The sequence below is a fragment of the Vibrio sp. SS-MA-C1-2 genome (genome assembly GCF_021513135.1).
Lineage (GTDB): Bacteria > Pseudomonadota > Gammaproteobacteria > Enterobacterales > Vibrionaceae.
The window spans coordinates 1-115,343 of the sequence record NZ_CP090980.1 but is presented as its reverse complement, the minus strand read 5'-3'; the positions used below and the strand labels follow the sequence as shown (position 1 = coordinate 115,343).

General features: G+C 36.2%; 115 protein-coding genes and 3 pseudogenes (1 of these 118 running past the window's edge). 53 read left to right on the top strand and 65 right to left on the bottom strand.

Going from position 1 to position 115,343, the window contains the following annotated elements; translation table 11 throughout:
- Nucleotides 1-244, bottom strand: partial view of an isochorismatase family cysteine hydrolase gene (locus L0B53_RS00575; RefSeq protein ID WP_235059378.1) — the 5' end (the start) only. The gene continues 326 nt to the left of window position 1, outside the view; 244 of the gene's 570 nt are visible here — the first part of the coding sequence; its start codon is at nucleotides 242-244; its stop codon lies off the left edge, out of view.
- A gap of 305 nt (nucleotides 245-549) precedes the next feature.
- Here L0B53_RS00575 and L0B53_RS00570 point away from each other — a divergent pair, with 305 nt between their 5' ends.
- The 4 genes from L0B53_RS00570 to L0B53_RS00555 all read left to right on the top strand — a co-directional run bounded on the left by L0B53_RS00570 (nucleotide 550) and on the right by L0B53_RS00555 (nucleotide 3,460).
- Nucleotides 550-1,281: a site-specific integrase gene (locus L0B53_RS00570; RefSeq protein WP_235059377.1), complete on the top strand. Its 732-nt coding sequence runs from the start codon at nucleotides 550-552 to the stop codon at nucleotides 1,279-1,281.
- Nucleotides 1,282-1,397: 116 nt separating this feature from the next.
- Nucleotides 1,398-1,769, top strand: a complete 372-nt coding sequence (locus L0B53_RS00565; RefSeq protein ID WP_235059376.1) for a TraR/DksA family transcriptional regulator — start codon at nucleotides 1,398-1,400, stop codon at nucleotides 1,767-1,769.
- Nucleotides 1,770-1,894: 125 nt separating this feature from the next.
- Complete coding sequence (locus tag L0B53_RS00560) at nucleotides 1,895-3,103, top strand: patatin-like phospholipase family protein (protein ID WP_235059375.1); 1,209 nt, start codon at nucleotides 1,895-1,897, stop codon at nucleotides 3,101-3,103.
- A gap of 18 nt (nucleotides 3,104-3,121) precedes the next feature.
- A complete protein-coding gene (locus tag L0B53_RS00555; protein ID WP_235059374.1) occupies nucleotides 3,122-3,460 on the top strand; it encodes a DUF1971 domain-containing protein in 339 nt (112 codons plus the stop codon).
- 366 nt (nucleotides 3,461-3,826) lie between these two features.
- Here the strand turns inward: L0B53_RS00555 and yciH are convergent, their stop codons facing one another.
- Nucleotides 3,827-4,153: a stress response translation initiation inhibitor YciH gene (gene yciH, locus L0B53_RS00550; protein ID WP_235059373.1), complete on the bottom strand. Its 327-nt coding sequence runs from the start codon at nucleotides 4,151-4,153 to the stop codon at nucleotides 3,827-3,829.
- A 155-nt stretch (nucleotides 4,154-4,308) separates the two neighbouring features.
- Here yciH and L0B53_RS00545 point away from each other — a divergent pair, with 155 nt between their 5' ends.
- Complete coding sequence (locus tag L0B53_RS00545; protein ID WP_235059372.1) at nucleotides 4,309-4,818, top strand: RimK/LysX family protein; 510 nt, start codon at nucleotides 4,309-4,311, stop codon at nucleotides 4,816-4,818.
- Between the two features lie 92 nt (nucleotides 4,819-4,910).
- Here the strand turns inward: L0B53_RS00545 and fabV are convergent, their stop codons facing one another.
- Nucleotides 4,911-6,113, bottom strand: coding sequence for an enoyl-ACP reductase FabV (gene fabV, locus L0B53_RS00540; protein WP_235059371.1), 1,203 nt, complete (start codon nucleotides 6,111-6,113; stop codon nucleotides 4,911-4,913).
- A gap of 176 nt (nucleotides 6,114-6,289) precedes the next feature.
- Between fabV and L0B53_RS00535 the strand changes: the two genes are divergently transcribed.
- Nucleotides 6,290-7,261: a tyrosine-type recombinase/integrase gene (locus tag L0B53_RS00535; RefSeq protein ID WP_235059370.1), complete on the top strand. Its 972-nt coding sequence runs from the start codon at nucleotides 6,290-6,292 to the stop codon at nucleotides 7,259-7,261.
- A gap of 127 nt (nucleotides 7,262-7,388) precedes the next feature.
- Here L0B53_RS00535 and L0B53_RS00530 read toward each other — a convergent pair whose 3' ends face one another.
- Nucleotides 7,389-8,375, bottom strand: a complete 987-nt coding sequence (locus L0B53_RS00530) for a D-alanine--D-alanine ligase (RefSeq protein ID WP_235059369.1) — start codon at nucleotides 8,373-8,375, stop codon at nucleotides 7,389-7,391.
- Nucleotides 8,376-8,605: 230 nt separating this feature from the next.
- Between L0B53_RS00530 and L0B53_RS00525 the strand changes: the two genes are divergently transcribed.
- A complete protein-coding gene (locus L0B53_RS00525) occupies nucleotides 8,606-10,516 on the top strand; it encodes an alpha/beta fold hydrolase (RefSeq protein ID WP_235059368.1) in 1,911 nt (636 codons plus the stop codon).
- 24 nt (nucleotides 10,517-10,540) lie between these two features.
- Nucleotides 10,541-11,056 (top strand): hypothetical protein, encoded by a 516-nt coding sequence (locus L0B53_RS00520; RefSeq protein ID WP_235059367.1) that lies wholly within the window; start codon nucleotides 10,541-10,543, stop codon nucleotides 11,054-11,056.
- A gap of 20 nt (nucleotides 11,057-11,076) precedes the next feature.
- On the opposite strand, the gene L0B53_RS00515 is transcribed toward L0B53_RS00520, so the two are convergent.
- The 3 genes from L0B53_RS00515 to L0B53_RS00505 form a co-directional block, all read right to left on the bottom strand.
- On the bottom strand, nucleotides 11,077-11,904 hold the full coding sequence (locus L0B53_RS00515; RefSeq protein WP_235059366.1) for a DUF5718 family protein: 828 nt from the start codon (nucleotides 11,902-11,904) through the stop codon (nucleotides 11,077-11,079).
- Between the two features lie 231 nt (nucleotides 11,905-12,135).
- On the bottom strand, nucleotides 12,136-13,413 hold the full coding sequence (locus L0B53_RS00510; protein WP_409202787.1) for an NRAMP family divalent metal transporter: 1,278 nt from the start codon (nucleotides 13,411-13,413) through the stop codon (nucleotides 12,136-12,138).
- 266 nt (nucleotides 13,414-13,679) lie between these two features.
- Complete coding sequence (locus tag L0B53_RS00505) at nucleotides 13,680-14,291, bottom strand: DUF2238 domain-containing protein (RefSeq protein WP_235059365.1); 612 nt, start codon at nucleotides 14,289-14,291, stop codon at nucleotides 13,680-13,682.
- Between the two features lie 254 nt (nucleotides 14,292-14,545).
- On the opposite strand from L0B53_RS00505, the gene L0B53_RS00500 reads away from it, so the two are divergent.
- Complete coding sequence (locus tag L0B53_RS00500) at nucleotides 14,546-15,154, top strand: hypothetical protein (RefSeq protein ID WP_235059364.1); 609 nt, start codon at nucleotides 14,546-14,548, stop codon at nucleotides 15,152-15,154.
- 128 nt (nucleotides 15,155-15,282) lie between these two features.
- On the opposite strand, the gene L0B53_RS00495 is transcribed toward L0B53_RS00500, so the two are convergent.
- Nucleotides 15,283-15,849 (bottom strand): hypothetical protein, encoded by a 567-nt coding sequence (locus tag L0B53_RS00495; RefSeq protein WP_235059363.1) that lies wholly within the window; start codon nucleotides 15,847-15,849, stop codon nucleotides 15,283-15,285.
- A gap of 388 nt (nucleotides 15,850-16,237) precedes the next feature.
- Here L0B53_RS00495 and codB point away from each other — a divergent pair, with 388 nt between their 5' ends.
- Together codB and L0B53_RS00485 are read left to right on the top strand one after the other, a co-directional pair.
- The gene (codB, locus tag L0B53_RS00490) at nucleotides 16,238-17,485 is read left to right on the top strand and encodes a cytosine permease (RefSeq protein WP_235059362.1); all 1,248 of its coding nucleotides are present in this window, start codon (nucleotides 16,238-16,240) and stop codon (nucleotides 17,483-17,485) included.
- Nucleotides 17,486-17,498: 13 nt separating this feature from the next.
- Nucleotides 17,499-18,773 (top strand): cytosine deaminase, encoded by a 1,275-nt coding sequence (locus L0B53_RS00485; protein WP_235059361.1) that lies wholly within the window; start codon nucleotides 17,499-17,501, stop codon nucleotides 18,771-18,773.
- Between the two features lie 176 nt (nucleotides 18,774-18,949).
- Here the strand turns inward: L0B53_RS00485 and hemF are convergent, their stop codons facing one another.
- The 5 genes from hemF to L0B53_RS00460 all read right to left on the bottom strand — a co-directional run bounded on the left by hemF (nucleotide 18,950) and on the right by L0B53_RS00460 (nucleotide 24,721).
- On the bottom strand, nucleotides 18,950-19,852 hold the full coding sequence (gene hemF, locus L0B53_RS00480; RefSeq protein WP_235059360.1) for an oxygen-dependent coproporphyrinogen oxidase: 903 nt from the start codon (nucleotides 19,850-19,852) through the stop codon (nucleotides 18,950-18,952).
- Between the two features lie 603 nt (nucleotides 19,853-20,455).
- A complete protein-coding gene (locus L0B53_RS00475; protein ID WP_235059359.1) occupies nucleotides 20,456-20,779 on the bottom strand; it encodes a hypothetical protein in 324 nt (107 codons plus the stop codon).
- A gap of 1 nt (nucleotide 20,780) precedes the next feature.
- Entirely contained in the window at nucleotides 20,781-22,364 is a 1,584-nt protein-coding gene (locus L0B53_RS00470; RefSeq protein ID WP_235059358.1) for a 4Fe-4S dicluster domain-containing protein, read from the bottom strand.
- Between the two features lie 50 nt (nucleotides 22,365-22,414).
- Nucleotides 22,415-23,515 carry a CDC27 family protein gene (locus tag L0B53_RS00465; RefSeq protein ID WP_235059357.1) on the bottom strand — a complete coding sequence of 367 codons (1,101 nt, stop codon included), beginning with the start codon at nucleotides 23,513-23,515 and terminating at the stop codon, nucleotides 22,415-22,417.
- A gap of 306 nt (nucleotides 23,516-23,821) precedes the next feature.
- Nucleotides 23,822-24,721, bottom strand: coding sequence for a LysR family transcriptional regulator (locus L0B53_RS00460; RefSeq protein ID WP_235059356.1), 900 nt, complete (start codon nucleotides 24,719-24,721; stop codon nucleotides 23,822-23,824).
- Nucleotides 24,722-25,002: 281 nt separating this feature from the next.
- Between L0B53_RS00460 and L0B53_RS00455 the strand changes: the two genes are divergently transcribed.
- The 8 genes from L0B53_RS00455 (at nucleotide 25,003) to L0B53_RS00420 (ending at nucleotide 31,361) form a co-directional block, all read left to right on the top strand.
- Entirely contained in the window at nucleotides 25,003-25,476 is a 474-nt protein-coding gene (locus tag L0B53_RS00455; protein WP_235059355.1) for a copper chaperone PCu(A)C, read from the top strand.
- A gap of 9 nt (nucleotides 25,477-25,485) precedes the next feature.
- Nucleotides 25,486-26,085, top strand: coding sequence for a NapC/NirT family cytochrome c (locus L0B53_RS00450; protein WP_235059354.1), 600 nt, complete (start codon nucleotides 25,486-25,488; stop codon nucleotides 26,083-26,085).
- The gene (locus L0B53_RS00445) at nucleotides 26,086-27,759 is read left to right on the top strand and encodes a DUF1566 domain-containing protein (RefSeq protein ID WP_235059353.1); all 1,674 of its coding nucleotides are present in this window, start codon (nucleotides 26,086-26,088) and stop codon (nucleotides 27,757-27,759) included.
- A gap of 53 nt (nucleotides 27,760-27,812) precedes the next feature.
- Nucleotides 27,813-28,904 carry a WD40 repeat domain-containing protein gene (locus L0B53_RS00440; RefSeq protein ID WP_235059352.1) on the top strand — a complete coding sequence of 364 codons (1,092 nt, stop codon included), beginning with the start codon at nucleotides 27,813-27,815 and terminating at the stop codon, nucleotides 28,902-28,904.
- A gap of 63 nt (nucleotides 28,905-28,967) precedes the next feature.
- Nucleotides 28,968-29,531, top strand: coding sequence for an SCO family protein (locus L0B53_RS00435; protein ID WP_235059351.1), 564 nt, complete (start codon nucleotides 28,968-28,970; stop codon nucleotides 29,529-29,531).
- A complete protein-coding gene (locus tag L0B53_RS00430) occupies nucleotides 29,528-30,013 on the top strand; it encodes a TlpA disulfide reductase family protein (protein WP_235059350.1) in 486 nt (161 codons plus the stop codon). Before L0B53_RS00435 ends, L0B53_RS00430 begins: the two co-directional genes overlap by 4 nt.
- Before the next feature lie 58 nt (nucleotides 30,014-30,071).
- Nucleotides 30,072-30,407 carry a cytochrome c gene (locus L0B53_RS00425; RefSeq protein WP_235059349.1) on the top strand — a complete coding sequence of 112 codons (336 nt, stop codon included), beginning with the start codon at nucleotides 30,072-30,074 and terminating at the stop codon, nucleotides 30,405-30,407.
- Nucleotides 30,408-30,416: 9 nt separating this feature from the next.
- Entirely contained in the window at nucleotides 30,417-31,361 is a 945-nt protein-coding gene (locus tag L0B53_RS00420) for a LysR family transcriptional regulator (RefSeq protein ID WP_235059348.1), read from the top strand.
- Nucleotides 31,362-31,569: 208 nt separating this feature from the next.
- Here L0B53_RS00420 and L0B53_RS00415 read toward each other — a convergent pair whose 3' ends face one another.
- From L0B53_RS00415 to L0B53_RS00395, 6 genes are all read right to left on the bottom strand, one after another.
- On the bottom strand, nucleotides 31,570-32,859 hold the full coding sequence (locus tag L0B53_RS00415) for a flavodoxin domain-containing protein (RefSeq protein ID WP_235059347.1): 1,290 nt from the start codon (nucleotides 32,857-32,859) through the stop codon (nucleotides 31,570-31,572).
- 12 nt (nucleotides 32,860-32,871) lie between these two features.
- Nucleotides 32,872-32,997: a hypothetical protein gene (locus L0B53_RS19320; protein WP_260115530.1), complete on the bottom strand. Its 126-nt coding sequence runs from the start codon at nucleotides 32,995-32,997 to the stop codon at nucleotides 32,872-32,874.
- Nucleotides 32,990-34,216 carry an FMN-binding protein gene (locus L0B53_RS00410; protein WP_235059346.1) on the bottom strand — a complete coding sequence of 409 codons (1,227 nt, stop codon included), beginning with the start codon at nucleotides 34,214-34,216 and terminating at the stop codon, nucleotides 32,990-32,992. The genes L0B53_RS19320 and L0B53_RS00410 overlap by 8 nt, the downstream gene beginning before the upstream one ends.
- 29 nt (nucleotides 34,217-34,245) lie before the next feature.
- Nucleotides 34,246-34,857 (bottom strand): tetratricopeptide repeat protein, encoded by a 612-nt coding sequence (locus L0B53_RS00405; protein ID WP_235059345.1) that lies wholly within the window; start codon nucleotides 34,855-34,857, stop codon nucleotides 34,246-34,248.
- A gap of 107 nt (nucleotides 34,858-34,964) precedes the next feature.
- On the bottom strand, nucleotides 34,965-35,309 hold the full coding sequence (locus L0B53_RS00400) for a hypothetical protein (protein WP_235059344.1): 345 nt from the start codon (nucleotides 35,307-35,309) through the stop codon (nucleotides 34,965-34,967).
- A 2-nt stretch (nucleotides 35,310-35,311) separates the two neighbouring features.
- The gene (locus L0B53_RS00395) at nucleotides 35,312-36,637 is read right to left on the bottom strand and encodes a reductive dehalogenase (RefSeq protein WP_235059343.1); all 1,326 of its coding nucleotides are present in this window, start codon (nucleotides 36,635-36,637) and stop codon (nucleotides 35,312-35,314) included.
- Between the two features lie 561 nt (nucleotides 36,638-37,198).
- Between L0B53_RS00395 and L0B53_RS00390 the strand changes: the two genes are divergently transcribed.
- Together L0B53_RS00390 and L0B53_RS00385 are read left to right on the top strand one after the other, a co-directional pair.
- The gene (locus tag L0B53_RS00390; protein ID WP_235059342.1) at nucleotides 37,199-39,529 is read left to right on the top strand and encodes a Lon protease family protein; all 2,331 of its coding nucleotides are present in this window, start codon (nucleotides 37,199-37,201) and stop codon (nucleotides 39,527-39,529) included.
- A 170-nt stretch (nucleotides 39,530-39,699) separates the two neighbouring features.
- Nucleotides 39,700-39,951 carry a YfhL family 4Fe-4S dicluster ferredoxin gene (locus L0B53_RS00385; protein ID WP_235059341.1) on the top strand — a complete coding sequence of 84 codons (252 nt, stop codon included), beginning with the start codon at nucleotides 39,700-39,702 and terminating at the stop codon, nucleotides 39,949-39,951.
- A gap of 151 nt (nucleotides 39,952-40,102) precedes the next feature.
- Here L0B53_RS00385 and L0B53_RS00380 read toward each other — a convergent pair whose 3' ends face one another.
- The 3 genes from L0B53_RS00380 to mepA all read right to left on the bottom strand — a co-directional run bounded on the left by L0B53_RS00380 (nucleotide 40,103) and on the right by mepA (nucleotide 42,573).
- Nucleotides 40,103-40,744: a sulfurtransferase gene (locus tag L0B53_RS00380; RefSeq protein WP_235059340.1), complete on the bottom strand. Its 642-nt coding sequence runs from the start codon at nucleotides 40,742-40,744 to the stop codon at nucleotides 40,103-40,105.
- Nucleotides 40,745-40,773: 29 nt separating this feature from the next.
- Nucleotides 40,774-41,508, bottom strand: a complete 735-nt coding sequence (locus tag L0B53_RS00375) for a rhodanese-like domain-containing protein (RefSeq protein WP_235059339.1) — start codon at nucleotides 41,506-41,508, stop codon at nucleotides 40,774-40,776.
- A gap of 207 nt (nucleotides 41,509-41,715) precedes the next feature.
- Nucleotides 41,716-42,573, bottom strand: a complete 858-nt coding sequence (gene mepA, locus L0B53_RS00370; RefSeq protein ID WP_235059338.1) for a penicillin-insensitive murein endopeptidase — start codon at nucleotides 42,571-42,573, stop codon at nucleotides 41,716-41,718.
- 410 nt (nucleotides 42,574-42,983) lie between these two features.
- Between mepA and L0B53_RS00365 the strand changes: the two genes are divergently transcribed.
- On the top strand, nucleotides 42,984-43,328 hold the full coding sequence (locus tag L0B53_RS00365) for a recombinase family protein (RefSeq protein ID WP_235059337.1): 345 nt from the start codon (nucleotides 42,984-42,986) through the stop codon (nucleotides 43,326-43,328).
- 173 nt (nucleotides 43,329-43,501) lie between these two features.
- On the opposite strand, the gene L0B53_RS00360 is transcribed toward L0B53_RS00365, so the two are convergent.
- The 4 genes from L0B53_RS00360 to glpK all read right to left on the bottom strand — a co-directional run bounded on the left by L0B53_RS00360 (nucleotide 43,502) and on the right by glpK (nucleotide 46,966).
- Nucleotides 43,502-44,029 (bottom strand): TerB family tellurite resistance protein, encoded by a 528-nt coding sequence (locus L0B53_RS00360; protein WP_235059336.1) that lies wholly within the window; start codon nucleotides 44,027-44,029, stop codon nucleotides 43,502-43,504.
- A 67-nt stretch (nucleotides 44,030-44,096) separates the two neighbouring features.
- Nucleotides 44,097-44,294, bottom strand: a complete 198-nt coding sequence (locus L0B53_RS19515) for a hypothetical protein (RefSeq protein WP_409202786.1) — start codon at nucleotides 44,292-44,294, stop codon at nucleotides 44,097-44,099.
- 476 nt (nucleotides 44,295-44,770) lie between these two features.
- The gene (locus L0B53_RS00355) at nucleotides 44,771-45,226 is read right to left on the bottom strand and encodes a GFA family protein (protein ID WP_235059335.1); all 456 of its coding nucleotides are present in this window, start codon (nucleotides 45,224-45,226) and stop codon (nucleotides 44,771-44,773) included.
- A 219-nt stretch (nucleotides 45,227-45,445) separates the two neighbouring features.
- Nucleotides 45,446-46,966, bottom strand: a complete 1,521-nt coding sequence (gene glpK, locus L0B53_RS00350; protein WP_235059334.1) for a glycerol kinase GlpK — start codon at nucleotides 46,964-46,966, stop codon at nucleotides 45,446-45,448.
- Between the two features lie 372 nt (nucleotides 46,967-47,338).
- On the opposite strand from glpK, the gene glpA reads away from it, so the two are divergent.
- The 10 genes from glpA (at nucleotide 47,339) to L0B53_RS00300 (ending at nucleotide 57,782) form a co-directional block, all read left to right on the top strand.
- Nucleotides 47,339-49,036, top strand: a complete 1,698-nt coding sequence (gene glpA, locus L0B53_RS00345; protein ID WP_235059726.1) for an anaerobic glycerol-3-phosphate dehydrogenase subunit A — start codon at nucleotides 47,339-47,341, stop codon at nucleotides 49,034-49,036.
- Nucleotides 49,026-50,354: a glycerol-3-phosphate dehydrogenase subunit GlpB gene (glpB, locus tag L0B53_RS00340; RefSeq protein WP_235059333.1), complete on the top strand. Its 1,329-nt coding sequence runs from the start codon at nucleotides 49,026-49,028 to the stop codon at nucleotides 50,352-50,354. The genes glpA and glpB overlap by 11 nt, the downstream gene beginning before the upstream one ends.
- Before the next feature lies 1 nt (nucleotide 50,355).
- Nucleotides 50,356-51,591, top strand: coding sequence for an anaerobic glycerol-3-phosphate dehydrogenase subunit GlpC (gene glpC, locus L0B53_RS00335; protein WP_235059332.1), 1,236 nt, complete (start codon nucleotides 50,356-50,358; stop codon nucleotides 51,589-51,591).
- Between the two features lie 360 nt (nucleotides 51,592-51,951).
- Entirely contained in the window at nucleotides 51,952-52,335 is a 384-nt protein-coding gene (locus tag L0B53_RS00330) for a LuxR C-terminal-related transcriptional regulator (RefSeq protein WP_235059331.1), read from the top strand.
- Nucleotides 52,336-52,741: 406 nt separating this feature from the next.
- Nucleotides 52,742-53,059 (top strand): conjugal transfer protein, encoded by a 318-nt coding sequence (locus L0B53_RS00325; protein WP_235059330.1) that lies wholly within the window; start codon nucleotides 52,742-52,744, stop codon nucleotides 53,057-53,059.
- Between the two features lies 1 nt (nucleotide 53,060).
- Nucleotides 53,061-53,420 carry a conjugal transfer protein traD gene (locus L0B53_RS00320; protein ID WP_235059329.1) on the top strand — a complete coding sequence of 120 codons (360 nt, stop codon included), beginning with the start codon at nucleotides 53,061-53,063 and terminating at the stop codon, nucleotides 53,418-53,420.
- Between the two features lie 97 nt (nucleotides 53,421-53,517).
- A complete protein-coding gene (locus L0B53_RS00315) occupies nucleotides 53,518-55,776 on the top strand; it encodes a conjugal transfer protein TraE (RefSeq protein ID WP_409202800.1) in 2,259 nt (752 codons plus the stop codon).
- A 117-nt stretch (nucleotides 55,777-55,893) separates the two neighbouring features.
- Nucleotides 55,894-56,544 carry a type IV secretion system protein gene (locus L0B53_RS00310; RefSeq protein WP_235059327.1) on the top strand — a complete coding sequence of 217 codons (651 nt, stop codon included), beginning with the start codon at nucleotides 55,894-55,896 and terminating at the stop codon, nucleotides 56,542-56,544.
- Between the two features lie 20 nt (nucleotides 56,545-56,564).
- On the top strand, nucleotides 56,565-56,786 hold the full coding sequence (locus tag L0B53_RS00305) for an EexN family lipoprotein (protein WP_235059326.1): 222 nt from the start codon (nucleotides 56,565-56,567) through the stop codon (nucleotides 56,784-56,786).
- 21 nt (nucleotides 56,787-56,807) lie between these two features.
- Complete coding sequence (locus L0B53_RS00300) at nucleotides 56,808-57,782, top strand: type IV secretion system protein (RefSeq protein ID WP_235059325.1); 975 nt, start codon at nucleotides 56,808-56,810, stop codon at nucleotides 57,780-57,782.
- A 2-nt stretch (nucleotides 57,783-57,784) separates the two neighbouring features.
- Here the strand turns inward: L0B53_RS00300 and L0B53_RS00295 are convergent, their stop codons facing one another.
- Entirely contained in the window at nucleotides 57,785-58,204 is a 420-nt protein-coding gene (locus L0B53_RS00295; RefSeq protein WP_235059324.1) for a hypothetical protein, read from the bottom strand.
- A gap of 85 nt (nucleotides 58,205-58,289) precedes the next feature.
- On the opposite strand from L0B53_RS00295, the gene L0B53_RS00290 reads away from it, so the two are divergent.
- From L0B53_RS00290 to L0B53_RS00245, 10 genes are read left to right on the top strand one after another with little or no spacing between them, the layout of a single operon-like run.
- Complete coding sequence (locus L0B53_RS00290) at nucleotides 58,290-58,430, top strand: hypothetical protein (RefSeq protein WP_235059323.1); 141 nt, start codon at nucleotides 58,290-58,292, stop codon at nucleotides 58,428-58,430.
- An 8-nt stretch (nucleotides 58,431-58,438) separates the two neighbouring features.
- Complete coding sequence (locus L0B53_RS00285; RefSeq protein WP_235059322.1) at nucleotides 58,439-59,197, top strand: virB8 family protein; 759 nt, start codon at nucleotides 58,439-58,441, stop codon at nucleotides 59,195-59,197.
- A gap of 43 nt (nucleotides 59,198-59,240) precedes the next feature.
- On the top strand, nucleotides 59,241-60,011 hold the full coding sequence (locus tag L0B53_RS00280) for a TrbG/VirB9 family P-type conjugative transfer protein (RefSeq protein WP_235059321.1): 771 nt from the start codon (nucleotides 59,241-59,243) through the stop codon (nucleotides 60,009-60,011).
- A complete protein-coding gene (locus tag L0B53_RS00275; RefSeq protein ID WP_235059320.1) occupies nucleotides 60,004-61,209 on the top strand; it encodes a TrbI/VirB10 family protein in 1,206 nt (401 codons plus the stop codon). The genes L0B53_RS00280 and L0B53_RS00275 overlap by 8 nt, the downstream gene beginning before the upstream one ends.
- A gap of 36 nt (nucleotides 61,210-61,245) precedes the next feature.
- On the top strand, nucleotides 61,246-61,755 hold the full coding sequence (locus L0B53_RS00270) for a DUF2726 domain-containing protein (protein WP_235059319.1): 510 nt from the start codon (nucleotides 61,246-61,248) through the stop codon (nucleotides 61,753-61,755).
- Between the two features lie 46 nt (nucleotides 61,756-61,801).
- Complete coding sequence (gene virB11 / locus L0B53_RS00265) at nucleotides 61,802-62,818, top strand: P-type DNA transfer ATPase VirB11 (protein ID WP_235059318.1); 1,017 nt, start codon at nucleotides 61,802-61,804, stop codon at nucleotides 62,816-62,818.
- A 46-nt stretch (nucleotides 62,819-62,864) separates the two neighbouring features.
- Nucleotides 62,865-64,628, top strand: a complete 1,764-nt coding sequence (locus tag L0B53_RS00260; protein ID WP_235059317.1) for a type IV secretory system conjugative DNA transfer family protein — start codon at nucleotides 62,865-62,867, stop codon at nucleotides 64,626-64,628.
- A gap of 41 nt (nucleotides 64,629-64,669) precedes the next feature.
- Nucleotides 64,670-65,101, top strand: a complete 432-nt coding sequence (locus L0B53_RS00255) for a conjugal transfer protein (RefSeq protein WP_235059316.1) — start codon at nucleotides 64,670-64,672, stop codon at nucleotides 65,099-65,101.
- 12 nt (nucleotides 65,102-65,113) lie between these two features.
- A complete protein-coding gene (locus L0B53_RS00250; RefSeq protein WP_235059315.1) occupies nucleotides 65,114-67,300 on the top strand; it encodes a DNA topoisomerase in 2,187 nt (728 codons plus the stop codon).
- A 27-nt stretch (nucleotides 67,301-67,327) separates the two neighbouring features.
- A complete protein-coding gene (locus L0B53_RS00245) occupies nucleotides 67,328-67,762 on the top strand; it encodes a hypothetical protein (RefSeq protein ID WP_235059314.1) in 435 nt (144 codons plus the stop codon).
- A gap of 60 nt (nucleotides 67,763-67,822) precedes the next feature.
- Here L0B53_RS00245 and L0B53_RS00240 read toward each other — a convergent pair whose 3' ends face one another.
- From L0B53_RS00240 to mobC, 5 genes are all read right to left on the bottom strand, one after another.
- Nucleotides 67,823-68,320, bottom strand: coding sequence for a GNAT family N-acetyltransferase (locus tag L0B53_RS00240; RefSeq protein WP_235059313.1), 498 nt, complete (start codon nucleotides 68,318-68,320; stop codon nucleotides 67,823-67,825).
- Complete coding sequence (locus tag L0B53_RS00235) at nucleotides 68,317-68,589, bottom strand: DUF1778 domain-containing protein (RefSeq protein WP_235059312.1); 273 nt, start codon at nucleotides 68,587-68,589, stop codon at nucleotides 68,317-68,319. The genes L0B53_RS00240 and L0B53_RS00235 overlap by 4 nt, the downstream gene beginning before the upstream one ends.
- A gap of 102 nt (nucleotides 68,590-68,691) precedes the next feature.
- Nucleotides 68,692-69,612, bottom strand: a complete 921-nt coding sequence (locus L0B53_RS00230) for a hypothetical protein (protein ID WP_235059311.1) — start codon at nucleotides 69,610-69,612, stop codon at nucleotides 68,692-68,694.
- Nucleotides 69,612-71,861: an LPD7 domain-containing protein gene (locus L0B53_RS00225; protein ID WP_235059310.1), complete on the bottom strand. Its 2,250-nt coding sequence runs from the start codon at nucleotides 71,859-71,861 to the stop codon at nucleotides 69,612-69,614. Before L0B53_RS00225 ends, L0B53_RS00230 begins: the two co-directional genes overlap by 1 nt.
- A gap of 121 nt (nucleotides 71,862-71,982) precedes the next feature.
- Entirely contained in the window at nucleotides 71,983-72,336 is a 354-nt protein-coding gene (gene mobC, locus L0B53_RS00220; protein ID WP_235059309.1) for a plasmid mobilization relaxosome protein MobC, read from the bottom strand.
- A gap of 369 nt (nucleotides 72,337-72,705) precedes the next feature.
- Here mobC and L0B53_RS00215 point away from each other — a divergent pair, with 369 nt between their 5' ends.
- From L0B53_RS00215 to L0B53_RS00205, 3 genes are read left to right on the top strand one after another with little or no spacing between them, the layout of a single operon-like run.
- On the top strand, nucleotides 72,706-73,176 hold the full coding sequence (locus L0B53_RS00215; RefSeq protein ID WP_235059308.1) for a hypothetical protein: 471 nt from the start codon (nucleotides 72,706-72,708) through the stop codon (nucleotides 73,174-73,176).
- 2 nt (nucleotides 73,177-73,178) lie between these two features.
- Nucleotides 73,179-73,886 (top strand): StbB family protein, encoded by a 708-nt coding sequence (gene stbB / locus L0B53_RS00210; protein ID WP_235059307.1) that lies wholly within the window; start codon nucleotides 73,179-73,181, stop codon nucleotides 73,884-73,886.
- On the top strand, nucleotides 73,879-74,286 hold the full coding sequence (locus L0B53_RS00205; RefSeq protein ID WP_235059306.1) for a hypothetical protein: 408 nt from the start codon (nucleotides 73,879-73,881) through the stop codon (nucleotides 74,284-74,286). The genes stbB and L0B53_RS00205 overlap by 8 nt, the downstream gene beginning before the upstream one ends.
- Nucleotides 74,287-74,406: 120 nt before the next feature.
- Here the strand turns inward: L0B53_RS00205 and L0B53_RS00200 are convergent, their stop codons facing one another.
- From L0B53_RS00200 to L0B53_RS00185, 4 genes are all read right to left on the bottom strand, one after another.
- On the bottom strand, nucleotides 74,407-75,243 hold the full coding sequence (locus tag L0B53_RS00200; protein WP_235059305.1) for a cytosine permease: 837 nt from the start codon (nucleotides 75,241-75,243) through the stop codon (nucleotides 74,407-74,409).
- The gene (locus L0B53_RS00195) at nucleotides 75,243-75,674 is read right to left on the bottom strand and encodes a cytosine permease (protein WP_235059304.1); all 432 of its coding nucleotides are present in this window, start codon (nucleotides 75,672-75,674) and stop codon (nucleotides 75,243-75,245) included. The genes L0B53_RS00200 and L0B53_RS00195 overlap by 1 nt, the downstream gene beginning before the upstream one ends.
- A 72-nt stretch (nucleotides 75,675-75,746) precedes the next feature.
- On the bottom strand, nucleotides 75,747-76,421 hold the full coding sequence (locus tag L0B53_RS00190; protein ID WP_235059303.1) for an aspartate/glutamate racemase family protein: 675 nt from the start codon (nucleotides 76,419-76,421) through the stop codon (nucleotides 75,747-75,749).
- A 5-nt stretch (nucleotides 76,422-76,426) separates the two neighbouring features.
- The gene (locus L0B53_RS00185) at nucleotides 76,427-77,560 is read right to left on the bottom strand and encodes a DUF917 domain-containing protein (protein ID WP_235059302.1); all 1,134 of its coding nucleotides are present in this window, start codon (nucleotides 77,558-77,560) and stop codon (nucleotides 76,427-76,429) included.
- 137 nt (nucleotides 77,561-77,697) lie between these two features.
- On the opposite strand from L0B53_RS00185, the gene L0B53_RS00180 reads away from it, so the two are divergent.
- Nucleotides 77,698-78,696 carry a substrate-binding domain-containing protein gene (locus L0B53_RS00180; RefSeq protein ID WP_235059301.1) on the top strand — a complete coding sequence of 333 codons (999 nt, stop codon included), beginning with the start codon at nucleotides 77,698-77,700 and terminating at the stop codon, nucleotides 78,694-78,696.
- An 8-nt stretch (nucleotides 78,697-78,704) separates the two neighbouring features.
- Here L0B53_RS00180 and L0B53_RS19315 read toward each other — a convergent pair whose 3' ends face one another.
- Nucleotides 78,705-78,830 (bottom strand): DNA-binding protein, encoded by a 126-nt coding sequence (locus L0B53_RS19315; protein ID WP_260115529.1) that lies wholly within the window; start codon nucleotides 78,828-78,830, stop codon nucleotides 78,705-78,707.
- Nucleotides 78,831-79,110: 280 nt separating this feature from the next.
- Between L0B53_RS19315 and L0B53_RS00175 the strand changes: the two genes are divergently transcribed.
- On the top strand, nucleotides 79,111-80,574 hold the full coding sequence (locus L0B53_RS00175; protein WP_235059300.1) for a putative phage abortive infection protein: 1,464 nt from the start codon (nucleotides 79,111-79,113) through the stop codon (nucleotides 80,572-80,574).
- A 138-nt stretch (nucleotides 80,575-80,712) separates the two neighbouring features.
- Here L0B53_RS00175 and L0B53_RS00170 read toward each other — a convergent pair whose 3' ends face one another.
- Nucleotides 80,713-81,006, bottom strand: a complete 294-nt coding sequence (locus L0B53_RS00170) for a helix-turn-helix domain-containing protein (protein ID WP_235059299.1) — start codon at nucleotides 81,004-81,006, stop codon at nucleotides 80,713-80,715.
- 102 nt (nucleotides 81,007-81,108) lie between these two features.
- On the opposite strand from L0B53_RS00170, the gene L0B53_RS00165 reads away from it, so the two are divergent.
- From L0B53_RS00165 to L0B53_RS00155, 3 genes are all read left to right on the top strand, one after another.
- Nucleotides 81,109-81,330 carry a hypothetical protein gene (locus tag L0B53_RS00165; protein ID WP_235059298.1) on the top strand — a complete coding sequence of 74 codons (222 nt, stop codon included), beginning with the start codon at nucleotides 81,109-81,111 and terminating at the stop codon, nucleotides 81,328-81,330.
- Complete coding sequence (locus L0B53_RS00160; protein ID WP_235059297.1) at nucleotides 81,323-81,655, top strand: hypothetical protein; 333 nt, start codon at nucleotides 81,323-81,325, stop codon at nucleotides 81,653-81,655. Before L0B53_RS00165 ends, L0B53_RS00160 begins: the two co-directional genes overlap by 8 nt.
- A 215-nt stretch (nucleotides 81,656-81,870) precedes the next feature.
- On the top strand, nucleotides 81,871-82,782 hold the full coding sequence (locus tag L0B53_RS00155; protein WP_235059296.1) for a helix-turn-helix domain-containing protein: 912 nt from the start codon (nucleotides 81,871-81,873) through the stop codon (nucleotides 82,780-82,782).
- A 914-nt stretch (nucleotides 82,783-83,696) separates the two neighbouring features.
- Here L0B53_RS00155 and L0B53_RS00150 read toward each other — a convergent pair.
- The gene (locus L0B53_RS00150; protein WP_235059295.1) at nucleotides 83,697-84,989 is read right to left on the bottom strand and encodes a hypothetical protein; all 1,293 of its coding nucleotides are present in this window, start codon (nucleotides 84,987-84,989) and stop codon (nucleotides 83,697-83,699) included.
- Between the two features lie 545 nt (nucleotides 84,990-85,534).
- Nucleotides 85,535-86,758, bottom strand: a complete 1,224-nt coding sequence (locus L0B53_RS00145; RefSeq protein WP_235059294.1) for a site-specific integrase — start codon at nucleotides 86,756-86,758, stop codon at nucleotides 85,535-85,537.
- A gap of 860 nt (nucleotides 86,759-87,618) precedes the next feature.
- Here L0B53_RS00145 and L0B53_RS00140 point away from each other — a divergent pair.
- Both L0B53_RS00140 and L0B53_RS00135 read left to right on the top strand, forming a co-directional pair.
- Nucleotides 87,619-88,587, top strand: coding sequence for a hypothetical protein (locus L0B53_RS00140; protein ID WP_235059293.1), 969 nt, complete (start codon nucleotides 87,619-87,621; stop codon nucleotides 88,585-88,587).
- Nucleotides 88,588-88,923: 336 nt separating this feature from the next.
- Nucleotides 88,924-89,691: a DUF4886 domain-containing protein gene (locus tag L0B53_RS00135; RefSeq protein WP_235059292.1), complete on the top strand. Its 768-nt coding sequence runs from the start codon at nucleotides 88,924-88,926 to the stop codon at nucleotides 89,689-89,691.
- A 278-nt stretch (nucleotides 89,692-89,969) separates the two neighbouring features.
- Here the strand turns inward: L0B53_RS00135 and L0B53_RS00130 are convergent, their stop codons facing one another.
- Nucleotides 89,970-90,179, bottom strand: coding sequence for a double zinc ribbon domain-containing protein (locus tag L0B53_RS00130; protein WP_235059291.1), 210 nt, complete (start codon nucleotides 90,177-90,179; stop codon nucleotides 89,970-89,972).
- Nucleotides 90,180-90,615: 436 nt separating this feature from the next.
- On the bottom strand, nucleotides 90,616-91,503 hold the full coding sequence (locus L0B53_RS00125) for an RNA polymerase sigma factor RpoD/SigA (protein WP_235059290.1): 888 nt from the start codon (nucleotides 91,501-91,503) through the stop codon (nucleotides 90,616-90,618).
- Between the two features lie 817 nt (nucleotides 91,504-92,320).
- On the opposite strand from L0B53_RS00125, the gene L0B53_RS00120 reads away from it, so the two are divergent.
- Nucleotides 92,321-92,557: an RNA-binding protein gene (locus tag L0B53_RS00120; protein ID WP_235059289.1), complete on the top strand. Its 237-nt coding sequence runs from the start codon at nucleotides 92,321-92,323 to the stop codon at nucleotides 92,555-92,557.
- 71 nt (nucleotides 92,558-92,628) lie between these two features.
- Here L0B53_RS00120 and L0B53_RS00115 read toward each other — a convergent pair whose 3' ends face one another.
- The 23 genes and pseudogenes from L0B53_RS00115 to L0B53_RS00005 all read right to left on the bottom strand — a co-directional run.
- On the bottom strand, nucleotides 92,629-93,159 hold the full coding sequence (locus tag L0B53_RS00115; protein WP_235059288.1) for a hypothetical protein: 531 nt from the start codon (nucleotides 93,157-93,159) through the stop codon (nucleotides 92,629-92,631).
- A 415-nt stretch (nucleotides 93,160-93,574) separates the two neighbouring features.
- Nucleotides 93,575-94,300, bottom strand: a complete 726-nt coding sequence (locus L0B53_RS00110) for a protein kinase domain-containing protein (RefSeq protein WP_235059287.1) — start codon at nucleotides 94,298-94,300, stop codon at nucleotides 93,575-93,577.
- 46 nt (nucleotides 94,301-94,346) lie between these two features.
- Nucleotides 94,347-97,415 carry a type VI secretion protein IcmF/TssM N-terminal domain-containing protein gene (locus L0B53_RS00105; protein WP_235059286.1) on the bottom strand — a complete coding sequence of 1,023 codons (3,069 nt, stop codon included), beginning with the start codon at nucleotides 97,413-97,415 and terminating at the stop codon, nucleotides 94,347-94,349.
- On the bottom strand, nucleotides 97,400-97,783 hold the full coding sequence (locus L0B53_RS00100) for a hypothetical protein (protein WP_235059285.1): 384 nt from the start codon (nucleotides 97,781-97,783) through the stop codon (nucleotides 97,400-97,402). The genes L0B53_RS00105 and L0B53_RS00100 overlap by 16 nt, the downstream gene beginning before the upstream one ends.
- A pseudogene (icmH, locus tag L0B53_RS00095) lies at nucleotides 97,780-99,032 on the bottom strand (type IVB secretion system protein IcmH/DotU). The gene L0B53_RS00100 and the pseudogene icmH overlap by 4 nt, the downstream one beginning before the upstream one ends.
- 4 nt (nucleotides 99,033-99,036) lie before the next feature.
- Nucleotides 99,037-100,362 carry a type VI secretion system baseplate subunit TssK gene (gene tssK / locus L0B53_RS00090; RefSeq protein ID WP_235059284.1) on the bottom strand — a complete coding sequence of 442 codons (1,326 nt, stop codon included), beginning with the start codon at nucleotides 100,360-100,362 and terminating at the stop codon, nucleotides 99,037-99,039.
- 13 nt (nucleotides 100,363-100,375) lie between these two features.
- Nucleotides 100,376-100,882 (bottom strand): type VI secretion system lipoprotein TssJ, encoded by a 507-nt coding sequence (tssJ, locus tag L0B53_RS00085; RefSeq protein ID WP_235059283.1) that lies wholly within the window; start codon nucleotides 100,880-100,882, stop codon nucleotides 100,376-100,378.
- Between the two features lie 5 nt (nucleotides 100,883-100,887).
- Nucleotides 100,888-101,391 carry a type VI secretion system-associated FHA domain protein gene (locus L0B53_RS00080; protein ID WP_235059282.1) on the bottom strand — a complete coding sequence of 168 codons (504 nt, stop codon included), beginning with the start codon at nucleotides 101,389-101,391 and terminating at the stop codon, nucleotides 100,888-100,890.
- A complete protein-coding gene (locus tag L0B53_RS00075) occupies nucleotides 101,388-101,672 on the bottom strand; it encodes a hypothetical protein (protein WP_409202799.1) in 285 nt (94 codons plus the stop codon). Before L0B53_RS00075 ends, L0B53_RS00080 begins: the two co-directional genes overlap by 4 nt.
- Before the next feature lie 23 nt (nucleotides 101,673-101,695).
- The gene (locus L0B53_RS00070; RefSeq protein WP_235059280.1) at nucleotides 101,696-101,890 is read right to left on the bottom strand and encodes an FHA domain-containing protein; all 195 of its coding nucleotides are present in this window, start codon (nucleotides 101,888-101,890) and stop codon (nucleotides 101,696-101,698) included.
- Nucleotides 101,891-101,907: 17 nt separating this feature from the next.
- Nucleotides 101,908-102,600, bottom strand: coding sequence for a substrate-binding periplasmic protein (locus tag L0B53_RS00065; protein ID WP_409202798.1), 693 nt, complete (start codon nucleotides 102,598-102,600; stop codon nucleotides 101,908-101,910).
- Nucleotides 102,601-102,658: 58 nt separating this feature from the next.
- Nucleotides 102,659-105,277 (bottom strand): type VI secretion system ATPase TssH, encoded by a 2,619-nt coding sequence (tssH, locus tag L0B53_RS00060; RefSeq protein ID WP_235059278.1) that lies wholly within the window; start codon nucleotides 105,275-105,277, stop codon nucleotides 102,659-102,661.
- A 167-nt stretch (nucleotides 105,278-105,444) separates the two neighbouring features.
- Nucleotides 105,445-106,491 carry a type VI secretion system baseplate subunit TssG gene (locus L0B53_RS00055; protein WP_235059277.1) on the bottom strand — a complete coding sequence of 349 codons (1,047 nt, stop codon included), beginning with the start codon at nucleotides 106,489-106,491 and terminating at the stop codon, nucleotides 105,445-105,447.
- A pseudogene (tssF, locus tag L0B53_RS00050) lies at nucleotides 106,482-108,262 on the bottom strand (type VI secretion system baseplate subunit TssF). The gene L0B53_RS00055 and the pseudogene tssF overlap by 10 nt, the downstream one beginning before the upstream one ends.
- Nucleotides 108,255-108,677, bottom strand: a complete 423-nt coding sequence (tssE, locus tag L0B53_RS00045; protein ID WP_235059276.1) for a type VI secretion system baseplate subunit TssE — start codon at nucleotides 108,675-108,677, stop codon at nucleotides 108,255-108,257. The pseudogene tssF and the gene tssE overlap by 8 nt, the downstream one beginning before the upstream one ends.
- Nucleotides 108,677-109,153, bottom strand: coding sequence for a type VI secretion system contractile sheath large subunit (locus L0B53_RS00040; RefSeq protein ID WP_235059275.1), 477 nt, complete (start codon nucleotides 109,151-109,153; stop codon nucleotides 108,677-108,679). Before L0B53_RS00040 ends, tssE begins: the two co-directional genes overlap by 1 nt.
- Nucleotides 109,154-109,161: 8 nt before the next feature.
- Nucleotides 109,162-110,100, bottom strand: coding sequence for a type VI secretion system contractile sheath domain-containing protein (locus L0B53_RS00035; protein WP_235059274.1), 939 nt, complete (start codon nucleotides 110,098-110,100; stop codon nucleotides 109,162-109,164).
- A gap of 15 nt (nucleotides 110,101-110,115) precedes the next feature.
- Nucleotides 110,116-111,599, bottom strand: a pseudogene (gene tssC / locus L0B53_RS00030) (type VI secretion system contractile sheath large subunit).
- Entirely contained in the window at nucleotides 111,596-112,102 is a 507-nt protein-coding gene (gene tssB, locus L0B53_RS00025; RefSeq protein WP_235059273.1) for a type VI secretion system contractile sheath small subunit, read from the bottom strand. Before tssB ends, tssC begins: the two are co-directional and overlap by 4 nt.
- A gap of 25 nt (nucleotides 112,103-112,127) precedes the next feature.
- Nucleotides 112,128-112,649: a type VI secretion system tube protein Hcp gene (locus L0B53_RS00020; RefSeq protein WP_235059272.1), complete on the bottom strand. Its 522-nt coding sequence runs from the start codon at nucleotides 112,647-112,649 to the stop codon at nucleotides 112,128-112,130.
- Nucleotides 112,650-112,702: 53 nt separating this feature from the next.
- Nucleotides 112,703-114,103, bottom strand: coding sequence for an ImpA family type VI secretion system protein (locus L0B53_RS00015; protein ID WP_235059271.1), 1,401 nt, complete (start codon nucleotides 114,101-114,103; stop codon nucleotides 112,703-112,705).
- Nucleotides 114,104-114,114: 11 nt separating this feature from the next.
- A complete protein-coding gene (locus L0B53_RS00010; RefSeq protein ID WP_235059270.1) occupies nucleotides 114,115-115,131 on the bottom strand; it encodes a hypothetical protein in 1,017 nt (338 codons plus the stop codon).
- 28 nt (nucleotides 115,132-115,159) lie between these two features.
- A partial coding sequence (locus L0B53_RS00005) for a PAAR domain-containing protein (protein WP_409202785.1) occupies nucleotides 115,160-115,343 on the bottom strand: 184 nt, incomplete at its 5' end.

Genomic DNA, 115,343 nt, shown 5'->3' with positions numbered 1-115,343 from the left:
CTAATGCTTTATATTGATCAGCTTGCCCAAAGATTGGGGATGATTTTGGTTGGCTGTGATAATTTGAATCAAAACCTACTTTGACAAAAATTGTTAAAACGTTCTTTTCTTTAGCCCAAGAAATCGCTTGATTCGCTTTCTCTATTACATTGTTCTCTCTTACTTGTTCAGCACAACTTGGTATTTTCCCATTGGAATGGACAATATCATTTATAAAATCAATCACGATTAAGGCTGTTTTCATAATATTTTTTCTCTGCGTTTACTTAGAATTACCTTCATTATAGCTTATAGAAACAGCTATCTTGATCAAATCTAGTTTCTAAACATAGTTATCTAAAGATAGTTTCTAAAAATATCAAGTTACACTGTAACTTGCTAAGGTAAATTTTATACAGATATCTAGGTAATGATGAGTACAAATTATGGTACACTTAGATCCTAAAATAACCATTTTAGGATCTAAGTGTGATCATTGGTTTAATATTAAATAAATATAACCGATTGATTTTAAAAGAGTTAATTATTGATTGGGATGTTGGGTAACTTATGGCAAGAAGAGCATTAAAAAGAGTTGATCTTGAAATTCAAGATAATAGTTTAATTAAGATCAATAATCGAAAACCAGTTTCTAAGCCACCAACTGATATCATTATTTATAATAAAGTTTTAGATGCTGTTCATCAACGAAATCCAATATTGGCCTTGTTACTCGATATGTTAGGGCACACTGGTCTGCGTTATTCTGATGGAGAATTTTTAATAAAAGAAGATTTCATCAACAAGGATGGCAAATTTAAATCATCAATGGTTATTATTCAACGCAAAATATATTCTTCAACATTAACTCGTCTTATCAAGGCAGCTAAGAATAAAAAGAAAGAATTTAATATTAAAAACTTTGAAAACCAAGCGAGAAAATCGGCTGAAGTAGAAATCTATATTTCTGATGGAATGAAAAGTATTGTGCTTGATGCTCTTCATTTTAATCGAAATGAAAAGTTTTTATTTGCTAATAAACATCATTTAAGTGCAGGTTGGCCAATTAATATTAGAAATGCTAATAATATTCTTCGTAAAGTGGGGGAAGAATTAAACGTTGAAAATATAAGAACACACTCCTTCAGAAAGTGGTTTGCCAATCAGGTTATAGAAGCAGGAGGAACGCCAGTAATTGTACGAGATCTTTTAGGGCAAAAATCTTTAGATACTACAACTTTATATGTTTCAACAACCATTCAACAACGATCTGAAGTTATAAGAAAAATAAATAATTATTAACTGTATCAAAGTTAAATAAAAGTAAAGCCAACCACTCACAAGAAACATTTTATTTACAAAATGGTTATAATTGATCTATAATAAATAAATATTAATGGAGTAATATAAGGTTTGTTATGGAACACGTTGCACTAAATGCTAAAGAAACGCTAAATATGCAGTTAAAAACACTACAAACTAATTTAGCAATAAAAAAAATAGATTTAACAAATCATAAAGAGAGTGCGGCTGGTTTTTCTGACCCAGCGGATTCCTCTGAAATGAATGAGCGTTTTATGCGAGAGCACACTGAAATTCATCGTTTAACGATACGAATAGATAAAACGCTTTTCGCGTTACGAGAAGTCGCTAATGGTGATTATGGTTATTGTAAAAATTGTGGTGAAGAGATCCCAGAAAAACGTTTAAATTTAGTACCTGAATCTACTTATTGTTTTGATTGTTTAGATATTCTTGAATACAAACAAAAAGTCGGCGTATATTGTTAATAATATCACTTCAAATAAATATTCGCTTCTTTTAAAGAAGCGAATAAATCATAAATGTCTCAATTAACTTTAAAAATCCTCATTCTACTTCTACAATAATATTAATTGTTATTAAAGGAGTTGTTATGTTTCGTAAGATATATATTCTGATCTTCATGTTTATCCTCTCAGCTTGCTCTACTGATCATCCACTAGATAAGCGAGTTAAAGAGAATAACTATCAAACAGCAACTTTAACAAAAAAACAAACATTAGAAGAATCCCAACAATACCGTTTTTTTGGCGATGTAAAACCCGACTTTTTAATCAAAATAGAAGAAAATAATTACAGAGATAATAGGTCGAATACAATTAGAAAAAATGGAGAACAGTTTAATATCTTAGTTCTCTCAGGAGGAGGAGAGCGTGGTGCTTATGGTGCAGGCGTTTTAGCTGGTCTACATCACTCTGGAAAATTGCCCCATTTTGATTTTATTACTGGAGTGAGTGCTGGTGCATTAATGGCTCCATTTGTATACGTTGGCGATAAACATTTTAAGGATCTTAAAGGGGTCATGCTAGGATTGAACGATAATCTTTTATTAGGAAAGCCAAAAGGTTATTTACAAACTCTTTTTAGTGATGCTTTTGCACATGGTGATACTTTGTATGATGTCGTCAATAGAGTTTATGATAACCAATTTATTGAAGATATTGCCACTGAATATAATAAAACAGGCAGGAAATTGTTGATTGGCACAACTAATTTTGATTCTGGGCGACAAGTTGTTTGGGATTTAGGCAAGTTAGCGGCAAGCGATCTTCCTAATAAAAGTAAATTAATTCATCAAGTTTTAGCTGCAAGTGCATCAATCCCTGGTATATTCCCACCACAATTTTTACCTGTATATATAGATGGTAAACAATATGAAGAGATGCATGTAGACGGTGGCTTGTCACAACAGTTATTTTTTGATCCAATTGGTTTTGATCTAAATGAATACAGCAAACATCATGGTTATACCAAATCACCTGAGGTATATATCATCCGTAATGGAGCCTTAACATTTAGATTTTCAGAAGTAAAAGATAGCGTATTAAGTTTAGCTGCTCGAAGTGTCGATAATTTAATACTAGCGCAAACGAGAGGTGATCTTTATCGAGAGTTTTATATTAGTAATCGTATGAACACTAAGGTTAATTTGACTTATGTAGATAAAGAATTTACTTATAAACCTAGTGGAAAACATTTTTTTGATAAAGAGTATATGACTAAACTTTATCAATATGGTTATGATAAAGCCCAAAAAGATGATTTTTGGATTAATAAAATTCCACCATCATATGTAGAATAATTTTAGAGGATACTATAAATGATTCCAGAAGATTTTGTGAACTATAAAACGACAGATCTCTTTAATAAAGAGAACATACCGAAGATGTTCTTATTTGAACATAATACTAAAGCGGGTGTTTATGGCCGAATTGTTGTCAGCTCAGGCCAATTAAAGTTTTATGGTTTTGATCAACGTCGAGGTAAAGTAGAACAAGAGATTGTAATAAATGCAGGAGAAATAGCAATATCTCCACCAGAGTATTGGCATAAAGTTGAATTCCTCACAGAAGACACCGAATTTAAAGTTGAGTTTTATGCTCAAAAAGATTCAGAGATAGTAGCTAAAAATTTAAGTGAACGAGCCGAAAAGTTTTAATTCAATGACTTCACCGTCATTGAAAAGAATAATAGATAAAGCTTGAAGATAACTGTTTTCAGGCTTTTTTAACTTGGCTTAAAAGGGACATTATCGCTTTGCGCCTACAAAATAAGTACACATAATGTATCTTATGTTAAATAGAGTGATGAGTTATTAATCCATAATTGAATAGATGACATTTATGACAAGCTTAAATCTCTCTTCCACTATCAAAAGTCCATAAGCAATATAAGCTATTGAACATAATGGCTATTTACCATAAAATAGATTATTAGTAGTTAAAGTAAATCTGTCACTAATCATCATGAAATTAGCTACTCGTATCTAAATCCATGATGATTAATGCAAGATTAACAAACTAAATCAGCCACCTGCAAGCTTTACTTTGAAGCCTTTCTTTTCAAGATATACTTTGATTTGATCTCTTTTATCGCCTTGAATCTCAATATCAAAACCTTTTATAGAGCCACCACAACCGCAAACTTTTTTGAGTTCAGCGGCTATTTTCTTTAGCTCAGCAGCGTCGTAATCAAGTCCGGTAATAATACAAACACCTTTGCCTTTTCGGCCTTTAGTCTGTTTTTGGATACGAATAATGCCATCGCTGATAGGCTTTTGCTGTAGTTCTTTCTCTGGTTCAATACGACCAAATTCTGTGGAATAAACTAAAGGGGTTTCATTTTTTGGCACGATGCTTTCCTCTTAAAAATATTTTTGATCTATACTGAAACTGAAGTCATAAATAATAGTCATATATTATATAACTTTACTTATTTAGTCATCGTCACAGATAATTAAACCATTATATCAAATAATTCTTTTTGATGGATTACAGAGTACCAATAATGAAAAAATCTTATTTATTACTTCTACCTACACTACTGGTTGTTAACTCTTATACTTATGCTGGTAATACTATGAGTGAAAAACGAATTGTCGGTCCTTTAGAAACTATTCATGTTGCAGATGCAAATTTTGATATGGTTGCAAGGATTGATACTGGGGCAGCTCGTAGCAGTATCAATGTTACCGGCATTAAAGTGATCGATCCTGATTCAAAAAAAGTGAAAGATAATCTAGGTAAAAGAATTAAATTTACCATTGTTGATACAGATGGCACATCGGTTGACTTAGAGAAAAAAATCACTCAAGTTATAAAAGTCAGAAATGCCCAAGGTGTTGAATGGCGTTACGGTGTCACTATGGATTTAGGATGGAATGGTGAACATAAAGAAGTTAAGGTCAATTTGAGAGATCGTTCAAAAATGAATTATAAATTACTGATCGGTCGAGATTGGCTAACCAATGATTATCTTGTTGATGTTGATAAAAAAGACGAAGACGATAATAAGTGATATTTCACAGAGATAAAAAAGGTTCTACCCTACTCTAGCCCTTTATTGAAAGGTTAAAATAATGGCTAGAACCTTTTTAGATTCTCAGTTAATTAGATATCTTGAACATCAAAATCTACAACTGGATTAACATCGGCTGTGTAATCAACAGAGTCAATATCAAAGCCAAATAATCGTAAGAATTCAGCTTTGTAAGCTTCATAATCCGTCAATTCTTTCAGGTTATCTGTTGTCACTTGCGGCCATAAGTTTTGGCAATGCTGTTGAATAACTTCACGTAATTCCCAATCATCTAAACGTAAACGATTTTTGTCATCGACTTGAGCTGCAGAAGCATCTGCTTTATAAAGACGCTCAGAGAACATACGGTAGATCTGTTCCATACAACCTTCATGAACACCTTCTTCACGCATCTTCTTAAAGACCATTGCGATATAAAGAGGCATGACTGGAATTGCAGAACTAGCTTGTGTTACAACACTTTTAAGTACAGCAACGTTGGCACTACCACCTTTAGCCGAAAGTTTAGTATTGAGTTCGGTTGCTGCTCTATCTAAATCCATTTTCGCTTTACCTAGAGCGCCATCCCAATAGATTGGCCAAGTAAGTTCAGTTCCAATGTAGCTGTACGCAACCGTCTTACAGTTATCACTTAAAACGCCGGCATCAGAAAGTGCATTAATCCAAAGTTCCCAATCTTGGCCACCCATTACTGTAATTGTATCGTCGATTTCTTGCTCAGTCGCAGGTTCAACGCTTGCTTCAATAATTTGATCTTTATTTGTATCAACGGCTGCTGATGTATAAGTTTCACCAATTGGTTTTAATGATGAACGAACTAATTCACCCGTTTCTGGCATTTTTCGAACTGGAGATGCTAATGAGTATACAACCATGTCTACTTGACCAAGATCTTCCTTGATAAGTTCAATTGTTTTTTGCTTAGCTTCATTAGAGAACGCATCTCCATTTAAACTTTTAGAATATAAACCGGCAGCTTTAGCTGCTTTATCAAATGCTGCTGAGTTGTACCAACCTGCTGATCCAGGTTTTCTTTCGGTTCCCGGTTTTTCAAAGAAAATTCCGATTGTAGCAGCATCACCACCAAAAGCAGCAGCGATACGAGAAGACATACCATAACCACTTGAAGCGCCAATAACTAAAACACGTTTTGGTGCATTAGCAATTTTACCTTTATTTTTTGTGTACTCAATCTGCTGTTGGATGTTTTTCTCACAACCAATTGGGTGAGTTGTTGTACAAATAAAGCCGCGAATTCTAGGTTTAATAATCATCTGATAGTTTTCCTTTAATGTAATACCTATAGGATAAATTGTTCTTACCTTGTGATCACTCTTTTTTTATTAAAAAGCTTCTGGTTGGATCTGTTTTGTATCCATATATATATTATATTGATTTTATTTTAAATTTCGTGTTTAATTAGCTACCAACCAACAAGTTATAGTGCACTATGTCAAAGAATATACCGATCTTTAACGATATAGAACAGATAAATAAGTTATCTACGTTACTATTGAATGAACCTATAACGATTGAATTAATGCAAACATTAACCTCAAACTGTTATGCGAGAAATTCATTACTCTCTTTTAAAAATGATTTGATACATTTTCGTGAATTCTGCCTATTAAATAATAGAATGGCATTACCTTCTTCAGCAGAAACCGTCATCACTTTTCTTCATCATTTTAGTCAAGATAAAAAATATGCATCTATCAAACGTTGTGGGGTCACAATTTCATTAGTGCATAAAACTTTAAGCTTGAAAGATCCAATGAGTACTAGCCAAGTTCAATTATTACTCAGAAAATTAAGGATTGAAAAGCAAGGTGATAGTAAGCAAGCTGAACCTTTTCGCCAGCAACATCTATACAAATTAATTCAAAAATTAAGCCTAAGTGATCATTTAAAAGATATCAGAGATATCGCAATTTGGTCATTGATGTTAGAAAACCTTTTAAAACGGAGCGAACTAACCGCTTTAACGATTGATCGGTTGTATATCGACAATAAAAATGAACAGGTGTATTTACAACTTATTGATAATGAGTTTTTGCCTCTTTCATCTGATACTCAAACCGCATTAAGTCACTGGATCTCTGCTGCTAATATTGATTCTGGCTTCCTATTTAGACGGATAGATAAACATCAAAATATTGGAAGCAATCCAATGGATCACTCTTCTATTTATCGGGTATTTCGACGTGCCAGTGAATTGTTAGGAATAAAAAAACACTTCTCTGGACAATCTCCTCGTGTAGGCGCAGTTAAGGATTTATCGGATCAAGGTGTAAAGTTAAATGAAATACAGACACTTGGACGCTGGCGAAGTAATGCTATGCCAGCACAATATATTGGTTTGTATCATCAGCAACAACAACAGTTTGCAAAATTTAGAAAGAAACAACAGCTATCAGATTAATAAAATAATTAACTTGATGTAAGCTTACCACCTAAATTTCCTCATTCTCCCAATCATATAATCAACGATATGATTGGGAGACATTCACTTGTCGTGGGCTAGCAATTCAAGTGAATGTATAAGTAACTTAAGATTTAATCGCCTGCTCAAGAAAATCTTTAAACTGATGACCATTATTTTCCATTAGTTTTGGAAACATTGAAATCGGTGTCATACCTGGGAAAGTATTAATTTCATTCAGTAAAATTTCCCCCTCTTCCGTTAAAAAGAAATCAATACGAGAAAGATCACTTAATTTGAGTTGAGTGAACGCGTGCCTTGCTGCTTTATCAATAATCGCTAACTGCTCATCGGTTAGATTGGTCGCTTCAAGTACGGTTGAAGAGTGACTATCTGAACTATATTTCTCTTCATAACTATAAAATGCATTATCTGGAGAGCAAACTTCTCCGGGTTTTGTGACGATAAGTTTTCCCTGAAATTCATAGGCTGCAACTTCTAATTCGCGGGGTGTCACTGCCTTTTCAATCAATACTTGCTCAGAGTAATTAAAAGCTTCGTTAATTGTTGGAACTAACTCAACTAATTCCTCTACACAATAACAACCAACTGAAGAGCCTTGGCTTGCCGCTTTAACAAAAACCTTACCCCATTGTTCAAAAAAAGCCGTCGCTTGCTTTATAGATACATCACTCTTATCACTTAAAAATAAATAAGGCGTATTATCAATGTTTACAGCGTCAAACCATAACTTTGAACTGATTTTATTAAAACAGAGCGTACTCGATTCAGCATTACAACCTAAATAAGCTAAACCGACCATGTCAAACAGTGATTGTAAATCTCCTGTCTCACCGGGAAATCCGTGAATACAAGGAATAACATAATCAATGGCATATTTTTCACCATCAGAAAGATTTAGCATTTTATTCATATCAATAAAACAACTTTCACCCGAAGCTAAAGTCCAACTTCCATCTTCAATTGTTACACGTATAACAGAGATATCATCAATTAATAACAGTTGACTCTCAATGTAGTCAGCCGAGAGTAAAGAAATCGAATGTTCTGCACCACCGCCACCACATAGCAATAGAATTTTTCGTTTAGTCATTGTTAGTCCTTGATAATTTAGAGCTGGATAGTAAACAATCTACAGTTGTAATGTCGTTAATAATAGCAATATTAAGATTATAATAAAACTATCAATCAGTTAATCCTTTTAGTCTTATTAAATAGTTTGCAATTTAACTGTCCATTTTTACAGCTGTACGACAATAAAAGTATTTTAATTTTTCTACTATAATGATTATTAATAATATTAGTTACAATAAGGTTTAGATCATGGGAAAACACTTTGCGATAGATCGACATAGTTTTGATTTATTAGAGCTCTTTGAGCAAGATGTTGACAAAATTGCATTAGTTGTTGAAGGTGGTGGACAGAGAACTATCTTTAGTGCAGGGGTGTTAGATACATTCTTAAAAGCAAACTTTAACCCATTTTCACTTTTGATAGGTGTCTCTGCTGGTTCACTTAACATCGCCTCATATCTAACTGGAGAGCTTGGACACGCATATGATGTCATTACGAAAGTTACTCGTCATCCTGAGTTCTTTGACTTTAATAAATACATTATGCGTAAGCAAGGGATGAATCTAAATTTTTTAATCGACCAAACCGAGAATACCTATCCTCTTCAGTGGGATCAAGCCAGAGAACATTTAAAAAATAAAACATTTTTGGCAGCCGCATCTCATGCACACTCATTAGAAACTCGTTTTTTTAACTTAAATAATATTTCTTGGCAAGATGCCCTAAAAGCATCAAGTTCGATTCCATTTGTTAGTACTGAACCGACAATTATTGAGGATCAACCCTGGGTTGATGGCGGTGTTTCTGCAGCAATTCCTGTTGAAGAAGCCTATAAACAAGGTTATAAACACATTGTTGTCATTCGGAGCATACCTGCCGATGAAACCCATAACCATGAATGGGTTCGTTTTTTGACTAAAGTGAATAAACTTGGAAAAAGTATTCCAATGATGGCAGAAATGCTACTCAAGCATGAAGAGAACTACCGACAAAGCCAAGCCTTTTTAAATAACCCACCGGATGACCTCAATATTTATGAAATTCACCCTAGAACTAAACTTGCATCTAGTGTTTTAGGATCATCTAAACGAGAACTTCATGAGGATTACAAGCTTGGTAAAAGAATGGGGCAACTATTTTTAGCGACAGTAGCAAAAAAATTGCACTTAAAACAGGACTCCCAAGTAACTAAAACATTTCCTTTAATTACCCACGAACATAACTTGATCGATAATATCCGTGATCACATTAACTTTTTATGGAGCTCCGCAACCAAAGGCTCATTCAAAGGTGTCGATAATATCGAGATCAAATGGATAAATGTTAACCCAAGAAATAATAAGAATACGATCGTTATTGTTAATGGGCGTAATGAAACTTTCTGGAAGTATCAAGAGATAATTTTGGAGCTGAGTGAACATTACAACGTTTACGCTTATGACCATCGTGGACAAGGTGAATCAGAGCGATTTACAAATGACCCAGAGCTTGGCCATGTTGATGACTTCTCTGATTATGTCGTTGACCTTTATATGTTCATGGAAAAAGTAGTCAATCCAACTATTGAAGGTAAATGTTTCATTCTAGCGCACTCAATGGGTGGGGTCGTCGCAACAAAATACCTTGCTCTATTTGAAAATAACATTACAGCGGCTGCATTATCGTCTCCAATGTTTGGAGTTGCGATGCCAAAAGCGATGAAATTAGTTCGCAAGCAAGCAATGGGTTTGATGGAATACTTTTCGAGAACACCTAATTATGCATTAGGCACCCATCAATATAAAAATGAACCTTTTGACGGTAATGTATTAACTCAAAGTAAAGTTCGTTATAAATTATTTAGAGAGATATACAACAAAAATGAACACTTGCGATTAGGTGGCCCTACTATACGTTGGATTAATGAATCAATTAGGGCTGGTGAAAAGTGCATTAAAAATGCTCACAAAATTAAAACCCCCATTCTTATATTACAAGCAGAACAAGATACGGTGGTAGATAATCGAGCACAAGATCGATTTAATGAACGTTGTTCAACTAGCCGTATCTTTGAAGTAAAAGAAGCGTTCCACGACATATTAATTGATAAAGATCAATGTCGTCACCAAGCAATTGTTAAGCTATTACAGTTTTTTAATAAAGAGAAATTTAAACATTAAAAAATTCACATAAAGAGGTTAAATATGGTTTTTATGCTGTTTTTTCTGTTCATGCTTTTTTTTACGGAGCTATCTCTCCAAGCAAGTGAGTTGAGTCAGCATAATTCACACCATAGACATACAATAGAAAGAAGCGCCTTTGCTGCTAATAAACCGATTTCAACTATCTATTATCATCCAGTTAATAACAAATTAAAGGGGATGCGATATTTTGTACTTTCTATTGACCACGATGCTAATAGACAAAAAACGCTTTATTTCAATTCGGTTGATACCAGTAAAAATAGTTGTGCTCTATCCAGCCAAAGTCATCCCAGCAAATTAATTAAGGTTAATAACGTTATGGTGCGTTTCACGGCTCTTTGCAAGAAAAGCTTTGTCGGAGAAACCTATTATCATTACCGAGTAAAAAGTCAATCAGGTTTAAATTATCTTGTTGAACAATTGAAAAAGAAAAAAACCGTCACATTTGATTATGACGGCCTAAAATTAACGTTTGATGCTCAAGGTTTTCAGAGCTCTTGGAGAAACTATCGATAAATATGAAAGTTAACTCATCGTTATATTACGTTTTGGATTAATGCTGATATACCTTCAACATCAAGCGTATTGTTGATGACTCGTTGTTTAATTTGTTGTTCTGAATGAAGTAAGCCATCATAAACCACAACGATACTCTTATCACCTGTCTGTAAAAAATGACTAGTGCCATATTCAGTATAACGGGTTGCACCTATACTAATAACCGCTTGCTTAGGGTAATCGGCTTGTTGAATTAAAGAGTAAATATTATTCATTGGACCAAAATCAGCTTGATTATTCATTTTATCAATAATCCAATTAACTAATTTTTGATGAAAATAACTATAACCTACAACAGGACTATCAACCCCATAGTCATGAGTTTGCCCTTCTCGTTGATGAAAACATGCAATTCTAAATCTATCTAATTTTTGACCTACATCTATTGAGGCTAATTCAATGGTTGTATCAGATATTCCTTTAGTTTCAGGACCCCAATTTTTTTTCTCGCAAATCTTTTTTGCCCCTGGCTTACGAATAGAACAGTCATTATAAGCAGCAAAAGCAACAGGTTTTAAAGCTGATACCATTTTTTCGTGATATTCGATATCAAAGATAATCGCGACTTCTGGTTCAATTTGTAAATTATCACTATTATCTGTCGGCGTATTAATGGTATTTGATGAGAGAGGATAAGTAGAGAGGAATCCTGCATTTTGGGAAGGAATATAAAAAGGAAAAATCGCCTTAGGTTCAGTGGATTCTTGTACTTCAACCACTAAAAAATCATTTGCTTCACCAGCTTGCTCTAAATGTCCGGCAAAATTCCCCGCAACACCTAACCCAATCATAGATTTATAGTTCATTACTCATCCTTATTACTGACTCAATATAAACACTGAATTTTAAAATAAAGAACAAAATAAACGATGTAGTGATGATAAAGCAATTTATTCCGACTAACTTTGTGATCCTAAAGTGATTATCACAGATATTTAAACATTAAACTTACAAGTCCAACGCAAGATAATAACCTCCAAATTAATTAACTTAATTTGAGGGTTATTATAGTTTGCTACCTTGTTAGTTAAAATACATTACATTAGGAATTTCCACCAAACAAAGAGCAGTAAAAATCCAAATAGATAAGCTAATCCAGCCCAAGAAAGGTACTTAAGCCAAGGCTTAACCGCTAAATCTTCTGGTAAGTTAGCACGGCTCACTAACATATAATTAAGAAGTGCAAATATCGGTGTTGTCATAAAAGCAAGAACCATTGCAAAATCTAACATTGGCATTAATGCTGAAGTGAAGAAACATAAAATAGATAACGCTAAACCAGAAACAGTCAGCATCCAGATATTAATATTCTTACGATGATTAAATTTTTTCTTAGTAACTAATTCCGTCGCTTCTGCAAGCGCTCGAGAATAACCATCAATAACCGTCAATGTCGTTCCTAACATACAAAAAAATGCAACCAAAGCAATCAGGTAACGAGACCACTCACCGATAGTTGAAGCATACATGCTCACTAATTGGTGAGAGTAACCAATACCGGAGGTTTTAAGTTCTACACCATTACCATGCAACACCAAAGCCCCTAGTGATAAAAAGACAATCGCAAGTAAAGCTGTACTTATGTAACCGATATTGAAATCAATTAATGCTGATTTATTGGTAACTTTTTGCTCTTTACGCTGACTCTGTAACCACAATGAGGTTAAGCATGAGATCTCAATAGGTGCAGGCATCCATCCCATCATCGCGACGAGAAAACCAAGAGAAGCTAACGTCCAAGGTGATGGTGATTGATAATCTGCAGGGGCAACCGCACCATTATTAAAAGCAATCAAGACAGCTAATACCGTAGCGACCACCAGCATAGCCATAATAACTTTTGACACACCATCTAATAGCTTATAGTGACCAAGTCCCAACATCGTTAAAGAGCCAACTAAAATTGCGCCCGCTAGCTGAGTTAATGGAATCGTCCAAGGTAAAAAATAACCTAATAAACTCGCAGTAAAAAGTAAAACCGCAGCTGTGTTAACAATGGCAGCAAGAGTATTTAGCGAAGCAAAAACCCAAAGGTATCCTCTCCCCATCTCACTATAACCTTGTTGTAAACTTTTTCCTGTCCCCATCGTATATTGCACACCGGCACGGAAGAAGGGGTATTTGAATAAATTAACAAGTAAGATCAGTATCGCTAACTGCCAACCATAAATTGCACCCGCTTTTGTCGATGCTATCAAATGTGATCCACCGATAGCGGCTGTCGCCATCAAAATACCAGGACCTAATGATTGAATAAATTGTTTTAATTTACCGCCAGTATTGGAAGTATTATTGCTGTTTACCATTGTTGTCATTACTTCATCCTTGAAATATGGATATTGAACATACCCTTTGTGTTACTTTTGTTATAATAAAGCATACTTTCCCTTAATTTAATAACAAAATAAACCCCAACATATCCACAAATAATAGAATATATTGCCAATGATAAATTTTTAAGTGATTACAACTACTGTGGCACGCCTCTAACTCTATAGAAACGAAGTAGAGTTAAAATAAAAACCATAAAATATTATTTTTTCACAATAAATCAGATGTTAATTTCACCTATAAGTAATAATTAATATGATAATTCTTGAATTTGAGATGATTGAATCTTTTTAAAGAACAATACAAAACAGATTGCACCAATTAGTGCCATGAACATGTCAGACTGCGTATCCCATATATACCCTTGTGTACCAAGAAACTCATCCGCCCCCTGACCGATAGCAATCGCCACCCACCATTCAATTAATTCATAAAACGCACTAATAGCCAGACAAAATGTAACAACAAGCACATTTAACCACGCTTGACTATTAATGGTTTTATTTCTCGTAAAGACTTCCATCGCAATCGCTGCGGGAATAAAACCTTGCGCAAAATGGCCAACTTTATCGTAATTATTTCGCTCCCATCCCATTATTTGAGAAATCGTGTCAAATAGAGGAACTTCGGCATAAGTGTAATGCCCACCCACCATCAAAATGATGGAATGTATTAAAATCCATATGCAGGTGAAATGGGTAAATTTAAATTTATGATAGATCCCAATAAGGATCAATACCCCGATGATTGCCGGTACGACTTCTAAGAACCAGGTAAATTGATCTTTGGGGTTAATACCAGACCAAATTAACACAGCCAAAAAGATAATGATGAACTGCATGTTAAATTTATTTAGAATCATTTGTATTCTCTTTCAGTATCGTGATAAAAATTATAGCCGAAAAGTTTTTTATTTTGCTCATGCATTCAACTCTTTTAATACAAACCACCAAATAATGAACATTGTCTCAACAACAAGAACTTTGCTATTCAAACTATTTTATGACGTATAACTGACTCCTGACGACTGTCAAAGTGACTAATTTTTGAGTTTATTATCGCAATTATTTGAATATCCACTATCATGATTATAATCAACTAGGTTATGAGATGAATATGTCAAATATAATAAAAAATAGTCAGACAATTAAGAATAAATGGTTTAATCAATTTGTTACAGACTCAATTGACCCAACAGAAGCAAGTATAGAAGGACTTGCTCGTTTCAATCATTATCAAGAACTAGAGCGTTTTTCCTACCAAATCCCCATCAAAAAGCAAACAAACACATTAAATCAGCCACATTCAGAAAATGATACTTCATATAATTTTTATCCCGTAACCGACAATAGATTGATGATCCGATTTGTGATGATTCTAGCTAAGAAATGGGAAATTCAAAACGAAGCTCAAAATTCAAAGGATAGTGAATTAATCACGGAGTTTTTGACGCAAATGATGATAGAGTCAAACATGCCAATCGAGCTTTATATCTCAACAAAGGATGGAGCACTATCAACAACGGCGGTTACTGTCACAACAGAAGATGGAATGAGCATCTTTGATGTTTTCTCGATAGAAAATGGAGATTCAAAATTTTCTGCAGAATCAGCGATGTATCGTTTCCTGATCAACAAACAAGCACCAGATGGTAAGTTGATTGGAGCATTAAGTGATTCAGCATCGAACCCTACTTTACTTAATTTAGGTTTTGAAGCTATATAATAGAATCACCAAAGTTAACGGTAGGAAGATGACAAAAATCAAGAAGGCCAAGTAAAAGGTTGAAACTTTTCCTTGGCCTTTTTGAAGGGTAACAAATACGGGGTCAAAACAAATTAATTGAAAATATCTTACATTACATCGCTACTAAAATCTGTCGTCCAATAGTTAACACCTTGAATTGTCGCTTGTAATGCAGCCCCCATAGTATTGACTTGATAGGTTTTTATTCCATTAAAGTCAGCAGATTGAGTCGCACTTGCTTGCCCCCCATTATCTTCATATTTGGCACTGGCTTCAGCCCCACCCGAAACATCAAACTTATCCGTTTTAAAACGAGTTAAAGTCGCTCGATCTCTAAATAGAAGCGTGTAACCGACTTGCTTTAAACCAATCCCAACACCTGCTCCCGCGGTAGCAAAACGAAGATAACTTGTATTACCTCGTTCTTTTAATACACAAACACCGCCTCCAGTACTAATAAAGAAGAGATAGGTATTATTACCAAAGCAGGTCATGCGAGCATAAGACTGATTAAAGTCCCCTTTTGACCATTGATGTTCTTTGTAAATTTGTTGCTCTACATTTGCAGCTGCCTTTCTTGCATTTGCTTTTTTCTGAGCTGGTGAATTCCCTTTCGCACAACTAGCAAGTAACAAAGCGGTTAAAATGACTGCACTTATTTTTACTAATTTCATGATCTTTCTTATTGGATAAAAAACAGCATATTTTACCCCTGTTTTAAATCAGACAACAAACTGTATATTTCAATTTTGACAAAATCATCACAAACATCGACTAAATAGCTAGAGTTTATAATCAATGGCAAATTTGCTCACTTAACGACTTTTTTAACAATTTTATATACAAAGTAACCGTTTGCCTCTCGTCATACCAGTATCATTAATAATTTTTATATCTAAATAAACCCCTATAAATCAATTAATTAATATATAACAATTAAAATTAAGCGATTTGATGCATAATATTTAGTTGACAGATTTATTTATAAGATTAAAATGCCGCCCGTTTGTCTATAAAACAGAAAAGAAAATAAAAAATACAACATGACTAAAGGTGCAAAAAATGTCACAAGATAATGATTATAGTTTAGGGCCCGTACCCAAATCAGCAAGAAAAGGAACCATCTCCTTAACGCTGGTGATGTTAGGGTTGACATTTTTTTCAGCAAGTATGTGGACAGGGGGAGCATTAGGAACAGGGCTCAAATACGATGACTTTGTGCTCGCAATTCTAATTGGTAATTTAATTCTCGGTATCTACACTTCCATTCTTGGTTACATCGGCTCCGCAACTGGCCTCTCTACTCACCTCCTCGCTCGATTTTCCTTTGGCTCTAAAGGTTCTTGGCTTCCTTCATTTCTTCTCGGTGGAACACAAATCGGTTGGTTCGGTGTTGGTGTGGCAATGTTTGCTATCCCCGTTCAACGTGCAACGGGTATAGATATTAATACTCTCATCATCGTCTCAGGTCTCCTTATGACCGTTACCGTTTATTTCGGTATTTCTGCCCTAATGATCCTTTCTACTATTGCCGTTCCAGCGATTGCCATCTTAGGTAGTTATTCAGTTCATGAAGCAGTCAATAGTGTTGGCGGGCTTGACGCATTAAAACAAATCACACCTGAACATCCATTAGATTTTTCAGTTGCTTTGGCAATGGTTGTCGGTTCATTTATTAGTGCAGGTACATTAACTGCAGACTTTGTACGCTTTGGTAGTAAGCCAAAACGTGCAATCTTCGTTACCATGATCGCGTTCTTCATTGGTAACTCATTGATGTTTATTTTTGGTGCTGCAGGCGCTTCTGCAACAGGCCAATCTGATATTTCAGAAGTGATGATTGCACAAGGGTTACTGATTCCAGCCATTATTGTTTTAGGTTTAAATATCTGGACAACAAATGATAATGCGCTTTACGCTTCTGGTTTGGGTTTCTCAAACATTACAGGCTTACCAAGTAAATATATCTCCATGGTCAACGGCATTATCGGGACCATTTGTGCACTTTGGTTATATAACAACTTCGTAGGTTGGTTAACTTTTCTTTCAGCGGCAATCCCGCCTATCGGTGGTGTCATTATTGCTGATTACTTTATGAATCGTAAACGTTATCAAGACTTTGCCAATGCCGAATTTAAAACTGTAAATTGGGCTGCAATTATTGCCGTTGCAGTCGGTGTTGCCTCTGGTAAATTTATACCGGGCGTTGTTCCATTAAATGCCGTAATCGGGGGTGCTATCTGCTATATTATCCTAAACCCGATTTTAGACCGCATTACAGCCAAAAAATCTACTAGCGAATTAGCGTAAGGAGCTATCTGTTATGTCACAACTATTAATTAAAAATGTACATCTACGTGATCAGAGTGGGCTTTTTCAAATTCTTGTTGAAGACGGTAAATTCAGTGCGATTAAATCCAATGATGAAGTATTTGATTTTAATGGCAAGGTGATAGATGGTGAAGGTGGATTAGCAATGTCACCTTTCTGTGAACCACATATTCACTTGGATACAACACAAACGGCAGGTGAACCGAGTTGGAACCTCTCGGGTACCCTTTTTGAAGGAATTGAACGTTGGGCTGAGCGTAAAGCGACACTTTCAATTGAAGATGTAAAGCAACGAGCTAAAACCACCTTAAAATGGCAGATTGCTAACGGCATTCAACATGTGCGTACTCATGTCGATGTATCAGATCCAACCTTAACTGCATTAAAAGCGATGGTTGAAGTCAAAAAAGAGATGGCACCCTGGGTAGATTTGCAGATTGTTGCATTCCCACAAGAAGGGATTCTCTCTTACCCAAATGGCCACCAGCTAATGGAACAAGCGATTGAAATTGGTGCTGACGTTATTGGCGCAATTCCTCACTTTGAATTTACTCGTGAGTATGGCGTTGAATCACTACATTATATCGTTGATTTAGCACTGAAGCATGATTTACTCATCGATGTGCATTGTGATGAGATAGATGATGAACAATCACGCTTTGTTGAAACTTTAGCTGCTCTTGCTCATAAGCATGAGATTGGCCATAAAGTTACCGCGAGCCATACCACTGCAATGCATTCATATAACGGTGCTTATGCTTCACGTCTATTTCGCTTATTAAAAATGTCGAACATTAACTTTGTGGCAAATCCATTGGTTAATATTCATCTTCAAGGGCGATTTGATGACTACCCTAAGCGTCGTGGTATTACTCGCGTAAAAGAGATGTTGGCAAGCGATATTAATGTCTGTTTTGGTCATGATGATGTTTTTGACCCTTGGTATCCACTTGGCACAGCAAATATGCTGCAAACGCTTCATATGGGATTACATGTTTGTCAGATCATGGGTTATGAGCAGATCAATGACTCTCTTGACCTTATCAGTACTAACTCAGCAAAAACCTTAAACTTGCAACAGTACGGTTTAGAGTTAGGTAACCCAGCGAATATGATTATCCTAGCGGCAGAAAATGGTTTTGATGCAGTACGTCGTCAAACACCAGTACATTACTCTATTCGCCAAGGTAATGTTATTGCTAAAACTGAGCCAGCAAAAACAGAGATCCATCTAACAGAAACAGAAAACGTTAACTTCAAGCGTTAATTGAGGTTTCCTCAGTTTTAAAGTAAACAACTAGTTTTAAAGTAAAAACTAATCTTACGGTAGACAAACTACGCTTAAGATACATGAACAAAAAAGCCAACTTCGCTATGATCAATAGCACAAGTTGGCTTTTTTATTGTTCAAGAGTCTATTCCAAGCTTACTGATAAAGAATAATTACAACCATTCACGACATTCGCTGACTGACTCAACTAATGCTTGCTGAGCGGGATCTTGTGGTTCTAAATCATCATAATGCCAATTTACTTTAGGAGGCATAGACATCAAAATAGATTTTGTTCGCCCTTTTGATTGGATTCCAAAAATAGTTCCTCGATCTTGTAATAGATTAAACTCAACGTACCTACCACGACGAAATAACTGAAATTCTCTCTGTTGTTGGGTATATGGGAAATCTTTGCAACGCTCAACTATCGGTAAATAAGCTTCCGTAAATGCGCCACCAATTGCTTTAATAAAATCAAAGCTACGCTCAAATCCCCATTGATTTAAATCATCGAAGAATAACCCGCCAACGCCACGATGTTCATTTCTATGTGGGAGAAAGAAGTAATCATCACATTGCTGCTTATACTGAGCATAAACATCGTCACCAAAGGGTTGACAAGCGGTTTGACACACTTGATGAAAATGAACAACATCTTGTTGATAGAGTTGGTAAGGGGTTAAATCCAAACCACCACCAAACCACCAATGATCTTTACCCTCTTTATCGGTCGCACAAAAGAAACGGATATTGGCATGGCTAGTGGGTACATGTGGGTTTAGTGGGTGGATAACTAAAGAGACACCCATTGCAATAAAAGGCAAACCCACTAAATGTTGACGTTCTTTTGTTGCCGCTGAAGGTAATGCTGGCGCAGAAACAGATGAGAAATTGACACCCGCACTCTCAAAATATTGTCCATCCCTTAAGATAGAAGTTTTCCCTTCTCCTAATTGACTTTGCCACTGATCAATTTCAAACTTAGCTGTAGGTTCATGATTTTCCAACCCCGCAATTATCTGCTGCTGTAAACTCAGCAAAAATTGTTTTATCTCTTCTGTTTTAATTGCCATTAGATTTATCTAGACCTTTAATAAAATCCCGAATTAATATGACATGTCACTGTTAATGATACGTCTTTCCCTACTCTTTAGTATGCCACTTTTTCTCTAAAAATCTAATTAACAATTTATTGACAAACACCAGAACACACAATGTTTATGTCATGGCTCTTATCCGAGCTCGAGTCTCTGGCAATATAACTTCTCTCAAGGAGCTTCTTCAACGATTATTGGCATTTTTGCTCTTTGGGGAGTATCTCAAATTATTCTTGGGCTAATTTATTTAGCCGCAGTTATTCGTTATCGCTCTCTTATTCCTATGCTCTATTTATTAGCGGTTTTTGAATATTTAAGTCGAGCATGTGTCGGCCATTTCAAACCCGTAGAGCTTATCGGAACAGCACCTGGAGGAATAATAAATCTCCCCGCAGCAGGGTTATTTACTGTCATATTTTTACTTTCAATATGGCGGAAAAAACAGGCAAAAACTAAGAGCCTTTAGTTTTTTAATTGAAGAAATTGATTAAAAATGCAGATATATAGAATTTGTAAAAAAGTCAGCATTATTCATGCTGACTTTTTATAAGACAAATTTTAATTAGGTACTTATGCCAATTAACTATTTTGACTTTTTTTTATTTTATTACGTAACCTTAGAATCAAATTGAAAATAGCAACGCCACTAATTATTAATGTTGTTCCAGCAAAGCCAAGAAGATACCAACCCGCATTTCCTTCATGCTCTCCTAATAAAACAAAACTTGCATTAATAGTTAATAGAAAACTAAACCACCAACTAATTACCAATGACCATTTCCACCAATTCATGTGTAGATCATATTCATCAGCCCAAACATTAGCTGACTGAATAATAAAAAGTTGTGCTGCACCTAACAACATCCAAAAAATAGGATCTAAAATTGTACTTTGTGGAAACATATTAAAACCCTCCCCAATTACCGTCATATTCCCATGTTTTTTCTATATCAAAATAATTTTCACTACGCATCCATTCTGGAGGTAAGTGGTATGTCGCATCTTTGCCACCATTCCATTTCGGATGGAAAGCTTGAGGATCGGGGTAATAAAAGAAATTATGCTGCATGGCCAACAATGCATGTTGAGTTATATGCGTTGGGTCCCTAGGATCTATCTCTTTTATTGCAGCATGAATCCAGTTATTTTTTCTTGTATATGGACATACTGCGATACAAACTCGACACCCACGCCCCCCTTCTGATTGAGCTGTATTCCAAAACTTCCAACAACTATCCTGATTAAAGTTGTACTTACGGTAGCCACGTACAACAACATCAGGTTGGTCTGCTTTAGATATTGACCCGCTAGGACAAGCATCTGCACAAATTTTACAATTAACACAGAACTCTTTCATATTAAGATCGATAGGTTTATCAAGCTCCATATCAAGATCAGTAATGATCCCAGCAATACGGATGTTTGCCCCAGTTTCTGGACACATCATAATCCCATTTCGAGTAGCTTCACCCAAACCAGCAGCAATTCCATGTGGAGGAAGAATAGTTTCATAGTCAGTAGAAGGTACTTGTACTCGCCCTGCGTACCCTAACTGGCCTAAAAACGCTTGCATTTTACCAGAGATCATCCGTAATTTATGATAAGCTTCAGCCGATGTCGAATAACCAACAGAAGCATAGGTTGAATCCCAATTCATTGGTACTCCAACAATGATCATATTTTTCCAATGCTTTGGTATTTCATCTCCCCAACTATCCATTCCACGCATCATTCCTTTAAACACCCACTCTGGATGAACCTTGGTAATGCCGACAAAACTTGCTCCAAATTTATGACTAATTTCTTTAATCAGATCTGCTGCATGTTTAGAAGATTTAAAAGGCATTGGATCTCGGTCTATAGGAATTAACGCACGATCAGCAAGATCTGGATGCCCAACAGGTGGAATTGGAAATGTAGAGGGTACAGGTTTATCAAACACCTCTCTTGCCGTCATAGTTGATAAATGTTTTTTTGTTAAACCTGCATTTGCTATCTTTTGAGCTGCAGTAAAAGCCCAAGAAATAGCAAACTGATTACGCTGCTGATCTAGGTTAGACAAACGTTCTGAGGACTTAATAAAGGCCTCTTTCATATCCGGCCAACGTTCAGGGTGCTTCTGATAATAACTTTTTACACGAGGATCTGGAATATTAGTAAAATCGTCAGGTACATATCCTTTCTTAATTGACTTGCTTAATGATATATGACGATTAAATAGAAAATCTCCCCACTCAGGGCGCTCTAGATTTCCTTCTCGAATTAAAGTCGGAGCTACATCTACTCTAAACGGTTCTCGATCAAAAAATTGATCGGCACCCGCCTCTGTTCGACCATAGCCTACATTTGCATCAGGATCTTGCCCTTGCACATAACCTGTCCCGCATACAGCACCTATCGTTCCAACAGTCGCAGCCGCACCACCAAACTTCAAAAAATTACGCCTTGAATGACTTTTTAATTTATTTTTATTATTTTCCACTGTCATTATTTCCTGCTTATTGATTAAGAAATTAATTAAAAAAATACGTGTGAATTTTATTCAATTGTTAAAATTGGGATCAGCTGCTTGGCTATATTCTGAAATTCTTCTTTATATTCAACTTTTGCTCCAGGCCACAATTTAGACAAAGAAATAAATGAGTCATGTGCGGCCTGCCAGTTCTCTAGTTGATAATTAGCAATAAACTCATACTCAATAAATTGAGGCTCAGTTTCATCTATTTCCCTTAAAGGAGGCAGCCTATTTAATGCTTCTTGCCAATTCCCTAACTGTATTAACGCATCAACATAGATATTTAACATATCAAGGTCTTCATAACCCATATTAAAACAATAATTTACAACACCACATACTTCAGTTGTTTTTCCTAACTTACTTTTAATCGTAATTAAAAACTTTAAAGCATGAAGATTGTTCTTATCTCTGTCTAATAGTTCAAGGCATACCTCTTCAGCAAGGAGAAGCTGATTAGTTTCCAATAGGGAGCGAATTAAAGTTAAGTGAGTAGCAGATAATTGTGGATGGTAATCCACCTCTTTTTTCAAAAATAAAATAGCTTCTTCATGACGTTCCAGTTTTTGTAAACAATAACCAATATTTAGATTTGCACCTAGATAATTAGGTTCTATCGCCAAACACTGGTGAAATAATCCAATAGCACTATCAGCATTTTTATTTAACATCATTAAATAAGCATAATGAAAATAAGCGGATGCAGACTGATTATCAATTTCAAATGCTTTTTTATAAAGTTCACCAGCTTGCTCGGTGTCACCCATTTGTTGAATGATTCGGCCTTTTCGCACTAACACCCAGCTTTCACCTTGAAATTGAGCTAAAAAAGAAACACTAATTAAAGCCAAACGTGGAAGTTGCCACTGAATAAAATACTCTAACCACTCTCCAAGCAATAATGGCGAGGGTGTTGTGGATAGAAATGCATTGAGGTGCTCCTCTGTAATAGCTTGAATTGCTTCACGTTCTAACCAAAAATAATGTCCACCAGTATCTAATTCTGTTAGCAGAAGAGATTTCATCTGAGTAGCTTTATTTTTTACTTTATCTTCAGATAAGAAGAAACCCTCAAAATATTCTTCGAAAGTTTTGTTTAACTGTTTAATTAATTCTTCTGTCATTATGATCATTACTGACCTAATCCCTAATATTCCTTAATTTAAATCTAATAAATTTAAATTAACTAAAATCTATTTATAAGATTAGTATCTATGAAGGAGTAACTAAACCATTGATTAAGATCAACCATTAACATTCACTTAGGTTATAGTCATTATACCAATAAAGTATACCCACCAAATATCTTATATCACAAGTAATAAGAATTGCTATTAGGCGACAAGATAATGAGACTCCACGAACATATATACTGCATGACTCATTGCAGCCAACAATCTAACTACACGCCAAGTAGGAAGGGGATATTGTCATTTCAAAGGTAATGAAGAGTAAAGCTTAGTGAACTCATCCATAAAGACTTTAAAACGTTTCGGGGTGTGTGCATTCTGCTTGAAGATAAGATACATATGCTCTTCATAAAACCAATGACCATTAAATAATTGGATCAAACTTCCCTCTTCGACTCCTTGAATTGCTTTATGGTTAGAAATCAACCCAATGCCAAATCCTTTTTTTACTAATTCAATCGTAATATCGACAGAGTCTGCTGCCATCAAACCATCAACATTCAATTCTACCCGATCTGAATGACTATTCTCTAGCACCCAAATACGTTTATTATCTGTATCATTGGTTTTGGTTACACATAAATGTTGTTCCAGATCCGTGATCTGTTGCGGCACGCCATAAGCATCAAGGTAGCTTGGTGAAGCATAACAATAGCGTCGATATTTAGGTAATGGTTTGGCAACAATCGCATCTCCCGGCGGTAAAAATGGGGCGATCATAATATCCACTTCATTCAATGAATTCAGTGTACTTGGTATCATTGTTTTAATATAGAGCCGAACTTCGGGGTAACGCTGATGAAAGTCGGCAATAAAATAGTTAACAAGAAAAGAGCTCATTGGATGTAAACAACCAATACGAATAATCCCAGAAATATCCTGCTTCTCATTTTGTACTCGCTCAATGGTTTTTTCGATTTGCGCTAATAATTTATACGCTGAGTCCAAAAAAATCTCACCTTGTGGGGTCAAACAAATACTCCCACCACTACGATGAATAAGCGTAACCGATAAACTGTTTTCTAATGATTTAATTTTTCGGCTAAGTGTCGGTTGACTAATTTGTAATATTTTAGCGGTTTCTGTGAAATTTAACTTATTTGCCAGCATCACAAACATTTTAACAGCTTCAATATCCATTACTTCCTCACCCTATTAGTCATATCAAACATAACCTCTCAAATACCTTAAAAACAATAAAATGTCATTGAAAAAAAACACTATTGAATCTTTTATTGATCTCAAACATGGCTATTCATTTTTTGAATAACGCTTATGTAAAACCGCATATATCGATGATAAATCAACAATATATAATCATCAAATAACCATTAATACCTATTTATGGGGACTTTTACTGAATCAATACCTTATTGATCCAGTTTTATCATTTGCAGGGAAAATTTCAAAAAAGGAATAATATGAAAAAAATTCTTGCCACATTAGGATTGCTCGCATCCTTTAATAGCCATGCAGGTCTTGAGTTGACTCACTGCCTGATCGCAGAACCCGCACCAAGCTCTACTGTCACCGGTATCTTTTTTGATATTAAATTTAATGTCACCGATGAAATAGCAGCTTTAAGACTACCTTCTCAAGAGTCTATTCAAGGCGCTAGTATAGAAGGATTGGCATCTTCTGTCGAAATACATGAAACCATGATAGATAAAGGTGTCATGAAAATGAATCGTCTAAACCAATTTAAATTACAACCTAATAAGACGCATCATTTCCAAAAAGGCGGCCCACATTTAATGATTCGAGATTTCACTAAACGTCCCGTCGCAGGAGAGGAATATACATTACGCATCTGGTCAAATTATATTGATGAGCCAACCTGTATTGCTAAGGTCGTCAAATCTTCTGAAATACCCGTTAAAAAAATGCTGAAATAGAGAATGATAATGAAATTATTACATAATATAAAAAGAAAAGTTATCTCTCTCATTTTCCTTGTCGGTGTTTGTGCTGGACTGCTAGCTGCACTACCTGCTACCGAGGTTATCCATAAGTTAAGCTCTAATGAGTTTTGTAGCTCATGCCACACTATGGAGCCGATGGCAGAAACTTTTAAACTCTCTGTTCATGGTGGTAATAACGCTCAAGGGTTTGTTGCAGAATGTGTAGATTGTCATTTACCAAAATCTAATATTATTGAAGAGCTTTACGTTAAAGGCACCTCAGGCACGCGGCATCTTTGGGGAGAGTATGTATTAGGCATGAAGCAGCTTGATTATGAAGAACTGCACCCAAAAAGAACAGAATATGTTTATGATTCTGGTTGCGTGAATTGTCATAAAGATCTTGAACGTCGTGCATTAAAAGCCACAGCTGATGGAAAAGTATCTGACTGGACTCACAACCTCGCCTTTAAAAATAAAGCTGAAGATCCACAATGGAAATGTTCAAGCTGTCACTACGATATTGCCCACCCTCATTTAGAAAAAAACATGCGTGAAAGAGCAGAAGAAACGATGCGCCTAACTGCTGTTGGAGAGTTATAAATGAAAACCAAACCTTCAAAACTAGCCTTAGTGATAACTGCATCACTACTTTCTAATTTTGCTTTTGCTAATGAAGTTAGCGTAAACCAAGATATTGATAATGGGCTAGAGGATTATACGATTAATCGTACCCTTGCAGATCTTTCACCTAAGGAGTTAAAAAAAGCCAGTCGTGAAGCATTTATCTGCTATCGCGCTTGCCATAGACCCGCGAAAGAGGAGGTTCCTGAAACCTTAAGCCCAAAATTAGACGGACTTTCTGCACAGTATCTCTTCGACCAGTGGGCCGATATGGATAATATCCGTGTTTCTGGTCTATCAGCTCAAATGAAAGAGTTCGTCTACGTTTATTCTCGTAAAGAAATGGCCGATATTTCATTAGTGCTGAGTAGTCGCAAAATGAAATATAGCCCTGATCCTGATGTTGTTGGTAGTGACTTATGGCAACAAGGAAAAGAGAAATATGATCAGTCATGCAAAATGTGTCATGGCGAGCAAGCTGAAAGCAAAAATGAACTTTACCCATCATTTAAGGGGCAGATGCCAGCCTATATCTTTGAGCAATTAAAAGAGTACCGAGATGGTAATCGAACAAATCGCGATGCGCCAGTTATGCAGCCTTTTGCCAAAATGTACTCAGAAGAGGATTATAAGGCAATTATCGCTTATGTAACGGGCCAAAAACTTAAGCTGATTGAACGTGTCGAATTTATTACCGGCATTGGTATGCCTGCAATTAAAGATTTTGTCTTACCTGATACTGGTCAAATTCAAGATTTTACCGATGTAAAAGGTGAAGATTCAGATTATATTGGGGAACAACCAACATATACCGTTTCTCAATCAGGAAAAACCGTCTTTGATGAGAATACCAAGTTAACATGGGAGCGTGACTCTTCTCGCATCTGGATGACTGCATTAGAAGGGAAAGAGTATTGTGCAAGCTTAGAGCTTGATGGCTACGATGATTGGCGCTATCCCCTGATCAAAGAACTGCATACGATTACCGACTTAGGTGAGTTCCGACCAGCAATTGATACGAAGGCATTTTTAAATATGCCCCGTCAAAGTTCAGGTATCTGGACATTCCCTGTCTCTAATCACCCTGATCATGCTTGGCATATTGGTTTCCCAGATGGTCACACGATGGGACAACATACCGCTTCAACCAAAATGACGCGTTGTGTTCGCGCAGATAATGGTGCCGCTTACCATAATATGAATTTTGTTGATAATCACGACGGTACTGTCACCGAAAAGGTTACCGATAGAATGTGGCAACAAAGTATCGATTATACTCGCCGCAAATGGGAGCCATCGATTCAATATTGTGAAAACCTAACATTAGCGGGTTATGATGATTGGCGTCTCCCTGACTTCAAAGAGCTTTTATCAATTGGTAATTTTAATAAATTTAACCCATCCATCGATGAAGAGTTTTTCCCTAATACGCCAATTAAATATCTATTTTGGTCGAGCTCGGCAAAAGTAGGTACTGAAAATGCGAACTTCCGTCCATTACCGCCAAGAAAAATGGATCAACCGATTGAAATGCATGATCTTCGTGGAGAAGCAGGCGGTCGTGAACGTTGGGCTGTCGGTTTCCAACTTGGTGCAGGTTATGGTTTAAATGAAAATTTAGATATGTACACTCGCTGTATTCGTAACCCTTAATCATTAATATGACAGGAAGCCCTTTATTGGGCTTCTCTGTTTTAGGATTTATTATGAAACCTTTCTTTTTTTCAATTCTATTCACTTTTATCACTTTCAATGTTTATGCAAGTGAAGAAGGTCGGTACGATGATGGTGCTCGCTGGGCATTTATTTCTGATGCTAACAGTCCTAATATTGCTGTTGTCGATACGTTCAATTTTAAATATCAAGACACGATAAAACTCAAAGCCATCCCCACACACCTTGTCGTTTCTGATATTCAAAATCTTCTTGTTTATATTGATGGGATACACCCTACTGTCTTTATCTATGATTTAGTGACTAAAAAGCACAGTACAATGCCATTAAAAAAGATACCTAATGAGATCTTATTCCACCCAGATGGTGCGCAGATGGCGATTGCAAGTAGAGATCAGATCGAATTAATTAAGCCTTTAGAGCTTGAATTTATCGATACGATTAATGATATATCGACACCATTTAGCATGAATTATGATGATGGAGGATATAACCTTTATATCTCAGAAAGTAATACCGGAAAGACCTTAATCTATCGTAATCATGATAAAAAGCGTTCAATTATCCAAGTTGGCACAGGTAACGTGTCAGATATCACTCTCTCTCCTGACTCTCGTTTAGCGCTTGTTTCACAATATAAAGATAACTCAGTCGTTGTTTGGGATCTGTCAATTGAAGCCCCATTTGGCACATTCCACTTTGATTCAACGCCTTACCGACCTTATGTCAGTTCAGACTCAGAACATATAATTATTGCCGATGAACAAGGTAGGGCAAAAGTCATCGAATCTTGGGGAGGAGAAACCATTCAAGAGTTTCAATTAAAAGGTTCACCAGAGTCAATTAGAACAGGATGGATTGAAACAATGGGAATTATTGAATCTTCAGGGCACTTAGATATCTTTAATCTCACCGACCACTCAATTAACTCTATTAACCTGCAACATGACTTAAAAGAAATGGTCGTTGTTTCCGATTCAAAAACACTGTTTGCGACTCAAACCGATTCATCAAAACTCTTTGTTTACGATATTAGAGCAAATAAATTACGAAAAGAAATTAGAACCGGCTTAACACAACCAAACTTATTAGCGATGGGAATTACTAATACCGTTTGTCATTAACCCCATCATTTTAAGATCGTAATCATAATAATCTGATAGATAATAAATATAATAACAAGGAAAATGATGACTCGTATATTTAAAGCTCTGAGCATATTCACTCTTTTTTTAATCAGCCAGATTGCAATCGCTGCACCGCTTTCATTTACTTTACAAGAACAAAGTTTAGGTCAAGTCACCGAAAAAAATTGGCCTGAAAAATATCTTTTAATTGGAATTGGTTACACCAGTTGTCCCGATATTTGCCCAACAACCGTGATTGATTTAGCCACATCCGTGAATAAACTGGGTGAGTTAGGAGAAAAGGTTATTCCTATCTTTATTTCAGTCGATCCTAATCGAGATACGGTCGCTAACTTAAACCAATATGTGAAATATTTTGATCCTAAAATGGTCGGTTTAACAGGAACTCAGCAACAAGTAAAAGCAGCAACAAAAGAACTGAAAGCAACTTATGGATTCAGTTTAGAGGGTAAGCCAATTTATCCACCATTACCAAAGCATTATGAAGTGTATCACTCGAGTTATATCTACCTATATGGTCCTGACCGTAAGTTAATCGATGTCTTTGGTTATGGTGAAGGAGGAAATAAAATTAGTCTGAAGATCAAGGAACATCTTCAATGAAAAAAACACTAAAGTTCTCTTATTTACTGTTCTCCTTCCTCTTACTGGTATCAGGAAATAGTTTGGCATCTAACTGTCCGACACCAGAGGGATTTCAGCCTATTAAAAAGGGGATGGTTTGGGAAAACACCACCAAACAGATAACGCTCATTAATCTCTGGGCGGTATGGTGTCCTCCCTGTTTAAAAGAGTTGCCGATGCTAGATAAAGTCGCCTCTTATGACTCATTTTCGGTAGAGGCAATACATCTAGGTGACAACCCTGAAGCCATCGATACTCGTTTTAAAGATCTGAACATTACTCATCTTAAAAAAAAGATAGAACCAGAATATAGTCAGCTGCAAAAATGGGGATTTCAAGGCTTACCTGCGACAATGGTTGTCATTAATAACCAAGTAACTTTTACTTACTCTGGATATATCAAACATGGCAGCCATAAAATCAGTCAATGGTTAAACTGCTTAGCCAATGAACAATCTTAACTATTTACTTCAATGATTTTTGACTAAATAAAAACAACTAAAATATAAGAGCCTTATTATGTTAACGAAAATTCTAATCAGTTTTTTGCTTTTTTTTACCTCAAACGTGTTAGCAAAGGATGATATTGATATAGGTAAACAGCTTTATTTATCTCCAGGGAAAGGAGGTTGTATTAACTGCCATGGAGAAAATGGAAACAAACCTGTTATGCCCATGTACCCTAAAATTGGAGGTCAATCTGAAATGTATCTCGCTAATCAAATGCGAGATTACAAATTGAAAAAGCGAAAAAATGGATTATTCATGACTATGGAAGTGGCAATGGCTCATTATAGTGATGACGATATCAATCAGATTGCGGCTTATCTTTCATCCGTAGAAAATACCCAATAAGAATTAAAAATGGATAACTTTCAATTATATAAAACTGACCTCAACCAACTTTTGATCTTAAAGTTAATCTTAGAGCAAAAGAATTTGACTCACACAGCGTACTCATTGGGAGTATCACAGCCAGCAATAAGCCGCACATTGACGAAACTAAAACAGCATTTCAGTGATGATCTTTTAATCCGGAATAGACAAAGTTATAGCTTGACGCCATTTGCCACACAGTTACAACCCAAACTGAAAAAACTCCTTGAGTTAAGCCAAGAGTTACAAGTTAAAACTGAACTTAATCTTGCCACCTGCCAAGGAACGTTTGATATTGCCCTGCTCTCCATTTTCTCTTCAGAGCTTGGAATCCGTATCATTGAAAAAGTACGTAAATATGCCCCTAATATCACGCTCAAAATCCATGAGTGGGATAAATACAGTTTAGAAGACCTAAAAAGCTTAAAGATTGACCTTGCTGTTGGACATGCCAATCAACATTATTCAATGTTAAAACAGCGGCATTTATTAGAAACATTCCCATCTTTTGCTGTATTTAATCAACATCCTTTAGCAACAAAAGAACAAGTTACTTTAAATGAGTTATTTGATTTCCCCCATATCAAGTTCATCGTTCCGGGCTTTGAACGTTCACTAGAGAACGAAATTGATTTCCATTTATCACCTAGAAACGTCATATTAGAGACATCTAATTTAAATCTTGCTATCGATACATTTTTAAAAGCTAAAGATTTAGTCATTAACAAAGCCAAATACTTTCCTGCATTAATAGAATACAAAGAACAACTTAAATTTATTACTATTAAGAATTTAGAACAACCACCAGCGATGGACTTACATCTATTATGGCACAGTAATAACCAATCAGATTTAGCTCATCAATGGTTGCGTAATCTCATTTTTGAAGAGAGCCAAGCATTATTAGATGCCTACTCAATGACGACTCAATAAGAAGTAAAGTTAAACTTCATGTAATTATACCTTTCTTACTTGAAGTTGCTAGCTTGCCGCCTACTAGCAATTCCAATTACTTTGGGTGTAGATGTAAAGCAACTAAGAATAGCTAACCGGAATGCGTAAACCTTTTATTTAATTAAAGTGTACTTTGTCGTTAATCATTTAAACAACAATCAAAAACCACAAAGTACACACGTCTTATTTAATAGAGCTCAAACACTATCTGCTCTTTATCGATAAGGTTCTGATAAAACTCTTTTGCTAAAATAGGATCATGGAAACGGTCTGATAACCCATCAATAATAATATCCGATATACTCTGTTTTAAATGTGTTTGTCCGCAAATATAAAGTAAGGCATTTTGATTAACTAACCAGTTCAACACTTTTTCCTGCTGCTGTTTAAGAATATCTTGGACATAGATTTTATCTTGTTGTTGACGAGAAAAAGCAAGATCAAGATGAGTTAATATCTCTTGCTCTTGTAAGTCCCTCAAATCATCTCGATAATAGAAATCTTGTTCAGAGTGTTGATTACCAAAAATAAGCCAGTTTTGAGTTAATGAATGACGTTCTCTTAAAAGGCAGATCATCGGGGCTATCCCAGTCCCTGTCGCCACCATTAATAGTGGTTGTTGTTGTTTTGGTAAGACTAACGAACCTTGAGAACGATGAGTGACATGAATACTTCCCCCGACTATTAATTGATTAATTAAATAATCAGAACAGCGTCCCACTTTACTTTCACCCTCTTCTTGGTAAACCACTTTACCGATACAAAGTTCCACACCATCATTTAATGCCGCTGAAATAGAATATAACCGTTCTCGCGTCTCATTCGGTGGTGTAATACCAATTAAATCACCCGCTTTAAACGTCGTCGATTGATCACTCAACAAGTTTAAACGATAAGCTCCGCGATCAGGGTGACATTTGGTACTGTGCAACATTTGTCGTGCTTTTAACGTCATCTGTAATTGATTGGTTAAATTTGGAGATGATAATGGTTGCTCATTTCCTGTTAACGTCATAAGCCATGACTGCCAAATTTGTTCAGGGGCACCGTCGACCATGATAAATTGTTCTTCAGTGATTGCACCTAAACGAGCAAACTGTTGATAAAATAGCTTTCCAGCCTCACAATACTTATCATAATGACGATCACCTAACGAAAATAGAGTGACTGGCGTTGATAAAGCCCCTTCTCTTTTTATCAATTTGTCATAAAAACTAATTCCATTATCGGGAATATCACCTTCCCCACAAGTGCTAACAAAAATAATAATTTGTGAATAGTTATCAAGTTCTTCAACAGAGACTTGGCTTAAAGGAAGACAACTTATCGTTTGTTCATCGATGTTTAAAAGTTCAGCGCTTCTTAATGCTAAATCTTTTGCTGTTCCCGTTTGACTCGCATATGTAATTAAGATGTCACCTTGTTGATAAACAGGGCTAAAAAGTAAATTTTTTAAGAAGAAATGTAATTTATTCATTGTTAACAGCCATTAAGATAAATGTCGCATTAAAGAGTCTGCGATAAAGAGTAAAATGACGATACTAGCCAGCACAAAAAAAACACCACTAATAATTCGACCTACTTTGTCAAATGTTGAAGAGGTAGAGCTATTCATTTTTCGTCCTTTTTCTTTTAATTAATGTTACAAGCCAATTTCTTCCTAATACTAAATAATCTAATCCTTGACCAGCAGGACAAAAATATCGACAAAATAATTTAGGTACAAACACGGAACCAATCACAAAAATAGGGAGAATCGCCCATTGGATCCCGATACCTTCTAATGAAAAAATCATACTAAATGGTTCATAGGTTCCCGCAATGGGCACCGTGGTCAATAAGCCAGTAAAAAGCGCCAACCATAATCCAAATTTAGGCAAATAACTCCCATAACGTTTAATATAACGGGGAATTGGAAAGTTTAAACCTGTTAATTTACTGATTAAAAATTGTAAAGCAGAAAAAGGACAGATATTGCCACAATAAATATTTCGACCAAGAACAATAATTGCGACCAAAACACTGCCACAAATAATCCAAAAACTTAAATTTTCATAAATTGAAGGCGTATAACCTAATAAGACAGCAGAAAAATAACTAACACTGATCATCTGATTTAGCCAGAATCCCATACCACCTAGACTCATTATCGCTAATATCAATTTATAAGCAGGGTGTTTAATCACTTGACTTAATAGCGCTAAAATCACAAACCCAATTAAAACAAAATGTTGATTTTCAAGATTTAACTCTTGCTTAATCAATGTTTGTTGTGTACCAAAACTAATTACAGACGCTTGTTCTAAGCCACGGTAATGTGCGCGCATAATGGCTGTTGAACTAATGGTTGCCCCACTGACCGCATCAAAACTTTGATGACTTTTTTCATCAATCACTTGTTTATTTAAAAACTGATTTAAATATCGATGATTATATAATTTTTGAATATAAGCTGGTGTGTCATTATTAGCTAAAATATCCAAACGAGTAATCTTACCTTTCGTATCATATAAGGTGACTAATAATAAGGGTCCACCATAACTATTTTCTTTCGTAAGAATAGCCGTTTCAAAAACTTGCTTACCTTTTTTCTCTTTTTTTACTGACCATAGATTGTTATACCCCTCTAACGGAATAATGTCACTATTGGGGTAAATATGTTGAAGTTGAGAAAGGTAATTTGGTGTATTTAATCCTTGGCCTAACCAATATCCAAATAGCAGCGTTATTAAAAATAACCACCTGAATAATTTTGAATAATCAAATCGCCAACCAATAATCTCTTTTTTATTCAATTGACTTCTACAAGTCTGTTTACAACTTTGGCAAGACATCGTTATTCCTTATTTGATGCGTAATCATCTTAATCCGTTAATTCTGTCACTTGAATGCGTTCACCTATTGGTGCATTTTGAAGTTGTTGTAAACAGGTTTTTCGGATATCGAAAAGTTCTTGATCTTCATCTTGCAATTCAATTAATACATTGATGTCAGATAACGCTTCTTGATATCGGTGCATGCCGAGTAAACATGCCATACGATATTTCAATGCTGTAATATCGATACTTTCAACTAAGACAGAATCAAAGTCATCAATAGCATCAGCTAGACGCCCACAACCATGGTTAGCGATCCCTCTTGCAATAAGCGTTTGCTCAGTCTCCATTCCTAATTTTAACGCGACGGAGAAAAATCCGACAGCATCATCAAACTCCCCTTGAATACTGGCAACTCTTCCTGCATTAAAATAACCATTAGGCCAAGCTGGCTCTAATTCAATCACTTTATCTAGATAGGTCTGAGCTTCCGAAAACGCTTGCTCTGCCATGGAAGCTGTAGATAAGTGAAAATAGGCTTCACTATAATCAGGCTCTATGTGAATGACCTGTTGAAATAAATCGATAGCCTTCTTAAATTGATGGTTTTCTATCGCCTTGATGCCGTTCTGATAAGTCTCTTTTACTTTATTCGTCATTTTAATTTCAGTTATGTTCTATTTGTACCTTTTTAGTTGCAGTTACTCGCTCGTTTTATATACTGATTACTCACTAATAACTGCAATTACTTTAGGCTTATTGTTTATTATGCAATCTCTTGGGTTAAGTTCGTTCTTTTTTTGTTCGGTTCTGCTTTAATCTTATTTTTCAATGCCAAACGAGCACCTAGAATCGCAATCAATAATCCAGGAAGGAAAATAGCAATCACACTCATTGAGGCTGATTGTGGCTCTTTTTCTAAAACAGAACTAACCGCCCAAGCAATATCAAAGATCATCGCCCCAAGACCAACAGTTAATATAACTAACCCAAGCCAATTTGCTTTATATTTAACTCTTAACCAGATTAGTCCTTGGAATGTCGCTAAACAGATAACCCCAAGCCAAAAGAATAAAACTTCAATTCCTGTAAAAATTCCAAATCCAGACATCGTTAATCTCCCAATCCATTATATTCACGACCTTTATCATCCCAAAATACAGCGGGAGCCGTCTCATCAAACGTCTTGCCGTATCCATGTAAAAGATCCATATCCGCCATAAAGCTATGTAGTGGTCCAGGTAAAATGGTATTCACTTTATCGATTAAACGATGATGCCAGAAATCAGGTTTGTTATAAGGGCAGCATGAAACACAACTACTACAACTTGTTTTAGAATCAGCCCAGTATTGTAAGCATTTATCACAATTGACATACCACTTCCTGACACCTGGATTACTAAACCCCCAGTCGTTTCCATCATTAGGTGGCGCCATACTTGGCTTAGGATCAAAAGAGATGGCATTTGATGGACAATTATCCGCACAATGCATACAATTTTCACAAAAACTCTCGACACCAAAGGTAACCGGTTTATCAAAATATTCATCAAGATCTAAGTCGGTATACACTTTAGCTAATCGCAAACGAGGCCCGTATTTATGGTTCAATAATAATCCCATACGAGTAGGTTCACCTAAACCAGCAGCAATCGCATAAGGAATACTTAAACCAAAACTATTTCCCACTCCCGCCGAATGAAACCCAAGATGGTGCAAGAATGCCGCTAATTGATAAGCGGTTTTGCCCATACGAGCATACCCATCAACCATCGCTGAATCGCCAAGCGGTGTTGGGGCTGCACGAAGAGCTTCATAATTTACCTCAAACCCCAAAACAATCACTGTCTTTGCTTCAAAAGGTAATGCATCCTCCAATGGATGTATATTTTCAAACTCTCTAACATGGGTATAATCCCAACGTAGATCTCGACGAGTAATACCAACTAAATCTGCACCATAATGCCTCGCAGCACGCTTTATAACAGCATGAGCCGTTGCACTATCTTTAAATTTAAAACTTGGGTTAAATGCGTCTGGTTTGAAGATTTTAGGCAGATCATAACCTTCATAAGCAGGAGCATAAGGACTCATGGCGACAGCAGCAGCCCTTGCACCTGCTTTTAATGCATAATCAATAGAAGTGAAACCAGGTTTATTCTCATCAGGATCGGGACGGGTAATATATTGTATACCACGAGTTTTAAAGCGGTAAAAAGAAGTCTTAGTCTCACTTGTTCGCTTATAATCAGGAGAAACAGTGATAGGAAAACTATCATGCTTTACAATACCAATTTCGCTTCGTCCTTCTGCTTTAGCATTTGATGACAATCCACCCGTTGCCATCGCTACGCCACCTACTGCACTTAATTTCAACAAATTTCTACGTGACTTACCAACATCACTTAAACTCTCTGGATTAGTCAAATTCTCAGACACAACTTATACTCCTTTATAAATACCCAAGAAGTATCAATGATAATGAGTGAGTATAAGCTGACAGAGATCAATAATCGTCATCCAGTTAAGGTATAGTGACTATAACTAAAAGTCATTCTGATCCTCTATCTATACCCAAAGTCATTGGCGTTGCTAGTAGGCGGCAAGTGAATGAGGCCCCATGAGTATAGGTGTGCTATATGATTGGGTCGAATGAGCGAAGCCAACAACCTAGTAACTGCAAGTAAAAAGGGGATATTCGTTACATTGAATATCTCAGCAAGTTATCAATTGTTTATTCACGCTGATAGAGCTTATCAGAAGAGGTAATAAATATTCTCGCTAAAGGACGACGATGCCTTATCATAGCGTTGCTTTTTAATATAGCGTAAACAAGCAGTCAAAAATCCCACATAAATATTCAACCGATACCGATAAACTACCTACATGCGTAACATTCATTATCAAAAACAATAAATCGACATTAATAATCAGATAAGCCATTAAAAAGTAATAAATTTAAACTACACTAACAAATAAAACCAATCTCAAGGGTAGCCTATGACCATTCAAAAACTGTTAACCTCAGACCTCTACCGTAAAGCAAGTATCGATAGTCAAACTCACAAATCAACAAAATATCTTGAACCTTTAAATGAGATTGTTGGTCAGGCACGTGCACAGCAAGCCGTTGAGTTTGCGATGTCTATTCCAGATAAAGGTTATAACATCTATGCTATCGGTCAAAATGGGCTAGGAAAACGTACAATGGTGCTTCGGTATTTAGAACGCCACCACTCTACTCAACAAGCTTTAGTTGATTGGTGTTACGTAGCAAATTATGACGATTTACGTACACCTAAAGTATTACAACTTGCGGCAGGTACTGCGAATCAATTCAAAAATGAAATTGAAACCCTAATGACCAAATTAGTGAAAGCTTTACCGCTCTCCTTTGATAATGAAGTCTATTATGCCCGTTCTGAGATCTTAAAAAATCAACTCCATGATAAACAAGAAAAAGCATTGGTCGAATTGACAGAAGAATCTGCACGTTTAAATATCAGTCTGTCGATGACAGCCCAAGGTGACTATCAATTCATTGCTATGGTTGATAAAGAAACCCCTCATACCGATGACTCTTTTAATGACCTGCCTAAAAGTGAACAAAAAGAATTTATCGCAACCATTGATAAGTTAGAAATAAAACTTCGAAAAATGGTGAGGAATATTACAGAGTGGGAGGAGAAATTTTCAGAAGATGTTGAAAATCTAAACTCAGATATCACAACGGAAGTTCTTAATCATCATCTTAAGCCATTAATAAAAAAATACCACTCTGATCGGGCTGTGAGCAATTACCTTAAAGAAATGCTCGATGATATTATAAAAAATGTGGATATTTTCCTGCAAGACAGTGAAGATGAAGTTGCATTAAGTTATGCTGCCTTAGAGAAAAAACTCCCTCGCCGCTATCAAATCAATGTCTTAGTCTGCCAACAACAAGACCATTACCCCATTGTTGTAGAAGAGAACCCAACCTATCATTCTCTATTTGGTTACATTGAGAATGCAACCTACAAAGGGACGGTTTTCACTGATTATTCCCTGATCCGTTCGGGCAGTCTACATCGAGCCAATGGTGGCGTACTGCTCATTGATGCAATAAAAGTATTAGAGCGCCCTTATGTTTGGGATGGATTAAAACGCGCACTTCGATCTCGCCAATTAAACCTCACGTCTTTAGAACGAGAAGTCACATTATCAGGAACGATCTCTTTAGAGCCAGAGTCCATTCCCCTCGATGTGAAAATCATTATTTTTGGTGATTATCAAACTTATCAACTATTACAACATTATGATCCTGAGTTTAAAGAATTATTTAAAGTGACCGCAGACTTTGAAGATGAAATGCACAGAACAAAAGAGAGCGAAGATCAATATGCGCGCTTTATCTCCAGTATCGTTCATGACAATAAAATGCTTCATTGCGAATACCGAGCTATATCTCGAATTATCGAATACAGCTCACGCCAAGCAGATAATCAAAATAAATTATCTCTTCATTCTGCTCACATTGCTAATTTACTTCGTGAAAGCAATTACAGTGCAAAATCAGCCAATGCTAAGATGATCCACTTGAAACATGTTGAGCAAGCGTTAAAAAACCAGCAACAACGAGTTAGTCGCTTACAAGATATGGTTATGGAGGGGTTTAAAAATGGTACGACCTTATTGCAGGTTGAGGGTGCTGTTGTTGGTCAAGTCAATGCGTTATCAGTTTTAGCAACCCAAGACTTTCAATTTGGCGCACCAAACCGAATAACAGCGACTACCCGCTTCGGCAGTGGTGAAGTGGTTGATATCGAACGACAAGTTAATATGGGCGGTGAGATCCACTCTAAAGGGGTGATGATTTTGACCGCTTACCTTAAATCTATGTTGGCAAAAGATACCACTTTGCCACTTTCGACCACACTCACCTTTGAGCAAAATTATGGGGGTGTTGATGGTGATAGTGCATCGATGGCTGAACTTTGTGCCATTATTTCTGCCTTCTCAGAGCAGCCAATTAAGCAGTCTATATCAATTACAGGATCGATGAATCAATTTGGCGAAAGTCAGCCGATTGGTGGTGTTAATGAAAAGGTAGAGGGCTTCTTTGATGTCTGTCAGCTTAAAGGTCGAGATAAGCAACAAGGTGTTATCATTCCCAGTTCTAATATTAAGAATCTAATGCTACGTGCTGATATTCAACAGGCAATAGAAAACAACGAGTTTACTATCTGGAGTGTTGACCATGTAACAGAGGCTATTGAGTTATTATTAGATAAGCCAGCTCAACAATTGTTTGAACAGGCTAAAGTTAAACTTAATGCCTTAAAGCGGTAAATTCTTCGAATTAAATCAATATTAATCACTCATTATCGACCAGCATAAACTCGTTTACGCTGGTCTTTTGCTATTTTTGGTTTTCGTTATTTTATGATACACTTCGCGCCGCTTTCTACTGGGTTTATTCAATAACCCTCTTTTAAATTTTACATGGTTTAGAAATCAATATGGCTTTAAAAATCACTGAAAAATGTATCAACTGTGATATGTGTGACCCAGAGTGCCCTAATGAGGCAATTACATTTGGTGCGGAGATCTACGAAATAGATCCTGATAAATGTACCGAGTGCCAAGGTCACTATGACAAGCCAACTTGTATGAGTGTTTGTCCTATCGATTGTATCATTGTCGATCCTGACCATGTCGAAACTGAAGAGCAGCTACTTGATAAATATGTAAAACTACAAGGTTTAGTATAAACGCCTTCTTTTTCTTCGCTTTAATCCAAAAAATGAAACTAGGGTAATACTCACCACTGTATTACCTCTAATTTTGTTACTATTCACGTTCTTATATTCTACTTACTTAAAATTTCTAGATTGATGCTGTATTGAATGAATCCAAGGATTTTTAATCCACTTCACTATATTGAACAGCTTTTGAAGGTATTCCAGTTTCAACTTTATTCTCTTTTATTGAACTCCACTCATACCAACCACCATCATAGACAGAAATATTTTGCCATCCCATCACATAAGCATAAAAGAAAGCTTCAGATGCACGCCAACCAGTGCCACAGAAAAAGGATACATTTTGTTTTGAATTTATCCCCCACTGCTGCCACATTTTAATGATTTGTTGAGAACTTCGCATTGTTCCATCGACATTTCTAAAATCTTCTAAATGATATGGGTCACTACCCGCATGCCCCCATTTAGCTCCAGCAATACGCCCTTTTGGATCGATGTAACTATAACCACTGGTGTTACCAATATATTCCTGCCAAGAACGAATACTGACTAAAGAGTTTTTATTTTTATCTTTCAATAAAGTCTTCACTTCTTTAGTATCAATGATTACCGTTTTATTTGAACGCTCAGTACCAAACGTGTTCTGAGGTTGTTTATAATTAATTAATGCTTGTTGAGGTGAATCTGTCTGCTGCCAAATCGTCCAACCACCATCCAGCAAACGGACATCTTTTACACCTAAATTCATCATAATCGATGCAGCACGGGCGGCAGCAGAAGTATCACGCCCATAGATAATCACCGTTTGATCTTGTACGATACCCAGTTGTGCTAAATTTTTTTAATCTCATCATCAGGTAATCGGTTCCATAACGGCTCACTCTCAATCTTATTGGTATCGAGATAAAGTGCTTTTGGAATATGAGCTAAGAAGTATTCCGCTTTTTTCAGTGGTCCCCACCCCACTTCCACGACATTATAATCCTTAGTCGGTGGTTGATTCACAGGTTTACCGGCTAATACAAGATTCAACCAACGAGCTGATACTAGTTTGCCGTAATTAGGTTGCGCAATGAGTTGATGGTTATATTCAGCAACAGATTGGGTCACTAAATGTATATTGGTAAAACCCACGTTTTGCAATTCGAGTTGTAATGTTTTTGCATCAGGTTTCTGACAATAGAGATAGATATTTTTTGCACTATTCTCAGGGATATTTAAATCAAAGCGTTCAGATAAAAGAATGCTTAATTTTTCTCTATTTAATTTGGTTAACCATGACGAGGGAAAGGATTCCGCATTTGGCAGATGCCCCCCAAGTTGAGCATCATTTTCAGGCCAACCGTTATAGTATTCAGAAGGACGGCAATCAATGAGTAAGTTATCCCTTGCTATTAACTGAGTGGCATTAATATCGATTAAATTTGAAGAATATGCTAACGGCTTGTTAGCCACATCTTTGATCATGTTTGAACTTGATTGAGCAGAGGTCGAAATACAAAGTATTCCACCAATAAATGGGAGAGTTAGATATTTAGCAACACGTTTGATTATTCTTTTAAGCATTGAAATTACCATAGAATGAACATTTAATTGTTGGATAAAATACTTTTAAACACTTTATTGATTCTTATTATATAATAACAAATCCTAAAAATTTCATTTCAACTTGTTTAAAGTTATTTTATAAAATCATATTAAACAGTAGTTTAATGACAACTTCATTGATCAAGCATAATATTTTGTGGTGAGATGGTAATTAGGTGTTTATTGTCAAAATCTGCCATCAAGAATTTCTTGACAACGTAACGGCTTCTTTTTGCGATTTTTCTTTTGTGGTTTATTTACTGGCGCTTTTACTTTTTTGACTTTGTTTGTCGGGTTTTCCACTACTGTTTTAGGCCACCATGAGTAGAGTTCTTTTCCACAGCCATCATCATCGGCAGGTAAGGCTTGAGGTTTACACTCTAAGCTGTCCGATGGACATTGTAGTCGAACATGAAAATGGTAATGATGTCCCCACCAAGGTCTAATTTTACTCAACCAATCTCGGTTATTCCAATCCAATTGACACAAGGCTTCTTTAATCACAGGATGAACAAAGATTCGTTCGACACTCTTATCCATTGCCGCTGTCGCTATTACTCGTGCATGCTCCTCAGTCCAATTATTGTCATTCATCGTGAACTGTTTTAAATTAACAACACGATAAGGTTCAAGATTTTCACGCTGTTTAATTGAGTAATCCTCTTTACCTGGTTTAAGCCAAATATCGACATCAAGCCCAGTTTGATGACTTGCATGTCCAGACGTAAATCGACCGCCTCGAGGCATGCTAATATCACCGATTAATAAACTGCCAAACCTTTCATGGTTGACTTTACGGGCTAATTTTTCAATAAAATCAATCGTATTTGGATGACCATAATAACGATTTCTTGAGGTGCGAATAACTTGATAGCCTTCTCCATCTAATGGAAGATTTTGTGCACCGAGTAAACAGCCATTAGCATAAAACCCTATTGATTCGGGGTTCTCATCTATTGGTGTTGAAAAGTCTTGCCAACTGATTCCCCAACTTTTTACAGAAAATAATAAACAGAACATAATCACTTTTTGTACTTTATTCATTATTTTGAATTTATATTGTTTTTGTGAGGAAAAATTCAAAGCCCTCTCCCGTCTTAATCATTATTGTATGACCTAGCCAATATGATGTTTTAATCGCACTTTACACCAAGATTTAAATCGTTTGGAGAAGCAGCAAACACCATTAATCCAACGCTGTATTCGACTTTACGCTCAACTTAACTGCACAAATAGTCGCTTTAAGAAAGAAGATTAAATAAATATAACGTTTCTTATAATTGAGATAACACATATTACATATTCAGTGTTAGCGGTAAAATAATGCGACAGATATCAAATAATTTTATTAAAAAACAACAAAATTGAGAGCTATGCCAAAGATTTCATATGATTTATACGACAAAAATAATCTCTGACATATAATAGATAAATACCTAATAAGAGATAGAATTATGACTCAATACTACTACAACATAGATAGCAAACAGCTTAATGACAATAACAACATCAATGAGCTCCATTTAGAGTTGGATAATCAAAAGAAGCCTGTTCTTGTCGATCTATTGTTGCAGTTAAAAATGGGTGATTCTATTGTATGTGACGATTTAGATAGTTTTAGTGGATCTCTAAACGAGAGTATTCCTTTAATCAATCATATTATTTCATCTGGGGCTTCTATACAGTTTTCAAAACAAGGACTAGAACTAACCAACAATAGTGAAAGCCAAGAACAATTACGTCAACTAAGTGCGGCAGCAAAAGTAGAAGATCTTCTAGCTAAACTAACAGTGCATTAGGTCTTAAGAACAATAAATTATTTATCGATATGATTTAAAACAAACCCAGAAATAAATACCTAAAATATGATAGGAAAAAGAAAGCTATCCATCGAGCAAAGTCCGACGGATGCTCTTCGACCAAGGGAGCAAAAGCAACTGTATTTTGCCTTTGTTAAACAGCTTGTTAACTGCTACCACTTTGCCTCATTCGAAGAGGGCAAAACGGAAATAATAGACTTTAATAGCTTTTGTTGCTCGCTACTTGGCTGCCCCTCTATATTGGCAACATGTGTTAAGAGTTGTTTGGTGGATTCTGATTGCTCTGGGGTAAAAGATTCGAAGCTTTTAGCGATAACAGATTTTGGATTTGACTTCACCTCCGCACCATTACCCAAAATATGTGAGCTGGAAGCCAATAGACTTTTTGACTCTTCAAAAGACAACTTAAACTCCGTTTGGAAAAGTTCTAGAAGCTCGTTTTTTTGTTCTTTTGTAATATCACCATCTGCTTTTGCGATTGAGAGCATAAACAAAGCTGCGACATCCATAGGTGAATCTAATGAATAATATGATGGCAATTCGTATTGTTGTCTGAATTTACGTCTTCGGTTCCAACTAAATGGATTTAACCATCCTATATCGATACCGCCTTCCTGTAGCCGATTAAGTAAAACCAATATGGTTACGACTACACCTAAAATGCCTAAAATTATGTGCATAAAATTCCCTTATTAGATAATTAGGCAGCTAACGCCACAAACATTGATGTAAAGCTTCAATGTCTTGTTAGCACTGATTTATTTCAGATTCTGGGATAAATTCAGCTACAAAAATATCACTTTCACTATCCAATAAATATTCTTGATTTGTAGGCAGCCGTAATTTCATGAATGTATTTTCATTAACTTGCATAGTGTTACCTTCCACAAATTTTGCTCCTGACTGTAATAAATAATTAAATACATTATTAAAGATATCAAACACTTCCTGACTATGCCAACAACCTAGCAACTTCAAGTAAGAAGGCTATATACATGCTAACAGCTTATTATGTAGCTACTCGATAATGTTCCTATTCACATTCAACTTTGCAGCAATCATCTCAAACTAACTGTTTATATGGATAAAATATATTATTAAAAATTAATTAGCTCGACAATAATCAGGCAAAGTTGAGCATTTTAATATAAAAATCGCTACACCTTTTAATAAGTACTTTCATTTTAATGAACATAGCAATACGTTAGGGTTTTATCGAGCGAAAGGGTATGGTTTTTTGCTCACTTTATATGCAATTCTTAAAAAAAGAATTATAACTGTATACAGTATCGAGGTGGGTGTCCTATGAAGAAGTCATCTTTTATTGAAGTGTTCAGGAAACAAATTAGAATACGTCACCATAGACTCAAACTGAAAAGTCTTATCTAACTGGGGACGTACTCTAACCTTTCTTATTATGTTTAAACTGGCATTTTTTCAAAGCAAGGAATATCTGTCGGCAATTTATACCAACTTAATTTTTCAGACGTCCAAACATGCGCTTGTGGAGCGAAGATTTCATCATCGCTTAAGCCTGTAGGCTTTAACTTTAATTTAATTGATTCTTTCTGTGCTGGGTTATAATGGTAAACACGATTACCACAATCTGGACAAAATACCGCTGTATTGATGTTTCCACTTTCCGCGATACGACTCCACTCCTTTAAATTCCCTTTAAACTCGATATTAGAAGCATCAAAGATAGCCGTCACACTAAATGCACTAGTAGAGAGCTTTTGACATTCCTGACAATGACAAGCGACTGCTTTTTTTGGCTTAGCTGTTATTGAGAAGGAGACTTGTCCACATTGACAACTTGCCTGAATAGGAAAGTCAGTCATTTCTGCTTCATTTACGATCTTTAACTTTTGTTCCATAATCACATCCTTTTAAATGAAAAATCAATTTATCATACTATTGCACAATGAATATTCAGAGTACAATTAAACTGATTAGTTCATGGTTTATTTAAAAGAAATATGAGTAAGGCTAATTCATAAACCGAATATAAGCCATAAAAAAAGGCAGCTTAACCAAGCTACCTTATCTGTGTATTAACAATAATATATCCGTCTTAATTGAGGTATATAGAGGGATTAATCATCGTCATCAGCCGCTAATTCACCCCACATCTTCACGCACTTAACTGCACGCTTCCAACCTTTATAGCGCTTATTACGTTTTCCTTCATCACCGTGTGGTTCAAAAATGGCTTCAATCTCAGATTTATTCTTCAGCTCATCGATGCTATCCCAGAAACCAATCGCCATACCTGCGAGGTAAGCAGCACCTAATGCTGTCACTTCAGTCACTTTAGGGCGTGTGATCTCAGTATTTAAAAGATCAGATTGGAATTGCATTAAGAAGTTATTTGCAACCGCACCACCATCAACTTTGAGCGTGGTTAAATGGATACCAGAATCACACTCCATAGCATCAATCACATCACGAGATTGATAAGCAATACTCTCCAGGGTTGCACGAATAATATGATTAGCATTCGAACCACGAGTTAAGCCAACAATGGTACCACGAGCATAAGCATCCCAATGAGGTGCACCTAACCCTGTAAATGCAGGAATAACATAAACGCCATTTGATGATTTTACTTTTGTTGCAAAATATTCAGAGTCTTTTGCATCGTTCACGAGCTTCATTTCATCACGAAGCCATTGAATCGAAGCACCGCCCATAAATACGGAACCTTCAAGTGCATATTGTGGTTCACCTTTAGGACCACAAGCTAATGTGGTTAATAGACCATTTTTAGACGTAACCTTCTCATCACCGGTATTCATTAGAAGAAAACAACCAGTACCATAAGTATTCTTTGCTTCACCTTTATTAACACACATTTGTCCAAATAAAGCGGCTTGTTGGTCACCAGCAATGCCAGAAATTGGAATACGAGTACCGCCTTTACCACCAATATTCGTTTTACCGTAAATTTCAGATGACTGTTTAACTTCAGGCAATAAAGAACGAGGGATGTCCAACTCTTCAAGCATCTTCTGATCCCATTCCATGGTATTAATATTGAATAGCATGGTACGAGAAGCATTCGTATAGTCAGTGACATGGACACGACCTTGCGTCATGTTCCATATCAACCAAGTATCTACTGTTCCGAATAGTAATTTACCGGCTTCTGCGTCTTCACGAGCGCCTTCAACATTATCTAAAATCCATTTAACTTTGGTTGCCGAGAAATACGGATCAAGAACAAGCCCCGTATTATGATGAATATACTCTTCTAATCCTCTTTCACGAAGCTCATCACAAATCCCAGCGGTACGACGACACTGCCATACAATCGCATTATAAACAGGCTTACCCGTTTCTTTATTCCAAATGATGGTCGTTTCGCGTTGATTAGTAATACCAATCGCCGCGATCTCATCACTATGAAGCCCGGCTTTCCCTAAACTTTCAATCAACGTTGATGACTGTGTTGCATAGATTTCAAGTGGATCATGCTCTACCCAACCTGCTTTTGGATATATTTGTGTAAACTCACGCTGAGCAACACTGACGATGTTCGCATCATGATCCAAAATCACAGTTCTAGAACTGGTTGTTCCTTGGTCTAGAGCAATAATATATTTCTGTTCAGTCATCACTGAAGTCCTTACTTTACTTTATTTAGGAAAAATACGGTTAAGCTATAAACGAGAAAACAATAAGGGTCGCTTACCGAAATTTTTTATTAATTATAATATATGCCATTTATTTACTAATTCTGCGCGATCGAGCGTTAAATTGGAAGGAAAAATACAATATATGTTAAGCACATCAAGTTTTTTATTTTTACTGTATAATAAATCATCATGTAAACGTTAAACATCTAACCAGTTAGTGGTAAAGCCCTACCTATTGAGCATTAGAGCGAAAATAATGCTCGAACGAACGTTATTTGATTTTGGTCAATAAGTCATTAATTTTTCAGTGTCATAATTTACATATTAGAGTAGAAAACTTGTGGATAGATGATGGAAACAATCAATCGATTTAATACTGATGTCGTTATCATTGGTGGAGGTGCAACAGGTACCGGTATAATGCGTGACTGTGCTCTGCGCGGACTTAATTGTATTTTAATAGAGCGAGATGATCTTGCTTCAGGTACGACCGGTCGAAACCATGGTTTATTGCATTCAGGTGCTCGCTACGCTGTCACAGATCACGAATCAGCAACAGAATGTATCAGCGAAAATAAAATTTTAAAAAATATCGCCAACCACTGTGTTGAAGATACCGGTGGTTTATTTATTACCTTGCCTGAAGATGATCTCTCTTTTCAAACAACTTTTGTTCAGGCATGTAATGATGCTGGGATCGAAAACCAAATATTAACACCAAGAGAAGCAATTAAAGCCGAATCAAATGTAAATCCAGAGCTTCTAGGAGCGGTCCGAGTACCAGATGGAACTTTAGATCCTTTTCGTCTCTGCTCTTCAAACGTTCTTGATGCAAAAGAGCAAGGTGCTCGATTATTTACTTATTCAATTGTGACTTCATTAATACGGATTGAAAACCGTGTAATTGGTGTTAATTGCTTTAATCTAAAAACCAAACAAAAATTTGAAGTTTATGCGGATCAAGTCGTGAATGCTGCAGGCATATGGGGTCAAAATATATGTGAATACGCAGACTTACAAATCAAAATGTTTCCTGCAAAAGGTTCTTTATTGATTCTAGATTACCGAATCAATAATATGGTTATAAATCGCTGCCGTAAACCTTCCGATGCCGATATATTAGTTCCAGGTGATACCATCTCTTTAATTGGCACGACTTCTGAACATGTTGATTACGATAAGATCGATGACTTACATGTGACGACAGATGAGGTCGATGTCTTATTAAGAGAAGGAATCAAACTTGCTCCTATCATGGCTGAAACGCGGATTTTAAGAGCATATGCTGGTGTACGTCCATTAGTGGCGGTCAATGGCGATGAATCGGGTCGAAATATTAGCCGTGGCATCGTATTACTTGATCATCAAGAACGTGATGGTTTAGAAGGTTTAACCACTATCACTGGTGGTAAATTAATGACCTCTCGTTTAATGGCGGAATGGACAACAGATTTAGTTACCAAAAAACTCGGTAATACAACGCCTTGCACCACAGATCAACGTCCACTTCCAGGTTCAAAAGATCGTCAAAAACGTACGCGTGTCTCTGTTCAGACTCCAGTGTATTATTCTGCTATTTCTCGTCATGGCGAGCGTGCAGAGAAATTCCTAAAAGATGATAACCAAAGTAAAGCAATTATTTGTGAATGTGAAATGGTGACTGCCGGTGAGATTGAGTATGCCATCAAAAAATTAGATGTTCATAATCTTATGGATCTTCGTCGCCGAACTCGATTAGGCATGGGGCCGTGTCAAGGTGAGCTTTGTACTTATCGTGCGTCAGGACTTTTCGAAGAGTTTGGTGCATGTAACGGTAAAGAAGCTTGTAAATTATTAACCGAATTCCTCGAAGAGCGTTGGAAAGGCGTTAAACCCGTATTCTTTGGTGATGCTTTACGAGAAGGCGAATTTACCTATTGGATTTATGAAGGTCTACTTGGTGCTGGCGCTATCTCCCACTCCACTTCAACCTCTAGCGACAATACAGAACACCAAGCCGTAGAGGCATCAACTCAACAATCTAAAGAGGTTGAATATTATGATCTTTGATACCATTATTATCGGCGGTGGGATGGCTGGTTATGTTGCGGGTTTACGCTGTTTAGAGAAAGGTCAAAAAGTAGCAATGATCTCAAATGGTCAGAGTGCGCTACATTTTTCCTCTGGCTCAATTGATCTGCTATCACGAACACCTGACGGGCGTGCAATTAAAAACCCATTCAATGTTTTCGACCGCTTTGTTGAGGAGTTTCCAAACCATCCTTATCAGAAAATTGGCAAGGCTAATGTTCAAGATAGCTTACAATGGTTTAGAACGGAACTAACCAATGCAGGAATTCCTTTTACCGCCAGCCAAAATGGTGATAATCATCTCCGATTAACCTCATTGGGTAGTTTTAAATCAACCTGGTTATCTCAACCCTATGTTCACCGTTTTCCATTAGATTTAAATACTCACAACATCAAACGAATTGTGTTGGTTGATATTGAAGGGTTTAGAGATTTCCAGTCGACAATGATGGCTGATACTTTACAAACCAATCCTGCATTTAATGGAGTTAATATCTCTAAAGCGCAAATTCGACTACAGGCATTGACGAAAACTAAACGTAATCCTTGTGAACTTCGCTCTATCGATATTGCACGAATTCTGAGTGATAATGATGAATTTGAATCATTAGCAAAGCAACTCTCTCAACAAGCATCACACTCTGATTTAGTGGTGATCCCTGCGATTACGGGAGATGGTGATGGAATTACTTTACTTAATCGATTAAAAGAACGTACTGATCTCCGTTTTCATGAAGTACCAACGATGCCCCCATCACTACTCGGTATCCGATTAGAGCAGAAGATGAAGCACCTATTTATTAAAAATGGGGGGTCATTAATGCATGGAGACCAAGTACTCAGCGCCGACTTTAATTTACAAAGTGAAGATCTGATTATCCAGCACATCTATACGCGTAATTTTAAAAAAATGCCGATAAAAGCCAAAAACTTTATTTTGGCGACGGGCAGCTTTTTTAGTAAAGGGCTAACAAGTCATTATAACAAGATTAAAGAGCCTATCTTTAATTTAGATTTATCAGCACCAGTAAACAGAACAGATTGGTATCAAGATGAGTTTTTCACAGAAGGTTCACATCCATTTTTAACCGCCGGTGTCACCACGAACCAATTATTACAACCATCCATAGATAAAAAACTAGTCACTAATTTATATTGTACTGGTGCGGTATTGGCGGGTTATAATCCTGTTTCAGAAGGCTGTGGCAGTGGCGTGGCAATTAGCTCGGCCTATTTAGCTACCGAGTTAATCGAACAAAATAATTTACAAGCCTTAACGACAACAGAGGGTCAATAAGATGTCACAAACTGAAGTGATTCCAACCACATCGATTGATACCAGTTTTGAACAGTGTATAAAATGTACTGTTTGTACCGTTTATTGTCCGGTTGCTAAAGCAAATATTGATTACCCAGGTCCAAAACAGTGTGGACCTGATGGCGAGCGTCTACGTCTTAAAAGCCCTGAGCTATATGATGAAACGCTAAAATATTGCACTAATTGCAAACGTTGTGAAACAGCTTGTCCTTCTAATGTAAAAATTGGTGATATTATTGCCGTCGCTCGTCGTAAACATGAGAAGAAAGAGATCAGCCCTAAATTTATGCGTGACTTTGTACTTAGTCATACTGATCTTTTTGGCTCATTGACGACCCCTATTGCACCTATCGTTAATAAAGTGACTGAGAATAAAGTCATGAAAAAGGTGATGGAAAAAACCGTGGGGGTTTCTAGCCATAAATCACTACCAAAATACTCATTTGGTACGTTCCGTCGCTGGTATAAAAAGAACAAAAAGCGCCAACTTGACTTTGACCGCCATATTAACTATTTCCACGGCTGTTATGTTAACTATAACCACCCTCAACTGGGTAAAGATGTGGTGAAAGTTCTCAACGCGATGGGAATTGGAATGCAATTGCTAGAAAAAGAGAAATGTTGTGGTGTTCCATTGATTGCGAACGGTTTCTTTGATAAAGCGAAAAAAAATGCTGAGTTTAATGTTGCTCAGATGGAAAAAGCCACCAGCAATAGTTCAATGCCAATTCTATCCACCTCTTCAACTTGTTCATTTACACTACAACAAGAGTATCCGCATGTTTTGGAAGTGGATAATAGTAAAGTCGTTGATAAAATAGAATACATGAGCTCATTTATGCTCCGTGAGTTTATGTCAGGAAATCAACCAAAACTAAAACCGGTCAATAAAAAAGTACTTTATCATATTCCATGTCACTTAGAACGCAGTGGCCAGGTCATTTTCACCACTGAATTAATCAAAATGATTCCAGGTGTCGAATTAGTCATTTTAGACAGCCAATGTTGTGGTTCAGCGGGAACTTATGGTTTTAAAGAAGAAAATTATGAAACCAGCATGAAGATAGGCGAGACGATATTTGAAACCATCAAGCATAGCAAAGAAGCTGATCTTATCATCACAGATTGTGAGACGTGTAAGTGGCAATTGGAAGAAAACAGCCATCTAGAAGCCATTCACCCAATGTCACTAATGGCCATGGCGATTGATGATTAACATAACCTATTGATAATAAACCGATTAATTGACATAAAATGATACTTAGAGCCTCCATGATTTGGGGGCTTTTTATTTTTTGATTATCAAAAGGTACCATCTAAGGTACCAACATTTTTTACTCTAATTTAAAACCAACTTTCTTAATCTGAATATGTATTCAATTTTAGACATACCATTTAAGTCCTAAAATCAAAAATAATGGGATTTATACGTTATTTAAACCAATTTCAGATCCAAAATCTTCTCTTCAGAATCCTGTCTTGATAGCATTATTAATTTGAACTCAGAAAGATCCCGTAGTACGATTAAATTCATATTAATCAATAGACTATAAGAGTTTCACTATAGGAGTTTATAATGCAGTATGAAAACTTAATAACTGATCTATGTGAATTTGAAGAACTGCATACTCAACTATTTCCTGAATTAACTTTAAAGGAGGCAGATTGTGTCTATTACCTATCTATGGGATTAAAAATTAAAGAAATTGCGTCGGTTATGCATGTCTCAGAAAGCATGATTAAAAAGCGTATTATTCATGTCATTACTAAACTTAATACAAGTAATGTGACGAACACCAAATACCTCTACTACCGCCGAGTTCAAAACTATTACCTAAAAAACACGTTAGAAATTCGTCGCATGTTAAATGTACTTTTACTCAACACACCTAGACAGTCACAAAACTCGCCGACTATCTCTTCAAGCACATCTCACCTAACACCACTCACTTTTCTATAAGTATTCAATAAGCAATTTGTGATAAAAGCCTCAAATTCCTACTTTAAATGTACCTTTTTTGGTCAGTTCTTCTTCATCACATTCTCCTTCACAATGTTTATACCTTAACGAGTGACTATCCTGTTTCATTATTTTAAATCTTGCAGCAGAGGATATCAGTTAAGGATTTTACTCCTTGAAAGCGCGAAGAAGCGCGCGGGCAAGTTAACCCAACGAAAGCCGAAAACTTTCGCTGTGTCGATAAAGACGCAGTAAATACGGTCGCTGTAAGTTAAGCGATGACTGTACTGGCCACAGGCAGGAATGTAACTTCTGTAATCACTATTAATACAGTGAAAGTGATCCGTCGCAGTTCGAGCGGTTATATCGAACTCTCTTTTTATTTATTTAATATATGGAATTTACTATGCAACTTTTTAATAAAATCATTCAGAAATCCAACCTTGCTTTTTATTTTGTCCTTTCTTCATTTTTATTGCTTATTTCCAGTCCAGCCAGAAGTGCTGGCGGATTAGCAGAAGCAACCAGTGCACTTCAAACTTTTCAGACTTGGTTATATGGTTTCCTTGGCGTCGGTGTTCTCGTTTACATGATCTACCAAATTATTATGGCGATGCTTGAAAAACAAACGTGGGGAGATGTCTTCACTTCTGTCGGTAAAGTGGCTGCCGCCGGTGGTTGTGTCGCGCTAGCAACATGGGCTTGGGGTATTTGGGGCAGTTAATATGACTGAGAATACACAATATGCGAGCTATAACGTGCTAGCAAGAAAAGCATTAATAGCTGGGGTTCCGATTCTTACCTTGCTGACCTTTCTCTGTTTCATGCTTATCACAGGCTTTGGGGGAATGATGTTATTTGGCTTTGCAAAAGGGCTCATTATTCCATCTCTTTTAGCGATGCTGCTCTTTTTTATTCGTATCAAATGCATAGATGATTCAAGAGCGATGGAAGGATTAAAGTGGGATATCAATAGTCTTTTTTATCGCATGTTATGTCGTTCTTCTGTGATCTCTTTTTCTGCTACCGATGAAACGAATAAACAACGTTATTTACTTATTTCTCAGACCATTACCCATGTATAGCATCTAAGCTATACATCATAATAAAGGGGGCGTAATGATAAAAACACTCTCTATTCATGATCAATTACCTTCGTATCACTTGTGTATTAATCGCAATATGATCACGTTAGAAGATAATAAAATCATGAGTACTATCAGATTAAAAGGGATTCCATTTCAGACCGCTTCATCTTCTGAACTCAATCAACTCTTTTTTACTGTTCAACGCTTTTTTAATGAACTGGCTAAAAATTATGGTGGCCGTTTAGGGGTTTGGACACATGTCGTCAAACGAAAAGATGCGCTTGATGTTCAATACAATTTTCCTTCGGAATTTGTTCAATCATTTGTTAGCCACTATATTGATTCATTTACTCACCAACGTTTTTTTCAAACTGATTACTATATAACGTTTGTGCTGCAATATGCTGAGCTCGAAAGTGGTGAAGCAGAACTAATGGACTTATTAAACTTAGCCCACTCGGTTTTAAAACAATTTGAGTGCGAAACGCTTGCATTAAATGATGATGCTACCCGTTGTTATCATGTCGAGTTTTTAAGTTACTTAATGAACAATCGCACATATCACTTACCGCTTACTGCAAATAAGGTATCAGAAGTTGTAGCCCACTCGGATTGGCATTTTGGTTATGACTTACTCGAAATCCGAAATGCAGATAGTCATGATTCTCGTTATGCTCAGTTTTATGAGCTGGCGGGTTTTCCGCTATCAACCGAAATTGGCATGTGGGACTTTGTTTTAAACCAACAAAGTGAATTTATTTTGACTCAATCAATGTTGCTGATGAAAAATAATGACAGCATTAAGATGATAGATAAACAGATCAACTTAATTTCTTCAGCTGATAATGCACAACATCAAATCGATGAATTAGATCTCGCCAGGGATTATGTCTCCACCAGTGAAATTAGCTTTGGTGATTATCATTGTTCTCTTGCTGTCTTTTCTGATAACCAGGAACAAGTGGTGAAAGATGGGGCTGACCTCGCAGGTGAGTTTTTGTCGAGAGGTACAATGCTAAAGCGTTCTAATCTTAAATCAACGTTTAGTTTTTTAAGTATGTTACCTGCGTCTAAACATCGCATTATGCCCGCACCTAAAACGACAACGAACTTGGCTTGTACGTTTTCGCTTCATAACTACTCAAGAGGAAAGAAAACAGGTAATCCGATTGGGGATGGCTCTGCATTAATCCCGTTGAAAACCACGTCAGACACGCTGTTTTACCTTAACTGTCATGCGTCTGATTTAAATAAAAATGTCACAGGCCAAAAGTTTGCGGGACATACATTGATCCTTGGTGCATCTGGAACAGGTAAAACGACACTTGAAGGGACAATGACGGCGTTCTTAACCCGTTTTGAACCGCAAATCTTTGCTATTGATTATAACCGTTCAACAGAACTCTTTATTCGTGCCTTTGGCGGTGAATATTTCACAATTCGAGAAGGGACTGATACAGGTTTAAATCCATTTCAACTTGCCGATACCCCTGCTCTTCGTGCCTTTCTTAACCGCTTAATTTATCGTTTAACCGCTAACAATGAGGGCTATTTAACAGAACCAGAAGAGTTGGAAGTGAAAAATGGTATTGATACTGTGATGCGACTTCCATTACCTCAGCGTTGTTTGAGTATGTTATTACAGTCTATACAACAACCGAATCTGCGTTCACGGTTAGCGAAATGGTGTCGTAGTGAACATGGTCAACTTAGTTGGTGTTTAGATGCTGAAGAAAATAAGTTTAATCCTCAAGAGATGGATCGCATTGGATTTGATTCAACGATGTTGTTAGAGCCTGATACAGGAGGAGCAATTCACCCTGCCAGTGAGCCGATTTTGGCCACACTATTCTTTTTAAAAGACTTAATGCAACAAGAAGCGCGACTCATGCTAACCATAGTTGAAGAGTTTTGGATGCCTGCAAATTTTCCACTTACCCAATCACTAATGAAACGGGTACTCAAAGCAGGACGGTTAAAAAATGAGTTTATGATCTTAAGTTCGCAATCTCCTGAAGATGCTATTCACTGCGCTATTTTTGCGGCAATAGTACAGCAAACGGCTACGAAGATATTTCTTCCCAACCCTGATGCGGAATTTGAATCGTATGAAAAATGTAATGTGAATAAAGCTGAATTCACTCAACTTAAAGCACTTGATAAATCGTCACGTACTTTCTTGATAAAGCAATCGAATATCAGTTGTTTTGCAAAATTAGATCTGTACGGATTTGATCAGTATCTCCCCATTATTTCTGGTACGGATGAAGACATTGCACTATGTGAACAGCTACGCAAACAACATGGCAACGCACCTGAAAAATGGATACCTAAGTTTCAAGCTCGTTGTTAATTTTTCGAATTCACTGCCGCACAGGCAGCTTAGAAAATTTGTTCCAAGTAATGCTTGAGCAAGATCATGTTCACTGCCGCACAGGCAGCTTAAAAATATGTATTAATGGAGGTTTTTATGAAAAAACTACTTTGTATGCTCTTAATTGTCCTTTCTCCTGTCTCATATTCAGGAATCCCCACCTTCGATATCACTGCATTCACACAAATGATACAAGATGCCACTATCAAAGCTCAGCAATTTCAGCAAACTATGAATGAAGCACGAAATCGCTTAGAGATGATGAAAGAGCAACAAAACCATTATAAGTCAATGGTCGAAGGTCATTTTAACTTTGAAGATATCTTAAATGATTTGAATGCTAATGAGTTTTTGGCGCTCGACGATTGGAAAGATATCTATGATGACGTCGCAGAACTCAACCAATTGCGAGAGCAGTTTAATTTGTTTTCTGACGATCCGATTGTGCAACAGCAATATGATAATCAGCTTAAGCAATTCAACTTACAAAATAAGATGTATGACAGTGCCGTGGAGCGAAATGATCGAATGAAATCGCTGCTTAATGAGTTTTCAACCGCGACAACGCCCGCGGCAAAAGATGATATTGCTAATTCACTTCGGCTCGAACAGCTTCAAATGCAGAATGATGCTCAGATGATGCAAACAATGAATGCACTCATGTCTAAAGAACGAGTGATGAAAGCAGATCAATCTGCACGAGAAAGTAGTAGACGATTATTAAACGAAGGTATCCCTCGAAGTTAATTATTAAAAGGATTTTAACGATGAAAAAAGTGATGATGTTTGGTGTCGTTACGTTAACGATAGGTTTGATCGGGTGTGGAGAGCCTGACTACGAAATTGAATATTATAAAACACATGAGAAGGAGCGATTAGAAAAGCTAAGTTGGTGTAATGAAATAAGAAAGAGAAGATCTACTTACAATTGTAAAAGCGCAATTGGAGCCGAAGCTCAGTTAAGTACAGAAAAACTGTTGGGATTTTAAAATCACGTTTGGAGGTTAGTAATGCTTGAAAGTTTGTTTATATTTATAGATCAAGTTGTTTCTGAAAATATTGCTGATAAAGTTCAAATTTTAGTTTCTACTCTCCTCCCCTTGCTTGGTGCTGCGGTTACTCTCTATATTCTCTATCTTGCTTATCAATCGTTATACGAGCCCCAAAATATGGTAATCATGGAAACGATGAAGCTTATCGGGAGTCTCGCAGCAGTCACAACAATAGCGTTGAATACTGATTTTTATCTGAGTTATGTGGTTCCAGCGTTAATGAACTCGGGAGATGATCTAGCACAAGCATTACTTGGAAATAATTCAGGAGCTGGAGTTTCATTACAAAGTATGTTTGATAAGATGATAAATCAAATTCAATTAATTTGGGAAGGAGCTAAAATTAAAATAGATGTTAGTTGGGGGTCTGTGGAGGGTTTAGATACAATAAAAGACTTTCTTCTACGCATAGTATTGTTACTATTAGTTTTACTTGGGTTTGTTCCATTTTTAGCGGTTGCAACTGCGTATCTTTTGATTGCGAAAATTATGATGAGCTTTTTGATTATTATCGGACCGCTGTTTATCATGATGTCTTTCTTTCCTTCTACCCGATCATTTTTTCAAGCATGGACTGGGCAATGTTTTAATTATACCTTGCTGTGTTTAATGTACCCGATTGCATTTACTATTTTTATTCAAGTTTTAGAAGCAACTGTTTTTTCAGCTCCCATCAGCATGGCTACACACTTAATAACGATAATTATTTTCTTCTCGTTGATTTTGTTGTCTGTTCAAATTCCCTCTTTTTGCAGCACATTAAGTGGGGGGGTTGGTATTTCAGGTTTAGTCGGAGGTGCAATGGGATCTCTTGGTGGTATGCGAAGTGCAGCTAAAGGTGCAGTTGGAGGTGTCAAAGGTGCTAAAGCTGGACTAGCCTATGCGAAAAATAAAATAGGAGGCAGTGGCAAAGGCAGTATTAAACCGGGTTGATTTTAAACTGGCAGACGAGATACGATAAACGCAGTCGCTCCTACTGCTCCCACTAGGATTGAAAATCCCATACCAATCATTACGTTTTTCAAACTATCGATTTTGTTATCGACTTGGTCAATTCGAGTTTCCAAACGTTCGAAGTGTTTATCGACTTGCTCAAATTGCTTATCAACCTGCTCAAATCGTTTATCTACTTGTTCAAATTGCTTATTAACCTGCTCAAATCGTTTGTCTACTTGCTCAAATCGTTTATCGACTTGCTCAAATTGCTGACTGACTTGAACTGAAAGTTCTTTTATACCATCTTTGACATTATCAACACTTTCTTGCGTTGCATAATGCTGCTCATGTCCTCGTCGATGCAGTAGTGCATTTAATACATCAGACTGAGAGAATTCAATTTTTTTCTCATCACTCATTTATCCCCCCTGCTCATCTAAAAGTAAATATGCCTCTATCTTAACAACATTTTATTGCGATAGGCATTTTACCTGGAGAAAAATTATGCAAAAAATATTCATTCTTATTATCGTAACACTATCATTAACCGCTTGTTCATCTTCACCGCCAAAACCGCCTGAACCATCAGGTGAATACTCTGCTGTTAACCCTGCTGAAATTCAACTTTCAGATCTGAAAATTTAGGAGAAATCATGGAGGAATCGTTAGAAAAAGTCCTCGCGTTGAATAAACAAGACGCACAAAAACCGAATCATAAAAAAAACACAAAGAAAGTTGTGGATGCGTACCTTTCGCAAATTAAAGCCTTTGAATCTGATCGCGTTGAAATAGCCAAAAAATCAGCAAAAACCGCTTGGAAACTCGTTAGTGTGTTTGCGGTATTGGCGAGTTTAGCTGTAGCGGCTGTGATTATGATGATGCCTTTAAAGCAAATTGAGCCTTATCTTTTGAAGGTCGATGCCACAGGCTATACCGAAGTTGTTCGCCCTTTATCAGATGCCAATTCTGTTACTTACGGTGAAGTCCTTGATAAGTATTGGCTAAGACGTTTTATTACTGAGCGTAATAGTTATGAATGGGAAACCGTTCAGAACTCATTTAATACCGTAAAGCTGATGAGTGCTCAACATGTCTTTGCTCAATACTCTAACTACATTATGTCGGATACTTCTCCCACCGAGATTTTTGCTGAAAATAACAATATTCATATTGTCATTGATGGGATTACGTTTCTTCCGAAAACATCAAATGAGCAAACCTTAGCGCAAATTCGATTTAGTCGGAAAATCGTTAATCGAGATAATAGCCCCGCGCTCAATTATGTTGATAAGCGTTGGATGGCTACCGTGACGTTTGATTATCTCGCGACTATCAACACTGAAGATGAACGTCATATTAATCCGCTTGGTTTTCGCATCACCTCTTACCGAGAAGATGAGATTTTAGATTAGTGTATACCTTTAATGCTATACATAAAGTATAAGGAGATTTATTGTGTTAAACAGTGCCATTAAGTCACTATTGTTATTGATTTTTGTTTCTTCCTCTGCTCATACTGCTGTCACCCCTACTCCTGATTTCTTTGATAATCGAATCACCATGACAACGTATAATCCATCCGATGTCATGCTTGTTCGTGCTGCTGTTGGAGTAACGACATTAATTCAGTTTGAATCCGGTGAACATATTTCATCATCGAGTTCTGGAATTGGTATTGGTGATAGTGAAGCATGGGGGATTGATGTTCGTGGCCATAATATTTTTTTAAAGCCAATCGCTGCAAGCCCTGAAACTAATTTAATCGTAACAACAAATAAAAACCGTACTTATTCATTTCAATTATCACTGAGTAGAAAACCTCATTACGTTGTGAAGATTGAGTATCCAAAACCCCCTAAGCCTATCATTACAGCCCCTGAAAAAGTGTTGCCTTGTGCCGGCGAGTCTTTGAATTTTGCTTACTCAAAACGAGGAGATATGACGTTATCACCTCGGTATATGTGGGACAACGGGCGCTTTACCTGCTTGAAATTCAGTCAAAACTTAGAACTACCTGTGGCTTATCAAGTCGCCTCTGATGGTCAGGAATCTTTGATTAACTACCATATCGAAAAAGATACGATGATTTTACAAGGTGTTTCGACTTCTTTTCGATTACGTCTAGGTCAACGTATCCTTGGCTTATATTCTGATACGATAATCACTGAAGGGTTTAACGAAAATGCGAGCGGCAGCGATAAAGTGAGAGAGGTTATCGATGAATGATAAAATTTCTCCTGTCACTGAGCACGATCGCAATACCCTCAATATTGATGAAAAAAAATCTACCCATACTAAATCTAAATCGTTGGTCATTGGTCTTTTTACCTTGATTGCATTCGTTGTGATAATCGGTGTTGTTTTTTATCTTTTTACTCGCACTGATGACGTTGTGACAAAAGATATCGTGACAGAAGCTAATCACACTGCGGGCGCTGAACAAAGTATTTTACGTGAAAGCAATACTTACTTTACTAAGCTTAAGGCGCAACGTGAAAAAGAAAAAGCCGCTGAAAAATTACGTAAGGAGAAGGAACTCGCAGAAGCGAATAAAAAAACCAAAGAGCGAGAAATTACGAATATAGATGATAAACCTCAGGTTCAACGAAGTGAAATAAAAGAAAGTGAGCCGCTTCCTCCATTACCACCTCCGCCAGTTGTCAATCGAACCCCGTCACCGTCCTCTTCCACCTCTTCTCAGTCAGAGGTACCGATGACACCGAAGGAAAGAAAAAAAACGGGTTCCGTTTTAGTTGCGTTGGATTCCGCATCCAGTGAACAAGCTTCCTCTCCTGTTATTAATGAGTCAAATTATAATGACACGTTAACAGGTTCTCGTTATCAAGCGGGCAGCGCTTTTGTTCGTCGGTCTAATAACTTTTTATTACTTAATGGCGCCGTGATCCCTTGCGCGATTTACACGCAAATCATTTCTGATTATCAAGGTATTGTCACTTGTCGTGTTACCCAAGATGTTTATAGCTCTAATGGGGCTTCACTTCTCATTGAAAAAGGCTCTTTAGCCATAGGGGAACAAAAAGTCGCCATGGAACCTGGTAAGACTCGGATCTTCACCAATTGGACAACGATTGAAACACCGATGAATATCTCTATTCAAATCGATTCGTTAGGTACTGGTCGTCTCGGTGCAAGTGGGCATGATGCGTGGGTAGATAATCACTACGCACAACGGTTCGGTGGAGCAATCTTACTCAGTTTTGTTGATGATGCCCTTGCAAAATGGAGTGATCAACAAAGCAGTGAGCAGTATGAAAGTTCTTCTGACAATGCGAACGATATGGCATCAAAAGCGTTAGATTCGTCGATTAATATTGTCCCCACGGGTTATTCCTATATCGGTCAAAAGATTAATATTCTTGTTGCACGAAACATCGATATGTCGAGTGTGTATCGCTTTCAATAACGTATCGCTTCAATGATATACATAAGGAGAAATGGAATGAATATCATTTATTTAGTATTGACGATCTTATCTTTAGGCTTTGTGGCTTTTGGTTTGATTTTAAATTCAAGTAAGAAACCGTCACAACAAAATAAGCCACAAAAGAAAAAAAAGGGGGTGATTGGTGGTCAGTTCCGCGCGATTTCACACTTAAATACGAAAACAGAACAACAATTTTTTAATCAACTTTGTGCTCTGTTACCTGATGATTACTACATTGCTTGTAAAGTACGGCTCGCTGATTTGTGCTTACCCTTCGATAAAAAAGATTTCACGTCTTTTAATAAAGTATCCAAAAAGCATGTTGATTTTACCGTTATTCGTAAGAAGACTTCGCAAGTTCAATTTGCTATCGAACTGGATGATAAAAGTCATCAGAGTAAAGCGGCTCGATTACGTGATGATGATAAAAATTACGCCCTCAGTTCCGCAAACATACCGCTTTTTCGCATTAAGCCTAAATTGAGTTATGTGCCAGAAATCAAGAAGCTTGTATCCCAACTTTAATGTGTAGCTTTATTGCTATACATAGCAAAAATGTAAGATTTAGGAGATGCTCTTGAACTTTGATAGCTCGATTACTATTCGTTCGCAACTGACTGCATCAGGCTTGCAATCTATTTTAGATCTCAATGGGTTAACCGAAGTCGCGGTTAACCAACCTTTTGAAGTTTGGTTTGATCGCGGTAATGGATGGGAGAACCTATCACTCCCAAACTTATCTTTTGATTTATGCTTAGATTTAGCCAAATCACTGGCTGTTTATGCTGGCTTAAGTATTCCTATCGGTGAAGATAATCCCGTTGCTTCGGTCATTTTACCCGATGGTGAACGAGGACAGATTGCCGTCCCTCCTGCCACTGAAAAAAATATAGTCAGCATGACATTTAGAAAGCCCTCACTTAATCGATTTACCTTATCGGATTATCAAAATTCAGGTCGATTTGATCAATACAGTGACCTAAGAATGGATGATGTGACACTCACTGAGTTACAACGTCACTTATTAGATCTAAAAGCAAAGGGTGACATGCAAGGTTTCTTTGATGCTGCGGTTAAAGCTAACCAAAACATTTTGCTAGTTGGAGGAACTGGCTCCGGTAAAACAACGGTGATGAAAGCGTTGGTCGATTGCTATCCCACTTCAAAACGTCTTTTCACCATTGAAGATGTTCACGAACTGGACCTACCCAACCACCCTAATCATTTGCACCTTTTTTATAAACAAGGTGGGATCAGGCCAAAAGCATTAATTGAATCTTGCATGCGAATGAAACCCGATCATGTCATGCTTGCCGAGTTACGCGGAGATGAGGCGTGGACGTATTTAGAAATGCTCAACACCGGTCACGAAGGATCAATAACAACGATTCATGCAAATAATTGCCGCAGTGCGCCCGCTCGACTTGCAGGGTTAATTAAACAATCTGAGGTTGGTCAAACTTTGGATATTCAACATATTTTACGCACGATAAATAGCAGTATTGATGTGATTGCTTTCTTTAAACATACTCATCTCACTGAACTTTATTTCGACCCTCACTATAAAAATCAATTACTTAGTCATTAATCACTTATGTATATCATAAATGCTATACACAGGAGGTCTATTTTTTATGGTTAACGCAAAGAAAAAAATAACACTTTGCGCCCTCTTTCTTGGTTGTACCGCTTTGTTTTTCATTATTGGTCAATATGCAGGTGCTGCCCTGTTCTTTAAAATGACGAATCTCTCTTTTAAATATCTTCAATTTACTTCTCTCTATGATTATTGGAGTCAATATCACACCTCATTAGATATTAAGCCCTATTTGCAAGGTGGTATTGCGGTGGCGATTGGCGTCACCTTATTTCCAACATTGATGGGGCTTTTTATTCTCATTGCGATGAAAGATAAAGAAGAGATTCACGGCTCGGCACGTTGGGCGACGGATGTTGAACTGGGTAAATCAGGACTCTTTCCAACGAAAAGAAAAGCGCCCTGTCTATTACTTGGCAAGATGAATAAAGGAAAGTACAAAGGGCGATTTGTTGAATTAGAAGGACAAACGTTTGTCGGTGTTTCAGCCCCAACAGGCTCAGGGAAAGGGGTTGGGATTGTTATACCGAATATGGTGAACTATCCAGATTCCATTGTGAATACTGATATTAAATTAGAAAACTTTTTTAAAACCGCAGGCTTTCGACAAAGCCAAGGGCAAGAGGTCTTTCTCTTTGCGCCGGATGGTTATAACGCCAGTGAAGAGGAGCGCATTAACGGGGTGGTTCGTTCCCACCGTTGGAATGCTTTTCATTATATTCGTCGACTTCCTGAGTATCGTGTCGGTGATATCTTGATCATGTCTAATTCACTTTACCCACTCACGGGTGATGGCAAATCTGATATTTGGCCTGCCAGTTCAGGAAAACTTTTTCTTGGTTTAACGCTCTGGATGTTGGATGCAGAATCGATCTCTAAGCAATCCCCGAGTTTTCCTTACCTTTTATCCTTAGTTGGTGTTGAGGGTGGTCTTTCTGCTTGGATGGCCAGAGAAGTGGATAATGAATATGTCAGTGCAGATTGCCGAAGAGAGTTTAATACCTTTTTATCATTCCCAGATGAAACGCAAGGCTCTATTCTTGCGAACTTCAATGCACCACTGGCGATTTATTCCGATCAAACGGTTGCTAAAGCCGTTAGCGGAAATGATTTTGATTTTAGAGACTTAAGACGTAAAGGAATGACTGTTTATGTTGGCGTTCAGCCGCCGAATAAAACTCGATTCCAAGGTTTACTTAATCTCTTTTTTGAACAGCTCATTAATGAAAATACTCGTGTTATTCCTGAGTTAGATCCCACACTAACCCATCAATGCTTATTGTTACTTGATGAGTTTCCGGCGATTGGACGAGTGAATCAGATCAAAGGGTCAATCGGTTTTACTCGTCAGTATAACGTGAGATACATGCTCATTTATCAAGATAAGAGCCAGCTTGAAGACAAGGCACTGTATGGCAAAGAAGGCGCTGATAACATCATTTCTAATCTCATAGCTGAAGTGATTTATCCACCAAAAAAAGTGAATGCACGAGTAAAAGAGATCTCTGAAACACTTGGTACTAAAACCGTCAAAGTCGAGAGTGAATCTAAATCAACCGGTAAACATCGCAATAAGAGTAAAAGTACCTCTTTACAGAAACGTCCCTTGATCATGCCTCATGAAATTGTCGAGCTTGGCCATGTTCGTCATGCCACTGTCGATATTGGTCTAAAAACACTGATGTTTAAAGAAAATCAACGTTCATTTGTGATGGATAAAATCATTTACTTTGAAGAGAAAGGCTTCAGTGAACGTGTCGATTACTCTAAAAAACATGTCCCTGAAATCCCCTTACTTTGAATGTATAGCTCTAGTGCTATACCTAATTTTGGAGTTTATTTATGAAGATTTATCAGTTATTTATTTGTAGTGTCATCTCCTTCAGTTTGACATTTTTTACTCCCCCTGTGCGAGCAAGTAGTGATGATTGTGCTATTTGGCTCTGTTTGCCAATGGGTTTTCCCAGTGGATGTGGGGATGCTAAAAAAGCATTTAAAAAACGCATTAAAAAGCTTAAGCCTCCCCTCCCCAATTTTTTTAGTTGTGTCAGTCCTGATGCTCCACCCAGCAACATGAGTTCAAACTATCAGCAAAGGGTTGAGTATTGTCGAGAATGGAATTACTCAGATAATAGTAATAATCAGTGGTGCGTTGATAGAGTTAGGATCCCTGCTTATGTTGAAACGTTCCAAGATGGTGAGCAGTTAGGTGAACGATATTACTTTGATCGGGATGGAAATCGTGTTGACAAAAATTACAATTTACTTGATTAAAAAGGATATGTTATGCGACTTTTTATAGCAGAAAAACCTTCTCTTGCAAAAGCCATCTTTGAAGGTTTAGGCGGAGATAAAAACAGTAAAATGCAATCAGGTTATTACACTGTCAAACAAGATAAAGTGACCGCTTGTTTTGGTCATATGCTCGAACTCTTCGATCCTGAAGATTATGATCCCAAGTTAAAAAAATGGGTACTGAAAGATTTACCCATTGCATCCCAATACCCACCTAAATTAAAAGAGAAAGAAGAAGCTAAGCAGCGCCTACATGTCATTTTCAAATTAATCGAAGAAGCAGATGAAATTGTTCATGCCGGCGATCCTGACGACGAAGGGCAACTGTTGATTGATGAAATACTCAATTATGTCGGCAATACCAAACCTGTTAAACGTTTATTGGTCGCCGATCTTAATTTAGCGCCCGTTAAGAAAGCGCTGTTAGCGATGAAAGATAATCAAGATTATATAGCACTTGGACAAAGTGCATTAGCACGCTCAATAGCCGATCAAAGTTTTGGGTATAATTTAACGCGTGCTTGCACGCTGAAAGGTCGAGAAAAAGGCGTAAACAGTGTATTAAATGTCGGACGAGTTCAAAGTGCAGTCCTTGGCTTAATTAATCAACGTACTTTGGTGAATGTAAATCATCAAGAGACTTACTATTACGATATTGAAGCAACGTTTAATTACCAAGGGCGTTTAATCAAAGCGAAGCACAGCCCAAGCGAGCATGATCAAATTGATGAGAAGAAAAGGCTGATTTCTGAATCTAATGCACAATTTATTGTCGATGCCGTAACAGACAATGACGCTTTAATTACCCAAGCTATTACTAAGCCTGAATCTAAAAGCCCTCCACTTCCACTGAATTTATCAACATTACAACAGCTTTGTGCCAAGCAATTTGGTTACAGTGCAGAAGAAACGTTGCAAACTGCACAGTCACTTTATGAAACTCACAAGCTACTCACCTATCCGCGCAGTGATAATCGCTATTTATCTGATGAGCATTACTATCAAAGTAGAGATATCATCGATGCGATACATAAAAATATGTCGGTTGATAATATCAATATCGATACACAGGCATTCAAACATAAAGCGTTTAATGCGGAAAGGATTGAAGCGCATCATGCCATTATCCCCACCGCTCAAACGATTAATTTTAAAACATTATCAGAGCAAGAACGGAACGTATACGAACTTGCCGCACGTTATTTTATTGGCCTGTTTTATTTAGATTCGATCCGAGATAAAACACGCGTTATCTTTTTGAATTCAGATCATCAATTCATTGCAACACAAAGTATTTTAGTCGAGATCGGTTGGGAACAACTTCACTCCGTCGAAAAAGAAAATACGATTGAGTTTGACTTATCGCAATTAAAATTCAATGAAAAAGCAACCTGTGAATACGCTGAGATCAAAAAGAAAAAAACCAAACCACCGAAATACTTCACTGAATCAACTCTTCTTGCTGCCATGACCAAAGCCGCGAGTTTTATAGATGATCCTGATTTAAGAAAAAAGCTAGAAGCCAAGGATAAAGAGAGCAGTGATCGCGGAAGTATCGGAACCGAAGCCACACGTGCCAGTATTTTAGGAAAAATTGCTAACAACGCACATTTAGTCAATATTGAAAAAGAAAAAGGCTATAAAGAAAAAGTGTGGAAAACCACAGAGAACGGTCAAGCTTTTTGCGCATCACTACCAGTGGAAATTACGCAACCCAACATATCCGCCATGTGGACAGAAAAACAAGCTGAAATAAAGCAAGGAACACTAACAGTCCAAGCTTTTATTCGTGATGTTGATAATTATATTCAGTCACAAATAGATCTACTTAATGAACATGGTTTAAACATAACAAGCGATGCGCCTGAATGTCCTCACTGTAAGAAAGCCCTTCTTTTACGTAAAGGTAAATTTGGTCAATTTTGGTCGTGTTCAGGCTACCCTGATTGCAAAAACTCCTATCCAGATAAAAAAGGCCAACCCGATCTCAATCATCAAAAAGCAGAAGTATCCAATGAGTTTTTATGCCCTGTTTGTTCAAAAGGCTTAATTAAACGCAAAGGTAAGAAAAAAAGTACATTTTGGGGTTGCTCAGGGTTTCCAACCTGCAAAACACTGCTTTTTGACCAAGCAGGAAAGCCAAATTATCAACAATTTGAAAAACAAAACAACATATAACTTCAATGCTACATATAAGGCAAGCCCATGAAATCATTCGATATAACCACTGAGTTTAATTTAATATTTGAAGCTGTAGATAGAAACAAACAGATTATTCCAGATTCACGATTAGTTCTTGAGCATAAAGAAAGTATCACGATTATTCGACATGCCGCTTATGACTTCTTTGATACTTCGTTTATTGTCTACAATGACCGAAAAGAAGAACTAAATAGCATTTCTTTTGATGGGCTAGCATGGGATGATTTACGTTATTTAGATACTGAATATAACCAAACAATCATTAGACACTATCAAAATCTCAATATTTCGTCTGTATTTATTGAGTGGTTAGATCGTTATAAAGACTTTCGTTGGAAAATTTATGGTCAATCGGCACAAATAAGTGAGGCAAGACGCATCTATTTATCTGAGTTTATTTCCGATCTTCCTGATATCATCAAAAACTGGGATGAGTGATATTTTTAATTCACTGTTCCATAGATTTTCATATCTTGGTATCAGTTCTTAATATATGACTTAACCTAAGCTCGCCCTCAAATCAGCAATAGTGATAAAAAGCTTATTTTCTGCATCTTGAAATGCTTGGAAGCCATAACGCTCATAAAATTGTTTAGCGCCATCTTTAGCATCAACAATAACAATTGGAAATGCCACACTATCACTCGCAGCTAATAGCTTTTTCAAAGCATCAATAAGAAGCCATTCACCAAAACCTTTACCTTTATATCTATCATCGATAGCAAGACGAGCAATAAGGCCGCCTGAAGTTGAAGGCTGGTGCTTTTTTTGTAACCTTTCTGGTAATGCGTTCAGATCAATTGGTGTCATTGTTAGGGTATAAAAGCCGATAATATGCGAATCATCATAGATATCTTCCAAAACAAACGTTCTGGTATTATCTTTTTTTGCTTGCTGGCTCGCCATTACTTTTAAGTAATTATTGAGAGCCTCGATACCACAATTAAATCGAGTTCTATCATGTTTAACTTTATTAAGAAGAACAGTATTCATCATTGAGATTTTTGTTCGTATAGGTCAGAAGCGGCTTTTAGTTTTGAGTTTTTACGTGCTGGGCGATCTAACGCTTCCATTAGCAACATAGCATCAGCTTGGCTAAGTTTTAGGGTTTGCTCTCGTTCGATAACTTGTTTGGCTTTTTCGATGGCAGCACTTAAAACGAATGAATTAATACTAGACATGCCCGCAATAGCAGCAGCCTTTGTAAGTAGCTCTTGTGTGTCAACATCAACTCTAGCCGTGATGCGAGGTAACGTTGTAGCCATAATAATTTCCCTTTGTGTCAAAAATGTCACATATTATTATGAGCGTAAAATGTACAACTAGCAAGTTTTGTGTCATTTTGGCACAACGATAACAGTGGGGAATTACGCTTTAGCTTGTAGTGGTTGTGTCTTTTTTTCTTCTCGCACAGCCTGCCCTGCTTCATCATACTGCTTAGGAACAGGCTGTGTGCCTTTGGCCTGACTTAGTTCAAGCTTACCTGATTGTATCTGCTCTAATGAGTAATTTTTTAGGAATCGGTCTTTACTCGCAATAGTCGCTAATAACTTTTCAGGTATTTTGTCTGGCGATTGGTCATTAATCGTTAAATGCAATTGTTGATCAGAGGAAGACCAGGTATATTTTGTATTAAAGTTACTTTTGATCGAAAAAGGCGAGTGATCATCTTTAGGAAAAATTTGTTGAGTTCTTAAACCTAATCGAATACCTTCTGCAATTTTTGCTGCCAGTTGCTCCACATGTTCAATTGAAAATGGCTTATCGTGAAAAGAAAACTCACGGTTTAGAACAGGCTTTTTTTCTGCAGTAAAGCAAAAGACCTCTTCCGCTTTGGTCAAGTTAGAAACTAAATCGTACGAACCTTGTAGATTTTCCCACTCTTTCCTTAAAAAAGGCTCGTTTCTGCATTCTATTATTTTATTTAAAATACGGAGCTTTTCGTCTTTAGTACACGTATTTAAACCATAATGGCCTAAGACTTCATGTCTTGCGACAATAAGTGCTTCAACAACACCTGGACTTCTTGTTCTGATTTTCCCTCCATCCTCCATCTCGTTTCCGCTGTCGAATAAGATTGCGGAGGAGGTAAAAACGACGAGTTGTCCTCTAGGATAATAGGCCCCTTGAACTTGTTTGAGTCTTGGGTATTGTTTAACTGCTTCTTGTCCATACAATTCCTCTGCGGTTTCTCTGATTTTAAATTTAAGAGGTAAATTACCGTTACACTCATTCCAAACAATGTTGACGGCTTCATATACCTCATCAATAGTCGCTGTCTTTATCATTATACTGTGGCTTGAATTGATTTGGTTTGCTTTTCTTCTCTGATTGGTTGAGCATTTTCGTCATATGTTTTAGGGATGGGTTGTATCCCTTTTGCTTCACTCAGATCTAATTTACCGGATTGGATATCATTAACAGAATAATTCTTTAAAAAGGCATCACTTTTAACAATGCGGTCTAAAACTTGAGAAGGCATTGCATTAGGTTGTTTATCATTCACTTTAACGTTGAGGTGATCACCTTTATATTGATAAGTGACACTGTAGCTTGATGCCTCTTTCACGTGCATCCTATCTGAAGAATCGACTTTGTTCTGATCTGAAAAGTTAGCTTTTTGCTCTAAGAACTCAGCTTGTAATCTTTTATCTGAAAAAACAACGTTTAAATCTTTCACTACAGCAATATCAATAACTTGTTGTTTAAAGTCTTTATTTCCACTGATTTTAAGTTCACCAAATTTTTCAGCCGCCATTGTTACTGCGGCAGCAACATGATCATCTGATGGTTTTCTCTCATTCAATACAATTTCATGCCCCAAGTCTTTAAAGACACTATATCCGGAATGCTTATCTTTAAATTGAACTTGGCTTTTTTCTACATCCTTAACCGCAACTAAATCACTCATTTTCATTGAAAGCTGCTCTAATAGCTGTTGCTGTTTTTTAACTTGTTCTGTGGTTTTTACAAGACTAATTTCTTCACTACCAGATATTCGGTTTAAATTATCCATAAGTTTTTCCTGCTTTTGTAAATGTTTTAACACCATAATTGATTCATCTAATCTAGCTCGCTTATTTCTATTTGATGATTGCGTGGTATATTGACTAATAAATGTAATGCTATTGATTACTTTATTTTCAAGCTCAGTCTGCTCTTGCTTTTTATGTGATGTATTTAAAATAGCTTTGGTTTCATCCCAGGTGAGATTCATGTATTTAGTACAGAAATCACTGACATTTAACGCTCTAGCTCCTGTCTTTATGCGTGCACTGCCATCTTTAGCTCGAAAACTAAGATAGTCATCAGGTTCAACCCCATGAGCTATTTCTAACGCTTTTAATAAATACTCAGGCTTTAATGTTTGTTTTATATGCTTAAATTGTTGCGCTTCAATCTCTTTAATTTGGGTTTCATTATGGTTATTTAATAACTGTGTTATTACCGTTGTTGGGGTTACTCCTCTTCGCTGTCTGTTATTAGAAGACCGTCGCAATTCGTTATTTCGACCGGTTCGATTGGGCTCCAAATGATCACGTTCATTATTCTGCAATATGCTTTGGCTATTTGATTTTGATTGTCTGTTTCCTCCATCCACATGACGTTGGGACAGACTTGGCAAGCCGTTTCTAATGTCGGTAAATGTTTTTTGGGTAACTGGTTTAAAACGAGACTGTCGACATACTTGCCGTCGCCCCTGTCCAGGATTGATTTGTTTGTCATTGAGATAACACCTCTTTTCATCTTTGGTTAGGTTTTTATAATGTTCTCGCTCTTTAAGTGAAGCAGGATGAATATACTTCATTTCATGGCTACGTCTGCTTGCCCATTCGTTGACTAGCTTCTTTATTTCTTTATCAGTTGGCTTTGGGCATTCAAGCTGCCGATCAACAATATAGTCAGACTTAAAACATGCTTCTTTTAAGCGAATATTTTTACTTTTACCGTGAGGCTTTATTTGCAAATACTCATCAGCTTGGTTCTTCTTTCCAACCGAGACTTGACCATGTTTAGATAATTCCGACTCAAACGCTTCCATCGTGCGGATATTTTTATTATTGATAGTATCGAAGAGTGTTTTTTTAAGCTCTACATTACCTTTTTTGAACGTGTCACCTTTATATCGACTAATAAAATCAGAGTGATTAATAAACCCTTTCCTTTGATTATCATAAGGTGATGATAAATTTAATTTTCGATTGACTGACTCTTGAATCGCATCATGATAATTAATGTTATTGGTATATTTACCAAAAGGGTTAAAGCGTTTACCAGTCACTAAGTTTTCTAAGGGTAAGACAATATGAACATGTGATAAACGCGCTATATTTTCACCCGTTTTTTTATCTTTTATGTTTTTTACTTTCGGTTGATGGATTTCTGCATAAATATTGTATTCATTACAATCATATGCACTCATCACCTTCTCTTTATATAATTCATACGCTTCCGTTACTTTTTCTACAGAAATATCATTTTCTGAGAAACTTAAAGTAATATGAAGGTAATTATTGGGTTTGCGATCTTTAACCAATGACTCTGTTATCTCAATATTTCCATCGATAACAACACGTTCATCTAACTCATCTCGACTAAGTTCTCGCCCCTGCTTATTTCCTAATATAAGGTAATCAATAATTCCTGACTGCCCTGCACTAACTCGCGCTAACATATTGTATAGCCTTAACAAATGAGGATTCAATTGTGATTAATCTATTTAACACCTCCTGATATAACTGCTCAGTCACCACGCCTGATTTGTGATACTTATTAAGTTGCTTAGCAATTTGATTAATATTATTTGCGCTTTTATTAGCAAGAAAAGTGATCTTCTTACTTTCTTCTAATTTTCCTTTATCAATAAAGATTAATTCTGATTTAGTAATAACCACTTTTCTAAATAATGAAGAACGCGTTTGATCGGTATTTAATAGCACCTTTTCAAATGGCTTAAAGTCCTCATTTGATAATCGAAAAGTAATAATATGTTCTTTATTTTCTCTGCTCATAGATGCATTCACAACGTTAAATTCATATTACCAAACTCGTCGAGTTGAAGCCTTTGTTTTTGATCTTGGGGTTAAAGGGGTTTCCCTTTGCACGCCGAAAGCATACCATCGAGGAACGAGATTGTATACTTTCGACAGCGTGCCTATTACCAACTAACCCACTGTTAAATAAGATACTTTCAAGACACAAATCAGACACTTCACAGACATAATTAAAACAGTTATAAGACACTATTCAGACAACTTTCAAATTATCAGACAGTTTTAAGACACTTTATAGCCACTTAACAGACAGAAAAAGCACACTTTAAAGACACTATTAGAACACTGATTAATTTTCATTAATAATATCTCTTAAAGGTTATAAAAATGGATATTAACCGACTTAAAACCCAAATAGGCCAAGATATAAAAAGTAAACACTATAGCTTTAGGTCAATCATCAAACGTCACATTCACATTATTGAGTATTTAGTAAAAAATGAGGGCTTCTCTTATAAATCCATCTTTACTGCTTTAGAACTTCCATCTTATGATTATTTTATTCGCTCAATTAGACACGCTAAAAGTTTAAATGAAGACTCTCACATTCATTTATCGCAAGAAGCTAACGAAACTCAATACAAGGAAGATGACTCAATTAATATAACAAAACCTGTAAAAGATGAAGTGAAATCAACTCACTTCACGAAAGAAGATTGGCAATATGTCGGCATTACATCGGACTATTTAATTAAAAAAATAAATTCATTAAATATTACTCCAGAACAAGTTAAGAGTTGGAAATGTAGTAATGAATTTCAAATAACAAAAAAAGTGACTGAGTACAGAGGAAAATAATTATGTATCTAAAATTAGCTGTATTAAATAATTCAGGGAACGTAGGTAAATCTACAATATGCGAAAACCTACTAAAACCACGATTAGACAATTCAGAAATCATCAAAGTTGAAACCATAAATAACGATGGTACGGATGATAAAAAATATTCATCCAATGAGTTCAGTGAAATATTTCAAGAAATCTACTCCGCTGACTGTTCAATCATCGATGTAGGGGCATCTAATATTGAAGACTTTATGATTAAGATGAAAGAATTCAAAGGAAGCCACGAAGATATTGATTATTTTATCGTTCCCGTAACCCCAACAGAAAAACAACAAATAGACTCAGTGTCGACCATTGAAATGTTGCAAATTATAGGCGTTGATGCTGAAAGGATTAAATTTATTTTCAATCGAGCAAACAAAAAAATACGCATAGAAAAGCAATACTCTACTTTCTTGAATAAGGTTAGCCAAACTGAAATATCCACCAATCGAATATCAACCATCTATGAAACGAATGCTTTTTCAATGTTATCTAAATTAGATACAACATTTAAAACTGTTTTACATGATGATAGAGACTTCAGATGCTTATTGCGAGAAGCAAAAAGCAAAGAAGAACGAATGTCACTTTCAGAAGAACGATCCGTTAAACGGTTGATTGAAGGTATTAATCAAGAATTTGATTTAGCTTTCCAAGCTTTGGAGTTAAGCCATGACTGAAATAGAAGAACTCATTGATGCTAGGCTTAAAATCCTTCTTGCGGATCATTTTGAGTTAGAAGAAATCATTAAACAACTCCCTACATCGTTAAAAAGTGAAATAGATGTATTGAAAGAAGCTCTGAAGGGAGTACCCGAGCAATTTGACCGAGATTACTCGATAAAAATGAATGCTTTACTGAGTCAAACAGATACATTATTAAATACCAGTGAAGCACTCACCGAGAAAATTCGAGCAGTAATGTCCCGTACTGTCGAGCAAGAGATCAACAATAAGATGTTTAAATACCTATTGATTAGCTACAGTAAAGTTTTCACTCTCTGCTTATTCAGTGCATTACTGGGAGGGGGTATATCAGGAACATTCATGTGGTTTTTGTTTCCAGTTATCTTTGAATAAGAAGAATCAAATAAAAATGTTGGTTTTTAAAGAATAAATAAATGCTGAATATGGAACTAGTTGTCATTTAAAAACCCTCTTATGCTACGTTCAATTACAGCTAAAGAGGGTTAATAGTTATTATGCTAATACTGGTTTAACTTGACGTTGCATTAAGTAATAATAACCAAATGATGCTAGAAGAATACTCATTATAGCATCAGGCATAATTGAGTAACCTAACTTCGAGAGAGTGAATGTTACCATTCCAGCAGATAAGAATGAGATCAGTCCAGCTTTGTTATAATCGACAATATCATCACCTTCAACATACTCTTTAGAGTGTTTATCTTTATTTAAAAGATAAAAATCAACTGCCAGCACACCCGCTACAGGAGGTATAAATGTCCCTAAAATTGACAAGAATGCATCAAAGTAATGGTAAATACCCATTCCAGCAATTAACGAACTAATTACACCAATAACTAATGATACCTTCCATTTAGGTAGTTTCTTTAAATTACATATAGCTAATGCTGCAGCATATAAATTACTGTCATTAGAAGTCCATTGAAGCAATAAAATAAAGACTAAAGCATAAGCTCCCATACCAAGAACTGTTACTGCTTGCATAATATTAGCAGTACCTGTAGCCATAATCATCAAAGTACCAGCGACGATAGCTACAAAAAAACAAATCATAGCTAATCCAGATGCAATCGAATTATCTTTACTATTTTTACCATAACGAGAAATATCAGATTGATTAACAGCTCCAACAGCATAACTACCAATAACAATGGTAATACCTGCTCCAATCGATATAGGTTCACTAGGTAAAAGCTCTGCAATTGAAGAAATAGGAACAGAAGAATGAGATAAGTAAGCGCCAGATAGAGAAAATAAATATAAAAATGGGAATGCTAACATACTTAACCATGTTAATCCTTTATACCCAAATATAGCGGTTGTGGTCATTAACAATCCCCCCAAACAGCAGCAATATTTGGAGAGAATACCGTCGAATCTGGAAATAAAATACTTACAGTTTGTCCAAAAAAAGAAGCCTGAAAAGCAAACCAACCAAATAAAGGAATAGCCATGATTAAACTTAAAACTCGCGAGCCTTTCTTGCCTAAACACCGTCGAGTATTAAAAACTGTAGCATAACCAGTTTTAGTGCCTATCGAACCTGCAACATGCATTATTGCCCATAGAGCAAGACAACCAATAAAAGTGACTATAACTGTTTGAAAAAGTGACAAGCTAGGAGCTAAAGCTTGTCCCGTATATAATGTAGACATCGCAACAGCCAATCCAGTAGTTACGACGGTTAAATTGAATAATGTTCGACGAGAATTAGATGGCACTGAACTAACTTCATAATCATACATTTTTTTCTTAGACATAATAATTCCTTCTCTTATGTAATAAATTGCCATATCAAACTTAGATAATTTCAAGTTTGATATGGCCTAGACTCAATATGGAAAATCCTTTTTACTTAATTTATGCTCTCCGAGGGATAATCCTATAGCTAATTGAATTGCTGCTGCAGCAGGATCAATAACTGGAATGCCCAACTTTTCAGATAATATCTTGGTATAACGAGACATTCCTGTACAACCCAATACTATTGCTCCAGCCCCTTCTTTTTTAGCCAGCTCAGCTTGATATAAAATAGCATCAAAAGCAGATTCGCTTTCTAAATCCAATACAGGAACATTAGCCGAAACAATAGAAGTTACACGATTATTCAAACCATACTTTGAAATATTTTCTTTGATTAACAATGTAGTTTTATCTAATACAGCGATAATAGAAAAAGTATCAGAAAGCATCATTGCTACTGAATATGATGCTTCACCAGCCGCACATACAGGGATAGAAACTGCATCCTTAACCGCTCTAACGCTAGGATCTGCTGCACAGTCAATAGTGATGGCATCATAACCTTCATTTTCAGCTTTAATGGCTGCCTTTACTAATGGCATCGTTGTTTTTGAAACATCCAATGCCGATTCAATTGACGCAGGTCCATCAGGGCAATTAATAACTTCAATATCGGCAAAGCCTTTACCCATTTCAATTCGAGATGCTCTATTTGCTTCTAAAAAATCAGATGATGCTGCAGGAATAATCACTTTAATCTTCATTCTATTTAACCTTGACGATGCTCAACCGGAATATACTCTTCATCAAATCCAAAATATTTAGGTCCGAGAATATCAATCCCTTTTTGAGTCTTAAAATGCTCTCTTGATGAAATAGCCAAAATAGTGACATCTTGACCAACATAGGAAAGTGGATTTGGAATAGGCTCACCAGTGAGAGTGTCGACCATAACAATCGTATCTGGGCTAGTTACAGCAACCTCATCATTAATCCAACACATATGATGCTCATTTTTGAACCAAAGTTTAGATGTCTTACCTTGGTCTTGACCGACACCTTCTATGGTATAAGTGCCCCAGTAATAACCAATGCGATCCTCATCATCTTTAACCTGAATTGTTCCAGAGAAAATCTTATAGCCATTTGTTGAAGTTAATATTTCTTCAATTGTATTTTTACCTTGTTCATTACATTCTCTAATTAACTTACCTAGCTCATAACACTCCGTCATAGTGTTTCGAACAAGTAATTCCTTTGCTTCTTTCCCTGACAATAAAAATCCAGCTTGCCCTGCTAAGCCATATGCTCCAGCACTAATTAATTTCCCTAATCTTTCAGCAACACGATAATTAGATGCTTTTTTAATTAAACAAACATTATCCCACTCATCTACTGATGTAATAGGTGTAATCGGTTTATCCGCTAAGTAAGGTGTCGTTTGTTGAATCTCAGGAATAGCTCGTCCAGTGTAATCACCATTTACAGCAACTTTCCCTAAAGCTTGAGCAGCCGCAATAGCTGCTGGAGCATTAGCACCAGCTAATTCAATAGGAATAATTGCATCAATTTTCACACCGGTATACTCTTCAAGCTCTTCAATTGCCTTAAGCATTCTTGCTTTTTCATTATTAATTGACGCAGTAAAGCCAAAACCTTCCATTTCGTTCTTTGTTTCATCTGAATGAGGAGAAATAGATCCCATTAAAAATGGACACGCGGTAATAGCATCATCAGCGATACTATCAATATCTTCTAATATAATGTCACGGCCAGCATCAAGCTCACTCATAAATGAAGCAATACCATTTTTTGGTAAACCACCACCTCCAGTAGCAAAAAATGTTAAACCTCTGACTAGATCTCTTACTTCTTGTTCTGTTTTTAATATTAATTGAGTCATTTAATAATCCTTTATATATCTATAATGTTTTGACTTAATTAAATCTAAAGTAAACAACAACCTCTAAGTTTGAACTGGATCACAAACATTACACAAGCCTTCATGTAACTTACAGTTGTGACATAAATGGAGTTTATATGAAAAAAAATGTAACGATAAAGGATTTATCGATCAAAACCGGTTATTCAACAGCCACAATTTCTAGATTTCTAAATAATAAAGAACCCATTAGCGATAAGGCGAAAAGAGTCATATCTCAAGAAGTTGAAAACATGGGCTTTACTATAGAAGGAAATAAGCGTTTAAAGTTAAATACAAATAAACAGTATATTGGCGTAATTGTAAGCGATATAGACAACCCATTTTACTCAAAAATAATAAAATCAGTCGCAAAGATCGCCCAACAAAAAAACATACACTTAATAACAAAAGAAGGTGGTTTTACAGCAGAAAGTGAATATGATGCGATTTCTGATTTGCTAGCAATAAATTGTACTAATATTGTGCTCTATAGTAAGTTCTTAAGTGATCATCAACTGACAGAAATATTACAAAACAATCAAAATATAATATTAATTTGCAAACATTTAGCTAAATTCACGAAACAATCCATTTGGCTAGATAGTTTTCATGGAACTTATCTAGCGACAAAAAATTTGATCCTGAAGAATCATAAAGATATTATTTTTATTAATTCAAACCTAGAAATTAATGAAAGTAGGAGCAAAAAAAATGGTTATTTAAAAGCCATGCAAGAATTTAATCTTAAACACAAAGTGTATACTCTCATAGAGAGTAACACTCCCATAGTTGCATGCACTCAATTAATAACGAACATTTATCAACAAAAACATGAAATCTCCGCAATGGTATTTTTTAATGATATTTATGCGGCAAGTGCAATCAACACGTTAAAAAATAGAGGAGTTGCTATCCCTCTTGATGTATCTATTATCGGGTTCGATGATGTGATGGATCAGTGCTACTTTTCGCCAACATTAACAACAATAAAATATCCAATAGAAGAGATGGCAGAGTCTGCAGCACAATTAGCTCTTGATAGACAGACTTTAAACATCAAGCACTGTTTTTTTCCAATTCTTATTCAGAGAGAGTCAGTAAGTCATCTAGAATAGATAAATCTTTACGAACCAAGTGCAGAGACAAACACCATTGGATCACTCTCTCGCAAGCACTGCTGCAAAAATTCATTGATCTCTTCTTGCGTCTCCATATAGTCAAATGGATTAAAATCAGTTGGTTTCATCATCGCACCTCAACGTCGCTAAAATATCCATTGCTGCTTGTATATCTCTTGACAAGATGATAACTAACAGCACACATAAAGAAAATGGTCTTAAAGTACTTTTAATATTAATGACTACTGACCTTAGATCAATTTGATAACAATTAACCCATGTATATTATTACTGTAGATTTAGGTTCACGCGCTACAACCATCACAAATTTAAAAGAAATAGCTTTATATCTTTGAAATGATAGCTATTTATAACTAACATATAGTTTATAGATTTAACATTGAGAATGAAATGACAGAAAAAGATGCTTCACTCCCTGCCAAACCTAATAATCAATGGTTGTTATATTGGATATTAATGCCATTACTTACAATAATGTTAGTTTTACCATTTACTCTCACTATTCTTGCCTATTTAAATCAAGGGGTCTTTGACTTCCTCGCTGGTTTATTTTTATCCATTAATTCCCCTATACCATTAAGTGACAAAGTAAACATTTCAAATGTCTTTTCTAACTTAATAACACCTACTTTAACTTTTTTATCTGTCATTGGATTGAGTGTTACAATTATTATCCAAAGTAAAGAATTAAGAAAAACTTCTGAGGCTAATCAACAACAAGCAGATGCTCTAAAAAGCCAAGCAGAAAACTTCAATAATCAACTAAATGAATCCAAAAGGGTTGCGGAACAACAAAGATTTGAATCAACATTCAACTTAATGCTTGAGCAACATAATACACTATTAACAAAAATTACAATACCTCAACTTGAGACCAATGATAAATTAAGCAATAACTCTCCAGTAGATAAAACAATAATTAATCTTAAAGAATCATCTTTACATTTTAAATTCAGACTTGAACGTTTAAATGAAAATGAAGATATTAAAAGATATTATATCGTTTTATACCAAATATTAAAATTAATTGATAATACAAGATCTGTAGACCAACAATTTTATGCAAGTATTATTCGTTCATTTTTGCCAAATAATGTTTTACACCTTATAGCTATAAACGCCGTACAGCAAAAAGAAGACTCATCCTTTCAACACCCAATGATAGTCGCTTACAAATTTCCAATTTATAAAGAACTAATAGAACGATATAAGATACTCGAACACCTTAATTTACTTATTAAACAAAGTTCATTTCCAAATAAGAATGATATGAGCATTATAAGCATTAACTATCAACCGAATGCATTCGGAGATAACATCAATCGATCCATCTTCATTCAAAAAACTATCAATGATATTGAAAGAATTATTTCAATATTAAATAAAGAAATAAAATACTTGGATTTTACTTCTACACGTTTAAGCAACTTTATTGTTGAATTAAATAACAACGCAGATACAAATTTAAAAGACTGTATAGATAGAGATCTCTCCTTAAACCCTATATACACACATGATAACAACTACAATAAAACGTTAAGTGACATAGAGTCCTTTTATTCATATCGTAAGAAATACAATGATAGTAACAAAGATGATTTTATTATTATGACGGGATCCTTAGCTTTATTAATATCAAAAAACAGTGATGTTGGAGAGGAGTTTAGGAAATCCCCAATTTCTTACTTAAATAAAAATAGAGAAAGGATAAAGAAGACTCTAATAAAAGAGATCAATATTAATTATAGTAAAGTAATTGAAAAGATAAACCGAACCCTATCTGACAAGAGAACTGAAATACAAAATAATAAAAAAACCTTAGAGGCTTTAGAGAGCATATATAAGAATAGGTGAAGTAAAACTTAGTAAATAACCTCTTGAAGCATTAAATGAATATCATAACTATTATTTATAATTAAAAAATGCGCTAGGCTCACACACACTAGCGCACTCCTCTCTTCCACCAGCGATAAAACTTCCGCCTAAACAGAACTAAGCTTTCTTGGCCTCCACTGGCGCGATAATCCCGCATTGCGCTTGAATCGAAAAGGCAGGACAAACTTGACCGGCCTCAGGAGCGACTTCTCCCGTCATTAACCACAAAGTATATTTCTTAAATCTGAGATGATTCGTAAGTTTTATTAAATTCACTTCATTGACTGTTCTACGTTCATTTTCATAACTACGCAAAGAATCTATCGATATATCAACAAGTTGACTAAACTCCGTTTGACTTAAACCTTCCGAAATTCTTATTGATTTTATTTTCTTCCCCAAACTCATCATTGACACCACATGTACGAACGTAATAGATTAATAGTATGTACTTTCGTACACCATCAAATGACTCGAAATAACCCGAAATCAAACTCTTAAGGATATCACGATATGACCGCAACCGTTCAGACTGTTAAGAAATTCTGTGAAGAGACAGGGATCAGCCATAAACAAGTCATACATCGTATGAATATTGGTGATATCCCAGAAGTAGAACGTGTCAATCGACGAGGAACAAGGTTAATCAATAAGTTAGCTTTCGATCGCCTTGTTGAAAATAATGAGTTCTATTTGAGAGATCTAGTCAGTGATAAGGACTTAAACCATGTCTAACCCACTATTGCCATTAAGAATTTTTAAGAATTCTTCATTTGCCTTGCCGATGCAACTCAGCAATAATTCTCCTGTTGCAGCAAAATCTGTAACCGAGATTGACCTCTCGTACTGTATGGAAGAGGCATGTGATGCCGGCTTAACGTCGGTTTTTTATTGCATGAAATCAGTGATCCAATTGTTCAAATCGAATAATGGTGAACTGGACGGGAGCACATTTGTGCGCCGCAGCCTCCTCCGCGGTAAGGTCAATCTTGTTCAGTTCGCCACCTTTAGTTTGACCTCTGAAAGTGGTGATAACACTATGAGGAGGACATATGATTAACTTCATCCCAATACCGAACCTGCGGCATTCACAGCCCATATTCGGAAACGCAATACCTCAAATTATCGACTTTTCTTCTAAAATTACCACCTTCACTCAACACAAATATACAGTCTCAAAAACGATACACATTACTCCCTTTTTCTCTCGCAATACTCTCTTATTTTTAAGACATTTCAAACACACATTTCACCATTCAAAGCATGGAGGCACTTATGTCTAGAGTAGCCACAGACTGGGTATGGAAACTCGATGTAAAACCTGCAAGCTTAAAGCTGCTTTTGTTATCCATGGCAGATAGAGCCGACGAAGAGCATTGTTGTTTCCCCAGTATCACTCGATTAGAAAAAGACACCGGTTTAAATCGTAAAACAATCATATCAAGTCTTCAGTCACTCGTTGACATGAAGCTACTCAGGGATACAGGACGTAGAAAAGGGATCACAAGAAAAGTTAAAGTGTACTGTTTGATGAATATCGAACCTGAACAACATAACAGTAAAATTCATCGAAAAATTAAAGCATTAACATCTATCCCTAAGATTAAGCGTAATAGTCCCAATATTACCCCTATTAAACCAGCCGTGGAAAAAGAACAGTCCCAAAATCGGAATGATTCCAATAACGGGACTTTGAATAGTCCCAAAATCGGTACTTTGAATAGTCCCAATTTCGGTACTCAGAACCAGTCATTAGAACCACCCATAGAACCAAAGAAAAATAAACAAAAAGAAAATTTGGTTTTTCCGCTTAAAAATCAAAAACAGTTCATCGTGTCTGACGAGGAGATATCGAGTTGGCGATCTGAATTTCCCGACTTGGATATTTCGAAGATCTGCCAAGATATTTTGTGTTGGTTACTGGCGAACCCGAACAAACAGCGTTCCCAAAAGCAGACGCAAGGCTTAATCATCCGTTGGTTTAGTCGTTTGCGTCCCAAACCTACTGGCGACATCAAGCAAAAACTATCATCCAAAGCCCAAAAGCTACGTGAGATTTCATTGGCGATAAATACAGAATTGGAATATTTAACCAGTGCTAAACGACGGGGTTACGCTGCCCATGTGATCCAAATATCAGAGAGAAAGATCTCACAACTAGAGCATGAAAAACTTGCTTTCGCCTAGCCAACATATTGTTTTTGTGGCTTTAATTTGACATTAATTTTGTATGATTTTAAAAGGATTTATGATGAATAAACAACAACAAGAAATTATAGAATCTGATTGTGTGTACATCAATCGTAACGAGTGTCTCATTTTATTTGGCGTCTCAGGCTGTATGTTTGATAGAAAGATCCGAACAAGCCAAAACTTCCCAAAACACTGTACTGGAAGGCTCTATTCAAAAAAATCGGTACTGAATTGGATGCGTGATATGGATTTGTATTGAACTTAAGCAGTTCAGTTTTAGAGAACATGAGATAAAAATTAATCGAAAAGAGGGCAAGACACGCCCTCTTACCGCTCATTTTGGATTATTGGAGCTAATATTTTAATTGGTTATATTTATCCATAAGGTATTAATTGTCAGGTAACCAAATAAAAAATGAAGAATATTTACTCCTAAATTTAAGCTTAAGAGTGTCCAGTTTCAAGCTTGCCAATCCATTATTGACTAGCTTGTTTCTATCCATCTTCGAGTTAGCAGGATAGATCTTAACTAAATCGTTTCTGCCCCATGGCTTGTTAGGGACTTTTCCTATCAAGTTTTAAATAAAGACATTCTGCTTAATATTCTTCATGCTAATAACATCTAAAGGTGTGACCATGTGACCAAATTTAATTACAACTAAACAAGCCTACTGTACATTGGCCAGAGGAGCTAAAAGGTTTTCAGCAAAAAATGCAGACATAGGTTTCGTATTCATAGCTCTCTCCCAAAATTGACATTTTAGATAACTACTTACCTATCATGTTAAAACGCATCAACTAGTACTAACACCAATTGATGCTGTTTTTCTCTTAACTCTATGACTTTCAATATGTTTAAATTAGAGTTTTAATCTTTTTATTCTAGCAAGGTGGTTAAAATGCGAGGCTCATTGTTTGCTTACATGAAAATCGTTGATGATAACTTTCACGTCTTTTAGATCATCTGCTTGATCCCCAATACGAATGATGAAATTAGTATTGAACATTATACCTTCTGTAACACCACCCAATACAGCATCACCATAAGATAGGGCGGATTTGCCTTCCTTATTAGTAAGTTCGTACACTGGCTCTGCAACTAGGAACGCTGCGTATGTCGAGTATTCTTCTGCAACTGTCCCATTAGTATTACGAGTAACTCGACCATTTGACCAAATTTCGAAACGACTTTCTGAGTTCCATCCATTTAGGTAAATCTGCATGTATGCTTCGTCAGAAGTTAGTTGTTCTGCAGGTGCATCAACATCAAACGATACAACATAGTCGCTTAATATGTGCTTACCTGTGAACTTTTCTTTAGGATAAACCCAAATCGGATTACCATCTGTAGTTTGTTTATTTCCACTACCCACCACTACAGTCGCACCGCTAGTATCGTGAGATTGATAATCACCACCCACTATCTGTTCATCAGTCACTACAGGTGTCGGAGGCTCAATAACGATAGGATCAGATGGAACAAACTCTGGTGGGTTAATGATAATGCCACCATCTTCGTTATAGTTTAAAATAAATGGTAAGTGTTGGTTAGCTTTATATCCAGTTGCTATGATCTCATTCCCGTACTTGCCTGTTTCAATGTCAACTGTAGAATCAATTAATACATACCCAAATGAGTAGTCATATTCGACTTTTTTTGATGCTTTGACACTGGTTATTTCGGTCACATCATGTGCGTTTAAATGGATTGATTCAACATCATTTGAATTTTCTATTGTGATGTATTGCCAAGCTTCATTTTTAGCTTCTATGACAACATTAGTAAGACTGCTATTCACTTCCACATTACCACCAACTGTATAGAACGGAGTAGTTTCTGCTTCAATGTTATCGACTAGATTATGAGATAAAGTTAATGTACCTTCACCAGTAATATCTAATGTAAATGTTTCTGTTAGTGAAATAGTTTGACAATAATCAGTCTCAACCTCATCTGTTAAACATAATACATAATCATCAACAATAAGTGCGTGGGTGAAACCATTACTATCTGTTTGTTTTTGATAATTAACACCATCATCATTAGTGGATAATTGGTCTAGCTCAAGCTGAGGAACCTGAGTTGATACAGTAACAGTTCTAGTTTCAGAAGATGGAGTATTATCACCATTACTCTCACTATCACAACCAGCTAAAGAAAGAACACCGATAACCGATAAAGCTACATTAGATATTTTCATTCAATTACACCATTTAAATAATAAACAATTTTACGAACTAGTACCAAATAAATCCAAAAAATCACTCTGTTTGGCTTTGATGTGTAAAGCCTACAGCTTTACGTCCTAGTATGCAATAATTATTTTCAATTTTTTAATGAATACAAAAAATAACTATTTAACATAATTAACTCACAAAGGGATAACTGAGGTAGTGCAAAATTCATTATCAATAAAGGAAATCAACTATGTAGTCACAACACGTTAGTAGCTCATAAGCTACAATATGTGGAGTGAAATAAAATGAACTGATTAGCGAAACCCAATATTTAAAAATAAGTATTTGTACAAGAGCTTTACATCGATAACTTATCTGTAATCACAAAGTGATCATGTTTAAATAAGAAAGTAATAGTTGTTCTAGCTACCCAATTCTGAGTCAATAAACTCCTTTACTGGCTAACACATTTTCATACAAAAACGTGTTTAAAATTGATCAATCTTTATTGTGACTTACTCACCCGTAATTCACCTGAAAAGTGATCAAACTCTATTGGACTCCGACATTAATTTGTAGTGATTATCTTGTTTTCAATATGGTATAGTTCAAGAATATACTCACACCAACGTTCGTAATACTCTCCCTGCTCGTCTAAGTAGTCATAGTCTAAATAATGGCGTGCAACTCCCGTATTCACTTTATGGCCAAGCATCGACTCTGCAACATGAAAATTAAACCTTAACGGCTTTCTTTCCCATGCATTCCGGCAAACTCGCCTAATATCATGAGTTGTCATTGTGGTAAGCCCTTTAGACACTAGCCGTTCATTGACCTTATTTTTGATATTATCAACAACGTGACGAGATAATGGCTGCTCTTTTCCATTTCTAGCTGGGAACAAATATTGGCTTGAATTTTCGGGTAATTGTTTGATTAATTGCTCTGCCAATTTGGGGATTACTCGTAAAATAGGTGCTTGTGATTTTTTTCCTGTTTTGTGACGATTGGCTGGCAACGTCCACACCTTATTTATCAAATCAAACTCACCTTTCTTCGCATCCAACAATTCACTACGACGACAACCAAAAATAAGATAGAGTTTATACAGAATACGATCTTGCTCTAGAGAGTGGATTTCATTGATAGCTAACCAAAACTGCCCTATCTCTTCCGTTGCGATATGGTTCGTTCTTCGAGACTTTACAGCACCAATATCGGCTGGATTTAATGGTCCAAGTGGATTTTTGGCGATAATGTCATATTTTACCGCTAGATTGAGGGTACTTTTGATATTGGTAAAAAGCGTGAAAAGATAACCTGGTGAGACGATTGTTTTAATTTTATTCAACTGAACAACGTAATCCATTCGGGTAGCTTTAGCTAACTCAAAATGTCCAATGCGCTTTTTTAATAAGCCACCATAACTATACTGTTGGCTATTCAAGGTTTTAGGAGATAGATCTAGTTGTTGGCATTTGAACCTAAAAAGATCATCATACGTTTTAATCGCGCACTCATCTTTCTCTTGTCTCACTCTTGGGTCAATACCTTGCTCTAATAGTTCACTATACTCATTAGATATTGCAACCGCATCGCTGATCTTCATAGCAGGATAACGTCCCAATACAAGTTTAAAACGGTTACCATTCAGTTGACTTCGGTATAACCAACTAATAATTCCTGTCTTGGTAATTCTCACAAATAAGAATGGACGATAAGCAATAATCTGTTGAGTTGGCTGAGGTTTATTATATTTAGAACGTAAGTATAAATCTGTAACTTTTGGCATAGTTATGCACTCCATTGCTAACCCTACCCAATAAATAGGGTACCAACAGAGTACCGAAAAGGTACCATTCATTTTTGACTATAACTGAGACTTTGTAGAAAAAACGAATAATCAGTAATAAAAACAGACTAAAAAGCAACAACACAAAATGCTTATAAACCATTTAAATTCATAAAGATAAATGAAAAAATAGACTAAGATTGATGAAAAAACAGGTATGGATAAAACTGTATATACAACCAGTAATATAACCACATTCTATTGGAAGAAAACAGCCATCTAGAAGCCATTCACCCAATGTCATTAATGGCCATGGCGATTGATGATTAACATAACCAATTGATAATAAACTGATTAATCGACATGAAATGATACTTATAGCCTCCATTGCTTCTATTTCTTGTAATAAATAGTATGGGGGCTTTTTATTTTTTGATTATCAAAAGGTACCATCTAAGGTACCAACATTTTTTACTGTGATTTAAAACCAACTTTATTAATTTGATATCTTTAAAAAGTGAAATAGACGTCCTATAACAAGCTTTAAAACCCGATTCTGCACAATTCGATACCGATTACTCAAAAATTGAACGCCTTACTAATTCCAACTAAAGCATTATCAAACACCAGAGAAGCACTCACCGAGAAAATTCCCTCAGCAACACCCCACACTGTCGAGCAAGAGAGAAACAAAGGATGTTTAAATATCTGCGATTAGCTGCACCAAAGTTTTCAGTTATTCTTAATAAAAACACCATTAACACATAGAGTAATTACTGGGCTTTGTACTCTACCCTAAATATAAATGTTTGATCACCTATAATTAAAAAATAAAATTGACCTTGTAAATGGCTTCTAAAATGACACGATATGAAAAGAGAATAACAAGAATAGAAGATTCAATCATCACTATCAACAGATCTGATAATCATATCCAATATGAGTTGCTTGAATGGTATGATGATCAGAGGGTCGTTAAAATAACTTTAAATATTGAGAAAGTTTCCACCGAAGATCAGAATAAATTATATATTATTGATTTATTCGGCAATCATCCAGAAACCGGAAACTGCAACAAAGGTTATGGCTCCAAATTAGTAACTTTTGCAATTTCACACCTAAAATCAATGATTGGCTCGAAAGAATCTTTTGATTTGAACTGTTCTTTTGTTGGAAAATTAAGCAATGTAAATGGAACAAATGAATGCCACGCTAGACGCGTCCACTTTTGGAGCAAAACAATTGGTTTTACGATTAATGATCCCACTGATGAATATTCACCCATGAGTGCCAAACTACGCGACTTAAATTCAGGAAAACACCAAGTCATCAATCTGATAAACGTCGATTGTTTTAGTGACAAAGCGATCGCTAAAGCATTAGCATGGAGTGACAAAGATGAAGTTGTCTTAGGTATGATTCAGAGAGATTTGCTCCAAGTTAAACCTTTACTCTGTCGCATTGAGTCTTATCAGAAGAAAATTTTCAATCACAGTAAAAAGAAATCAGTACATAAAATAATGGCATTAGCCGCTACAATTCTCTTGGCCACAACCCTAGATAAGATATTGATACCATTTACTATTCTATTAATTGCACTGGTAGTTTACAACAAACAATTTAAAACCAAGAATAAAATCCTTCTTGATTCAATCGACCATGACAAAGAAAAACTTAATACAATTAAAATAGGCCTGAATTTAAAACTTAAGGCATCACACAGGTTGCCAGTTTTTAAACTAAGATTAGCTAAAAGGCTTCGCGTTGAAGAAATCCATTACAGCAGAAGTGGTTTTGATGATTTAATTCATGTTTTTCTTTCTGATTAGAATCAAATGACAAGTCTGAAATATAAACAAGAAATAAATGTGTTTCTTGTTTATTTCCCAAAATACTGACCAAGAAGACTTGATCAAAAAAAATCGGTATTTGATGCGATTCATAATATGGATTTGTATGAATGCCTAAAACTCTAATATACAAAAATTAATGCCTTATGTTAGTTTTTAACGTGAAAATATATGCACTTAGTTTAATTCTTAATGTCAAATTTATACATTCTTGTGTGACGAAGATCTAGTTTAAAGATGGGAAATACCTATTCCCATTGTCAGATTTCCTAGGTACTTTAATCTTTCTGTAAATTCTATCACATGGGTAACATAATGAAATTATTGAAATATTCTGCAATCGGCTTAACGATTATATCTGCATCTTGTTTTGCAAAACCACAGGCGGATCATCCAAGTCAGACACTTGAAAATGAAAGTAAAATTGTGGCACTTTATGGTAATTCATATACCCACTATAATAATCATCTAAATACTCGCTTGCGTGATCTTACTCGTTCATTAAAGCCAAACAATGCAGATGGTTATAGTTACCGCGGGTTAGCAATCTCAAGTGGTCGTCTAGGCTGGCACGAAAATAACTTGAAGTTCCAATATACTCAAAAAGATTGGGATACTGTTGTTTTTCAGGGCCATTCAACAGAACCAATTACAAATAATGAAGATAGCCGTAAATACTTTGAAAAATCAGCAAAGCAAATGGCTAGCTACGCGCAAAGTAAAGGCTCTCAAGTTGTATTTATGATGACTTGGGCTAAAAAGTCTGAGCCAGAGAAGTTTGATGACTTAGCTGAAGCGTATATAAACATTGCAGAAGAAACCAATAGCTATGTTGCCCCTGTTGGTTTGGCATTCGAAAAAGCGATTAATGAATACCCTGAAATCGAACTGTATCATACCGATGGTTCACACCCTTCTTTAGCCGGTTCTTACCTAGCTGCTGCCACCCTTTATTCTACGTTATACAATGCTTCACCTGAGGGTGGTGCAATTCCAATTGATACTGATATGAAAGAAGACGTTGCGCAAAAATTACAACAAGTTGCATGGGAAACTGTTTCAGAATTTAGAACTAAATATTAAGATTTCAATTTGGTTCAGTTAGCCGTTTAATCCAAAATAAAAGAGGGCTAAATGCCCTCTTAAACTCAATTATAATTACGGGATTTGATATATCTATCATAGTATCACCATTAAAATCCCATTTTCTTATAACCAAGAGTAAACAAAGTACATACTAAAAACCAAGCAAATAAAGATTAAAGCGCCAATACAACTAAATTCAATCGTTGGATTTTTTGATCGACAATAAGGACAAATGATAGCATTTTGACTGATAAGTTCATCGCAAAACTGGCAATTCACGCGCTCGTTCTTTTCCATGACTTGGCTTGTTCCTCTTTATTAAGGGGAGTACCACATTGAGGACAACGCTCTTCGCCGACACAAAAAGATGCACTACACTCGGCACAATCTAATTCATCGTAAATTTCCGCGCCACATGAGGAACAAAAAAGATCATCATCACTGAGTCGACCTTGGCATTCCTTACAAAAAAACTCTGTTTTCATGTTATCAATCCTATTTTTCTCGTGAGTTAAATAAGATAGTAATAATCATATTTCTACTTGAAAAGCCTTTAGGTGTCACATTTTCGATAATGAATAACGGTTTAATATTTTGTTGCTTTTAATAAAATACTGTCTCAGACCTAAAATAATCGAAATGAATAATGAGGGATATTGACAACCTAGTTGACTGAAGTATGAAGGGGGTATATTTAAGTATTGATTATTGCTTTAATCAGCATGATTAACTTCAACTTTGATATCATGCACCAATAAATCTTCTAATTTATTCGGTGCAGAGTTTATCAAAATAGACGACAAATTTAAGATGATAGCATCGTCCAAGATCTATGTACTAATCAATCAAATTAAAACTTTAAGATCAACCAACTCCATTATATGGCTCATCTTAAAGATTTTAAGTTTTATTTAACCGCAATTACATAAACATGCTTAATAATGTTTCTTTTTCTAAACCTCGATCCTCAACAATATGACGAAGCTTAGTTAGTGACTTAATTTGAATCTGACGAATACGCTCACGAGTAATTTTATACATACCGCTAATTTCGTCTAATGTTGCTGCATTATGTCCAAGCAAGCCATAACGTAACATTAAAATATCACGTTCTCTCTCTGACAATTCATAAAGAAGTTCAGTCAACAACACATGTGTTTGATCCTGTTGAATCTCTTCTTCTTGATTAATTTGAACTGCATTAGGTACAACTTCTTCAATTGAAAGATTCGAGTTATCTTCACTAACTAACGTATGAATAGAAACAATGGAGTTATTACTATTCAAGACCTTTGTTACGCGACTCTCTTTTACATTAACGTGCTTTGCGATATCTTTAGTAGAGACATCACCTTGATTATCATTATTAGAAAGCTCTTTGTTTGCACGTAGATAACTACTTAACTCTTTTACAATATGGTTAGGTAAACGAATAGTACGAGACTTATTTGAAATACCACGCTCAATTGCTTGCTTAATCCACCAAACAGCATAAGTAGAAAATCTAAAACCTTTTTCTGGGTCAAACTTTTCGATTGCATGAATTAAACCTAAGTTACCTTCTGAAATAAGATCTAAGAAATCCACACTTCCACTACGATTTCTGTATTTGCTCGCCATCTTAACAACAAGACGTAAGTTACTTGAAATCATTCTATCTCTAGCAACATTGTCCCCTGCTTGAGCTAAACGTGTTAATGTTTTTTCTTCATCAGCAGTTAATAGCTCATAGTTTGCTACATCCTTTAAATATAAATCTAAACCTTCACGATCGAATGACTCATTGCTTACGTTAAATTCTGTTTGCATTATATTTCCTGTGCTTTGATTATATATAAATGTCTTATACAAAACGGCTAAGGTGTAGGTCACGTTTAGATACAACATAAGGAATAACTAATGATGCCAAATTGTTGCTTTAAACTCACAGTGCCAACTTCTTTGAATATGTAGTATTTATTCATCCACATAATGTCATTCAAGAACTGGACACTGATAACTCTTTCAAGGTTTGTGCTCGTTTCGATGGGTGCATAGTAGATATTTTTTCCGTTTCGAGCATAAATTAATCAAAAAATATTGATGAAAAAATTCTGAACAAAAATAATTTTATAAAATTTTTATAAATTAAAGATTTATACAAATAAAATACCCTCTAAAACAAGTACTTAAATAAAAACAAAAAGAGTCAAAAAAAGCTCACATAACGATAAATATTATAAATAAAATATATTTCAAACGCACTTTATCTGCTAATTTTATCAATATCACGTAAATAAAATATAAAGTATTCATCATGACGATAAAGGATTGATAAGTTTTTTAATAACAAGGCCAAAAAACGTGCCATCTTGCTTTAAAAAATGGTGATACAGAAGATTATCTAATCACATTGATACAAATTATTATCAATTAGTAATCAAACAATGATGTTTCACCTCTCTTTCAAAAAACAAATTCTAGTTTCTACAGATATAGAGCAATTAATCTTGGTTTATTCAGGTAAAGCTGCGACAATTCAAACTTAAAGAGCCTTTAGATTATGATTCTTAAACAGGGATGAGTAATTTATCTTCTCTATACAATCCCATATTTAAATGATAGCCCTAACTAAATAGGAAAATTGATGAAACTTCTAGTTCGTAACCTTGCTCGTACTATGACTGAGCACGAAGTCCGTGTTTTATTTTCAGACTTTGGCTCAGTCTCGGAATGTACACTCGTTTTAGATCAAGAAACTGGCGTGTCAAAAGGATTTGCATTTGTAGAAATGGCGGATGAAGATGAAGCAAAATCTGCAATCGCTAATCTTCATATGAGTAGCGTGGCAAAAAATAAAATTAGAGTGAAAGTCGCACAATAAAATTAAATGGTCGCATCAATTAAAACGTTATTTCTAGTTAAATTTGTTGCGACCAATCAAAGTTCATCTTATTAATTTGTCATCTTCTTTAGATTCTTTATCCTTTTCTGTTCTGAGCGTCTTTGATAGTACATTCGAAACACTCCATCATAACCAAGTAAAATCAGTGCCATCATAATAGCCACATAAGTAAACATTTCATCGGTTTCAACACTTTCACCTAATACCACTCCAACAATAAAAACGAGAATTGGTTCAACATAACCAAGTAGTCCAAACAAAGTAAAAGGTAACTTGGTTACACCGTACAAAAATAACAACATAGGGGTAGTACTAAGAGCGGCAATAAAACAGGCAAACCATTGAATTCGATTTAATGATTCTTTATAAACAAACTTCCCGACCAAGACTAATGTGAGTGGTAGTGAAAAATAGCCTAAAGCAATATTTAAAATTTCCTTATTTAGTGGACCCCAAATAAAAATCCAAAACTGTGCACCAACCAACAATCCAGAAAGCAGATATCGATGCCAACGCCGCCATTGTAAGATATGACTTAAAAATAACTTTAACCTTCGGCTAAATATCAGTACTAATATCATACAAATAAAACTCCAAAGAATACGTTGAGCGGTTAGCCAATGACTATCACTATTTACAATCTGTGAAGGTTCTAGCTGAGGCTGATACTGGATATAAAGCGGCATAAGCGCAAAAAAGCAGGAAGCTAAAAGTGATGCACAAACACCTTTACATGTATTTGAGTTATTTAAGTAAGACGAGACGATTCACTCCATGAATCTAAAAATGATAATAGATTAAATTATCATAGATGTTGATGATGAGTGATATAAATAAGAGGGAAAAATCAAAATAATATTAAACAAATGATAAATAAAATAGAACAGTTTCGAGTATGAGGAGTATATACATCTAAAGTAATTTTAGTTGCTCGTAGGCGGCAAACAATCAGGTACGAATAACAACCCATCCTCTTCACGTAATAAGTGAGTATCGTTATTTAATTAATTGTTCATATTTAACCATTGAAAAAAGATAATCTTCAATTAAGCTAACAACTGATTGATCGAACCATAGAACAAGTCGTGTATGTGGTAACAAATCAACTAGCTCTGTAATACTGCATGAAGCTGATTGATATTGAGGAGCGATGATATTTAACACTAAACGACAAATCGCATAGTAATCATCTGAATAGTGAGCCGTAACATTACGATTTGGCGGGCAATATGATGGGGTGAAATGTTCTATTCCTTGTTCTTGCCAATTATCACCTAAGTAGCGACAACTAGCAAAATCAATGAGCTCTATATTAACATCATCTACCAACAATACATTAGACAGTTTAATATCACCATGAATAATATGCATTTGATGAAGTCGATTAACCTTTGTAATTAAATCCTCTATAAGCGGTGAAAGGCATTTAATTTTTTCACGCCTTAATTCAATTTTATTATTCCACTCTTGAAGAGAAACACCTGGAATGAAATTTGTCTCTAAAATCGAATTTTGGTTTTCAATAGCGAGCTGACAACGTTGAAAAGCAGTTAAATCAAATAAGGAGAGACGTTCAATCCATAATGCCTCTCTCTGTAATAGATAACAACCAACAAGATTGTCAGAAAATTTAACCCTAATGAGTTGATTTTCTTTCTCGACGACAAAACTGTTAACAGATAAAATTGTGCGGTTTTGTATAGGATAACTATCTTCTATCATTATAAACCTAACCCCAAAAAAGTTTGAGACGTTGTAACCTCTGACATTATAAATTTTCAGGAAGGTTGATATTGATAAAGCCCTGCTCTGTAAACAGTTTCTTTCCATTATTCAACTGCAAAATAAGATCGACATATTTCTCATTAAACCGACAACGCCAATCTAATTCATTCACTCCCGGTATAGAAGCACTATTACAAAGACTTGCTAATTTAAACCAACTCCAATGCCCCGTTAACACTTGTTTTGTTACGGTTCCTTGATCATCAATAATGGTCAAGGTTAAATCTTGCATTTGATTACTAACAATGGGCCAATGTTGTTTTTTCCATAAAGAAGGTCCATTTTGATATTCAAAAAGTCGTTGTTCACCATCAACTGAAAACTGAACAAGTGACGGCGACATTTTCTTTGCTTGAATAAGAAAATCAAATGCGAGTTCATTATCGATGAAAAGTTCTTGTTGGATTTTGGCTACCGCGGTGATTAATGGGTAATAACGAATATTTAACGGGAATGTTTTATTTGGTATAAATGAGTTCAACTGGGTACCAGAAATCCCAGTTTGAGAATAGAAGCCTTGATACTTAATAACAAAAAGATCGAACATTCCTTTTGATTTGAAGAATAGTTCAAAACTATCTAAGTTTGCATCAAACTTAGCTGTCGCGTTAAAGGGGTATTTATTATTGAAATTCTGTAAATAAAAATCATATAGCGGCATCCAATCATTATTTATCACATCTCTAACCTCTTCAATAGCCAAGCGATTTAATGTCGTAGAATAATCTCTCAATACTGAAGATAAAAACACTACCTGATAACTATCAGCAAGGTCATAAAGCCTTGCCAATGGATTACTACTATCTTGATTATGAAGTTGAGTTAAAAAATAATCTCCACGATAAGCAGTAGTTTTTGATTTTTTTACCCAATCACTGGTCTCTTTCATCTGTTTGATGGCTAAATTTAAATCTGTCTGACCAGACTTTTTAACCTCAACTAATTTGTGGATAGCATTAAAAGGGGCTGAGATCGATTGCATTACACGAACAAACTTATCATTTTGAGCAGGCGGAGTTTTATCAGCTTTCTTACTATTCTGATTAGCAATACTGTTTTTTCCTGTTGGATTAGATTGGCTTTTATCTTGTTTAGTCGTATCAGTCTGAACGAATACGTCCAATTTTGTATTATCTGCCACTAATTGATAAAACTCGGTAATGGGTGAAAATAGTGGATCAGAAACCACATCTAATTGATTGGTAATACCTCCCCAATTATCTGTCACTTTCCATTCCACATTATTTAATAACGCTTTCCAATAACGAATATAATCATTAATATAACGTTCTCTTAATTGACGATTAATTCGGTTAAGTTCTGCCTCACCCCGAATCCGTCCCATCACACCTTCATACTCTTGAGTTGCTTCGGTTGCTAATAATAAACCTGTCTGGTTATATAAGTCTTCAAATCCTTCTTTCGTAAATAGATAAGGAATTAAATACCCACTAAATCCTTTTTTAAAGCTTAATACTTGTTTATAACTTGGTGAAAGCTGACGACGGATATCAACTCGATGAGCAAATTGTTGATGCTGATATATGTGTTGATACAAAAGTTCACTAACATCATCAGGTGACAACGATGAACGAACTAAATTAAGTAACTCTTTATCAGACTCTGGAGGTATAAAGCCTTGAGATAATAAATCATAGGCGAGTAATTTAAATCGCTCAATTAAAGGCAAATCTCCCTCGCCTTCTTCCTGTAGGGAATGGACGTAGTAATTCACCAAAGAATCAATATTTTTCCTTTTAGAACTATAGAGAATTTGGTGATAATTTAATAATTCCAATGTTTTGACTTTGTCGTCAAGTGCCTGATAGACAAACATATCTTTCAATAGATAATCACGCATTAAAATAAGTAATACGTGGCTAAGTTCATGGTAGTAAGTCGCCTCAACTTGATCTTGAATACTTGAATTAGGTATAAAATTAACGATATACCACGGGTGATTGTTGGGATGATAATAATCTTTTATCTCTCTCAATTCATATAAACTAAAAACTGGTGACGAAAGGTCATCTGGATTTATTTTATTACTTTGTAAATTGATTTTATACTTCTCTAAACTAGCTAATGCCCGACTATCCATATTCTGTTGATAATCGTAATTAACTTTAAATAGCAGCGCTAAACAGACAAAAAAACTGACTAATCCAGTAAAAAACAAAAATTTATAACTACGAAATTTTAGCTCTTTTTTGCGATTTACACCGACAAGTTGGAATTCATTAACGATTAACTTATTAAATAGGTGCTTAGTAAATAGACTCACAGAGTGACTAGTTACCACTTGTTGCTCTATCTTTTTGCAGCCTAGTAATGAAGCATTAATATTTTTTAACAAATCTTGACTCGGTACGTCACCACCTGTATTTAAAAAAAAGTATCCTCTGAAATGTAAAGTAACTTCATCATAACGGTGCTGATTAAAGGTAAGAGATAAAAAGTCTTCTAAATCATAACGAAGCGCAGATAATTGAAAAACGCCAGATAACGAAGCACTACGATATTCTTGGTTTAATTGTTGGCGTAAGACTTCACTTGTTGTCATTGACAAGCGATTTAATAATTGATCATAGGAGTCATCAAACCAAGCTTTATTGTAACTAATTTCATCAGTTAATGGCTTAAGTGCACCATAAGGTTGGTCACGTTGTGTTTCATCTAAACTGGAAAATAATTCACAAAAATCCTTAATTGCAGCCATATTAGTGAACAAAGAATAAGTTGGAATGATCACACCGGAACGAGAATTAAATTCAGCTAAAACAGAACGGTAACTCTTACTTAATTCATTAACTGCATCTGGGCTATTATTTACCAAATCGGATAAGTTAATTGAACAAAGAACACCATTTAAAGGCTGTCTAGAACGTTTAATCAATAATTCTTTAAAAAAAGCATTGATATACTGCTTTAATTTCTCTTCAGGTTGTTTGATATTTAAAGAAATAACAATCGCTGATTTTGATGCCCAAAAGTGAGCTAAATCTAAATTAACAGGTATAGATTCAGAAAGTTCAATCAATTCAAAATCCATTTGACGAAACAGCTGATCGTCATATTGGTGATGAGTTGAAAGGTGAATATAAAAGGGGTTTGATAAGGGTTTTTTTGAAGTTCTCGATTTCTATCCCAAAGTAGAGCGAAATAACTCTCCATCACTCGTTGAAAAAGTTGAACTTGCTTATATTCTTCACTCGCTTTATCCACTCTTTTTCGAGTAAACAAAGAATAACTTAACCAAGCAATTAAAATAAAAGAGATAACGATAACAATAAATTCAACAACTAACGCCATCAAAGGCCTAAATGTTATCAAGCCGAAGAAAAAGAATAAGCCAGTAATAATAGCCACAATAATGAGAGAAATGACAAGAGAATAACCTAATGCTTTTTTATTTTTCATTCTTTGCTCTCCTTGTTAATCACACGATAGATGAAGGCATCAGGGATTCCATACCTCTTGACTTGTTTAAGCGTTGTTTGCGCATCTTGCAAACTGGTGACAGAACGATAAATGACAAAGCTCTCGCCTACTTTAATAATCTCTATATCAGACATAGTTGACGGTAAACGACGAACAACTTTTTGTGCTTTTTGCATAGTTTCAAGTGTGGCTAATTGAATTTCCCATACTTGATTTGACGACGAGATCCGTTTATTTGTTGCTACCTGGTCATTAGACGCTGTAATTTTATTGGTTATGGTTTGTTTATTTGAAAAAATATTTTTTTGATAAGAGTAAGGTTTAATATCATCCGCTTTACTGGTAAAGACATAGCGTAACTCATCACCCTCTCTACTATTTTTATAATATTTATCCGTAAAATCATCAAGATTGACAAAAGGCTTAGCATGCTTGTTAATAATACCTTGGTAATAATAATCCACAGCTAACCAACCAACAACAATAAAGAATAGAGACCATGCCAAATATTGAAAAGGTTTAATGGGTGATATAGGTGTTGATTTTTTAATAGCCATTTCTTGATTATTAACCAACATGTCGATACGTTGATCCAATTGAAATTTTCTTTCTTGACTAAAAATCGTCTCTTCAATCTTTTGGGTAATTAGTAATAGTTCATCCTTGTGGTCTTGACGATAACGCCCTTTAAAACCGACACGAAGTAAAATATAAATAATCTCGAGTAAATCTGCCAATAATACCGGTTGCATCAACGCGCGTTCAGCAACAATAAAAAATTGCTCCCCTCCATTTTTAATACCAAAGAGTTCACTAACTAGAGTTTGATTCTCCCATCCAACTCTTTCCCCCAATCAGTGTGAATAATTTGCTCATCAATCATTACGGCATAAATAAAACAAAGCTTATCCGCAACAGGAGCAGGATAATCGAGCTTAGCAACACGATACTTTACTTCTGTCATTTTCAGTTTTAACTGACGACGAAAGTTGATGGTATCATCAAGACAAGCGATATTCTTGATCGAAATCGACAGCGCTAATAACTCAGAACTTGCAGAGACCAACTCATTATTAAAAGGTAAACCTTTCTGCAAAGAGAGTTGATAACGCGTAATATTTTTTATTAAATTAAGGTTCTCTAAAGTTACCGTACCTGAACCATCCTCAGTCTCCCCCGATGGTTTAGATAATATTGTTACTGTATCATCATCGAAAATATCACTCATCCGCTTATCCTAATAAGTAGAGTTTCACAGATAATTGACTGATTCGACTGTCAACATGAAGTGCAATAGGTTCACGTCTTTCTATAAGTGCTAACCAATAAGGGTGAGTAGTATCAACCTCGAAGTAGGACGTATCTGCCTTAGCTATCAGTTCATTTGGTGCAATTGGCAATGGGTTAATTTCAACACCAGATTGAGCATTACGAACAAGATCGGCGATTTGACTCAAGCCACTTAATGTTGAAACTTTAGGAAATAGTGAAATAATGTCATTTGACCCAACAGTTGATGTCACTGATAACACTAAACGCTTGCCCGCCATTTGATGTAAATTAGGAATAGAGAGACGAAGTAAGCGCCTTTTTTCAAATAAAGCACTATCCCAATCTAACTCGATCACTTTATCACTCTCGACTATAGAAAGTTTGTCTCGTAATGAGGAGAATAGTGGGGAAAATGATTGTTGAAGATCATCCAAAATTAATGGCTTCATCGGTTCAGACACTTGAGGGATTAAACTGTTCAATTCAGAACTGAATAAAGTTAACTGTTGATATATTTTATCAATACGTGTGGTAGGCTGTTGAATAATTTGACTTAATAGTGGAATCCAACGATTAAGAACTTGTAACCATAAATATTCACGCATTAAACTTAAATCACTCTTTGATTGCTGGCCAACACTTATCCGTTGAACCACTTCATTAGAACGAGCTTGAGTTAAGATTAACAGCTCTTTTATTCGATCTTTTAAAATAGAGGCTGCGGCTAAATGAATACTACTAGGAATGAAACTACGATCTAAGATCAATAATCCATCTTCTTTAAGTTCTAATACTTTAGCAATGGGAATCAATGTTAAACCCGAACTCTCTTCCCCTTCTAATAGAAGACGAACGTTCGATTGTGCTAAATCAACATCAATCGCACTTTTTGTTGCATCATTACTATCAAATATTTGAGTTTGGGTTGTGTAATAGCGTCGATGATCTTGTTGATCCCCATATTGATTTCCACCTTCGATATAAAGCGGTAAGGCTAAATAGACAACTTTATTAATCGTCCCTTGTGGAATATCAATAATCAACTCATTAGACGATGAAAATAGAGAGCAATCAGCAAAAATCCCACTGCAATTAACCACGCTTAATTTGCCTAATTTAAGATAATTAAGTTCAAACTCTAATGTTGCGGCCCCATAAATAACACCTTCAGCAACCATTGATGTGTACTTTTGAATGTGTTGAGTTAAATATCTATCTTGTTGTTGGAAGTGTTGAGGAGAGATAAACATTCCTTCGCCCCAAACCACTCTATTTTGTGATTTCAAAAAGTATTACTCCTTAAAATATATTCCACCACGACTTCTCTTCTACTTGTTCTAATTTAACGCGATCTTTATATAATGTAATAATCATATTCATATCTTCAGATTCTTCATTTAAAGCGACCGATGCTTTAGATGTTGCATGAATATACTGTGAAAACTCAACAAAAATAGCGAGATACTGTGTTTTAATCGGTAAATTAAGCGTTAACTCTCGCTGTTCTCCGGGAGTAACGGGTTTTAATACTTGTTTAGCTAAAAGTGTATCACCTAGTGCTTGTTGGTCATTTTGATACAGTGCCATAAAATTAGCATTTTTAAAGTTCTCTATTTTTGAAAGTTGATAAACTCGAACAATAACGGGTCTTGATTTACCATCAGAAAATAGATTCATCGCTGTTGCTGCATCTATTTTAAATGTATAGCTTGCCGTCTCTTCAAAATTACTTTCTTTATCACTACTACTACAACTTGCCAACATGATAAGTAGAGGAATAAATAGCGATCTTTTAAATAAATTCATATACCTCACCGCTTTATTAATAACTCTTCTAAAAGCATAGCGGTAAATTGACGATAAAACTCTCTTCTCTCAACTTTTCTTGCAAATTGTTTCTTATAAAGAGACCAATATTTTTTATCTTTATTTCCCCAGCCAACGATATAATCGTTATATTCTTTCTCTAACTGCTCTGGATCAAGATCCATTAGAAACTTATCAAGTGTTACTTCTATTGAGCGCATTAGGTGCTGATGATCAATACCACTTGAGAGTATATTCTGCTGTTGATCAATGACTAAATTTAAACGTTCTATACTCTGTTGAAGAGATTCATTCGACTCAAAGTCTTTTGTCGCCACTTGTCGATTGGGTGTCTCTATTTCAATCACTTCGGGCTCCTGTAAAAGCGGCTCTTTTGTAGCCGTTTGTTGTTGGAAAGAGTCATCCATGGTGTAGTCGTCATTAGATTCAAAAGGATCATAATCAAAGAGATCTTCTTCAAACACATTCTCTGCAGAGAAATTCTTCATTTTTTTTCTTCTGCTTGATGTTCTTTTTTTAAAATCGCTTCCGCTTGATATAACTCATCTCCTGACATTTTAATTTCAAAAATCTCCTGATTATTATTTAGATCTAAAGAAAAGATAGACGCCTCTTGTTCATCGACATTCTCTTTATTATTCACTGGTTGCTTATCAGAGCGTTCAACAGAAGCGAGATCACTAACCAATAAACGATATTCACCAATGCTAATTAAATCACCATCGTTAATTTTTTGACTCGCTCCACGGCCTAACATCTCTCCGTTGATTGCTAACCCATTTTGGCTTTTATCTAAAACCTGATAACTGCCTTGTTGATTAGGGAAATTTCTGCATGCACACGTGAAACATGCTTACTAAAATCAGGCAATTGAATGTCACAATCAAACCCTCGGCCTAATGTCCCTCCATTTTCAGGGAGAGTAACTTGGCGAGCTAAGACTTGTTCACTTTCTGGAATCTCAATTAATTGAAAGCTAATTGTCATAAATAGTCGTGACTCCTTTACTGGTGTTGCTTACAAATCTTTAATGAAAGATTAAAGTTATCTAAAAAAGTAGGATGCTTTGCCAAGAAAGTATTAGAAAAGTGAGCCCTGAGCTCCTGCTTTTTGATTCGCTCTTTGGAAAAGTAGTTATCCGGAATCCCCGCTTTTTCCATTGAATCTTTAAAGACCATTTCATATTCATAAGCAACATCGATATCGCCTTGCCAAAGCATCTGTAATAGTGCATCAGCATCCCGTGGTTTTTTAATCACGTTATAATTATTCCGCTTTAAATATATCCACTTACTCGTATTAAATTTAGCACCATATCTCAAAATATACTTACTTGTTTCATCTGTTACATCTTTATGCAAATTGGGGGAAATAAACCAAGCTAAATGTTCACTGATAATCGGCTCTGAGGCGGTAGCATAAGTTGCACGTTGTGAATTAGCTGCGCCTGCAAAAAAACCATCCGCTTTATTGGTTTGTACCCATAACTGAGCTTGGTCCCAAGACATGACATGTATTTCATAAGGTTGCTGCATGCCTCGTAATGCACATTTTGTGAGTTCAACGGTTGCTCCAGATAGCTCACCTTGTTGATTCATCACTTGATAAGGCGACCAGAGTTGAGTCGCTAAAATAAGTCGTTCTGGTTTAACCGCCCCATGAGCGATCCCGCTGAGTGATGTCAGCAAGATCGCCACCAAAGACTTAGTTAGTAATTTTAATATTTGAGGCCGTTTTTTTCTCAAGATACCCTCACTAGTTAACCGTTAATAACAGCTTACCGCTCACTTTATCGATCGAAACCGAAACATCGGTAATTGGCTCACCATGACTTAAGCGCTCAATACACTCATTGGCCAGTTGTGGCATTAATGTCTGATTAATTATCTGCTCGACAGCTCGGCCACCAATCGTCATGTCACTATTTCGAGATGAAATAAATTCAATAAAATCATCCTGCCATTTAAATGTAGCCTGATATTGATCCATTAGCTTCTTCGCGACACGATTTAAACTAATAACGGCTATTTTAGCGAGATCATCCTGACTTAATGGGTAATATGGAATGATGGTTGAACGTCCTAAGAAAGCCGGTTTAAAAGATTCTTGTAAAGCGGGACGGATCTCTTCCAATAATACTTCATTAGATATCAACTCATCTTCTTGGCTACAAATATCACAAATTGCCTGATCAGCTGCATTTGAGGTCATAATAATAATGGTATTTTTGAAATCGACAGTACGACCTTCACTATCTTTAATATGGCCTTTATCAAAAATTTGATAGAAAAGATCATGGACACCTGTGTGCGCTTTTTCCATTTCATCAAGAAGCAGCACGCAATATGGGTTACGCCGAATCGCCTCTGTTAATACGCCACCTTCACCAAAACCAACATAACCAGCAGGAGAGCCTAACAACATCGAGATTTTGTGCTCTTCTTTAAACTCAGTCATATTGATAACGGTTAAATTATTTTCACCACCAAATACATCATCAGCCAATGCCATTGCTGTTTCAGTTTTACCAACTCCGCTGGGACCACACATTAAAAATACACCGACAGGTTTACGACTATCCGTTAATCCTGCCCGAGAAATCCGAATACTCTTTGCTATTTCACTAATAGCACGATTCTGTCCAATAACACGACGATGTAAAGTATCTTCAAGAGAGAGTAGCTGAGCAATCTCGTCTTTAACCATTTTACCCGCAGGGATCCCAGTCCAAGACTCAATCACAGTCGCAATCACTTCTTCATCAACGATTGGGAAAACCATGGGGTATTCACCTTGTAAACTCTGTAATAATTCAAGTTTCTCGGTAATTAAGTTTTGACTCTGCTGACGGTCATCACTATTTGTTTCTTCTTCAGTCAATACTGCAATGGCTGCTTTAATCTCCGTAACGAGATCCTTCTCTTGCAACCAGCGCTCATTCTGCTGTTGTAATTCGGCTTTATGCTTTTCAATCGTCGAAATCAATTCTTGATGATCAGAGACATTTGAAACTAAAATCTCTTCTTCAGTTTCAATTGCAGAGAGTTCACTTTCTAGGTAACGTATCTTCTGCTCAAGTCCTTCGATACGCTCTGGTTTAGAACCTTGTGTTAATGCAACACGAGCACATGAAGTATCTAATAAACTTATCGCTTTATCAGGTAGTTGACGGGCAGGAAGATAACGAACGGAAAGGCTGATGGCCGCTTCTAATGCTTCTTTGGTAATAAAGACACCATGATGTTGGCTCAACGATTTACCTACCTCTCTCAAGATCTGCAGTGCATCTTCCTCATTCGGTTCTTCGATCTTAATCACTTGGAAGCGGCGAGTTAATGCAGGGTCTTTTTCAAAATACTTTTTATATTCAGCCCAGGTTGTTGCAGCGATGGATCTAAATTCACCACGCGCCAATGCAGGTTTTAAAAGGTTTGCTGCATCGTTCTGTCCAGCAGCTCCCCCAGCACCAATAAGAGTATGAGCTTCATCTATAAAGACAATAATCGGTTTTTCGGCACTTTTAACTTCATTAATGACATCTTTTAAGCGATTTTCAAACTCACCTTTAATACTGGCACCTGCTTGTAATAAACCGAGATCTAAACTGTGAATTTCGACTCCTTGTATAGCCGTTGGTACTTCTCCAGCAGCAATGCGTAGGGCGAGACCTTCTACTACGGCCGTTTTACCTACACCAGCCTCACCAACAAAGATGGGATTATTTTGTCGTTTTCGACATAAAATATCGATAGCCTGTCGCACTTCACTATTACGTCCAGATATGGGATCAATCCCACCGTCTCGAGCCTGTTGAGTTAAATTTGTCGTATATTTATCTAAAGCGCCCCCTCCTGTCGTTGGTGCTTGTGTTGCCCCTGATCCACTTCCGGATTCATGAGAAACTGCAGCGACTTTTAACTGGCTGATCTGTCCACTGAGCGCTTCAATTGAGACATTTTGTAAGGTTTCAAGTACTAGTTTTTTAACACCAAAATTATCTTCTTGTAATAAGACCAACAACAGATGGAGGCTGGTGATTTGCCCTTGACCATAGTTTACTGAAGCTTGTAACCAAGCATTTTCAATCGATTCACTTAGCGCTTTACTGATGGTTGGTTGTTGTCCTGCTGCCCCTTTTGGTAAGCGCTCAATTCGACCTTGTAACTCTTGAAAAAATTGCTGACTATTAATCTTCTGTTGAGTACAGAATGCGAGAATATCTTCATCTTTGGTCGAAATTAATTGAGCAATCCAGTGTTCTATCTCAATGGTTGCAACACCTTGATTCATTGCAACGCCTGCGGCTTCCTCTAAACCATTCTTTAGAGGGACAGATAGTTTACCAACTAGATTTCCTAACTTTATTTGGCTCATAAACGCTTCTCCGGCTGAAGGATGATCATCCTAAATGCATTGTTTAAATTAGGGTCGTCCTAGACTGTTATATTTAAAATCTGGTTTGAAAGCTGTTATTTCATTGTTGGTTAAGGTTTGTTTTCTTAATAATTTTATATGCCGTTATTTCTCTATACGGTTACTTTCTATACCGTTACTTTCCTATACATGTCAGCTCTTCGTTCTGGTGCGAGACAATTTGCTTCCCCTAATGAAAAACCACATTTATTATTAATAAGTTGCGGGGGATCGATAAAAGCACGTTTAACATAAAAATAGAGTTTTACGTCAACACTGTCTCTGAGATATTTATTGATAATAACCAACATCATCCGACGGAGGTTTCGAATATTTTGTAATTGTTGATACTGCTTTTTTGAATTAGGAGAAATAAGAACGTCAATAGATTGATAATACTGCTCAACATGATTTCCTAACACCACACCTAGCCCTAATTGATTATTTTTACCTAAACATTGACCTAATTGTGTTTGATACTCACGACTGAGGCGAAAAGTATTTGACGATTTGACCTTAAGTTGAATATCCAGCTTAAAATAGTCAGTTAATACACGCTTTAAACCTGTTAAACTTCGATTCTTGCTAGAAATATTTAAACCATGACGTATTAAACTAATCGCTGAGGTAAATTGATCATCAGTGGCTAAACCAAACAGTGAGATAAAAGTATCTGTTTGTTTGAATTTATTTTTCTCTCGGTGTTCACTCTCTTTTTTTAGCAATAGATTTTGCTTTAACTCTACTGAAGAAAAAAGCTCTAGATACCGTTGATTAAAAACATTCAAGAAGTCCCGTAGTCCATCTTCATCTTGATGCAAACGAACTAACATTTCATTGTAGATATAGTCAGGAATAATCCCTCGACAGCCCGAAAGTGCTTCTAAACCGACAGTTAATTTCATTTTACTATTATTATTGTCAAATTGACTTACTTGATAAATCGTACCATCGGGCATTGACTCTGGCACTAAACTTAAATTTTTATCTTGTTGATTAGCTAATAATGTTAAAATTCTAACCGCTTGGCTAAAATCAAATTTTTCTGGGTTATCAGTAAGCTGTTTGGTTAAAAAACCTTTTGACGAAACTGACGATGAAGCTAAATTAGTCTCATTAACTGCTATCTGTTCATGACTCTTAATCTGGCTCGACTTTGAAGTGGTCATAGACATAACTGACTCCCATGTACACGCTCAAAATGAAGATCAGTTTGCTCACTGCCAAAACGTTGGACAGATAATTGAATAAAACGGTCGAAACTACAATATTGTTGGAAAAAGGCATTCATTAAACTACTAACCACTGAAAAATCATGATCTAACTGGCTCTCATCAATAACCAACTCTATTTTAATCCCCGAAGAGAGAATCGTTCGACCATGAATAGTCATTGGGGCAACGAGATGTTGATAACTGACATTTCTAATCGCATCCGCAAGTAAACATTGCGCGCTATGGCTACATAACCTGATGGTATCTTGTAGTGTCTTTTTCGGGTCTTTTGCTTCAATTAAGCCGTTGAAGTTAACATTCAATAATGACATAAAGCGCCAGTTCAAGTGATTATCTAATGCGGGATATTGAGGGGGGTTGGATTGGTTAATACTTGCAAAGTCCCTGGAAGATCTATGGAAACGTGAGATTCAATTTCAGCATCTGAGGTGATCAGGCAAGGTAATCGTCCGTTACACACAGACGTTTCAATATTCAATACCACTTCTTTTTCTATTTGATTTAAATTTGGGTAACTTAAAGTGATGTCCGTATGTTGATGGCCAAAACTATCCCAACTTTGAATAGTTTGCCACTGAGCTTGTTGATCATTGTGCCAAAAACCGCCTTGATAAACCGGGTATATCTCATTGTCTCCAGTCGGTAAAACCTCTTTTACACTTAAAACATCAATAATCATCAATTCTTTACTTTGATCCAGATCGGCAATAATTTCAGTCGACAATTGGGTGAAATCATAACGTATCGGTTCTGCATGAACAGAATATTGATTTAGCCCAGCGACGGTATTGAGTCGGAATACATCATTATTAAAGAGTCTTAACAGCTCAGGAGGCATTTTAGAAAGAAAAAGATTTAACGTGACTTCTGAGCCAGCTATCTTTTGCAATTCATTTCCTAGGTCATCAATTCTTAAATACGCCGCTTTATCCGGATAAGCAAAGAAATCCCGTAATATGTCAAAACCAAGAAATTGACTCCCAGATTCAGAAAGCCAGATAAAATCATTATCAGCGACTCTAGAATGAAGTCTACTTTGGTTGATAACAATGTTATCTCCCTGCTCTGTGGTTAAAGAGATTGCAACGTTATTCAATAGAAGAATATCTATCAATCCCTTTGAATTCCCTTCAAAACCTTGAATATAAAAATCAAAATGAGGGACCTTATTGTGGAGAGAGAAACTATCTTCACTGTCTGATAAGGCAAGCGTAATTTGTATCACTGCCTCTGCATTATTTAATCCTGTAGGAGTAGAAAAATTAAATGGTGCTGAACTGGCGTCAATTTGACGAATAAGATAGGGGGTAATGTTTAAGTTATCAACGGTCGTAAAGTAAATATCAACATCATTAATTAGGGTTGAAAGTTCAGATTTTTTAGGTAATTGGCATCCATCCGCCACTTCATCTTCAAGCCCAACGTTTAGACAAAAAGGGGTATAACTAGGGATTGTCTGTAAATACCCCGGATACAATAAATCAAATAAGTTTTTTAATACCGTCGGAAACTGCTCATCAAGCTTTTTCTCACTTTTAGCCGTTAACAGAGCGACTGCATCAATAAGGCGAGAAATATTAGGATCTTCTTGTGAACCTTGATTTAACCCGAGATCAGCCGCCTCATTTGGATGCTGCAGAGCAAAACTCTCCAGTGAACGGCGTACATAGGTTAACTCTCTTTCATAATAACGTAATAACTGTTCAGACAATTTCCTGCCCCTCTATTTTTGCTAAATGGTTCGAGAGCGAGATATTTGAATCAAATAAAAAGGTATGCTCTTGGCCATCAACAATGACATTGGCCATGAGTGAGAAAACTAACAAATTAGAAACTCCATCAGATTCTTTAACCAAGACACTAACGCTCGATAGCCGACTTTCAAACTTCATCACTAACCGTTCAATCGATCGAGCAAATAGTTGATGATCAATTTGACTGCTAATTGTATGTAAATTATCCAAACCAAAGCAGAAATTAGATAATAATGTTTCTGTGTAATGAGTTGGTATCGTCACCATTGGAGCTTCAGAGTTAAGTAATACCGTTAATTGATAACGAATTGACTCTAATGTCTCTTGTTTTTGTTGCCCCTGACGATTTAAGAATACTTGACCAAAATTCATTAGATCCCCCCTACTGAGGACAAGGTAGACTCATCACTATTTAAACCCGTAGAAAGTAGTACTTCGCCACAAACCGCATCATATTGATACTGAGGTTGAATTAATAAATCACAACTAAATTGTCCCTGTTTTCCTGGTATCTCTTTAACGATGACTCGTCCTTTATTTAACGGGTATTTAGCCATCATATTCTCATCTGCATTGACTAAATTACTGCAATAATCATCAATCCATCGATTCAAAACACCTTGGCACTCTTCTGCAGATTTAAAGCTCCCCAGCATGGTTCTAATCTTCACTTTTAAAAAGTGAGCAATACGACACACCATCAGAGTTGTTTGAATTTGAGCGATAACATCATCCGTACTATTACCTCGGTTAGCACTAATTGATGCATTTCCTTTAAAGTAATATTTATCGGTTAATGTGCTTTGACAAAGAGGTATAAAGCCTTGATTAGAATAGAATGCTCCCATTTCCGTGATCATTCTAATATCAGGTTGTGGTTGTTGGGTCGAATATGAACCATTATTTTTTTTGACGTATTAATAACAGCACCATAGTTTTGATCCTGCCAGCGAGATTTCATAAAACCAAACCAGCCAATTCGATTAAACTCTCGGATTGCGGTAGATGCAAAAAGAAATGCCGCACTTCCCCACAAGTACGCATTTCTTTTTTCATCATTTTGATATCGGATTTTTTTCACATCATAAAGGGAATAAGCCGGCCGTAGAGCGACTTTTGGTAAGGTTAAACCGATAAAACGTGAGATAGTTAATTTACGCAGACGTTGCCAAGAAACCAATTCAGGTCCATTTAAGATCTTTTCAACACGGGTTAAATCTGAATACCAATCAGCACCAGACTCACCGAAGAAATTATCACTCGGTGAAAGGATAAAAGGCGCTAAGCAAAGGTCGCCAAGTTGCGCTAACAACTCAAGGGTATAAAGATCATCGAAATCATCATCAAGATCATTACTGATCTGATGATCGACAACTAACATACCAAAAGGTTGCCCACCCGAGGTATTTAACTCTCTATTACCTATAAGATTATAAAGGGGTGTTTTATTGAGGGAGATCGCTGTATTTAACGAATATGAGAGGTCTTGCCAGCTTAAATCTAAAATTTTCACTTGGATTCGTTGAAAATTAACAGGCAAAGAGGTGAGAGATTCAACTCCTCGCCATGTTGATTCTAATTGACAAAATTCAGGATGAAAAAGGATTTTCGATAGTTGCTGAGAAACTTGATTATCGATTTCAGCAATCAACAATGTAATGCGATGAACGAGTGCATCTCGACTATCTAGAATGGTGGGATCAAGTTCAGCTAATAACGTTAAGCTTTGCTTTAAAAAATCCTGCTTTTTACCATCAAGCTTGATGATTTTATCTTGAAATTCCAATTCCACCATTCCATTACCATCCCTTTATCCTGGTATTTTAGCAACCATTCGCACAGATGTAGTTAACTCCTCTAATTGTAACCAAGGACGTAAATGAGCAATTGCAGAATAAGCCCCTGGCTTACCCGGTTGCTCCACCACTTGAATTTGTGACTCACAAAGTGGTGTTTTTGAACGTTCGGCATTACCAATTGCACCTGAATTCGTGTATACATCAATCCAAGTTTGTAGTTGTTTCTGAACGTCATTTGCTTCTAAATTGGAACCTAACATATCGCGCCCCATCACTTTTAAGTAGTGGGCAATTCGACTACTGGCCATGATGTAAGGTAATCGAGCAGAAATGGCAGCATTACTGGTTGCGTCAGGGTCGGTGTAGGTCTTAGGTTTCTGGGTTGTTTGGCTACCAATGAAAACGCCATAGTTGGAGTTTTTATAGTGCACCAAGGGTAAGAAACCAAGATCACTTAACTCTTTTTCACGTTCATCCGTTAGGTTAACTTCAGTAGGACACTGTTGTTGAATATCACCAGCAATCGATTTGTAAGTTAAATTCGGTAAATTCTCAACTTTCCCCCATTGTCTAGACCACGAATCGCGGTACACCAACCAAACTGGGTATGTGCTTGAGTCATTTTTAAACCTAAATCAAACGCCGCATTAGACCAAACTAGTTGAGAGTTATCTTTTGGTTTAGGGTTTCCATCAACATCCGTTGATAACTCTTCATATTCAAAAGATTCAGTCGCTAGTCCTTTCTCGCCATAAGGCAGACGCGCAAGGGTTTGTGGTAATGTTAAGACAACATAGCGCGCATCATCACTCTCTCTGAATGCATTCCAAGCAGCATATGTCGGTGAATCAAACCCTGCAGCAACGGGCTTTCCTTCATTGAATGTTTCAAACGAGTTAAACTCAAACATTTCTGGATTTGCAGCTGCAACGAAAGGCGAATGCCCAGCAGCAGCAACTTCTCCCATATAACGCATCAAAGCAACATCTTCATCTTTATGTGATAAAGTATAATCCCCTAATAAAACGCCATACGGTTCACCACCCGCCGTGCCAAACTCTTTCTGATACAACGCATCAAACAATGGACTTCTATCAACAGCAGGGGCATCTTCAAACTGATCTAACAATTCATCTTTACGAAAATCGACTAGTTTGATTTTTAAAGATTGTCCAGTTTCGCTCTCTTTCACTAACTTATTCAGTCCGCGCCAAGAACCTTCTAAACGTTGAAAATCATCTTGCTGCATGATTTCAGATAATTGAGATGACATCTGCTTATCTATTTCTGCAATTGCGTTCTCAATGGTTTTTGTGACATTTTTATCCCAAGTGACTGTACCACTCATGGCCTGCTCGGCTAATACGGAAAACAGTTCTTTTGTCGTGTCAGCAGGCGTCTGAGTGGTTGCCTCAATGGCACGATCTAATAGACTGGCAGACTCTGTTGCAGCTTCACCTTCGGTGGCTGTTTGCTTCTCTAACTCTTCACTCATGATTCTTCGCCTCCCTCTTTAATACCCAATTCACTGGACAGGGTATTAATCTGATCTGCACTTTGTAACACTTCTTTTAATAACTTCTCTAAATCACGTGATCGATCTGCTTTAGAAAGTAATGTTTTCAATTGTTGTCTGGTTTCAGCCAACTTTTTAAGCGGTTCAACTTGTTCAATTAATGAATCTGGTTCGAAATCTTTCATAGAGGAGAAAGAGAGTGCCGCTTCAAATTGACTATCATCATCACTTAAGGTGTTATCGACTTTAAGTTTTAGTTCAGGGCCGACACGATTAAGAACGGTATCAAAATTATCTTTATCAATTTGATAAAATGTTCGATCCTCAAGGTCCTCGCGATCTTCCTTATGAGCTGAAAAATCACCGATAACCCCGACAACAAAAGGCAGCTCTTTGGTCTCTACCGCACCGTTAGTCTCTACATCATAAGTGATACTAACGCGGTTCTTACTTACACGTTTATGCTGTGAATTTAAGGGCATTCTATCTCTCCTTTATAAAGTCAACTTAAGCTTTAGACTCAAGTTTTCCTGTCGTACAATCATATTTAACGGTTTGACCTTTCTCGATCTTACCGGCGTCATTCTCTTGATAGTAAACGATAGTTAATGTGGTGTAGGTCAACGAGAAATCTTCTGCAGGTAGACTTCCTTCATGCCCACTCACTGTGTAGTCAGCAAGTCTCGCTTTTTCTAATGTCACAACGAGATAAGGTTCTGCGCCTGCGCCATCTCTCGACGGTTTCGTCAGTAAAATTTCTACCGTTTTACCATCTGCTCCAGGAGAAAACAGGAACGTTGTTAAATGAGGTGACGCGCCATCAGAGATTCGAGAGATAGTAATTGGATCTAATGAAACCATCCCTTTATCTGCATTGTTCGAGTTACCTACATCGACACTAACGCCTCGATTTGCACCCCAACTCATTGTGTCTATAGCAAAGAAACCCTTTTTACCACCGATATCACCAACTGTTGCAGCGCCTTTAATATCGTTCAAACCGTCAATACGCATAAAAATAGAAGCCATAATAATATCCTTCATTTTCGATCAAATATTTAGCGATAAGTTTCCCTATGCTATTACCATTCAATATCTGATAATCCTTCCGAGCTTTTGACCTCGGCCTTGTTTTCAGTTGTTGAATGTCCTGTTTCATCCGTCGATGCAGGCATAGAAACCGTCACCTCTGAATTTGGATTCGCCATAGGAACTGCTCCCTTTGGCGTAATTTTCGGTTGAGAAGCGGTGCTAATACCTGAATTAAAATTAGCACTCTCTAAACCGATTAAATTCTCTACTCGTTCGTTAATATTGCTATTCGAACCAATCAATTCTTGTAATAGTTCGGGTAATGGCATTCCACCCCATCGAATGGCTCTTTTTAATAACAGATAAATCGGACTATGCGGTTCAGTTTGTTCAAAATAATCGGCAATTTTCTGTAATTCAATAAACGCCTGTTCTCTTGAGTTTACACTTTGTATTGAACTTGAAACGAAGTCACCTGTACTATTGCCTAATTCAGTTTGATTTGAGTTTTGAGCAATCATTGCTGATTGTTGTTCTAGAGTATTTATATTAATATCAATTTTTTCATCTGAATAAGAAATAGAGTTTTGACTCTTACCTTGATCATCAGAACTATTATTATCGCTAATCACGTCTTGAGTTTTATCTAGTGGCCAAACACTAAATAAATCACCAACCAAAAACTGTGTTGAATTAATTAAATTATTAATGGTCTCTTTTAGAAAAAGGAAACTTATTTTATTTACATTCGCATTTTGACACTTGACCGCCAACTCAGTTTCTATTTTTTCAACTAGCGATAAAATCTCACTCAATAAAATTATATTTATTTCAATATCACTCTGATTATTCTCATTATTGAGTATTGCAGAGTTTTTTAATTGTTCAAGCGTATTATTAGCTTGTGCTTGATAATATTGACCATAATTTACACTGTGAATTACCTCTATTATTTGTAGGGGCATAAACAATAAGCCACTAGAAGCTGAATCACCAACAAGTTGTAAAAGAGGTCGTACTCTGTTGTCGACAATTTCACTGTTTATTTCATCTTCTGTTTGGCCTTTCCTTTTGTTTTCAGGAAGTAAGGGCTGTAACGTATCCCAATAATTGTCGATATAATAATCTAGGGTTTCAAATGCTTTTTTTAAGTTATTTAAAGGTTGCTCACTGAAGAGTTGACTAACTGTAAACCAAGAAAATATCTCAATATCTTTTGCATTGTTCTGCAAACAGTTTTGACACAACTCTGACAATTGGTGCCAGTTTTCTCGGTTTTGTCCTTGTAATTCAGCATCCTCACTGGCCTCAGGTGTTTCGACTAATTGACGAAATGAAGAGAGAGCCATATTAAAGGCGTTACGATAGGGTCGATAAAGAGAGCGATTCTCCTTTAAGTATTCACCACCGGGGTTGTCGTCTGAAATGGGGGAAATTAAAGATTCAAACATAAATAAATCCCTTATTTAGCGTCAAAAATATTATCAGAGTGAACAAATTTACGTTTTGCTAAACGTTGATAATCAGTATAACGACCACAAACTAACCTGGATAAACAATTAATCGCCCAAGCACGGCCTTTTTTATCAACGGGTCCATCTCCATTTTTATGTTTATATTCATAACCATTAATTGTAATATCAGGGCCCGTATTTTTATAACTCGCATCAGTCATACTATAATTAAAATCATCTGCTAGCATTTTACTTAATATTTTAACGGCGAGTAATTGTTCTTTATTACCACTGGCTAACTGTTTACAATTCACTAAGGATGTTCTTAGCTTAGTCGCTATCTTTGCTTTCTCTTTGGTTTTTATTGTTATCTTGCATTTTGGATCATCCCAGATGAATATTTGCTTTTCTGCTCCAAGGAATGCTTTTCTCTTTATATTATAAAATGCATGTTCGTATTTCTTTCCTTTGTCCATTGAACCAACATTAAGTTGTAATTCAACTATATGAGGTATTGTTTTTCCTTCCCATTGAATATTAACTTCTAAAAAGAATTTCACATCTTTATAAACATCATGAACGCCAGCACCCCACAAATCTTTTACCGCGGGAGATTGTTTATCTTTTAAATTTCGGTATTCGTCTTGCTCATAAATAAAATCTCTTACCGCTTCCAATTGCACAATGGTAGAAAATATAATTGTTGCCCTAGCAATATCCTTAACAATTAAAGGTTCTTTTATATTACTCCCTTTTTTATCTTTCGCGGGATTATCCCAATCAACAATACCACATTTATCTGCAATTCTAGCTCTTCCTTTAATGGGAACACTTGTACTTTGAAATTTAATTGGTTGCCCAGATTCATTATTAACTTCTTTCGAAAGACGACGCATAAAATCACTGAGCTTTTGTTTCGCTTTTACGCCTTGCCCAATTAATTCCTCAATTTGCCCTCTATGATCAGAAGTAGGAGTAAAGGTTGTTTGAGAAATGACATCTCCGCGAGTATAAGTAATTTGCATAATGATCCCTCTCTTATTAATCTTCTAATTAACCACCAATTTGAACTGTGGGTGCTCCAACAACGATTGAACCTCCGTGACTTGTTGTATCCCCCATTCTAGCTGCAGGTGTACTACTGATAAGCACGCTAGAACTTCCTTTAACAATACTGTCTGGCGGACCAACACAAACAAGTGAGTCGCCCATTTTTGCCGCTGGTAATCCACAAATT

What these genes read in the sequence shown, in the direction of transcription:
- L0B53_RS00260 (WP_235059317.1), top strand. Translation starts at nt 62,865, where the DNA reads ATGGTTAACGCAAAGAAAAAAATAACACTTTGCGCCCTCTTTCTTGGT.
- L0B53_RS00270 (WP_235059319.1), top strand. Translation starts at nt 61,246, where the DNA reads ATGAATATCATTTATTTAGTATTGACGATCTTATCTTTAGGCTTTGTG.
- L0B53_RS00135 (WP_235059292.1), top strand. Translation starts at nt 88,924, where the DNA reads ATGAAATTATTGAAATATTCTGCAATCGGCTTAACGATTATATCTGCA.
- L0B53_RS00215 (WP_235059308.1), top strand. Translation starts at nt 72,706, where the DNA reads ATGGATATTAACCGACTTAAAACCCAAATAGGCCAAGATATAAAAAGT.
- L0B53_RS00300 (WP_235059325.1), top strand. Translation starts at nt 56,808, where the DNA reads ATGCTTGAAAGTTTGTTTATATTTATAGATCAAGTTGTTTCTGAAAAT.
- L0B53_RS00560 (WP_235059375.1), top strand. Translation starts at nt 1,895, where the DNA reads ATGTTTCGTAAGATATATATTCTGATCTTCATGTTTATCCTCTCAGCT.
- tssJ (WP_235059283.1), bottom strand. Translation starts at nt 100,882, where the DNA reads ATGAATTTATTTAAAAGATCGCTATTTATTCCTCTACTTATCATGTTG.
- L0B53_RS00175 (WP_235059300.1), top strand. Translation starts at nt 79,111, where the DNA reads ATGACAGAAAAAGATGCTTCACTCCCTGCCAAACCTAATAATCAATGG.
- L0B53_RS00445 (WP_235059353.1), top strand. Translation starts at nt 26,086, where the DNA reads ATGAAAACCAAACCTTCAAAACTAGCCTTAGTGATAACTGCATCACTA.
- L0B53_RS00055 (WP_235059277.1), bottom strand. Translation starts at nt 106,491, where the DNA reads ATGTCTATGACCACTTCAAAGTCGAGCCAGATTAAGAGTCATGAACAG.
- L0B53_RS00460 (WP_235059356.1), bottom strand. Translation starts at nt 24,721, where the DNA reads ATGGATATTGAAGCTGTTAAAATGTTTGTGATGCTGGCAAATAAGTTA.
- L0B53_RS00425 (WP_235059349.1), top strand. Translation starts at nt 30,072, where the DNA reads ATGTTAACGAAAATTCTAATCAGTTTTTTGCTTTTTTTTACCTCAAAC.
- L0B53_RS00525 (WP_235059368.1), top strand. Translation starts at nt 8,606, where the DNA reads ATGGGAAAACACTTTGCGATAGATCGACATAGTTTTGATTTATTAGAG.
- L0B53_RS00205 (WP_235059306.1), top strand. Translation starts at nt 73,879, where the DNA reads ATGACTGAAATAGAAGAACTCATTGATGCTAGGCTTAAAATCCTTCTT.
- L0B53_RS00185 (WP_235059302.1), bottom strand. Translation starts at nt 77,560, where the DNA reads ATGACTCAATTAATATTAAAAACAGAACAAGAAGTAAGAGATCTAGTC.
- L0B53_RS00505 (WP_235059365.1), bottom strand. Translation starts at nt 14,291, where the DNA reads ATGATTCTAAATAAATTTAACATGCAGTTCATCATTATCTTTTTGGCT.
- L0B53_RS00120 (WP_235059289.1), top strand. Translation starts at nt 92,321, where the DNA reads ATGAAACTTCTAGTTCGTAACCTTGCTCGTACTATGACTGAGCACGAA.
- L0B53_RS00545 (WP_235059372.1), top strand. Translation starts at nt 4,309, where the DNA reads ATGAAAAAATCTTATTTATTACTTCTACCTACACTACTGGTTGTTAAC.
- L0B53_RS00035 (WP_235059274.1), bottom strand. Translation starts at nt 110,100, where the DNA reads ATGGTGGAATTGGAATTTCAAGATAAAATCATCAAGCTTGATGGTAAA.
- L0B53_RS00470 (WP_235059358.1), bottom strand. Translation starts at nt 22,364, where the DNA reads ATGACAGTGGAAAATAATAAAAATAAATTAAAAAGTCATTCAAGGCGT.
- L0B53_RS00070 (WP_235059280.1), bottom strand. Translation starts at nt 101,890, where the DNA reads ATGACAATTAGCTTTCAATTAATTGAGATTCCAGAAAGTGAACAAGTC.
- L0B53_RS00150 (WP_235059295.1), bottom strand. Translation starts at nt 84,989, where the DNA reads ATGAAAATATCTAATGTAGCTTTATCGGTTATCGGTGTTCTTTCTTTA.
- L0B53_RS00315 (WP_409202800.1), top strand. Translation starts at nt 53,518, where the DNA reads ATGATCACGTTAGAAGATAATAAAATCATGAGTACTATCAGATTAAAA.
- L0B53_RS00305 (WP_235059326.1), top strand. Translation starts at nt 56,565, where the DNA reads ATGAAAAAAGTGATGATGTTTGGTGTCGTTACGTTAACGATAGGTTTG.
- L0B53_RS00295 (WP_235059324.1), bottom strand. Translation starts at nt 58,204, where the DNA reads ATGAGTGATGAGAAAAAAATTGAATTCTCTCAGTCTGATGTATTAAAT.
- L0B53_RS00180 (WP_235059301.1), top strand. Translation starts at nt 77,698, where the DNA reads ATGAAAAAAAATGTAACGATAAAGGATTTATCGATCAAAACCGGTTAT.
- glpA (WP_235059726.1), top strand. Translation starts at nt 47,339, where the DNA reads ATGGAAACAATCAATCGATTTAATACTGATGTCGTTATCATTGGTGGA.
- L0B53_RS00245 (WP_235059314.1), top strand. Translation starts at nt 67,328, where the DNA reads ATGAAATCATTCGATATAACCACTGAGTTTAATTTAATATTTGAAGCT.
- L0B53_RS19320 (WP_260115530.1), bottom strand. Translation starts at nt 32,997, where the DNA reads ATGAATAGCTCTACCTCTTCAACATTTGACAAAGTAGGTCGAATTATT.
- L0B53_RS00510 (WP_409202787.1), bottom strand. Translation starts at nt 13,413, where the DNA reads ATGACAACAATGGTAAACAGCAATAATACTTCCAATACTGGCGGTAAA.
- L0B53_RS00365 (WP_235059337.1), top strand. Translation starts at nt 42,984, where the DNA reads ATGACTCAATACTACTACAACATAGATAGCAAACAGCTTAATGACAAT.
- glpB (WP_235059333.1), top strand. Translation starts at nt 49,026, where the DNA reads ATGATCTTTGATACCATTATTATCGGCGGTGGGATGGCTGGTTATGTT.
- L0B53_RS00330 (WP_235059331.1), top strand. Translation starts at nt 51,952, where the DNA reads ATGCAGTATGAAAACTTAATAACTGATCTATGTGAATTTGAAGAACTG.
- L0B53_RS00240 (WP_235059313.1), bottom strand. Translation starts at nt 68,320, where the DNA reads ATGATGAATACTGTTCTTCTTAATAAAGTTAAACATGATAGAACTCGA.
- L0B53_RS00320 (WP_235059329.1), top strand. Translation starts at nt 53,061, where the DNA reads ATGACTGAGAATACACAATATGCGAGCTATAACGTGCTAGCAAGAAAA.
- L0B53_RS00450 (WP_235059354.1), top strand. Translation starts at nt 25,486, where the DNA reads ATGAAATTATTACATAATATAAAAAGAAAAGTTATCTCTCTCATTTTC.
- glpC (WP_235059332.1), top strand. Translation starts at nt 50,356, where the DNA reads ATGTCACAAACTGAAGTGATTCCAACCACATCGATTGATACCAGTTTT.
- L0B53_RS00110 (WP_235059287.1), bottom strand. Translation starts at nt 94,300, where the DNA reads ATGATAGAAGATAGTTATCCTATACAAAACCGCACAATTTTATCTGTT.
- L0B53_RS00495 (WP_235059363.1), bottom strand. Translation starts at nt 15,849, where the DNA reads ATGAAATTAGTAAAAATAAGTGCAGTCATTTTAACCGCTTTGTTACTT.
- L0B53_RS00190 (WP_235059303.1), bottom strand. Translation starts at nt 76,421, where the DNA reads ATGAAGATTAAAGTGATTATTCCTGCAGCATCATCTGATTTTTTAGAA.
- L0B53_RS00310 (WP_235059327.1), top strand. Translation starts at nt 55,894, where the DNA reads ATGAAAAAACTACTTTGTATGCTCTTAATTGTCCTTTCTCCTGTCTCA.
- L0B53_RS00555 (WP_235059374.1), top strand. Translation starts at nt 3,122, where the DNA reads ATGATTCCAGAAGATTTTGTGAACTATAAAACGACAGATCTCTTTAAT.
- codB (WP_235059362.1), top strand. Translation starts at nt 16,238, where the DNA reads ATGTCACAAGATAATGATTATAGTTTAGGGCCCGTACCCAAATCAGCA.
- glpK (WP_235059334.1), bottom strand. Translation starts at nt 46,966, where the DNA reads ATGACTGAACAGAAATATATTATTGCTCTAGACCAAGGAACAACCAGT.
- L0B53_RS00440 (WP_235059352.1), top strand. Translation starts at nt 27,813, where the DNA reads ATGAAACCTTTCTTTTTTTCAATTCTATTCACTTTTATCACTTTCAAT.
- L0B53_RS00355 (WP_235059335.1), bottom strand. Translation starts at nt 45,226, where the DNA reads ATGGAACAAAAGTTAAAGATCGTAAATGAAGCAGAAATGACTGACTTT.
- L0B53_RS00195 (WP_235059304.1), bottom strand. Translation starts at nt 75,674, where the DNA reads ATGTCTAAGAAAAAAATGTATGATTATGAAGTTAGTTCAGTGCCATCT.
- L0B53_RS00200 (WP_235059305.1), bottom strand. Translation starts at nt 75,243, where the DNA reads ATGACCACAACCGCTATATTTGGGTATAAAGGATTAACATGGTTAAGT.
- L0B53_RS00400 (WP_235059344.1), bottom strand. Translation starts at nt 35,309, where the DNA reads ATGTCTGGATTTGGAATTTTTACAGGAATTGAAGTTTTATTCTTTTGG.
- L0B53_RS00410 (WP_235059346.1), bottom strand. Translation starts at nt 34,216, where the DNA reads ATGTCTTGCCAAAGTTGTAAACAGACTTGTAGAAGTCAATTGAATAAA.
- hemF (WP_235059360.1), bottom strand. Translation starts at nt 19,852, where the DNA reads ATGGCAATTAAAACAGAAGAGATAAAACAATTTTTGCTGAGTTTACAG.
- L0B53_RS00165 (WP_235059298.1), top strand. Translation starts at nt 81,109, where the DNA reads ATGACCGCAACCGTTCAGACTGTTAAGAAATTCTGTGAAGAGACAGGG.
- mobC (WP_235059309.1), bottom strand. Translation starts at nt 72,336, where the DNA reads ATGAGCAGAGAAAATAAAGAACATATTATTACTTTTCGATTATCAAAT.
- L0B53_RS00285 (WP_235059322.1), top strand. Translation starts at nt 58,439, where the DNA reads ATGGAGGAATCGTTAGAAAAAGTCCTCGCGTTGAATAAACAAGACGCA.
- tssB (WP_235059273.1), bottom strand. Translation starts at nt 112,102, where the DNA reads ATGCCCTTAAATTCACAGCATAAACGTGTAAGTAAGAACCGCGTTAGT.
- L0B53_RS00390 (WP_235059342.1), top strand. Translation starts at nt 37,199, where the DNA reads ATGACCATTCAAAAACTGTTAACCTCAGACCTCTACCGTAAAGCAAGT.
- L0B53_RS00405 (WP_235059345.1), bottom strand. Translation starts at nt 34,857, where the DNA reads ATGACGAATAAAGTAAAAGAGACTTATCAGAACGGCATCAAGGCGATA.
- L0B53_RS00385 (WP_235059341.1), top strand. Translation starts at nt 39,700, where the DNA reads ATGGCTTTAAAAATCACTGAAAAATGTATCAACTGTGATATGTGTGAC.
- L0B53_RS00170 (WP_235059299.1), bottom strand. Translation starts at nt 81,006, where the DNA reads ATGATGAGTTTGGGGAAGAAAATAAAATCAATAAGAATTTCGGAAGGT.
- L0B53_RS00515 (WP_235059366.1), bottom strand. Translation starts at nt 11,904, where the DNA reads ATGAACTATAAATCTATGATTGGGTTAGGTGTTGCGGGGAATTTTGCC.
- L0B53_RS00520 (WP_235059367.1), top strand. Translation starts at nt 10,541, where the DNA reads ATGGTTTTTATGCTGTTTTTTCTGTTCATGCTTTTTTTTACGGAGCTA.
- L0B53_RS00325 (WP_235059330.1), top strand. Translation starts at nt 52,742, where the DNA reads ATGCAACTTTTTAATAAAATCATTCAGAAATCCAACCTTGCTTTTTAT.
- L0B53_RS00435 (WP_235059351.1), top strand. Translation starts at nt 28,968, where the DNA reads ATGATGACTCGTATATTTAAAGCTCTGAGCATATTCACTCTTTTTTTA.
- L0B53_RS00130 (WP_235059291.1), bottom strand. Translation starts at nt 90,179, where the DNA reads ATGAAAACAGAGTTTTTTTGTAAGGAATGCCAAGGTCGACTCAGTGAT.
- L0B53_RS00115 (WP_235059288.1), bottom strand. Translation starts at nt 93,159, where the DNA reads ATGATATTAGTACTGATATTTAGCCGAAGGTTAAAGTTATTTTTAAGT.
- L0B53_RS00255 (WP_235059316.1), top strand. Translation starts at nt 64,670, where the DNA reads ATGAAGATTTATCAGTTATTTATTTGTAGTGTCATCTCCTTCAGTTTG.
- L0B53_RS00275 (WP_235059320.1), top strand. Translation starts at nt 60,004, where the DNA reads ATGAATGATAAAATTTCTCCTGTCACTGAGCACGATCGCAATACCCTC.
- virB11 (WP_235059318.1), top strand. Translation starts at nt 61,802, where the DNA reads ATGCTCTTGAACTTTGATAGCTCGATTACTATTCGTTCGCAACTGACT.
- L0B53_RS00465 (WP_235059357.1), bottom strand. Translation starts at nt 23,515, where the DNA reads ATGACAGAAGAATTAATTAAACAGTTAAACAAAACTTTCGAAGAATAT.
- L0B53_RS00160 (WP_235059297.1), top strand. Translation starts at nt 81,323, where the DNA reads ATGTCTAACCCACTATTGCCATTAAGAATTTTTAAGAATTCTTCATTT.
- L0B53_RS00125 (WP_235059290.1), bottom strand. Translation starts at nt 91,503, where the DNA reads ATGCAAACAGAATTTAACGTAAGCAATGAGTCATTCGATCGTGAAGGT.
- L0B53_RS00020 (WP_235059272.1), bottom strand. Translation starts at nt 112,649, where the DNA reads ATGGCTTCTATTTTTATGCGTATTGACGGTTTGAACGATATTAAAGGC.
- L0B53_RS00080 (WP_235059282.1), bottom strand. Translation starts at nt 101,391, where the DNA reads ATGAAGAATTTCTCTGCAGAGAATGTGTTTGAAGAAGATCTCTTTGAT.
- tssH (WP_235059278.1), bottom strand. Translation starts at nt 105,277, where the DNA reads ATGAGCCAAATAAAGTTAGGAAATCTAGTTGGTAAACTATCTGTCCCT.
- L0B53_RS00415 (WP_235059347.1), bottom strand. Translation starts at nt 32,859, where the DNA reads ATGAATAAATTACATTTCTTCTTAAAAAATTTACTTTTTAGCCCTGTT.
- L0B53_RS19315 (WP_260115529.1), bottom strand. Translation starts at nt 78,830, where the DNA reads ATGATGAAACCAACTGATTTTAATCCATTTGACTATATGGAGACGCAA.
- L0B53_RS00105 (WP_235059286.1), bottom strand. Translation starts at nt 97,415, where the DNA reads ATGGATTTTGAATTGATTGAACTTTCTGAATCTATACCTGTTAATTTA.
- L0B53_RS00360 (WP_235059336.1), bottom strand. Translation starts at nt 44,029, where the DNA reads ATGCACATAATTTTAGGCATTTTAGGTGTAGTCGTAACCATATTGGTT.
- L0B53_RS00040 (WP_235059275.1), bottom strand. Translation starts at nt 109,153, where the DNA reads ATGGGAGCATTCTATTCTAATCAAGGCTTTATACCTCTTTGTCAAAGC.
- L0B53_RS00535 (WP_235059370.1), top strand. Translation starts at nt 6,290, where the DNA reads ATGTCAAAGAATATACCGATCTTTAACGATATAGAACAGATAAATAAG.
- L0B53_RS00375 (WP_235059339.1), bottom strand. Translation starts at nt 41,508, where the DNA reads ATGCTTAAAAGAATAATCAAACGTGTTGCTAAATATCTAACTCTCCCA.
- L0B53_RS00155 (WP_235059296.1), top strand. Translation starts at nt 81,871, where the DNA reads ATGTCTAGAGTAGCCACAGACTGGGTATGGAAACTCGATGTAAAACCT.
- L0B53_RS00015 (WP_235059271.1), bottom strand. Translation starts at nt 114,103, where the DNA reads ATGTTTGAATCTTTAATTTCCCCCATTTCAGACGACAACCCCGGTGGT.
- L0B53_RS00420 (WP_235059348.1), top strand. Translation starts at nt 30,417, where the DNA reads ATGGATAACTTTCAATTATATAAAACTGACCTCAACCAACTTTTGATC.
- L0B53_RS00140 (WP_235059293.1), top strand. Translation starts at nt 87,619, where the DNA reads ATGACACGATATGAAAAGAGAATAACAAGAATAGAAGATTCAATCATC.
- stbB (WP_235059307.1), top strand. Translation starts at nt 73,179, where the DNA reads ATGTATCTAAAATTAGCTGTATTAAATAATTCAGGGAACGTAGGTAAA.
- L0B53_RS00290 (WP_235059323.1), top strand. Translation starts at nt 58,290, where the DNA reads ATGCAAAAAATATTCATTCTTATTATCGTAACACTATCATTAACCGCT.
- L0B53_RS00235 (WP_235059312.1), bottom strand. Translation starts at nt 68,589, where the DNA reads ATGGCTACAACGTTACCTCGCATCACGGCTAGAGTTGATGTTGACACA.
- tssE (WP_235059276.1), bottom strand. Translation starts at nt 108,677, where the DNA reads ATGAATTTTGGTCAAGTATTCTTAAATCGTCAGGGGCAACAAAAACAA.
- L0B53_RS00475 (WP_235059359.1), bottom strand. Translation starts at nt 20,779, where the DNA reads ATGTTTCCACAAAGTACAATTTTAGATCCTATTTTTTGGATGTTGTTA.
- L0B53_RS00010 (WP_235059270.1), bottom strand. Translation starts at nt 115,131, where the DNA reads ATGCAAATTACTTATACTCGCGGAGATGTCATTTCTCAAACAACCTTT.
- L0B53_RS00250 (WP_235059315.1), top strand. Translation starts at nt 65,114, where the DNA reads ATGCGACTTTTTATAGCAGAAAAACCTTCTCTTGCAAAAGCCATCTTT.
- L0B53_RS00145 (WP_235059294.1), bottom strand. Translation starts at nt 86,758, where the DNA reads ATGCCAAAAGTTACAGATTTATACTTACGTTCTAAATATAATAAACCT.
- L0B53_RS00230 (WP_235059311.1), bottom strand. Translation starts at nt 69,612, where the DNA reads ATGATAAAGACAGCGACTATTGATGAGGTATATGAAGCCGTCAACATT.
- L0B53_RS00100 (WP_235059285.1), bottom strand. Translation starts at nt 97,783, where the DNA reads ATGAAAAATAAAAAAGCATTAGGTTATTCTCTTGTCATTTCTCTCATT.
- fabV (WP_235059371.1), bottom strand. Translation starts at nt 6,113, where the DNA reads ATGATTATTAAACCTAGAATTCGCGGCTTTATTTGTACAACAACTCAC.
- L0B53_RS00430 (WP_235059350.1), top strand. Translation starts at nt 29,528, where the DNA reads ATGAAAAAAACACTAAAGTTCTCTTATTTACTGTTCTCCTTCCTCTTA.
- L0B53_RS00565 (WP_235059376.1), top strand. Translation starts at nt 1,398, where the DNA reads ATGGAACACGTTGCACTAAATGCTAAAGAAACGCTAAATATGCAGTTA.
- L0B53_RS00570 (WP_235059377.1), top strand. Translation starts at nt 550, where the DNA reads ATGGCAAGAAGAGCATTAAAAAGAGTTGATCTTGAAATTCAAGATAAT.
- mepA (WP_235059338.1), bottom strand. Translation starts at nt 42,573, where the DNA reads ATGAATAAAGTACAAAAAGTGATTATGTTCTGTTTATTATTTTCTGTA.
- L0B53_RS00485 (WP_235059361.1), top strand. Translation starts at nt 17,499, where the DNA reads ATGTCACAACTATTAATTAAAAATGTACATCTACGTGATCAGAGTGGG.
- L0B53_RS00530 (WP_235059369.1), bottom strand. Translation starts at nt 8,375, where the DNA reads ATGACTAAACGAAAAATTCTATTGCTATGTGGTGGCGGTGGTGCAGAA.
- L0B53_RS00500 (WP_235059364.1), top strand. Translation starts at nt 14,546, where the DNA reads ATGTCAAATATAATAAAAAATAGTCAGACAATTAAGAATAAATGGTTT.
- L0B53_RS00455 (WP_235059355.1), top strand. Translation starts at nt 25,003, where the DNA reads ATGAAAAAAATTCTTGCCACATTAGGATTGCTCGCATCCTTTAATAGC.